107 protein-coding genes, 10 tRNA genes and 4 pseudogenes (2 of these 121 only partly in view) are annotated in these 114427 nt (G+C 59.1%); 38 read left to right on the top strand and 83 right to left on the bottom strand.

Annotated features, from left to right (window positions below; all coding sequences use genetic code 11):
• Together NTD84_RS10230 and NTD84_RS10225 are read left to right on the top strand one after the other, a co-directional pair.
• A protein-coding gene (locus NTD84_RS10230) for a tyrosine-type recombinase/integrase (protein ID WP_262165025.1) crosses the window boundary here: on the top strand, nt 1-268 show its 3' portion. Its footprint begins 914 nt before the window's first position; 268 of the gene's 1182 nt are visible here — the last part of the coding sequence; the start codon falls outside the window, past its left edge; it ends in the stop codon at nt 266-268.
• Nucleotides 269-541: 273 nt separating this feature from the next.
• Nucleotides 542-703 (top strand): annotated as a pseudogene (locus NTD84_RS10225) (site-specific integrase); the annotation flags it as partial.
• A gap of 64 nt (nt 704-767) precedes the next feature.
• On the opposite strand, the gene NTD84_RS30025 reads toward NTD84_RS10225, so the two are convergent.
• The 8 genes and pseudogenes from NTD84_RS30025 to lhpH form a co-directional block, all read right to left on the bottom strand.
• On the bottom strand, nt 768-1481 hold the full coding sequence (locus NTD84_RS30025) for a methyl-accepting chemotaxis protein (protein WP_410017341.1): 714 nt from the start codon (nt 1479-1481) through the stop codon (nt 768-770).
• A gap of 141 nt (nt 1482-1622) precedes the next feature.
• Nucleotides 1623-1805: pseudogene (locus NTD84_RS30020) on the bottom strand (HAMP domain-containing protein); the annotation flags it as partial.
• Between the two features lie 1031 nt (nt 1806-2836).
• A complete protein-coding gene (gene putA, locus NTD84_RS10215) occupies nt 2837-6790 on the bottom strand; it encodes a trifunctional transcriptional regulator/proline dehydrogenase/L-glutamate gamma-semialdehyde dehydrogenase (protein WP_262165024.1) in 3954 nt (1317 codons plus the stop codon).
• A 209-nt stretch (nt 6791-6999) separates the two neighbouring features.
• Nucleotides 7000-7722: an amino acid ABC transporter ATP-binding protein gene (locus NTD84_RS10210; RefSeq protein WP_087694249.1), complete on the bottom strand. Its 723-nt coding sequence runs from the start codon at nt 7720-7722 to the stop codon at nt 7000-7002.
• Nucleotides 7719-8372 carry an amino acid ABC transporter permease gene (locus tag NTD84_RS10205; RefSeq protein WP_262164995.1) on the bottom strand — a complete coding sequence of 218 codons (654 nt, stop codon included), beginning with the start codon at nt 8370-8372 and terminating at the stop codon, nt 7719-7721. Before NTD84_RS10205 ends, NTD84_RS10210 begins: the two co-directional genes overlap by 4 nt.
• A gap of 10 nt (nt 8373-8382) precedes the next feature.
• Nucleotides 8383-9045 (bottom strand): amino acid ABC transporter permease, encoded by a 663-nt coding sequence (locus NTD84_RS10200; protein WP_087694247.1) that lies wholly within the window; start codon nt 9043-9045, stop codon nt 8383-8385.
• 60 nt (nt 9046-9105) lie between these two features.
• A complete protein-coding gene (locus NTD84_RS10195) occupies nt 9106-9927 on the bottom strand; it encodes a transporter substrate-binding domain-containing protein (protein WP_087694246.1) in 822 nt (273 codons plus the stop codon).
• A gap of 125 nt (nt 9928-10052) precedes the next feature.
• Entirely contained in the window at nt 10053-11060 is a 1008-nt protein-coding gene (gene lhpH, locus NTD84_RS10190; protein ID WP_262164994.1) for a trans-3-hydroxy-L-proline dehydratase, read from the bottom strand.
• Between the two features lie 253 nt (nt 11061-11313).
• On the opposite strand from lhpH, the gene NTD84_RS10185 reads away from it, so the two are divergent.
• The 3 genes from NTD84_RS10185 to NTD84_RS10175 are packed head-to-tail and all read left to right on the top strand — an operon-like array spanning nt 11314 to nt 15083.
• On the top strand, nt 11314-13545 hold the full coding sequence (locus NTD84_RS10185) for a N,N-dimethylformamidase beta subunit family domain-containing protein (protein WP_262164993.1): 2232 nt from the start codon (nt 11314-11316) through the stop codon (nt 13543-13545).
• Nucleotides 13546-13576: 31 nt separating this feature from the next.
• Entirely contained in the window at nt 13577-14590 is a 1014-nt protein-coding gene (locus tag NTD84_RS10180; protein ID WP_256580072.1) for an Ldh family oxidoreductase, read from the top strand.
• Between the two features lie 52 nt (nt 14591-14642).
• The gene (locus NTD84_RS10175) at nt 14643-15083 is read left to right on the top strand and encodes a GNAT family N-acetyltransferase (RefSeq protein WP_087694242.1); all 441 of its coding nucleotides are present in this window, start codon (nt 14643-14645) and stop codon (nt 15081-15083) included.
• Nucleotides 15084-15106: 23 nt separating this feature from the next.
• Here the strand turns inward: NTD84_RS10175 and NTD84_RS10170 are convergent, their stop codons facing one another.
• Nucleotides 15107-16390 carry an NAD(P)/FAD-dependent oxidoreductase gene (locus NTD84_RS10170; RefSeq protein WP_262164992.1) on the bottom strand — a complete coding sequence of 428 codons (1284 nt, stop codon included), beginning with the start codon at nt 16388-16390 and terminating at the stop codon, nt 15107-15109.
• A gap of 121 nt (nt 16391-16511) precedes the next feature.
• A complete protein-coding gene (locus NTD84_RS10165) occupies nt 16512-17189 on the bottom strand; it encodes a GntR family transcriptional regulator (protein ID WP_256580071.1) in 678 nt (225 codons plus the stop codon).
• Nucleotides 17190-17438: 249 nt separating this feature from the next.
• On the opposite strand from NTD84_RS10165, the gene NTD84_RS10160 reads away from it, so the two are divergent.
• The 4 genes and pseudogenes from NTD84_RS10160 to NTD84_RS10145 all read left to right on the top strand — a co-directional run bounded on the left by NTD84_RS10160 (nt 17439) and on the right by NTD84_RS10145 (nt 20042).
• Nucleotides 17439-17612 (top strand): hypothetical protein, encoded by a 174-nt coding sequence (locus NTD84_RS10160; protein WP_158213548.1) that lies wholly within the window; start codon nt 17439-17441, stop codon nt 17610-17612.
• Nucleotides 17613-17647: 35 nt separating this feature from the next.
• Nucleotides 17648-17890, top strand: a pseudogene (locus tag NTD84_RS10155) (tautomerase family protein); the annotation flags it as partial.
• Between the two features lie 9 nt (nt 17891-17899).
• On the top strand, nt 17900-18940 hold the full coding sequence (locus NTD84_RS10150; protein WP_256580070.1) for an ornithine cyclodeaminase family protein: 1041 nt from the start codon (nt 17900-17902) through the stop codon (nt 18938-18940).
• A 67-nt stretch (nt 18941-19007) separates the two neighbouring features.
• Nucleotides 19008-20042 (top strand): trans-3-hydroxy-L-proline dehydratase, encoded by a 1035-nt coding sequence (locus NTD84_RS10145; RefSeq protein WP_262164991.1) that lies wholly within the window; start codon nt 19008-19010, stop codon nt 20040-20042.
• Between the two features lie 484 nt (nt 20043-20526).
• Here the strand turns inward: NTD84_RS10145 and NTD84_RS10140 are convergent.
• The 9 genes from NTD84_RS10140 to thrS all read right to left on the bottom strand — a co-directional run bounded on the left by NTD84_RS10140 (nt 20527) and on the right by thrS (nt 27983).
• Nucleotides 20527-20603, bottom strand: a tRNA-Pro gene (locus NTD84_RS10140).
• Between the two features lie 89 nt (nt 20604-20692).
• Nucleotides 20693-21049 (bottom strand): MerR family transcriptional regulator, encoded by a 357-nt coding sequence (locus tag NTD84_RS10135; RefSeq protein WP_003179985.1) that lies wholly within the window; start codon nt 21047-21049, stop codon nt 20693-20695.
• Entirely contained in the window at nt 21030-21332 is a 303-nt protein-coding gene (gene ihfA / locus NTD84_RS10130; RefSeq protein ID WP_002553164.1) for an integration host factor subunit alpha, read from the bottom strand. Before ihfA ends, NTD84_RS10135 begins: the two co-directional genes overlap by 20 nt.
• Before the next feature lie 3 nt (nt 21333-21335).
• On the bottom strand, nt 21336-23717 hold the full coding sequence (gene pheT / locus NTD84_RS10125; protein ID WP_262164990.1) for a phenylalanine--tRNA ligase subunit beta: 2382 nt from the start codon (nt 23715-23717) through the stop codon (nt 21336-21338).
• Between the two features lie 26 nt (nt 23718-23743).
• Nucleotides 23744-24760, bottom strand: coding sequence for a phenylalanine--tRNA ligase subunit alpha (pheS, locus tag NTD84_RS10120; protein ID WP_059181184.1), 1017 nt, complete (start codon nt 24758-24760; stop codon nt 23744-23746).
• Between the two features lie 109 nt (nt 24761-24869).
• Entirely contained in the window at nt 24870-25226 is a 357-nt protein-coding gene (gene rplT / locus NTD84_RS10115; protein ID WP_007905879.1) for a 50S ribosomal protein L20, read from the bottom strand.
• A 28-nt stretch (nt 25227-25254) separates the two neighbouring features.
• Nucleotides 25255-25449: a 50S ribosomal protein L35 gene (gene rpmI, locus NTD84_RS10110; protein ID WP_002553160.1), complete on the bottom strand. Its 195-nt coding sequence runs from the start codon at nt 25447-25449 to the stop codon at nt 25255-25257.
• 60 nt (nt 25450-25509) lie between these two features.
• A complete protein-coding gene (gene infC / locus NTD84_RS10105; protein ID WP_172435341.1) occupies nt 25510-26061 on the bottom strand; it encodes a translation initiation factor IF-3 in 552 nt (183 codons plus the stop codon).
• Nucleotides 26061-27983: a threonine--tRNA ligase gene (gene thrS, locus NTD84_RS10100; RefSeq protein ID WP_262164989.1), complete on the bottom strand. Its 1923-nt coding sequence runs from the start codon at nt 27981-27983 to the stop codon at nt 26061-26063. Before thrS ends, infC begins: the two co-directional genes overlap by 1 nt.
• A gap of 372 nt (nt 27984-28355) precedes the next feature.
• On the opposite strand from thrS, the gene NTD84_RS10095 reads away from it, so the two are divergent.
• Nucleotides 28356-28658: a hypothetical protein gene (locus NTD84_RS10095; RefSeq protein ID WP_262164988.1), complete on the top strand. Its 303-nt coding sequence runs from the start codon at nt 28356-28358 to the stop codon at nt 28656-28658.
• Nucleotides 28659-28950: 292 nt separating this feature from the next.
• Nucleotides 28951-29163 (top strand): cold-shock protein, encoded by a 213-nt coding sequence (locus tag NTD84_RS10090; protein ID WP_003179963.1) that lies wholly within the window; start codon nt 28951-28953, stop codon nt 29161-29163.
• Nucleotides 29164-29234: 71 nt separating this feature from the next.
• Here NTD84_RS10090 and NTD84_RS10085 read toward each other — a convergent pair whose 3' ends face one another.
• Together NTD84_RS10085 and NTD84_RS10080 are read right to left on the bottom strand one after the other, a co-directional pair.
• Entirely contained in the window at nt 29235-29555 is a 321-nt protein-coding gene (locus NTD84_RS10085) for an I78 family peptidase inhibitor (RefSeq protein WP_262164987.1), read from the bottom strand.
• 166 nt (nt 29556-29721) lie between these two features.
• The gene (locus NTD84_RS10080; protein ID WP_262164986.1) at nt 29722-30027 is read right to left on the bottom strand and encodes a hypothetical protein; all 306 of its coding nucleotides are present in this window, start codon (nt 30025-30027) and stop codon (nt 29722-29724) included.
• A 131-nt stretch (nt 30028-30158) separates the two neighbouring features.
• Here NTD84_RS10080 and NTD84_RS10075 point away from each other — a divergent pair, with 131 nt between their 5' ends.
• A complete protein-coding gene (locus NTD84_RS10075) occupies nt 30159-30371 on the top strand; it encodes a hypothetical protein (RefSeq protein WP_262164985.1) in 213 nt (70 codons plus the stop codon).
• Between the two features lie 33 nt (nt 30372-30404).
• On the opposite strand, the gene NTD84_RS10070 is transcribed toward NTD84_RS10075, so the two are convergent.
• The 8 genes from NTD84_RS10070 to NTD84_RS10035 all read right to left on the bottom strand — a co-directional run bounded on the left by NTD84_RS10070 (nt 30405) and on the right by NTD84_RS10035 (nt 38012).
• Nucleotides 30405-31433 (bottom strand): nucleoside hydrolase, encoded by a 1029-nt coding sequence (locus NTD84_RS10070; RefSeq protein ID WP_262164984.1) that lies wholly within the window; start codon nt 31431-31433, stop codon nt 30405-30407.
• A gap of 40 nt (nt 31434-31473) precedes the next feature.
• Nucleotides 31474-31878 carry a D-ribose pyranase gene (gene rbsD / locus NTD84_RS10065; protein WP_262164983.1) on the bottom strand — a complete coding sequence of 135 codons (405 nt, stop codon included), beginning with the start codon at nt 31876-31878 and terminating at the stop codon, nt 31474-31476.
• Nucleotides 31875-32792 carry a ribokinase gene (gene rbsK, locus NTD84_RS10060; RefSeq protein WP_262164982.1) on the bottom strand — a complete coding sequence of 306 codons (918 nt, stop codon included), beginning with the start codon at nt 32790-32792 and terminating at the stop codon, nt 31875-31877. Before rbsK ends, rbsD begins: the two co-directional genes overlap by 4 nt.
• Before the next feature lie 24 nt (nt 32793-32816).
• Entirely contained in the window at nt 32817-33836 is a 1020-nt protein-coding gene (locus NTD84_RS10055) for a LacI family DNA-binding transcriptional regulator (RefSeq protein WP_262164981.1), read from the bottom strand.
• A 3-nt stretch (nt 33837-33839) separates the two neighbouring features.
• Nucleotides 33840-34817 carry an ABC transporter permease gene (locus tag NTD84_RS10050; RefSeq protein ID WP_262164980.1) on the bottom strand — a complete coding sequence of 326 codons (978 nt, stop codon included), beginning with the start codon at nt 34815-34817 and terminating at the stop codon, nt 33840-33842.
• On the bottom strand, nt 34814-36367 hold the full coding sequence (locus NTD84_RS10045) for a sugar ABC transporter ATP-binding protein (RefSeq protein ID WP_262164979.1): 1554 nt from the start codon (nt 36365-36367) through the stop codon (nt 34814-34816). The genes NTD84_RS10050 and NTD84_RS10045 overlap by 4 nt, the downstream gene beginning before the upstream one ends.
• Before the next feature lie 55 nt (nt 36368-36422).
• Entirely contained in the window at nt 36423-37379 is a 957-nt protein-coding gene (locus NTD84_RS10040) for a sugar ABC transporter substrate-binding protein (protein WP_262164978.1), read from the bottom strand.
• Between the two features lie 183 nt (nt 37380-37562).
• Complete coding sequence (locus NTD84_RS10035; RefSeq protein ID WP_262164977.1) at nt 37563-38012, bottom strand: hypothetical protein; 450 nt, start codon at nt 38010-38012, stop codon at nt 37563-37565.
• A 344-nt stretch (nt 38013-38356) separates the two neighbouring features.
• Between NTD84_RS10035 and NTD84_RS10030 the strand changes: the two genes are divergently transcribed.
• From NTD84_RS10030 to NTD84_RS10020, 3 genes are all read left to right on the top strand, one after another.
• A complete protein-coding gene (locus tag NTD84_RS10030) occupies nt 38357-39445 on the top strand; it encodes an asparaginase (protein ID WP_262164976.1) in 1089 nt (362 codons plus the stop codon).
• Between the two features lie 156 nt (nt 39446-39601).
• Nucleotides 39602-39892: a DUF1654 domain-containing protein gene (locus NTD84_RS10025; RefSeq protein WP_262164975.1), complete on the top strand. Its 291-nt coding sequence runs from the start codon at nt 39602-39604 to the stop codon at nt 39890-39892.
• Between the two features lie 4 nt (nt 39893-39896).
• Complete coding sequence (locus NTD84_RS10020; protein ID WP_262164974.1) at nt 39897-40586, top strand: endonuclease I family protein; 690 nt, start codon at nt 39897-39899, stop codon at nt 40584-40586.
• Between the two features lie 72 nt (nt 40587-40658).
• Here the strand turns inward: NTD84_RS10020 and NTD84_RS10015 are convergent, their stop codons facing one another.
• On the bottom strand, nt 40659-41024 hold the full coding sequence (locus NTD84_RS10015; RefSeq protein WP_262164973.1) for an SPOR domain-containing protein: 366 nt from the start codon (nt 41022-41024) through the stop codon (nt 40659-40661).
• 250 nt (nt 41025-41274) lie between these two features.
• Between NTD84_RS10015 and csrA the strand changes: the two genes are divergently transcribed.
• Nucleotides 41275-41466, top strand: a complete 192-nt coding sequence (gene csrA / locus NTD84_RS10010) for a carbon storage regulator CsrA (RefSeq protein WP_017337657.1) — start codon at nt 41275-41277, stop codon at nt 41464-41466.
• A gap of 182 nt (nt 41467-41648) precedes the next feature.
• On the opposite strand, the gene NTD84_RS10005 is transcribed toward csrA, so the two are convergent.
• The 4 genes from NTD84_RS10005 to NTD84_RS09990 form a co-directional block, all read right to left on the bottom strand.
• Nucleotides 41649-42104, bottom strand: coding sequence for a DUF2214 family protein (locus tag NTD84_RS10005; RefSeq protein ID WP_262164972.1), 456 nt, complete (start codon nt 42102-42104; stop codon nt 41649-41651).
• A gap of 93 nt (nt 42105-42197) precedes the next feature.
• Entirely contained in the window at nt 42198-42533 is a 336-nt protein-coding gene (locus NTD84_RS10000) for a hypothetical protein (RefSeq protein ID WP_262164971.1), read from the bottom strand.
• 176 nt (nt 42534-42709) lie between these two features.
• The gene (locus NTD84_RS09995) at nt 42710-42928 is read right to left on the bottom strand and encodes a hypothetical protein (protein WP_262164970.1); all 219 of its coding nucleotides are present in this window, start codon (nt 42926-42928) and stop codon (nt 42710-42712) included.
• A 504-nt stretch (nt 42929-43432) separates the two neighbouring features.
• Nucleotides 43433-43509: transfer RNA gene (locus tag NTD84_RS09990), tRNA-Val, on the bottom strand.
• Between the two features lie 183 nt (nt 43510-43692).
• On the opposite strand from NTD84_RS09990, the gene NTD84_RS09985 reads away from it, so the two are divergent.
• The gene (locus NTD84_RS09985; RefSeq protein WP_262164969.1) at nt 43693-44976 is read left to right on the top strand and encodes an NAD(P)/FAD-dependent oxidoreductase; all 1284 of its coding nucleotides are present in this window, start codon (nt 43693-43695) and stop codon (nt 44974-44976) included.
• A 102-nt stretch (nt 44977-45078) separates the two neighbouring features.
• Here NTD84_RS09985 and NTD84_RS09980 read toward each other — a convergent pair whose 3' ends face one another.
• The 19 genes from NTD84_RS09980 to truA form a co-directional block, all read right to left on the bottom strand.
• On the bottom strand, nt 45079-46050 hold the full coding sequence (locus NTD84_RS09980) for an XdhC family protein (protein ID WP_262164968.1): 972 nt from the start codon (nt 46048-46050) through the stop codon (nt 45079-45081).
• 1 nt (nt 46051) lies between these two features.
• Nucleotides 46052-47287: a c-type cytochrome gene (locus NTD84_RS09975; protein ID WP_262164967.1), complete on the bottom strand. Its 1236-nt coding sequence runs from the start codon at nt 47285-47287 to the stop codon at nt 46052-46054.
• Nucleotides 47288-47289: 2 nt separating this feature from the next.
• On the bottom strand, nt 47290-47829 hold the full coding sequence (locus NTD84_RS09970) for a (2Fe-2S)-binding protein (protein WP_262164966.1): 540 nt from the start codon (nt 47827-47829) through the stop codon (nt 47290-47292).
• A complete protein-coding gene (locus tag NTD84_RS09965) occupies nt 47822-50653 on the bottom strand; it encodes a xanthine dehydrogenase family protein molybdopterin-binding subunit (protein ID WP_262164965.1) in 2832 nt (943 codons plus the stop codon). Before NTD84_RS09965 ends, NTD84_RS09970 begins: the two co-directional genes overlap by 8 nt.
• 473 nt (nt 50654-51126) lie before the next feature.
• Nucleotides 51127-53544, bottom strand: coding sequence for a TonB-dependent receptor (locus NTD84_RS09960; protein ID WP_262164964.1), 2418 nt, complete (start codon nt 53542-53544; stop codon nt 51127-51129).
• Between the two features lie 67 nt (nt 53545-53611).
• A complete protein-coding gene (locus tag NTD84_RS09955; RefSeq protein ID WP_262164963.1) occupies nt 53612-54556 on the bottom strand; it encodes a FecR domain-containing protein in 945 nt (314 codons plus the stop codon).
• On the bottom strand, nt 54553-55062 hold the full coding sequence (locus NTD84_RS09950) for a sigma-70 family RNA polymerase sigma factor (protein WP_262164962.1): 510 nt from the start codon (nt 55060-55062) through the stop codon (nt 54553-54555). Before NTD84_RS09950 ends, NTD84_RS09955 begins: the two co-directional genes overlap by 4 nt.
• Before the next feature lie 260 nt (nt 55063-55322).
• A tRNA-Asp gene (locus tag NTD84_RS09945) sits at nt 55323-55399 on the bottom strand.
• Nucleotides 55400-55491: 92 nt separating this feature from the next.
• Nucleotides 55492-55568: transfer RNA gene (locus NTD84_RS09940), tRNA-Asp, on the bottom strand.
• A 54-nt stretch (nt 55569-55622) separates the two neighbouring features.
• Nucleotides 55623-55698: transfer RNA gene (locus NTD84_RS09935), tRNA-Val, on the bottom strand.
• A gap of 227 nt (nt 55699-55925) precedes the next feature.
• Nucleotides 55926-56702 carry an SDR family oxidoreductase gene (locus NTD84_RS09930; protein WP_262164961.1) on the bottom strand — a complete coding sequence of 259 codons (777 nt, stop codon included), beginning with the start codon at nt 56700-56702 and terminating at the stop codon, nt 55926-55928.
• A complete protein-coding gene (locus NTD84_RS09925; protein WP_262164960.1) occupies nt 56699-57910 on the bottom strand; it encodes an O-succinylhomoserine sulfhydrylase in 1212 nt (403 codons plus the stop codon). Before NTD84_RS09925 ends, NTD84_RS09930 begins: the two co-directional genes overlap by 4 nt.
• Nucleotides 57911-57974: 64 nt before the next feature.
• The gene (gene purF, locus NTD84_RS09920) at nt 57975-59480 is read right to left on the bottom strand and encodes an amidophosphoribosyltransferase (RefSeq protein WP_046026886.1); all 1506 of its coding nucleotides are present in this window, start codon (nt 59478-59480) and stop codon (nt 57975-57977) included.
• Nucleotides 59481-59521: 41 nt separating this feature from the next.
• Nucleotides 59522-60082, bottom strand: coding sequence for a CvpA family protein (locus tag NTD84_RS09915; RefSeq protein WP_017337640.1), 561 nt, complete (start codon nt 60080-60082; stop codon nt 59522-59524).
• Nucleotides 60083-60181: 99 nt separating this feature from the next.
• Nucleotides 60182-60841, bottom strand: a complete 660-nt coding sequence (locus tag NTD84_RS09910) for an SPOR domain-containing protein (RefSeq protein ID WP_262164959.1) — start codon at nt 60839-60841, stop codon at nt 60182-60184.
• Complete coding sequence (folC, locus tag NTD84_RS09905; protein ID WP_262164958.1) at nt 60825-62132, bottom strand: bifunctional tetrahydrofolate synthase/dihydrofolate synthase; 1308 nt, start codon at nt 62130-62132, stop codon at nt 60825-60827. The genes NTD84_RS09910 and folC overlap by 17 nt, the downstream gene beginning before the upstream one ends.
• On the bottom strand, nt 62129-63049 hold the full coding sequence (gene accD / locus NTD84_RS09900; protein WP_262164957.1) for an acetyl-CoA carboxylase, carboxyltransferase subunit beta: 921 nt from the start codon (nt 63047-63049) through the stop codon (nt 62129-62131). Before accD ends, folC begins: the two co-directional genes overlap by 4 nt.
• A gap of 209 nt (nt 63050-63258) precedes the next feature.
• A complete protein-coding gene (locus NTD84_RS09895) occupies nt 63259-63882 on the bottom strand; it encodes a phosphoribosylanthranilate isomerase (RefSeq protein WP_262164956.1) in 624 nt (207 codons plus the stop codon).
• Between the two features lie 63 nt (nt 63883-63945).
• Entirely contained in the window at nt 63946-64770 is an 825-nt protein-coding gene (gene truA, locus NTD84_RS09890; RefSeq protein ID WP_262165023.1) for a tRNA pseudouridine(38-40) synthase TruA, read from the bottom strand.
• Between the two features lie 186 nt (nt 64771-64956).
• Between truA and NTD84_RS09885 the strand changes: the two are divergent.
• A pseudogene (locus NTD84_RS09885) lies at nt 64957-65600 on the top strand (M24 family metallopeptidase).
• A gap of 79 nt (nt 65601-65679) precedes the next feature.
• On the opposite strand, the gene NTD84_RS09880 reads toward NTD84_RS09885, so the two are convergent.
• The 7 genes from NTD84_RS09880 to leuC form a co-directional block, all read right to left on the bottom strand.
• On the bottom strand, nt 65680-68307 hold the full coding sequence (locus NTD84_RS09880; protein WP_262164955.1) for a FimV/HubP family polar landmark protein: 2628 nt from the start codon (nt 68305-68307) through the stop codon (nt 65680-65682).
• Nucleotides 68308-68514: 207 nt separating this feature from the next.
• Nucleotides 68515-69525, bottom strand: a complete 1011-nt coding sequence (locus NTD84_RS09875) for an aspartate-semialdehyde dehydrogenase (RefSeq protein ID WP_262164954.1) — start codon at nt 69523-69525, stop codon at nt 68515-68517.
• Between the two features lie 239 nt (nt 69526-69764).
• Nucleotides 69765-70877 carry an aspartate-semialdehyde dehydrogenase gene (gene asd / locus NTD84_RS09870; RefSeq protein ID WP_262164953.1) on the bottom strand — a complete coding sequence of 371 codons (1113 nt, stop codon included), beginning with the start codon at nt 70875-70877 and terminating at the stop codon, nt 69765-69767.
• Between the two features lie 69 nt (nt 70878-70946).
• Complete coding sequence (gene leuB, locus NTD84_RS09865) at nt 70947-72029, bottom strand: 3-isopropylmalate dehydrogenase (RefSeq protein ID WP_262164952.1); 1083 nt, start codon at nt 72027-72029, stop codon at nt 70947-70949.
• Between the two features lie 65 nt (nt 72030-72094).
• Nucleotides 72095-72862 (bottom strand): class I SAM-dependent methyltransferase, encoded by a 768-nt coding sequence (locus NTD84_RS09860; RefSeq protein ID WP_262164951.1) that lies wholly within the window; start codon nt 72860-72862, stop codon nt 72095-72097.
• Between the two features lie 156 nt (nt 72863-73018).
• Nucleotides 73019-73663, bottom strand: coding sequence for a 3-isopropylmalate dehydratase small subunit (gene leuD, locus NTD84_RS09855; protein ID WP_262164950.1), 645 nt, complete (start codon nt 73661-73663; stop codon nt 73019-73021).
• A gap of 10 nt (nt 73664-73673) precedes the next feature.
• Nucleotides 73674-75092: a 3-isopropylmalate dehydratase large subunit gene (leuC, locus tag NTD84_RS09850; protein ID WP_262164949.1), complete on the bottom strand. Its 1419-nt coding sequence runs from the start codon at nt 75090-75092 to the stop codon at nt 73674-73676.
• 147 nt (nt 75093-75239) lie between these two features.
• Here leuC and NTD84_RS09845 point away from each other — a divergent pair, with 147 nt between their 5' ends.
• Together NTD84_RS09845 and NTD84_RS09840 are read left to right on the top strand one after the other, a co-directional pair.
• Entirely contained in the window at nt 75240-76130 is an 891-nt protein-coding gene (locus tag NTD84_RS09845; RefSeq protein ID WP_262164948.1) for a LysR family transcriptional regulator, read from the top strand.
• A gap of 66 nt (nt 76131-76196) precedes the next feature.
• A complete protein-coding gene (locus NTD84_RS09840) occupies nt 76197-79475 on the top strand; it encodes a PAS domain S-box protein (protein ID WP_262164947.1) in 3279 nt (1092 codons plus the stop codon).
• 163 nt (nt 79476-79638) lie between these two features.
• Here NTD84_RS09840 and NTD84_RS09835 read toward each other — a convergent pair whose 3' ends face one another.
• From NTD84_RS09835 to gltX, 10 genes are all read right to left on the bottom strand, one after another.
• Complete coding sequence (locus tag NTD84_RS09835; RefSeq protein ID WP_262164946.1) at nt 79639-80085, bottom strand: Hsp20 family protein; 447 nt, start codon at nt 80083-80085, stop codon at nt 79639-79641.
• 120 nt (nt 80086-80205) lie between these two features.
• The gene (locus tag NTD84_RS09830; protein ID WP_262164945.1) at nt 80206-81165 is read right to left on the bottom strand and encodes a tRNA dihydrouridine synthase; all 960 of its coding nucleotides are present in this window, start codon (nt 81163-81165) and stop codon (nt 80206-80208) included.
• A 105-nt stretch (nt 81166-81270) separates the two neighbouring features.
• Nucleotides 81271-81708: an acyl-CoA thioesterase gene (locus NTD84_RS09825; RefSeq protein ID WP_262164944.1), complete on the bottom strand. Its 438-nt coding sequence runs from the start codon at nt 81706-81708 to the stop codon at nt 81271-81273.
• 48 nt (nt 81709-81756) lie between these two features.
• Complete coding sequence (locus NTD84_RS09820; protein WP_262164943.1) at nt 81757-82590, bottom strand: alpha/beta fold hydrolase; 834 nt, start codon at nt 82588-82590, stop codon at nt 81757-81759.
• Between the two features lie 30 nt (nt 82591-82620).
• Nucleotides 82621-83160 carry a TetR/AcrR family transcriptional regulator gene (locus NTD84_RS09815; protein ID WP_262164942.1) on the bottom strand — a complete coding sequence of 180 codons (540 nt, stop codon included), beginning with the start codon at nt 83158-83160 and terminating at the stop codon, nt 82621-82623.
• A gap of 184 nt (nt 83161-83344) precedes the next feature.
• Nucleotides 83345-83420: transfer RNA gene (locus tag NTD84_RS09810), tRNA-Glu, on the bottom strand.
• Between the two features lie 79 nt (nt 83421-83499).
• Nucleotides 83500-83575: transfer RNA gene (locus tag NTD84_RS09805), tRNA-Ala, on the bottom strand.
• Between the two features lie 53 nt (nt 83576-83628).
• A tRNA-Glu gene (locus NTD84_RS09800) sits at nt 83629-83704 on the bottom strand.
• A 79-nt stretch (nt 83705-83783) separates the two neighbouring features.
• Nucleotides 83784-83859 (bottom strand) — tRNA-Ala (locus tag NTD84_RS09795).
• 189 nt (nt 83860-84048) lie between these two features.
• On the bottom strand, nt 84049-85530 hold the full coding sequence (gene gltX / locus NTD84_RS09790) for a glutamate--tRNA ligase (protein ID WP_262164941.1): 1482 nt from the start codon (nt 85528-85530) through the stop codon (nt 84049-84051).
• Between the two features lie 219 nt (nt 85531-85749).
• Between gltX and NTD84_RS09785 the strand changes: the two genes are divergently transcribed.
• Nucleotides 85750-86799 carry an HlyD family secretion protein gene (locus tag NTD84_RS09785; protein ID WP_262164940.1) on the top strand — a complete coding sequence of 350 codons (1050 nt, stop codon included), beginning with the start codon at nt 85750-85752 and terminating at the stop codon, nt 86797-86799.
• Nucleotides 86789-88339: an MDR family MFS transporter gene (locus NTD84_RS09780; RefSeq protein ID WP_262164939.1), complete on the top strand. Its 1551-nt coding sequence runs from the start codon at nt 86789-86791 to the stop codon at nt 88337-88339. Before NTD84_RS09785 ends, NTD84_RS09780 begins: the two co-directional genes overlap by 11 nt.
• Nucleotides 88340-88454: 115 nt before the next feature.
• Here NTD84_RS09780 and uvrB read toward each other — a convergent pair whose 3' ends face one another.
• Nucleotides 88455-90470, bottom strand: coding sequence for an excinuclease ABC subunit UvrB (gene uvrB / locus NTD84_RS09775; protein WP_262164938.1), 2016 nt, complete (start codon nt 90468-90470; stop codon nt 88455-88457).
• A 338-nt stretch (nt 90471-90808) separates the two neighbouring features.
• Between uvrB and NTD84_RS09770 the strand changes: the two genes are divergently transcribed.
• Together NTD84_RS09770 and NTD84_RS09765 are read left to right on the top strand one after the other, a co-directional pair.
• Nucleotides 90809-92005 (top strand): amino acid aminotransferase, encoded by a 1197-nt coding sequence (locus NTD84_RS09770; RefSeq protein ID WP_262164937.1) that lies wholly within the window; start codon nt 90809-90811, stop codon nt 92003-92005.
• A gap of 139 nt (nt 92006-92144) precedes the next feature.
• A complete protein-coding gene (locus NTD84_RS09765; protein ID WP_262164936.1) occupies nt 92145-92354 on the top strand; it encodes a hypothetical protein in 210 nt (69 codons plus the stop codon).
• On the opposite strand, the gene NTD84_RS09760 is transcribed toward NTD84_RS09765, so the two are convergent.
• Nucleotides 92351-92581: a hypothetical protein gene (locus NTD84_RS09760; RefSeq protein WP_008007186.1), complete on the bottom strand. Its 231-nt coding sequence runs from the start codon at nt 92579-92581 to the stop codon at nt 92351-92353. The two genes, NTD84_RS09765 and NTD84_RS09760, sit on opposite strands and share 4 nt — an antisense overlap.
• A gap of 227 nt (nt 92582-92808) precedes the next feature.
• Between NTD84_RS09760 and NTD84_RS09755 the strand changes: the two genes are divergently transcribed.
• Nucleotides 92809-92884, top strand: a tRNA-Asn gene (locus NTD84_RS09755).
• A gap of 112 nt (nt 92885-92996) precedes the next feature.
• Here NTD84_RS09755 and NTD84_RS09750 read toward each other — a convergent pair.
• From NTD84_RS09750 to NTD84_RS09740, 3 genes are all read right to left on the bottom strand, one after another.
• On the bottom strand, nt 92997-94514 hold the full coding sequence (locus NTD84_RS09750; protein WP_262164935.1) for a nucleobase:cation symporter-2 family protein: 1518 nt from the start codon (nt 94512-94514) through the stop codon (nt 92997-92999).
• 195 nt (nt 94515-94709) lie between these two features.
• Nucleotides 94710-95537, bottom strand: coding sequence for an arylamine N-acetyltransferase family protein (locus tag NTD84_RS09745; protein WP_262164934.1), 828 nt, complete (start codon nt 95535-95537; stop codon nt 94710-94712).
• A gap of 97 nt (nt 95538-95634) precedes the next feature.
• Nucleotides 95635-96429, bottom strand: coding sequence for an exodeoxyribonuclease III (locus NTD84_RS09740; RefSeq protein ID WP_262164933.1), 795 nt, complete (start codon nt 96427-96429; stop codon nt 95635-95637).
• Nucleotides 96430-96558: 129 nt separating this feature from the next.
• Here NTD84_RS09740 and NTD84_RS09735 point away from each other — a divergent pair, with 129 nt between their 5' ends.
• Both NTD84_RS09735 and NTD84_RS09730 read left to right on the top strand, forming a co-directional pair.
• Entirely contained in the window at nt 96559-97140 is a 582-nt protein-coding gene (locus tag NTD84_RS09735; protein ID WP_262164932.1) for a GNAT family N-acetyltransferase, read from the top strand.
• An 89-nt stretch (nt 97141-97229) separates the two neighbouring features.
• Entirely contained in the window at nt 97230-97553 is a 324-nt protein-coding gene (locus tag NTD84_RS09730; RefSeq protein ID WP_262164931.1) for a hypothetical protein, read from the top strand.
• 63 nt (nt 97554-97616) lie between these two features.
• On the opposite strand, the gene NTD84_RS09725 is transcribed toward NTD84_RS09730, so the two are convergent.
• Nucleotides 97617-99188, bottom strand: a complete 1572-nt coding sequence (locus NTD84_RS09725) for a GGDEF domain-containing protein (RefSeq protein ID WP_262164930.1) — start codon at nt 99186-99188, stop codon at nt 97617-97619.
• Between the two features lie 281 nt (nt 99189-99469).
• Complete coding sequence (locus tag NTD84_RS09720; RefSeq protein ID WP_262164929.1) at nt 99470-101212, bottom strand: murein L,D-transpeptidase; 1743 nt, start codon at nt 101210-101212, stop codon at nt 99470-99472.
• An 81-nt stretch (nt 101213-101293) separates the two neighbouring features.
• Here NTD84_RS09720 and NTD84_RS09715 point away from each other — a divergent pair, with 81 nt between their 5' ends.
• From NTD84_RS09715 to NTD84_RS09700, 4 genes are all read left to right on the top strand, one after another.
• Nucleotides 101294-101998, top strand: coding sequence for a murein L,D-transpeptidase catalytic domain family protein (locus tag NTD84_RS09715; protein WP_262164928.1), 705 nt, complete (start codon nt 101294-101296; stop codon nt 101996-101998).
• A 97-nt stretch (nt 101999-102095) separates the two neighbouring features.
• The gene (locus NTD84_RS09710) at nt 102096-102911 is read left to right on the top strand and encodes an alpha/beta fold hydrolase (protein WP_262164927.1); all 816 of its coding nucleotides are present in this window, start codon (nt 102096-102098) and stop codon (nt 102909-102911) included.
• Nucleotides 102901-104073 carry a PAS domain-containing sensor histidine kinase gene (locus NTD84_RS09705; RefSeq protein WP_262164926.1) on the top strand — a complete coding sequence of 391 codons (1173 nt, stop codon included), beginning with the start codon at nt 102901-102903 and terminating at the stop codon, nt 104071-104073. Before NTD84_RS09710 ends, NTD84_RS09705 begins: the two co-directional genes overlap by 11 nt.
• 71 nt (nt 104074-104144) lie before the next feature.
• Nucleotides 104145-104906 carry a transporter substrate-binding domain-containing protein gene (locus NTD84_RS09700; protein ID WP_410017340.1) on the top strand — a complete coding sequence of 254 codons (762 nt, stop codon included), beginning with the start codon at nt 104145-104147 and terminating at the stop codon, nt 104904-104906.
• 53 nt (nt 104907-104959) lie between these two features.
• Here the strand turns inward: NTD84_RS09700 and NTD84_RS09695 are convergent, their stop codons facing one another.
• On the bottom strand, nt 104960-105178 hold the full coding sequence (locus NTD84_RS09695; RefSeq protein ID WP_262164924.1) for a hypothetical protein: 219 nt from the start codon (nt 105176-105178) through the stop codon (nt 104960-104962).
• A 233-nt stretch (nt 105179-105411) separates the two neighbouring features.
• Between NTD84_RS09695 and dusA the strand changes: the two genes are divergently transcribed.
• Together dusA and tal are read left to right on the top strand one after the other, a co-directional pair.
• Nucleotides 105412-106398: a tRNA dihydrouridine(20/20a) synthase DusA gene (gene dusA, locus NTD84_RS09690; protein WP_262164923.1), complete on the top strand. Its 987-nt coding sequence runs from the start codon at nt 105412-105414 to the stop codon at nt 106396-106398.
• Nucleotides 106399-106576: 178 nt separating this feature from the next.
• Nucleotides 106577-107503, top strand: coding sequence for a transaldolase (tal, locus tag NTD84_RS09685; protein WP_262164922.1), 927 nt, complete (start codon nt 106577-106579; stop codon nt 107501-107503).
• Between the two features lie 71 nt (nt 107504-107574).
• Here tal and rssC read toward each other — a convergent pair whose 3' ends face one another.
• The gene (gene rssC / locus NTD84_RS09680) at nt 107575-108057 is read right to left on the bottom strand and encodes an anti-sigma factor antagonist RssC (RefSeq protein WP_262164921.1); all 483 of its coding nucleotides are present in this window, start codon (nt 108055-108057) and stop codon (nt 107575-107577) included.
• On the bottom strand, nt 108054-109238 hold the full coding sequence (rssB, locus tag NTD84_RS09675; RefSeq protein WP_262164920.1) for a two-component system response regulator RssB: 1185 nt from the start codon (nt 109236-109238) through the stop codon (nt 108054-108056). The genes rssC and rssB overlap by 4 nt, the downstream gene beginning before the upstream one ends.
• Before the next feature lie 277 nt (nt 109239-109515).
• On the opposite strand from rssB, the gene NTD84_RS09670 reads away from it, so the two are divergent.
• Entirely contained in the window at nt 109516-109815 is a 300-nt protein-coding gene (locus NTD84_RS09670) for a PilZ domain-containing protein (protein WP_262164919.1), read from the top strand.
• Nucleotides 109816-109878: 63 nt separating this feature from the next.
• On the opposite strand, the gene NTD84_RS09665 is transcribed toward NTD84_RS09670, so the two are convergent.
• A complete protein-coding gene (locus tag NTD84_RS09665; protein WP_262164918.1) occupies nt 109879-110568 on the bottom strand; it encodes a VacJ family lipoprotein in 690 nt (229 codons plus the stop codon).
• A gap of 200 nt (nt 110569-110768) precedes the next feature.
• Between NTD84_RS09665 and NTD84_RS09660 the strand changes: the two genes are divergently transcribed.
• On the top strand, nt 110769-111389 hold the full coding sequence (locus NTD84_RS09660; protein ID WP_262164917.1) for an HAD family phosphatase: 621 nt from the start codon (nt 110769-110771) through the stop codon (nt 111387-111389).
• Between the two features lie 125 nt (nt 111390-111514).
• Nucleotides 111515-111778, top strand: coding sequence for a DUF4404 family protein (locus tag NTD84_RS09655; protein ID WP_262164916.1), 264 nt, complete (start codon nt 111515-111517; stop codon nt 111776-111778).
• A gap of 174 nt (nt 111779-111952) precedes the next feature.
• Here NTD84_RS09655 and queF read toward each other — a convergent pair whose 3' ends face one another.
• Nucleotides 111953-112783 (bottom strand): NADPH-dependent 7-cyano-7-deazaguanine reductase QueF, encoded by an 831-nt coding sequence (gene queF / locus NTD84_RS09650; protein ID WP_262164915.1) that lies wholly within the window; start codon nt 112781-112783, stop codon nt 111953-111955.
• Between the two features lie 61 nt (nt 112784-112844).
• Nucleotides 112845-113381 (bottom strand): cupredoxin family protein, encoded by a 537-nt coding sequence (locus NTD84_RS09645; RefSeq protein WP_262164914.1) that lies wholly within the window; start codon nt 113379-113381, stop codon nt 112845-112847.
• Between the two features lie 155 nt (nt 113382-113536).
• Here NTD84_RS09645 and NTD84_RS09640 point away from each other — a divergent pair, with 155 nt between their 5' ends.
• Complete coding sequence (locus NTD84_RS09640; RefSeq protein ID WP_262164913.1) at nt 113537-114217, top strand: heavy metal response regulator transcription factor; 681 nt, start codon at nt 113537-113539, stop codon at nt 114215-114217.
• A protein-coding gene (locus NTD84_RS09635; protein ID WP_262164912.1) for a heavy metal sensor histidine kinase crosses the window boundary here: on the top strand, nt 114217-114427 show its start. Its footprint extends 1139 nt past the window's final position; 211 of the gene's 1350 nt are visible here — the first part of the coding sequence; it begins with the start codon at nt 114217-114219; the stop codon falls past the right edge of the window. The genes NTD84_RS09640 and NTD84_RS09635 overlap by 1 nt, the downstream gene beginning before the upstream one ends.

Below are 114427 nucleotides of genomic sequence, written 5' to 3'. Positions count from 1 at the left end.
AAAGTGGGAAAAAGAACACGGCTCGCCGGCACACCCTGGATTCCGCTCGATCAGGATCCACGACCTGAAGCACACCTTTGGCAGAAGGCTTCGTGCAGCAGGCGTGACCGAAGAAGATCGAAAGGCATTGCTTGGACATAAGAATGGCAGCATTACGAGCCACTATTCTACCGCAGAGCTTGGGCAACTGATCGACGCGGCAAACAAAGTGTCAGCTACCGATTCGCGAGGGCCGGCACTGACCATCTTGAGGAGGAAAACGGGATGATCCCCCGCAAAAGTCCCTACGCGTAAAAAAGCCGAACTGGCTAGAGTTCGGCTAAGTTACTGAAAAATATGGTCGGGACGGAGTGATTCGAACACTCGACCCCTAGCACCCCATCTTCTTTTTCATATTTCTTGAAAGCTTCCAACACCTAACTCTGGACTCTTCCAAGCGAGTATTTACTTGAGCTCCAGCGGTGTTCTGGTCTACGAGAGTCCATTAAGGTCCATCAAGAGCCGACGTTTTTGTGGGGGTAAATGTAGGGGAGTCCGTTTCATTACTAAAATCACCATCAAAGAACTCGAGCCGCTGACTCCCAACGATGCCGGCCGAATCCTCCAGGAGGATGGCGATTTAGTCGGTCGAATATCATTCCGCAAGGCCGGTGTGTCGGTCAGCTTTTTCTATCGGTGTCGGTGGGAAGTGCAGAACAAAGAGTAATCCTGTGGGTCCTGGCCGCGCAATTCCCCTAACTAAAGAAGAACGAGCAAGAATGGCGAACTCACATTTTGAAATTGGTAATGAGCCCGTGTAGTTTCCGCGTCATCTCAGCGACCTCATGGCTGATGCTCACCGTACTACTCGCTTGGCTCGCTGTGCTTTCACTCAAAGCTTTAATCTCAAAAGTATTTTGCTCAACGCCCTGTACAACACAGGCCTGCTGTTCTGTCGCAGAGGCGATCTGGATGTTGTGATCGATGATTTGATTCATGCCGTGGGTAATGTCGTCAAAGAACCCGGCCGCTCGAGAGACCTCCTCAACTGTCGCGGATGCATTGGTATGACAACTGTGAATGGTCGCGACAGCGCTGAGAACCTCTTGCTGCAGACGGGTAATGTTGGCGTAGATCTCTCCCGTCAGCTTATGCGAGTGAATAGCTAGGCTACCCACCTCATCAGCGACCACCGCAAAGCCTCGGCCCTGGTCACCGGCCCGTGCAGCCTCGATGGCCGCGTTAAGTGCCAACAGATTGGTCTGTTCTGATACGTTTTTAATGAGCCCTACTGCCTTCGAAATTGCCTGGCTCTCATTTTCCACAGCGTTGATTGAAGCGAGCGAGTCGTTCAGTTCCTGGAACAAATTATTGATGCCCTCCATTGCTCGACCAACCTGAATACTGCCGTCACAGCATTTCTGACCTGCCTGGCTCGCTTTGTCGGCAGTTGTGTTGGAGCTGGCGCTGACCTCCTGCACGCTGCTAACCAACTCAACCATTGAGGTGGCAATCAACCCTAATTTTATCGCCTGGTGCTCTACGCTTTGTTGCGATGAAAGCGCGTATTCGCTGACATGCTCGGCTTTATCTTGCGTTGAGGAGGAGAAAGTCCTTACCTCGGATATCAGTTCACGCACACGTACTTGCATGAGGTTGAAGTCTCGCGCCAGATCCCCCAGTTCATCACGGCCCAAAGATTTTATGGTGTAGCGCAGATCGCCTCCCGCGAGGAGACGCGTCGCTTTAGAGATTTCGTGGATGGCTTGTCGGACAGACAGATAAAAACCGATAAACAAGTAAATAATCGCGAAGACCGTTGTCATGAGCGCAATTACCCAGAGCACGAGCTTGTGCTGATGGCTTGCCAAGCGAGCATGAAGCTGGTCATCAGCTTCCGACAACGTTAATTGGGTGGCATGGTCCAGCTTCGCAAGAAAAGGAGCGTAGTCGTTGAACCTGTCACGCCATGTGCCCATCAACTTTTGGTAAACCGAGCCCGTAACGGAGTACAGGTCAATGATGCTGGATTTGTATTTGGATGCAGTTTCTTGAGCGGCATCAGCAATGAGTGCACGTGCATCGCTATTCCCTAATCCTCGGTTGCCTGCCTGAACAAACCGATCAAAGTTGTTCAGTTGATTCACAACTGTCGACTGTGTAGACGAATCGAGATAACCATACGCGGTGACATAGCCCGCGTAACTTCGGGTCTGCGCGAGGACTTGGTACAGGGGCAAAATTTCATCGAGTAGCAACGCCATGTTGCGGTAGACAAGCGGGTTGTCGTCCTGACTCAGGCGTGCCGATGCAGCAATTTCCTTAATGGCATTCAAGCGTATCTGCAGCGCACGAGCTTGCTCGGTGTACTGCATGCTCAAGAGCTGTGAACCGTCAGTGGTCGGCGCCGGGGATTCCGGGTTAACGAGATGCTCAGAGAAGGGACTTCTTTCCAGCCATTCATTTAGCCCAGACGTTTGTTCTTTGAGTGCATCGAATTGCGTTGTGATGAGTGCCGCGACGTCAGGCTTGTTTCGTGCGTGTGCTACGACCCTGAGGCCCACAAGTTCCGTGGCACTCTGGTATTCCGACAAGGCTTTACCAACCGCTTCAAGGCCTTGCAATTCGAGTTGAGTGGATTGGCGCTCTTGATAAATACTCACCAGCTTATCGAATGACAACCAACAGAATGGAAGCATAAACACCGCGAATATCAGCGAAAACTTCTGCAGGTATCGCGCACGGTTCATCAAAGCTAGAACGGGTCTGAACATCACTGCTCCTACGCATGGATATCTATGGTTTCACCCATTTCGCATGAGGAGGCCAACGTTCCCTGTCAGCCCCTCTACCTTGATTAACCGATCATCATCAGGCTTGCGTTACCACCTGCCGCAGCCGTGTTGACACTGACAGCCCGCTCAATAACCAACCTTTCAAGGGGAATATCACTCTCACCAGGAGACAGGCCGTGAACACTGATAATTGCCCCCGGTCGTGAAGCGATCATCTGGCACAAATGACGCAACTGGTCCGAATGCCCATGATGAAGAACCGCGTCAAATTCCACAGTCCCACTGCTCCAGTCAGCGGCTTTGCATATAGCCCGTTGCACTGCCTCAGGAAGCTTGCCAAACAGAGCTTTGACTCGCGGACTATCGACCCAAAAGACTTTACTGCCGACTGCAAGCACTGCCGCAAGTTGCGCCAACAGATCGGCTTCGGTATCGCCGATGCAAAGGACTCGCGCCCGGGGCAGTATGGTGTAGGTATTTCGCTCCCCTGTCGGCCCGGTCAGCACGCGCGTCCGTCCACTTTGCGATTCGGTTTCGAACTTACTGCACAGGGTATGCAGTTCTTCGTTTTTGTTGGCATGAGCCCAGTCGGCCAGGGACTTCAGTGGTAAAAGCAAGTGTTCCCGACCACTTTGCTCAGGAGGGTTTTGCTCGTCTGCTGCAATAAATGCCTTAGATAAAGCGTGTTCCGGTCTTGTCGACAGAAGGCGGTACATATAGAGCGGCCCTCCTGCCTTCGGCCCCGTACCCGATAGCCCTTCCCCACCGAATGGCTGAACGCCGACCACTGCGCCCACGATGTTACGGTTTACATAGACGTTGCCCGCGTGAACATTGCCAACGACTTTGGCGATGGTTTCGTCGATGCGAGTGTGTACGCCCAAGGTCAGCCCGTACCCTGAACCGTTGATGTGTTGGATCAATTGATCCAGATTTTTGCGGCTATAACGAACTACGTGGAGTACAGGCCCGAAAATTTCTCGCTCCAGTTCGTCGATACTTTCCAACTCGATCAGTGTTGGCTGGACAAATGTTCCTCGACGAACATCCTCCCCCGCCATGATCGACGTCTGGTACACCGGGCGGCCTTTGGCACGCATGCTCTCAATGTGTTTGTCGATCCCCGCTTTCGCCTCGGCATCGATGACTGGCCCGATATCCACACATAGCCGGTCCGGATTGCCTTGCCTGCATTCAGCCATCGCGCCCTTCAACATCTCGATCACTCGATCTGCCGAATCGTCCTGCAGGCACAGCACTCTCAGCGCAGAGCATCGCTGACCAGCGCTGTCGAACGCAGAAGCAACCACGTCAGTGACGACTTGCTCGGTCAGAGCAGATGAATCAACGATCATTGCGTTCTGCCCACCCGTTTCCGCAATTAACGGAACTGGACGGCCCAGAGCGTCGAGGCGCCCGGCTATATTTTTTTGCAGCAGGCGGGCTACCTCCGTCGAACCGGTAAACATGACACCTTTCACCCTGTCATCACTGATCAGAGCGGCACCAATCACACTGCCACGACCAGGCAACAGCTGCAGCACACCCCTTGGAATACCGGCATCAAGCAAGATGCGAACAGCTTGTGCAGCGATCAATGAAGTTTGCTCCGCCGGCTTGGCCAACACCGGATTACCGGCTGCCAATGCGGCAGCAACCTGCCCGGTAAAAATCGCCAGCGGGAAGTTCCAGGGACTGATGCAAACGACCGGGCCCAATGGCCGATGGGCATCATTGGTAAAATCCCTGCGCGCTTGCACAGCGTAATATCGAAGAAAATCGACGGCCTCTCGCACTTCGGCAATTGCATTGGCGTATGTTTTACCGGCCTCCCGCACCAGCAATCCCATAAGAGGTTGAATTTCTGCCTCCATCAGATCTGCAGCCCGCTCCAGTATTTGAGCACGCTCGCTAACCGGTGTTGCCTGCCAGATAGGGGCCGCGCTGATGGCATACCCAAGTGCCTGTTCAACATCCTCAAGATCAGCCGGTTGCACGTGACCGACCACATCACGCAGATCCGAAGGGTTGCAGACTGGCTTTAGATCACCGGGGCGGCCCACGCCGCCTAACATAGGCGCAGCCGTCCATTCAGCGTTCGCGGTTGCGAGCAACGCGCAGGATAGTGAAGCCAGGCGATGCTCATTCGCCAAGTCGATCCCGGAAGAGTTCGCCCGGTCCGCACCATACAAATCCCGAGGCAACGAAATTTTTGGATGAGGCAGACCATAAGCGCCATCCTCAAAAGCCATCGCATCTACTGTCAGCACGGGATCTGCAATCAGTTCCTGGATGGTGATGGAATGGTCAGCAATGCGGTTGACGAATGAGGAGTTCGCGCCGTTTTCGAGCAGACGACGAACCAGATAGGCCAGGAGCGTTTCATGGGTGCCAACGGGGGCATAGACACGGCATGGGCGGTTCAGCTTGCCTTCGTAAACTTTGCCTACAACCTGCTCGTACAGCGGTTCACCCATGCCGTGCAGGCACTGGAACTCGTACTGGCCGGGGTAATAGTTCTGACCGGCGATGTGATAAATGGCCGACAAGGTATGGGCATTGTGGGTCGCAAATTGCGGATAGATGGCTTCAGGAACAGTCAATAACTTACGTGCGCACGCAATGTAGGAAACGTCGGTATACACCTTGCGCGTATAGACGGGATAACCTTCAAGCCCCTCAACCTGAGCACGCTTGATTTCACTGTCCCAGTACGCGCCCTTCACCAGGCGGATCATCAGGCGATGACGGCTGCGACGCGCCAGGTCAATCACGTAGTCGATCACGTACGGGCAACGCTTCTGGTAGGCCTGGATCACGAAACCGATGCCGTTCCATCCTGCCAGTTTTGGTTCGAAGCAAAGGCGCTCGAGCAAATCCAGCGACAGCTCCAGGCGGTCTGCCTCTTCAGCGTCGATGTTCAAACCGATGTCGTAGCTTTTGGCCAACAGCGTCAATGAAAGCAGGCGCGGATAAAGCTCGCCCATGACTCGATCGTATTGTGCTCGGCTGTAACGCGGGTGCAGTGCCGAGAGCTTGATGGAGATGCCAAGCCCTTCATAGATACCACGTCCATGAGAAGCCTTGCCGATGGCATGGATAGCCTGGGTGTAAGACGCCAAGTACTTTTGTGCGTCGTGCTCGGTCAGAGCGGCTTCGCCCAGCATGTCGTAGGAATAGCGAAAGCCTTTGGACTCGAATCGGGTGGCATTGGCCAGCGCTTGGGCAATGGTTTCGCCGGTGACAAACTGCTCGCCCATGACCCGCATCGCCATGTCCACGCCTTTACGAATCAGCGGCTCTCCGCCTTTGCCGATAATGCGTGTGAGCGTTGAAGTCATGCCGGTTTCGCTGTGGGTGGAGACCAGTTTCCCGGTCAACAACAGTCCCCACGTCGCCGCGTTCACGAACAACGAGCCGCTTTTACCGATATGCGTCTGCCAGTTGCCATTGCTGACTTTGTCGCGGATCAACGCATCTCTCGTGCCCTTGTCCGGAATGCGCAGGAGCGCTTCGGCAAGGCACATCAGGGCGACGCCTTCCTGCGATGAAAGCGAGAATTCCTGAAGCAAGCCTTGAACAAGTCCCGCCCGACCGCTGGCGTTTTTCTGATTGCGCAGCTTCTCGGCAATGCTGGCGGCCAATTTGATAGTCGATGAAGCCGCCTCTGAAGGTAATCGCGCTTGTTCCAACAGCATCGGCACCATCTCTTGTTCCGGCCGCCGATAGGCGGAAGTGATTGCCGCTCTGAGCACCGACTGTGGATGGATGTTCTCCGCCAAATCCAGAAAAGGCTGATAAGCCGTCTCCACTAACAGCTCACCTTGTTCTTCCGGATCGCCGAGATTGGTGCCTATCAGTTCATCCAGCGTGGTTCCGCCTTCAAGCTTCTCCAAACAATTGAAGAGTGCCTGTTTGATTAACCAATGCGGGGTCCGATCAATCGCTGCGGCGGCAGATTTGAGACGTTCACGGGTCAGGTCGTCGAGTTTCACACCGAGGGTAGTCGCCATTATTAGAGCCCAGCCAAGGAAACCGTTAAAAGGAAAATGGAGCAGTCATGGACCGAATTGAAGACGCGCAAAAGCGACCCTCATGGCAACTTCAGCGTGCTACCAGGCAATGGTTGCCACCAGGTGAAATGACGCTATGGGCGCCACAACCGCGGTTACGGCATCAGCCGATAACCGCGGCATTCGCCGCTCTCATTGCAAGAGCGTGATCTTCAGAGCACCGAGCGTAAAAAGTCTGCTGTTTCAGCTTTTTCCGGACGGTCGAAGATCTGCTCGGGAGTCCCTAACTCGTGAATCTGACCTTTATGGAAGAAGGCAACACGATCGGAAACCTCGCGGGCGAAGCGCATTTCGTGGGTGACCACGATCATGGTCATCCCTTCATGAGACAGCATGCGCAATGTATCCAATACTTCACCGACAAGTTGCGGATCGAGCGCGGACGTCACCTCATCGAACAGCATGTAATCCGGCGACATCGCCAGCGCGCGTGCAATCGCCATCCGCTGCTGCTGCCCACCCGACAAACGCGATGGAAACGTCGTCAGCTTTTCACCCAGGCCTACATGCCGGAGTTTTTCGACAGCGATCGCCTCGGCTTCCTGCTTCGACTTGCCCAGGACTTTTCGCGGGGCGAGCATCACGTTTTCGAGCACTGTCATATGGGGAAAGGCATTCCATTGCTGAAATACAATGCCGATCTTTTGCCGAAGTTTATTGAGGTCGGTTTTTTTCGAATGGACGTGAATGCCATCGACACTGATACGACCTTGCTGGATATCTTCCAGGCCATTGATACACATCAGCATGGTCGACTTGCCGGAACCCGAGCCACCGATCATCGATAGTACTTCACCCTTGTTCACACTCAGGCTCACACCTTTGAGAACATGCAAGGGGCCGAAGTGTTTATGTACGTCTTCAATTTTAATCATTGTATTTGCCACCTTTTCTCAAGCCGAGCGCCGAGTCTCGCAATGGGAAAACTCATCAAGAAGTAGATCACACCGGTAATTGCCAGGATTGTTAGCGGTTCCTGAACCCGAGTTGTGACAATCTGGGAACTGCGCAGAAGTTCAATAATGCCGATCCACAATACGAGCGAGGTATCCTTCATTATCCCGAGGGCCAGACCGATCCAGCTCGGAAATACAATCCTGGTCGCGATGGGCAAAGTGATGGAAATCACTTCCTGCCGCCAACTCAACCCCAGTGATCGAGCCGCGCGCCGAGTTGTCGTCGGCACTCCCGCCACCCCACTCCTGACGATCTCCGTGCAGAGCGCCGCGGCATACACCCCAAGGCAAAGGCAAGCGACCACGTAAGTTGGCCAATGCAACCGAAACATACTGTTGAAAGAATTGAATATCACCAATTGAATCAACAGCGGCACGGAGCGAAATATGTCGAGCACCCAACCAAGGGGCGAACTTACCCACCAGGCGGCACCGGCCCTGACAAGGCCGAACACCGTACCAAACAAAGTACCTATACCGACGGCTGCTAATGTAATAGCGATTGTGACAACAGCACCCTTCAATAAAAACAGGATGTCGCTCCACGCTAATGTCCCTTCAAAAAACATGGCGCACCTCTCAATAACGAAACAGGCGCCAAGCGAGTAGCCGCGCGCAAATCGTGAATGTTTTCGATATCAGGTAGTACAAGCAAGCCGCAACAAAGAAGAACTCAAAGGTGCGATAGGTCATGACGTTAAGTTGTTGAGTAACGCCAGTCAGGTCACTCGTCAGCCCAACGATAGTCCCCAGAGAAGTCATCAGAATTGACCAGACCATCTGGTTAGTCATTGCATGGAACACGGCCCGCAGCATCTGCGGCAACACGATGTGCCATAGCGTCTGAGCCGCCCCCATACCCAGCGAACGAGCGGCCCGCACCTGAGTTTCCGGAACGGCGGCGAAGCCGCCCCGGAACGTTTCTGCCAGGTAGCCTGCGTTGTTAAACACGATACCGAGCAGGAGTGCATAGTAAGAGTCGATACCAACTCCAATGGAACCCAGCCCGAAATAAACCATGTAAATTTGAAACAGCGCTGGCGTATTACGCGCCGTTTCAATCCACACGCTGGCCAGACCCGAAAGGGTTTTGTTACCCGATCGTTTTGCAAGCGCCAACAGGACGGCTATCACCGTACCAATTGCCATCGCCAGGGTGGCAATCTCCAAGGTGACTAGCGCTCCCGACAACATCTCCGGAAGCGACTCCAGGACCGGGCGCCACTGGAAGGTATAAGACATACGATTACCTTTTTTTACGCGAAAGGTTTTTGTTTTTCCGGAACGAGTGCCCCGTTTTATTTAACGATAGGTACCTTTGACAGTCAGATCCGGAGCCGGCCCGCCTTCTGTTCCTACCCATTTCGCATAGAGCTCGGCATAGCGACCGGAACGAACTTGACGGTTGAGGAAAAGATTCACGAAGTTCAGCAGCCCTTGTTCCTGGCGTTGCACGAGGAAAGCACAGTAGTCAGGGTCAACCGGCGCCTCACCGACAATCTTCAGACCTGGGTATTTCCCCGATTTGATGACGTGGGTGGCAATCGTCGCGGTGGTATACGTCGCATCAATCTTCTTCTGGCTCAGCGCCAGGAAGCTGTCTGATTGGGACTGGAAGGTCAGAAGCTTGGTTGCGGGGTCATTGATCTTTTGCACGGTCTCTTTCAGAGCCGTTGTTTCATAGGCGCCTGCGGGGCCTCCCACCGTATGCCCCTTGAAGTCATCGGCGCTTTTAATACCGGAGTCTTCGCGGGCAAGAATGATGGTATTGAAGACGAAATAGGGAATCGAGAAGCCGATCGTTCTAGCACGCTCAAGCGTGTCAGAAGCCACGGCGATACCGACATCGGCTCGTCCTGACAGAACGGCAGGAATTCGATCCGGGTCTGGGGTATCGACGATTTCGGCCTTCACGCCGAGGGCGGCGGCCAGATCATTGCAATAATCGACGTCGAAGCCGATTGGCTTATTGTCCTTGTCACGGGAGCCGTTCGGCGGGAAATCAAGTTCCACGGCACAGCGCAGCTTGCCCGACGAAATGATGTCGTCCAACTGGTCTGCATGTACGGCGGTGGTACCCAAAGCAGCGAAGGCTGCGGCCATGATGAGTTGGTTGATGCGCATTTTTTGTTCCCCTCGTTTGTTGGCTGAACTCAGAAACAAGATACGCTTATTTTAGCGTATCTTGGATATCGTATACGTATTATCGGGGCAGTAAAATTACAGCTCTTAGATCGTTATTGTTGGTCTCACTGGACTAGAAAACCGTAGGTAAGCGGATCCGTCTCGTCGATGATCCAGTTGGCGAAACCGCAGATATGGGCCTTTCCGCTCACTTCAGGGATGACGGCGTCCAACGGGCCGACCTTGGTTTCGCTGAGTACGCGGCCCTTGAACACGGTACCAATGATGGACTCGTTGACCAGCGTATCGGCAGTCGACAGTTCGCCACGCAGATAGAGTTGCGCCACACGGCCTGCAGTGCCAGAACCAGTCGGGGATCGGTCAATCGCCCGGTCCGCATACACACAGCAGTTAGCCTGGGTTGAACCTTCGTGACGCGGATCGCCATATACCATGACGCCGTACACGTCGTTGAATTCCGGAATTTCTGGATGGACAAAAGCGCCGCGGGCGTTGATCGCGGCTTTGATTTCATAGCCGAACTGGGTAAGCGCCGACAGGTCTTTTTCGCGAATACCGATATTGTGCGGCCGGCCATCGACATAGAAATACGTCGCACCACCGTAGGCGATATCACCCGTGACCTTGCCGAAAGTCGGAGTGGTCACCGTCACGTCGCGCTCGAAAATGAATGAGGCCACGTTGACGAAACGTACCGCGCCCGTCCGCGTGCCATCCCACTCGACAAACGCCTCGATGAAACCGCAAGGCGTATCGATACCGACACGAGTCTCTGGAGATCTGCGCTCAATCCAGCCCAATTCAACGGCAGCCGTTGCCAGCGCGATGACCCCGTGCCCGCAGTGAGGGCTGTAGCCCATGTTATTAAGGAAAATCACGCCGAAATCGGCTTCTGCACTCACCGGTTCGGTGAGGAAGCCACCATACAAATCCTTGTGGCCGCGAGGTTCAAGCATCAGCGCACGCCGGTAGTGGTCGGCATTCTGTTGCAACCAGGTGCTGCGCTCGACGATGGTGGCGCCAGGCACCTTTGGCAGTCCCTGGGTAACGAGACGGAATGTTTCCCCGCTCGTGTGCAGCTCCACAGTGGCAAATGATCGTTCGTACTGCATTCGTATTCTCCATATCTCAGGGTTCGAAAGCGGGTTAATGGCATGGATTAGTCGCCATTTCAGATATGGTATACGATAAACGAAGTGCGTCAACTGCCAAATTGATCGGCTTCGTCCATCGCGGCAGCACCAACAGGTGAATAGAGCGAATGCCTATAAAGAAGAAAAAACGGCTACACACGTAGTGCCACGATGTCGTTGACAGAGCTGATACGGTATACGATATTCGATAAAAACATCAGGTAGTAGCTGAATGACCCATTCAAAAATCAATTCCCCGACAGTGATCGGCTACGTAACGCCGCTAAGCGCACCGCCCGGGGAATTGCTCGAGTTCAAAATTTCCTCGACAGGTGGTCGAGACATTCGCGCAAAGGTCGTCAGGCTGGACTGCTGCGATCCCAATCCACATGGCCCAGGCCTCAAAAGCACGGAAGTGGATTTCGGCCTGGAACAAAGCTATCGCGCGACCGAGCAAAAGACCCACCTCGGATCATGTGCAATCGGCCCCCTGCCCTCCCTCAGCGACGCACGCAATCTGACGCTGTCGCTGCTCATCAAACCCACACTGTTCAGCAACACCGACCAGGTGATTTGTTCGTTGCAGGATGAGGCTGGAACGACGGGCTTCGCATTAGCGCTCAATCAAGGAACGCTACTTTTGAAAAGGCTGGGAATGCCCACCTGCCAGAAGCTCGACCTTCGTCTGGAAAGCAACCGATGGAGCCAGTTGGAAATCTGCTTCGGCCTGCAAGACATCGTCATTCGTTCGACGCTCGTGGGCAGTCGAAAAACCGCCGAAACCCGCACCCGGCTGGAGGGTCTTCAAGCCACCCTCAAGAACAGCAGCCATCTGTGTCTAGCCGCAATCTGGAGCGGCCACCCCGTCGATTGCTTCAACGGTTCCATCGAAGCGCCCTGCCTGACCCGTTCGCGGGTTGGCGCGACAGGCGACACTGAAGTGCTTGCGCGCTGGTCTTTCGCCAACAATTTGCATAAGCAAACGGTTAACGATGACATTGATTCCTCGCGCCATCTCACCCTGGTCAACATGCCGATGCGTGGCGTGCGGTCTTCGGGATGGACCGGTCGAAACATGGACTGGAAAACCGCGCCCGACGAATACGCAGCCATCACCTTCCACGCCGATGACCTGAGTGACTGCCAATGGAACACGACCCTGGCGGTGCGAGTACCCGCAGGTGTGCCATCTGGAGTCTACGGCCTGATCGTCGACAACCCGTCAGGCAACGACACTATCCCCTTCTACGTTCTGCCTGGCGCAGACTCGCCCCGCCGAAAAATCCTCTTTCTGGCGCCCACATTCACCTACATCGCCTACGCGAATCATGCTCGTGGAACATTCTCAGGTGCGCTGCAAAAAAGGGTCAGAGAATGGAATGCCTATCCGCATAACCCGGATGTGGTCGGCGCCTTCGGCTACTCAAACTACAACCGTCACCCGGATGGTTCAGGGATAACCCTTTCGTCCCGGCTGCGGCCGATCATGACGATGCGTCCGGGCTATCTGGTATACCCGGACGAGAATGGCTCGGGCATGCGCGGCTTTGCATCGGACTCACACCTGACCGACTGGTTGAGAGCCAAGGGCTTTGAGTTCGATGTCATCACAGATGAAGACCTCGACCGTGAAGGCGTCGATGCCCTTGCGCACTACGATGTCGTGCTGACCGGCACCCAGCCTGAATATCACACACGCCGCACGTTGGAAGCGTTGATCACCTATCGCGAAGGCGGCGGAAAATTGATGTACCTCGGCGGCAACGGTTTCTATTGGAAAATCGGCCGCGACCCAAACCACCCGCACATGATCGAGGTGCGTCGGGCGGAAGGCGGCATGCGCGTCTGGGCCAGCCAGCCCGGCGAGTATTACCACCAACTCGATGGAGAGTACGGGGGTTTGTGGCGCCGCAACGGCATCGCACCACAACAAGTCACCGGCGTAGGCTTCACCGCCGAAGGTGCGTTCGAAGGAACGTATTACGTCCGCACCCCGGAATCGTTTCGCAGTGAATTGGCCTTCCTGTTCGAAGGCATCCCCCCCGAACAAAGAATCGGCGATTTCGGTCTTTCGGGAGGGGGCGCTGCCGGCTTCGAGATCGACCAGGTCTGTGCGGACCTGGGGACCCCGGACTTTGTGACGGTGATTGCCGCCTCCGAAGGTCATGGCCCGACCTTTGAAACCACTTTCGAAGAGCTGCTGCTTCCGGGCGTCTTTGACGGTGGCCCGCGACCTTACGGCGGCATCCGTTCCAACATCATCTATGGCATCGACGAAAACGGCGGCGGCTTGTTTTCGGTCGGGTCCATCACGTTTTGCGGCAGCCTGTCGCATAACCACTACGACAACAACGTATCGCGCCTACTGGAAAACTGCCTGCGCAAATTCCTCGCGATCTCAGTCGGCAATGATGACCCGCCGCTGCGCCCGTCCTGCTCCGACTTTCCTTCAATAGGTGATTGACACCATGACAGACAAACACGGTGTAGTGCACATGGACTTCGACGAACTCACAGCGCTATTGAAGGAAATCTTCATAAGCCATGGAACGTCTGCGTCCGTCGCCGACATTCTGGCCGCCAATTGTGCGGGCTGCGAGCGGGATGGCGCCCTCAGCCATGGCGTCTTCCGCATGCCCGGTTATGTGGCCTCGCTGAAGACTGGCTGGGTGGATGGACAAGCTGAAGCCGAGGTGAAGGTTGTCAGTCCCTCGTTCATCCGCATCGATGCCCACAACGGATTTGCTCAGCCAGCGCTGGCCACCGCCGCGAGTGCCATTGACGAAGCGATCGAACGCACCGGCGTGGTCGTCGTCGCCATCCGAAACTCCCACCACTTCAGTGCGCTCTGGCCAGACGTTGAACCGTTTGCCCGTAAAGGAATGATCGCAATCAGCTTCGTCAACGGCCTGGCGAATGTCGTCCCCCATGGCGGACACACTGCGGTTTTCGGCACCAACCCGATAGCCTTTGCAATGCCGGTCGCCGACGCCGATCCGCTTGTGGTGGATCAGGCAACCAGCGTCATGGCCAATGGTGAAGTCCGGCTTCATGCGCTGGACAACCAGCCACTCCCGCCCGGCGCCGGCGTCGACAGTTCAGGTGCCGCCACCACCGACCCACATGCGGTGCTGGCCGGCGGAGCGCTGAATACGTTCGGAGGTTACAAGGGCTCCTCGATTGCACTCATGGTGGAGCTGTTGGCAGGCGCATTGACCGGAGGGCAGTTGTCGTTCGAGAACGATTTCGGCGATTGCATTGGCGCGCAAACGCCGAAGGCCGGGCAACTATTGATCGTTATCGATCCGGATCGCGGTGGCTCAACCGACTTCAGTCAGCGTGCTGCAGTGCTCTGCAAGCAACTGATCGAGTCGGGGCAGGAGCGCTTGCCGGGCGAGCGCCGCTACAAAAACCGACACACCGCGCAAACCGTAGGCATTGCACTTGCAAAAGATACTTTGGAGGACCTGCTTCCTCTGGTCACCAACACCACCACGTTGGCCCAATGACCTTCACACAGACACATTTAACCCACATCACAAGCACTACTTTGGAACAGACATGAGCAGCCTATCGCGCGACACCGACAAACTGAAATTCCATCGATCGCTGGCCCCTTCACACATCGATCAACTGGTGGCGCTTTTTCAAACCGAATGGTGGACCAAGGGACGCAACAAGGCAGACGTGGAAAAAATGCTGCAATCGGGCGGCCCCCTATTCGCTTTCATCGACCCGCACAACGACGAACTCGTCGCGTTCGCGCGAGCGATGACTGACGGTGTCTACAAGGCGATGATCTTCGACATCATCGTCAAAGAGACGTGGCGTGGGACTGGCCTTGGCGGTGTATTGATGAACACCGTGCTGAACGATCCAGCGCTGATCGACATCAAGCATCGCGAACTCTACTGCCTGGATGACATGGTCCCTTTCTATGAAAAATGGGGCTTTGCCACCGCAGCGGCCGGCCTGAATTTCATGCGCAAGTCAGAGGGGTAACCCCGACACCAACCGCACTCTCGTCAACGGGAAAAACGCTTGGCACTGAAAGGAGTCAAGTTCTGCGCAGGCGTGCGGCCGGCGACCATCTGTGCGATGAGTCGTCCGGTCGTGGCGCCCAATGTCAGGCCGAGCTGGCCATGCCCGAACGCCATGAACACATTCGATAACCGGGTACTGCGATCGATCACCGGCTTGGTATCAGGCAGATATGGACGGTAGCCGACACCGTATTCGAGGTTGTCCAGTTGCATCTGCGGAAGGATCTCTCGCGCTTTGTGCAGAATGATTTCGGCGCGCTTGAAGTTCGGCTTGGCATTGGGCCCCGCAAATTCCATGGTGCCGCCGATTTGCAAGCCGCGGGTCATCGGGCTGAAGCAAAACCCGCCATCGGGGAAGATCACCGAGTGGTTTACCTTCACCCCTGGTGTCGGCAGCAGCACCTGATAGCCGGCGATCCCGATCAGTGGAATCTGTGCGCCGAGCTGATCAAAAAACGTTCGCGAACCGACACCTGCCGCAATCACTACATGATCAACTGCGTAGCGCTCACCGTTGGTAAGTGTGACGCCGCTGGCATGATCAGCCACCTGATCCAGCCGTTTGACCTGGCCGCGCACCCGAGCGCCGCCTTGATCGATAAAGCTTTGTGTCAGCGCCGCGATGAAACCCTCTGTGTCACTGACGGAGCGCCAGTCGGGAAACAGCAAACCATGGCCGAATTTGCCGGCTAGCGACGGTTCGAGATCGGCTATCGCGGCAGCATCGAGTACTTCTGCCTTGAAGCCCAGGGCCGTACGAAACGCCAATTGAGGAAGCTCCTGCTCCAGACCTGCGGCGGACTCAAACACCTTGATCACCGGGCTTTCGCGCAGCAGGGCCGGCTCAGCACAGGCCTGTAGCAGCGGTGCGTAATCAGCGTGGACATGATGAGTAAGGCTGGCGATATCCCGGGCAATTTCCTCCGTTTTCGCCTGCCTCGCGCACGCGAGAAACCTCAGAACCCACGGCAGCATGCCCGGCAGCGCGCTCACTCTTAACGCCAGTGGCCCGTTCTGATCGAGCAGCCAGCCCGGTATTTTCTGCATCACACCCGGCCTAGAGAGCGGAATCACTTCGCCGATTGCCATCTGGCCGCAACTCCATTTAGCTGTGCTGTCACCCGCCGCGGCCGGGTCGATCAACGTCACCGCATAGCCTTCCCGCTGAAGATACAGGGCGCAACAGACACCCACGATTCCTCCACCCACAACAACAACCCTTTCTGAAAACAGACGAAAGTGCTCAGAAGAATGAACCGGCGCCATGTCCCCCCCTTTAGAGGCTGCATTAAATCCAAGTTATTTTCGGATATGGTATACGCAAACACTTAAAACCAATTCGCCGTAACGAGGGTTACGGCGATGCAAAGCATGTAACGTTGGGGGCTTACTTACGGATGCTATTCAACAGCGATTCGCAGGCTTTGGTGATGTGTTGGTGCAGCAACTTGGCGGCTTTATCTGCATCGCCCTTGCGGCACGCCGCGAGGATTTGCCGATGCTCGCGATCATCCACCCCGGTGCCACCAGAAAGTGTCAGCTGAATCCTCAGATAGCGCTCAATTCGGTCATTGACCGAGCGGATCAGGTTCATCAGGAACGGCCGGTTGGCATCCTCATAGAGGCAGGAATGAAACTGCCAGTTGAGTTCCGCCCAGCGCGCCACGTTCGTCTCTTGCGCGAACTCGTCGCAATACTGCTCGGCTCGTTTGAAGGTGGTTTCGGTCATCAACGGCACGGACAGCTTCAGTGCACTGGACTCCAGCATCGCTCGGACTTCGAAAATCTGTGCAATTTCCGGCTCTGAAATGCTTTTGACGACAGCGCCGCGGTTGCGTTGAAACTCGACCAAACCCTCGGCTTCAAGCCGTTTAAGTGCCTCTCGCACCGGAATTTTACTGACATCAAAAAGCTTGGCGACGTCGTCCTGGCGAATCGGTTCGCCTTCGTCGAAGTCGCCAGTGATGATCGCCTCTCGAATGTGATTGGCGATGATGTCGGACGCCGTTGGCGCGGAGCCAAGTGACGGCAGATCTGCAGGACTTAGGGGCAATTTGAACTCCATGTGTGCAATCGGGAAACCCCGATCGAATAACGTATTCTATATCACATCGCAGCTTACCATCGGCCGGTCTGTCAGGTGATACAGCCTCGCCAGGGTCGCTAATGCGCACCATCAGCCCCTAAAAACTCATTGACACCCTCATCAACGTATACGATATTCAATCTAGAGTTAGGTTCATCTGGTGTCAAGCAGCGAACCGCAGGGTTTGCGTTACACCTCTACCAATAAAAACAACAGGAGATGCCCTGCATGCAAAGCCTGAAAAAAAACGCTACTGACAAATCGCGGGCAGACAGAGGCACTGACGAAGTCGGCGGCCATGAGCAGCGCTCACAGAAAACCGCCAAGTGTGACGACGTCAGATCTGTCCTCCACGACCTGATGTGGGCACCCACCTCCAATGAACACATGCTGATTCTTTGATACGGATCTGACGCGCCCGCACCTTCGAACCTTGTGGTTCGAATACTCAGGAGAACCCTGGAATGCCTATAGTAAAAATCGAGATGCTCACCGGACGGCAGGACGAGAAAAAGCACGAACTGGCACGCGAGATTACCGCGGCCTTCGCCAGAGTCCTGGGGTCCGCCCCGAAGGACGTCACCATCACCTTCACCGATGTGAAGGCGTCCGACTGGGTGATTGCCGGAGAGCCACTCAGTGCTGGCGGAACTGCATGCCCACCGTCGCCTCAGCGTTAAAACGGTTCATTGAATTTCGGCTTCGGATTGAAAACGCTCAATCCCGAAAGCGCTGTGCTTACCCTCATCCAATATCGAGTGTCTCTCATGTATTTGAATGCCCAACAACTGGCCGACGCACTGCCCTGGGACGCGCTGATGGATGCGCTGTCCGATATCTTCACCCGCACCGTGTACTCCCCTGTGCGTCACCACCACAAAATCGAAGTACCAGGCGACCCCGCCGCCATGCTGTTGCTGATGCCAGCCTGGATCGAGGGTGAGTATCTGGGGGTCAAGCAAGTCACCGTGTTCCCCGGCAACAATGCCAAAGGTCAGCCGGGCCTCAGCAGCCACTATCTTCTGAGCTGCGCAAAAACCGGTGTACCGCTGGGCCAGTTTGACGGCAACGAGCTGACGGCCCGTCGCACCGCCGCCGCTTCCGCCCTGGCCTCACGTTATTTGTCACGTGCCAACTCGAAACGCTTGCTGATGGTCGGGGCTGGCCGAATGGGCCGTTATCTGGTCAGTGCGCACCGCTCGGTTCGCGACCTTCAAGAGGTGCTGGTCTACGACCTCAATATTGAGGCCGCAAAAGCATTCGCCAGCGACCTCCGCGCCCAGGGACTCCAAGCGCAAGCGGTGACACTCCAAGATCTGCCCACTGCTGTGGCGGCCGCCGACATCATCAGCTGCGCGACGTTGGCCACCGAACCGGTGATCAAGGGCCAGTGGTTGCAGCCGGGGGTGCATCTGGATCTGGTCGGCAGCTTTACCCCTGTCATGCGCGAAGTCGACGACGACGTCGTGGCACGCTGCAGCATTTTCGTCGATACCCGCGAAGGTGCCCTGGCAGAAACCGGCGACCTGATCCAGCCGATTCGCAACGGTGTCATCACCGAAAACGGTGTCATCGCCGAGTTCAGCCAACTGTGTGCCGGCAAACATGCAGGGCGTTCTGCCCTGAAAGACTCCGGTCAAGCCATGACAATGTTCAAGTCGGTCGGCGCATCGATCGAAGACCTGGCGGCGGCAATCCTGGCTTATCAGCGGACTTCGACTGCCCACTGACACTTTCAACCCTGCACTTTCAATTTTGTCTGGGCGCCAAGCGCCCCTGAATCCCCGGAGGAATACCATGCGATCATCCAAAGTCATCCATGTCGTCAGTTGCCATGCGGCGGGTGAAGTGGGCGATGTCATTGTCGGTGGCGTCGCGCGCCCTCCGGGTGAAACCATTTGGGAACAGCGCCAGTTCATCGAAACCGATCAAACCCTGCGCAATTTTGTCTTGAACGAACCCCGTGGCGGAGTGTTCCGGCACGTCAATTTGCTGGTGCCGCCCAAGCACCCAAAAGCACACATCGGCTGGATCATCATGGAGCCGTGCGACACACCGCCGATGTCCGGCTCCAACTCGATGTGCGTGGCTACAGTATTGCTAGAGACCGGGATCATTCCCATGGTCGAACCAGAAACTCGCATGTTCCTTGAACCGCCGGGAGGATTGATTGAGGTCGTTGCGACTTGCCGCAATGGCAAGGCCGAACGGATCAGCGTACGTAACGTGCCGTCGTTCGCAGACAAGCTCGACGTAACGATCGAGGTGCCGGGCATCGGCACGCTGCTAGTCGATACCGCCTATGGCGGTGACAGCTTTGTCATCACCGACGCCAAAAAACTGGGTTTCTCACTCACCCCTGACGAAGCCCGGGACATTGCCGACTTCGGCATGAAAATCACCCAGGCGGCTAACGAGCAACTGGGTTTCGCCCACCCTGAAAACGCTGAGTGGAACCACATTTCCTTCTGCCAGATCGCCAACCCGGTCGAAATGAAAAACGGCGTGCTAACCGCAGCCAACGCGGTCGCTATCCGTCCCGGAAAAGTCGACCGCTCCCCTTGCGGCACCGGTTGTTCGGCGCGCATGGCGGTACTGCTCGCCAAAGGCCAGATGAAAGTGGGTGATCGCTTCATCGGCCAGTCGATTCTTGGCACCGAATTCGATTGCCGGATCGATTCCGAATTGTCCGTGGGTGGCCGGCCCGGTATCAGTCCGATCATCTCCGGACAAGCCTGGATCACCGGCACCCATCAACATACCCTCGACCCGACCGACCCGTTCCCTGCCGGGTATCGCCTGTCCGACACCTGGCCTCTGGAAGGCCGGTGATAGCCGCTTACGGTAGACTCGCGCCCAGTGCTGCGGCGCAGGACTACCAGCCCGTTACTCATCGCAAACCTGCATGACCGAGGAATCTGGATGACTGCCGCTATCGCGATCATCGCTGCCGGGCTCGGCGGATTATCGTCGCGCGAGTGCTCATGTCCACGGCATCGCAGTGACGATCCCCTAGGCGGAAATATCGAAGGATCGGAGGCCATGAATCGAGAGGAGAGAGGTTGTGGGGATAGCAACGGAGTGAGTACTTGATATGCAGTGCTCCATATCCAGTTCAGAGGAACAACGGTGAGCAGGAATGCCTGATAACATGGAGCTTCATGCGCTAAAAACACTGTGAAAAATTGCCAAAGCTGGCATCAACTCGGATACAAGTAGTTAGGACTCCACCCAGAGCCAGTGGTTTTGTGGGGGTAAAAACGCTTAAACATAAAAAAGGGTCGCGAGATAAAATCTCGCAACCCTTTGAATTATATGGTCGGGACGGAGTGATTCGAACACTCGACCCCTAGCACCCCATGCTAGTGCGCTACCGGACTGCGCTACGCCCCGACTAGGCGTGTAACTCGTGCTTCACCTCGAAGAACGCTCAAGAATATATCGCAAGCTTCTGAAAACTGGAAGTATTCAAACGCAGGAATTTATTTCTTGAGAACCACCAGTACATCTTCCAACTCGGCAATCATCTGTCGAATCATCTGTTTGTACTGAGTAGTGTCGTCTTTGGCTTCATCGCCGGACAAGCGCAAGCGCGCGCCGCCGATGGTGAATCCTTGATCGTAAAGAAGCGCGCGAATTTGCCGGATCATCAGCACGTCCTGGCGCTGATAATACCGGCGGTTTCCGCGCCGTTTGACGGGGTTGAGTTGAGGAAACTCCTGCTCCCAATAGCGCAGCACATGCGGTTTTACCGCACACAGCTCGCTGACTTCACCAATGGTGAAGTAGCGTTTGCCCGGGATGACGGGTAGCTCGTCGTTATGACTTGGTTCCAGCATAAGCCTCAACTCGGGCCTTCAACTTCTGCCCTGGACGAAAGGTGACCACACGGCGAGCCGTGATCGGGATTTCTTCACCCGTTTTCGGATTGCGGCCAGGCCGCTGGCGTTTGTCCCGAAGGTCGAAATTGCCGAAACCGGACAACTTGACCTGTTCGTTGTCTTCAAGAGCGTGCCTGATTTCTTCAAAAAACAGTTCGACCAATTCCTTGGCCTCCCGTTTATTCAGGCCCAGCTCTTCATACAGACGTTCCGCCATCTCAGCTTTCGTCAGAGCCCCCATACGTCACTTCCTTAACGTGGCGTTCAACCTTTGTTCGAGCGAGGTGAGGATGTTTTGCGTCGTGGTATTCACCTCATCGTCATTAAGAGTGCGCGATGGATGCTGCCAGGTCAAGCCAACTGCAAGGCTTTTTCTATGCGGATCAATACCTTTACCCTGATACACGTCAAATAGCCTGAGGTCTGTCAGCCATTCGCCTGCATTTTCACGGATTACGTCCAGTACGGCACTCGCGGCGACACCGGTATCGGCCAGCAGGGCCAGGTCACGACGCACTTCAGGAAAGCGAGATAACTCCTGGAATTCAGGCATTTTGCCCAACGCCACTTCCGCCAGAACCAGCTCGAAAACGAAGACCGGACGATCAAGGCCGAGCGTTTTCGACAATTCAGGGTGAAGTGCCCCGATGAAACCTGCCAGACGACCTTCGCGCTCGATGCGCGCGGTTTGACCCGGGTGCAACGCAGGATGCTTACCTGGCAGGAACGTGAACGAATCCAGAGCACCGGTGAAGCCCAGAACGGCTTCCACATCGGCCTTGACGTCGAAGAAGTCCACGACATCGCGACCTTGTGCCCAGCCTTCCGGCAAACGGCTACCGCAAACAACACCCGCCAGCATAGGCTCTTGTTTCAAACCGTCCAGCTGCCCCACAAAACGCAGACCGCTTTCGAACAGACGGACGCGATCCTGCTGGCGGTTCAGGTTGTGCTGAAGCGCCTTGACCAGACCTGGCCACAGGGACGAGCGCATGGCCGCCATGTCGTTGGAAATCGGGTTGGCCAGCAAGAGCGGCTCGACACCCGGATTAAACAACTCAAATTGTTTCGGATCGATGAAGCTGTAAGTGATCGCTTCCTGATAACCGCGGGCCACCAGCAGACGACGCAGCTCAGGCAGGTCGCTGCGCGCTTCAGCCTTGGCTTGCGGCGCCAGACGGGCTTGCGGGTAACGAACCGGCAGACGGTTGTAGCCGTACAGTCGCGCCAGCTCTTCGATCAGGTCGACTTCGAGACTGATGTCGAAGCGATGGCTCGGCACTTCCACGCGCCACTGCCCTGCCCCATCGGCAGAAACGGTCAGGCCCAGCCCATTGAGCAGGCTCTCGACTTCGGCCGGGGCCATTTCCATACCGAGCATTTGGGTGATGCGCTGGGCGCGAAGGGTCACCGGTGCGATGTTCGGCAGGTGCTGTTCGCTGACGGTTTCGATGATCGGGCCCGCTTCACCACCGGTGATTTCCAGCAGCAGGCCAGTGGCGCGCTCCATGGCTTCACGGGCCAGTTGCCAGTCCACGCCACGCTCGTAGCGGTGCGAAGCGTCGGTGTGCAGGCCGTAGGAGCGGGCCTTGCCAGCGACGGCAATCTGATCGAAGAACGCACTTTCGAGGAAGATGTCGCGAGTGGTCGCGGTGTTGACACCACTGTGCTCGCCACCCATGACGCCGGCAATGGCCAGGGCGCGGGTGTGGTCGGCAATCACCAGCGTATCGCTACGCAGGCTGACTTCCTGACCGTCGAGCAGCACCAGCTTCTCGCCTTCTTCGGCCATGCGCACGCGGATGCCGCCATTGATTTCGGCGAGATCGAACGCATGCAGCGGTTGACCCAGCTCCAGCATCACATAGTTGGTGATGTCGACGGCAGCGTCGATGCTGCGTACGTCGGCACGACGCAGACGCTCGACCATCCACAGTGGCGTTGCCTTGGACAGGTCGACGTTACGGATCACACGACCCAGGTAACGCGGGCAGGCGGCTGGCGCCAGCACTTCAACCGAACGCACTTCGTCGTGCACGGCCGGGACGGTAGCCACGACCGGACGGGTGACTTCGACGGCATACAGCGCGCCGACTTCACGGGCCAGACCGGCCAGGGACAGGCAGTCGCCGCGATTCGGGGTCAGGTCGACCTCGATGCTGGCGTCGTCCAGGCTCAGGTATTCACGAATATCCTGACCCACTGGCGCATCGGCCGGCAATTCCATCAAGCCGTCGTTGCCTTCACCGACTTGCAGTTCGGCTTGCGAGCACAGCATGCCGTTGGACTCAACGCCACGCAGCTTGGCCTTCTTGATTTTGAAGTCGCCTGGCAGTTCGGCACCGATCATGGCGAACGGAATCTTCAAGCCCGGGCGCACGTTTGGCGCGCCGCACACAACCTGGAAGGTCTCCGAGCCATTACTGACCTGGCAAACACGCAACTTGTCGGCGTCGGGGTGCTGCTCGGTGCTCAGCACCTCGCCCACCACCACACCGGTGAATTCGCCGGCGGCCAGCGTAACGCTATCGACCTCAAGACCGGCCATCGACAGACGAGCAACCAGCTCGTCGCGACTTACCTGCGGGCTTACCCAGCCACGCAGCCATTGTTCACTGAATTTCATCCTGCTCTCCTAAGAATTCGTTACGACTAGCGAAATTGCGCGAGGAACCGCAAGTCGTTGTCGAAGAACAGACGCAAGTCGTTCACGCCGTAACGCAGCATGGCCAGACGCTCGACGCCCATGCCGAAGGCGAAGCCCGAAAACTCTTCCGGATCGATCCCGGACATGCGCAGCACGTTCGGGTGAACCATGCCGCAGCCCATGACTTCCAGCCAGCCCGTCTGCTTGCACACGCGGCAGCCTTTGCCACTGCACATCACGCATTCCATATCGACTTCGGCGGATGGCTCGGTGAACGGGAAGTAGGAAGGACGGAAACGCACGGCGAGTTCTTTTTCGAAGAACACGCGCAGGAACTCTTCGATGGTGCCTTTCAGGTCGGCGAAGTTGATATCGCGGTCGACCAGCAGGCCTTCGACCTGGTGGAACATCGGGGAGTGGGTGATATCGGAGTCGCTGCGGTACACACGGCCTGGGCAAACAATGCGGATCGGCGGCTGTTTCGATTCCATGGTGCGGACCTGTACCGGCGAGGTATGAGTGCGCAGCAACATGTTGGCGTTGAAATAGAAGGTGTCGTGCATCGACCGGGCCGGGTGATGGCCTGGGATGTTGAGCGCCTCGAAGTTGTGGTAATCGTCTTCGACCTCAGGGCCTTCGGCAATGCCGTAGCCGATGTGGGTGAAGAATTGCTCGATACGTTCCAGAGTGCGAGTAACCGGATGCAGACCACCCGAGGTCTGGCCGCGGCCAGGCAGGGTCACGTCAATGGACTCGGCAGACAGTTTGGCGGCCAGGTCGGCCTCTTCAAACAGCGCCTTGCGAGTATTGAGAACCTCTGTGACACGCTCCTTGGCAACGTTGATCAGGGCGCCGACTTGTGGACGCTCTTCTGCCGGCAAATTCCCCAGGGTCTTCATCACCTGAGTCAATTCACCTTTTTTGCCAAGGTAGTGAACCCGGATTTGCTCCAGGGCATTGATATCTTCAGCGCTTTGCACAGCCTCTAGTGCTTGAGAGACGAGCGCATCCAGGTTTTCCATGTACAGACTCCAGATACAAAATAGGGGAAGAGCTTGAAGGCTCTTCCCCTATTTATGACGTTTAACACCTGGCCCCACAGAGGTGAGGCCGGGTGACTGTCGGGGGTACTTAAGCCAAGGTGGCTTTAGCTTTCTCGACAATCGCAGCAAACGCCGCTTTTTCGTTCACTGCCAGATCAGCCAGAACCTTACGGTCGATCTCGATGGACGCTTTTTTCAGGCCGGCGATGAAACGGCTGTAGGACAGACCGTTGATACGTGCACCAGCGTTGATACGAGCGATCCACAGAGCGCGGAACTGACGTTTTTTCTGACGACGGTCACGGTAGGCGTATTGGCCTGCCTTGATTACCGCTTGCTTGGCAACACGGAATACGCGCGAACGAGCGCCGTAGTAGCCTTTAGCAAGTTTCAGAATTTTTTTGTGACGTTTACGGGCAATGACGCCACGCTTTACACGAGCCATGAGTTACTTCCTCTATTCTTGACTAAAATTAACGAAGGCGCAGCATGCGCTCGACTTTTGCCACGTCAGACGGATGCAGCAAGCTGCTACCGCGCAGTTGACGCTTACGCTTGGTCGACATTTTAGTCAGGATGTGGCTCTTGAAAGCGTGCTTGTGCTTGATACCGTTAGCAGTTTTCAGAAACCGCTTAGCAGCACCACTTTTCGTTTTCATTTTTGGCATGTTCGGATACTCCGCATTCAGTTGATAAACATAATCAGAAGGCCTGCCGTGCCCTGTTGATTACTTCTTCTTTTTCGGGGCGATGACCATGATCAGCTGGCGTCCTTCCATCTTAGGATGCTGTTCGACCGAACCGTACTCGAGCAAGTCACCTTCAACTCGCTTGAGGAGTTCCATCCCCAGCTCCTGGTGGGCCATCTCACGGCCGCGGAATCGCAAGGATACCTTGGCCCTGTCCCCATCACTCAGGAAACGTACCAGGTTGCGCAGTTTTACCTGGTAATCCCCTTCCTCCGTCCCTGGACGAAACTTGATTTCTTTAACCTGAATCTGCTTCTGGTTTTTCTTGGCCGCGGCAATCTGCTTCTTCTTCTCGAAGATCGATTTGCCGTAGTCCATCAGTTTGCAAACAGGGGGTACTGCATCGGCGGAAATTTCCACCAAATCCAGCTTGGCCTCTTCAGCCTTAAGAAGCGCGTCTTCAATTGACACAATCCCAAGCTGTTCACCTTCAGCCCCAATTAACCGAACCTCGCGTGCCGAGATATTCTCGTTGATCGGGGCTTTCGGTGCAGCTCGTTTATCTTGTCTCATTTCACGCTTAATAATAATTACTCCGAATCTGGGCGACCACGCCGGGAAACCGCTTGCGCGAGAAACTCAGCGAACTGGGCGACGGGCATCGAGCCCAGGTCAGCACCTTCACGAGTACGCACAGCGACAGTCTGCATCTCGACTTCCCGATCTCCGATAACCAAGAGATAGGGAACCTTGAGCAAAGTATGCTCGCGGATTTTAAAGCCGATCTTTTCATTTCTCAAGTCAGACTTGGCACGAAACCCGCTTTCGTTGAGAGTTTTTTCAACCTCGGCGGCAAAATCGGCCTGTTTGTCAGTGATGTTCATGATCACTGCCTGGGTCGGAGCCAGCCACGCAGGGAATGCACCCTCGTAGTGCTCGATCAGGATTCCGACGAAACGTTCGAAGGACCCGAGGATCGCCCGGTGCAACATGACCGGGTGCTTGCGACTGTTGTCTTCCGAGACGTATTCGGCTCCCAGACGGACAGGCAGGTTAAAATCGAGCTGCAGAGTACCACACTGCCAGACGCGGCCCAGGCAATCTTTCAGCGAGAACTCGATCTTCGGACCGTAGAATGCACCCTCGCCCGGCTGCAGATCGTACGGCAGGCCAGCGCTGTCAAGGGCTGCAGCCAATGCCGCTTCAGCGCGATCCCACAACTCGTCGGACCCGACGCGTTTTTCCGGACGAGTGGACAGCTTCATCTCGACTTCCTTGAAGCCGAAATCAGCGTAGACGTCCATCGTCAGCTTGATGAACGCGGCGGATTCTGCCTGCATCTGCTCTTCCGTGCAGAAGATGTGGGCATCGTCCTGAGTGAACGCACGCACACGCATGATGCCGTGCAAAGCACCCGATGGCTCGTTACGGTGGCAGGCACCGAATTCGGCCAGGCGCATCGGCAACTCGCGGTAGCTCTTCAGGCCCTGATTGAACACTTGCACGTGGCAAGGGCAATTCATTGGCTTGATGGCGTAGTCGCGGTTTTCCGACTGAGTGGTGAACATGTTGTCGGCGTAGTTGGCCCAGTGCCCGGACTTCTCCCACAGGCTGCGATCAACGACCTGAGGCGTCTTGATCTCCAGGTAGCCGTTGTCGCGCTGAACCTTGCGCATGTACTGCTCGAGCACCTGGTACAGGGTCCAGCCATTCGGGTGCCAGAACACCATGCCCGGCGCTTCTTCCTGGGTGTGGAACAGGCCCAGGCGCTTGCCGATCTTGCGGTGATCGCGTTTTTCAGCTTCTTCGATGCGCTGGATGTAAGCCGCCAACTGCTTCTTGTCAGCCCATGCAGTGCCGTAAACGCGCTGTAACTGCTCGTTCTTGGCATCGCCACGCCAGTAGGCGCCGGACAACTTGGTCAACTTGAAAGATTTCAGGAAACGAGTGTTCGGCACGTGCGGACCGCGGCACATGTCGACGTATTCTTCGTGATAATACAGGCCCATGGCCTGCTCGTTCGGCATGTCCTCGACCAGGCGCAACTTGTAGTCTTCGCCGCGAGCCTTGAACACTTCGATCACTTCGGCGCGGGGAGTGACTTTCTTGATCACGTCGTAGTCTTTTTCGATCAGCTGCTGCATGCGCTGTTCGATGGCGGCCAGGTCGTCCGGAGTAAAAGGACGTTCGAAGGCGATGTCGTAATAGAAGCCTTCGTCGATGACCGGCCCGATCACCATTTTGGCGCTCGGGTACAACTGCTTGACCGCGTGGCCAACCAGGTGGGCGCAAGAGTGGCGAATGATCTCCAGCCCCTCTTCATCCTTTGGCGTAATGATTTGCAGCGTGGAATCGCTGTCGATGATGTCGCTGGCGTCGACCAGCTTGCCATTGACCTTACCGGCCACGGTGGCTTTGGCCAGACCTGCACCAATGGATGCGGCGACCTCGGCTACGGAAACCGGGTGATCGAATGAGCGTTGACTGCCGTCGGGAAGAGTAATAGTTGGCATGGCGCCTCCTCTCCTAGTGGTGACCCCTACCAAAGGTCACGTGGGTTGGGATGAGCCAGTACAAGATCCGATCCAGGCCATTCAATAACGAACGCCTGCCTTACAGCGGCAGGAGCCTTGCGGCCAACCGGAAACCGAACCAGAGTGACTGGGATTCAAATCAGGGTTATTCGGACATCTGCCGCCGCCAGGACTGAAGGCCTCTGGAGCTTGCGAATACCCGAGCGGGGCATGCTAGCACAGATGAACGGTCATCGCGGCGCCAAGCTTTTCTGCCGGGGCAAATCGGCCATTTTTATGACAAAGTGCTGAACTTGAATCCCGTTTCACCCCTCAGATAACAAGACATTGACCCACAAGGAGCATCTCAGCATGCGTCTGAATCGTTTGTTCGCAGTAGTCGCCCCTCTCGTCCTGCTGCTGCCGCTGACCGCCCACGCCGACTGGCCGAAGGGCGAGCGCGACAAGTACATGGCTCAGTGCACCCAGGCAGCCACTCCGCAGATCGGCGCTGCCGCCGCCAAAGCTCACTGCGCCTGTGGTGCCGATGCCATCAAGTCGTACCCAGCCAGTGACATTCAGGCACTGATGGACAACAAGGCATCACCCGAACTGCAAAAGAAAGCGCTGGATAAAATCGCAGCGTGCAGAGCCGATAACAAGGCGAAAAAATAAGCCCAAAAGGACGCTTTGCGGGCCTCAATAGCCGATGAAAAGCTTCCAAAAAGCGCTTTTTCGTACAAATTATGCAGGATTTACAGCTTTTTTTATCGTCTTTACTTTCGGCTGAAAGCCTTTTAAATCGGGGCTTTCAGCCATTCCCAGCGACAAAGAAAGCGCAACTGCAGGGCAAACAGCACGTCCGGGGGGCTCCCAAAGCGAACATTTCGACTATGATACCCCGGTGTGCCCAGTTGGCCTGAGCAGCACAGTACTACTGAAAATATATGTTTCTTGGAGATACACCATGTCTAATCGCCAAACCGGCACCGTTAAATGGTTCAACGATGAAAAAGGCTTCGGCTTCATCACTCCTCAAGGTGGCGGTGACGACCTGTTCGTACACTTCAAAGCTATCGAAAGCGACGGTTTCAAAAGCCTGAAAGAAGGCCAAACCGTTTCCTTCGTGGCTGAGAAAGGCCAAAAGGGTATGCAAGCTGCTCAAGTTCGCCCAGAGTAATTTCCAGGCGCACTAAAAAACCCCGTCCATGTGACGGGGTTTTTTATGGGTGAAGCGAAAGCCTGTCGGTGTCAGCCGCAGTTGATGCGCGTGATCACCAGGTTGTTATCGGTGTTCAGGTTCAGGCGGTCCGAGCGGTACTCCAGGGTCACCATGTCGTCAGGCTTGAGAATACGGGCATTCGCCGCGCCTGCGCGATTGCGCGCCTGTTCCAGCAGTGCGGGCGAAGCCTTTTGGCCAAGGGTGAATTCGGCAGCCTTTGCATCGCAACGACTGTGACCGGTATCCGTCGCCGTGACAGGGTCTGTTGTCGACTCGGTGGACGTACTGCTGCAACCCGCCAGCAGACTAACCGCCAACAAAGTACCCAATGACGCGAGCTTCCAAGGCATGAAGCCTCCTCTTTTCAATAGTTAAGCTGAGATCGTGCGACCGCCAATCCTGGGTTTGGTTTCACAGAGCGCGTTAGCACCCTGCCCTTACCCCGCACAATCGGCGAGTTTGCCTGAGCATCTCCTGCCGTTCATTTCCTCAATCGTGACTGAATATGAACAGTGCTCAATAAATATCAATGTAATCAAACGGCGGCGACGGCCAGTTTTCCTTTAGCGCATTGAAGATCTGCATGACCCAGACCTCATCACTGGCTGCGACCAATCCTACGTACCCTGAGCCTTTCGCCCACGTCTCAAGACGAAACAGCAGGTCATCGATGTCGGATCCGCCCACGACGCCCGATGAAATATAAGCGATACCCGCCTTGGTGACCCGCAACTGGGTGTGCTCATCATCGCTGGCACTGGCCAACAATTGCCGCACCGTTTCAAGGGTCAAACCGTCAGGCGTGTTCAAATCGATCTGCACAGCACAGTCCTTGAAAAATTATCAAAGACCAAGTGTCGCATAGCCCTTTCCTCATGCCTAAGTCGGAGTGCCAAACGTTCTGCAAAATGGTTAACTCACACCCAGACTTTCTCCAATTCACGAGCACCATCATGACCACCGTAAACATCGACGCCGACATCAAAGCCAAGTGGCCGCAAGGCCATAGCTCTTATAGCCCGGGTAGCCCGGAAGAGTTGGCGATCATTGGTATCGATCTCTTGGTCAAGGAGCTGGGGACTGAAGCCGCGCAATCCTTTATCGAGCAAGTCTTCGAGAAATATCCGTCCGACTACAAGGGCTCTGAATACAACGAGAGGGAATAACCACCCGCAGGTTGGCACCTGCGGGCGTGAGACTTATTTCAGGCGCGCCAGCCGCTGGGTCAGCAGATCGAAAAAGCCCTGAGCGTCGCCGCTTTCAACCCAGAAAGCGTTCTTCGGCGCTTTCAGCCCGTCATACCAGTCGACGACGGTTTGCCCGAAAGTCGGGCCTTCGCGACTATCAACCACAACGTTGACCGAACGGCCGGTGAACAGCTCTGGCTTGAGCAGGTAGGCAATGACAGTAGCGTCGTGTACCGGGCCTCCCGGAAGACCGTAGTGCTCCATGTCACCTTTGACGTATTCGTTGAGGATATCGCCCACCAGCTTGCTGGCGTTGTTATTCAGCGCGGCAATCTGCTTCAGACGCGCCTCGCTGGTGAGGATCTTGTGAGTCACGTCCAGCGGCAGATAGGTCAATTTGACGCCACTTTTCAGCACCACTTCCGCCGCCTGGGGATCGGCGAACAGGTTGAACTCGGCCACTGGCGTAATGTTGCCACCGTTGAAGTGGGCGCCGCCCATGATCACCACTTCCTTGATCCCTTGAACGATTTCAGGCGCCTGAATCAGCGCCAAAGCCAGGTTGGTCTGCGGCCCGAGCATGGCGATGGTGATGCTGTGGGGTTTCGCGGCTTTCAACGTATCGATCAGGTAGCTGACGGCATTGCCTTCAGCCAGACCTTTTTTCGGCTCATGTACGGTGACACCCGACAGCCCTTCCTTGCCATGAATGTTCTCGGCATAGATCGGCGTGCGCATCAGCGGTTTCGGCGCGCCCGCGTACACCGGCACTTCTTCGCGCCCGGCCCACTCACGGGCCAGCCGCGCATTGCGCGAGGTCTTGTCCAGACGCACATTGCCGGCAACGGTGGTCAGCGCGCGAACGTTCAGTTCGTCCGGCGACGCCAGTGCGAACAGCAAGGCCACCACGTCGTCAGCGCCTGGATCGGTGTCGATGATCAAGTCGATTTTTTCCGCCGCCTGGGCGCTTGTTGCGGTAATCAGGGACAAAAGCAGCAGACTCCGGAGCAAATGGTGCAGTTTCTGAGCATAGCGGTGCATGGCGCACTCCTTGTGCGTGGGAAAACGGAACGACAACGAATCAGAACGTGACGCCGGCCACCAGCACGATGTTGCAGTACGGCTGACATTCGCCTGTACGAACAATCGCCCTCGCCTGCCGGCTCAAGACTTTGAACTGTTCATGACTGAGAAACTCGCGCCGTCCCAGTGCACCCTCGGCATCCAGCTCATCCAGGGCGACCAACGCCGACGGTTGCTTGCCGAGGATTTCCTGGGCCAGCACATGACTTTCGACCTGCATTTCGCTGAGCACGACTTTCAAGGTGCTGATGAAATCCGGAATACCGTGGGTCAGGGCAAGGTCGATCAGCTCGACGCCTGGCGGCACCGGCAGGCCGGCATCGCCGATCACGACCAGGTCGCCGTGCCCCAGGGATGCAATCAGCCGCGACAACGCGACATTGAGCAGAGGTGTCTTTTTCATGGTGTCTTGAAGGCCTGTACATCGGACAAATCGGGAATTGAAGGTTGTGCCCCGGCACGGGTCACCGACAGCGCGGCGGCAACCTGACCAAAACGGATCGCGTCGCCCTCGTTTTTACCGGCCGCCAGTGCGGCAGCGAAGCCACCGACAAAAGTGTCCCCCGCCGCAGTGGTATCGACCGCCTTCACTGGCGGTGCCGGGAAGTGCTCGAAGCCGCTGCCGTTGGCAAACAGCGAGCCTTGGGCCCCCAGGGTGATGATGACCTTGCCCGCGCCCATGGCGATCAATTGGGTCGCCGCGATTTCTGCGCTGGCCAGCGAATCCACCGACAAACCACTCAGGGCCGAGGCCTCGCTTTCATTCGGGATCAGATAATCGATGGCGGCGTACCAGTCTGCCGGCAGCGGGCGACTGGCGGGGGCCGGGTTGAGAATCACGATTTTGTTCAGTTCACGGCCGCGCTTGAGCGCATGGCCGACGGTGGCATCCGGCACTTCCAGCTGACAGATAATCACATCCGCCGCCTGCAGCACCGCGTCAAAACGATCGATCACTTCTGCCGTCAGCGCGCCATTGGCACCGGCCACGATAACGATCGAATTCTGGCTGTTGTCATCGACCACGATCAGCGCCACGCCGCTGGCACCGTCGACCGTGCTGACCGCCTGACAGTCGATCCCGTCAGCCAGCAATGCCCCACGCAATGCTTCACCGTAAGCATCGCTGCCCACGCAACCGACCATCGACACCTGCGCACCAAGCCGCGCGGCCGCCACCGCCTGGTTGGCGCCCTTGCCGCCGGAGACCGTGGTAAACGACTTGCCGATCAGCGTTTCACCGCCACGGGGTAACCGCGACGCGCGCGTCACCAGGTCCATGTTCAGGCTGCCTATCACCACTACTTTTGCTGGCATACATCACTACTCATAAATGCTGTTTCAACGGAATTCGGAGAAAACACCGGCCAGCGGCGCAGTCGATTCCCGCAGGACAATACTGGGCGTCACGATCCGTTGATCAGTGGCCGTATCCGGCTTGGCGATTCTGCGCAACAGCACGCCGGCCGCCATTTCGCCAAGTTGCAGGATCGACTGCCCCACGGTGGTCAGCGCCGGGTAGACGTAACGGCTCATCTGGATATCGTCAAAACCGATCACCGACAGCTCGGTCGGTACGCGAATATTGCGCTCGGCCGCAGCGCGCAGCACACCGATGCCGATCATGTCGTTGCCGGCAAAAATGGCGCTGGGCGGGTTCTTTTCCAGCAGGATCGCGGCGGCACTGTAACCGCCGGTGCTGGTGAAGTCGCTTTCCAGCATACGATCGCGCGGCACTTCGACACCCGCCTCTTTCAAGGCGCGGCAGTAACCCGCCAGACGCATCTGCGCCACGCTGGTCCCGGCCGGGCCGCCGATGGTGGCGATATCCCGATGCCCCAACTCCAGCAGATGACGTGTCGCCAGATAAGCGCCGTATTCATGATCGATGCGCACCAGGTCGGCGTTCACGCCTTCCAGCCCGCGGTCGACGATGACCATCGGCGTGCGCACGCCGGCCAGCCCTTCCGCCAGCCCCGCATCACCACCGGCCGAAGCCACGATCAGTCCGTCGATGCGCTTTTCCAGCAATACACGCAGGTAGCTGCGCTGTTTTTCCGGGTTGTCGTCGGAGTTGCAGAGGATCACGCAATAGCCATTACGCTCGCAGTAATCCTCGATGCCCCGCGCCAGTTCGGCGAAGTATGGGTTGAGGCTGTTGGGCACCAACAGGCCGATGGTCGCCGTGGTCTTGGCTTTCAACGAGCGGGCCACGGCGCTGGGTACGTAGTCGAGGGTTTTGATCGCGGCCTCGACCTTGATCCGCACTTCCTCGCTGACCGGGCGCGTCTTGTTCACCACGTGGGAAACCGTGGTGTAGGAAATTCCCGCGAGCGCTGCCACATCCTTGATTGTTGCCATGACTCAGGTCCGCCGGCTTGCGCGCTGACTGCGATAGGTATCAAGCACCACCGCCACCACGATGACCGCGCCGGTGATGATGCGTTTGGTCGGTTCGGTCGCGCCGATTTGCGCCAGCCCGGCTGCCAGTACGGAGATGATCAGCACCCCGAAAAAGGTGCTGATGACCGAGCCACGCCCGCCCATCAGGCTGGTCCCGCCGATCACCACCGCGGCGATCACTTGTAGCTCCAGACCGGAGCCGGCATTCGGATCAGCCGCCTCCAAACGCGAAATCTGGAACAGCGCAGCGATGCCGGCCAGCAATCCCATCAGACTGAACACCAGGATCTTGTAGGGCTTCGGATTGATCCCTGCCAGACGCACGGCTTCCTCGTTGGTGCCGATGCCGATCAGGTAGCGACCGAACACCGTGCGGGTCAACACAGCCTGGGCCATGAAGATGATCAACAAGGCAATGATGAACGATGGCGAAATACCGAAGGCGATCGGGTTGGACAGCCAGGCAAAGGCATCGCCGATGTAGGCCGTGCGCGAACCGGTCATTTGGTACGCGACGCCGCGCGCCATTTCCAGTACGCCGAGGGACACGATGAACGACGGAATCCGCCAGGCCACAGTGATCGAACCGGTGATGGTTCCAGCCAGCGCAGCTGCCGCCATTCCGAGCAGCGCGGCCGGCAGGACGCTCCAGCCCCAGCCGAGAATCGCCACGCTGACCGTCGACGCCGCGAGGGCCAGCACCGAGCCCACGGACAAGTCGATGCCGCCGATGATCAACACGAACGTCATGCCGACCGCCAGCACCATCAAGTCCGGAATTTGATTGGCCAAGGTGCTGAAGGTGTCATAAGACAGGAAATGGCTGCTCAGGACCGAGAACAGCGCGACCATCGCCAGCAAGGCACCGGCCAGGCCCAGATAGGTGCCGAGGCCGTAAAAATTGCCACTACGTTTACCGGCAGACGTTGCAGTTTTCATGGAAGATCCCTAGGCGCTGCTTCGTTGAGCAACGCATCACGTTTTTGGTAGCCGGCAAAAGCGGCGGCAAGCAAGTCATCCTGGGTCCAGCTGTCGCGCTCGAACGTCTCGATCAGGCGCCCCGCCGAGAGCACGCCGATGCGGTCGCAAATCAGCATAAGCTCGCGCAGGTCACTGGACACCACCACCAGCGCCTTGCCCTGACGAGTCAGCTCACCGAGCAGGGCATAGATGTCGAATTTGGCGCCGACGTCGATGCCGCGCGTGGGTTCGTCAAACAGCAGCACCGCGCAATCCCGTTCCAGCCAACGGCCGATCACGACCTTCTGCTGGTTGCCGCCGGACAACTCCGAGACCAACTGTGTCGGGCCGGAACTGCGGATGTGCATGGCGTCGATCTGGCGCTGGGCCAGGGACATCTCGTCAGCGTTGTTGACGAAACCGGCGCTGGAAATCTCTGGCATGTTGCCCAGGGCAATGTTCGCGCTGATCGATTGGGTCAGCAGCAAACCTTCACCTTTACGGTCTTCGGTAATCAGCGCAATGCCGTGTCCGACCGCGTCCGCGGGTGAACGGATACTCACCACCTGCGCCGGCGAACCCAAGGCGACCGTGCCGCTGTCCGCGGAGTCGGCGCCGAAGATCAGCCGCAGCAGTTCAGTGCGCCCTGCCCCGATCAAACCGGAAATGCCGAAAATCTCGCCAGCGCGCACTTCGAAGGAGACGTCGCGAACCTTGTCGGCGCGGGTCAGGCCTTTGACAGTCAGTGCCGGCGCGCCGATCTTGCGCGGGCCCATGTCCATGTGTTCGCCGAGTTCACGGCCGACCATCAGCGTGACCAGTTGCTCGCTGTTGTAATTGGCCATCGGCTCGACGCAGACCAGGTTGCCGTCGCGCAACACCGCAATCCGCTGTGCCACCCGCGCCAGCTCTTCGAGGCGGTGAGAGATATAGATGATCGACACGCCGCGCGCTTGCAGACGGGTGATCTGCTCGAACAGCATCTCGACTTCACGGGCTGTCAGCATCGCAGTGGGTTCGTCGAGAATCAGCACGTGGCAATCGCCGATCAGGTTGCGGGCGATCTCGACCATTTGCTGGTGACCGATGCCCAGTTCACCGACCAGGGTGTCCGGGTCGATGGCGTCGAGCCCGACCTGAGCCATGGCCTCGATCGCCGCCTTGCGCAGTTGCTTGCGACTGATCCAGCCAGCATTGCTGGGCAAGTTATCGAGAAACAGGTTTTCCGCCACCGACAGTGTCGGCAACAGATTGAGCTCTTGCATGACCATGCGGATGCCCAGGTCTTCGGCCTGGGTACGACTGCCGGGACGGTAATCCTGACCCTGGAATTGCATCTGGCCGGTGGTCGGCGTGACCAGCCCGCCGATGATCTTCGACAGCGTGCTTTTGCCGGCGCCATTCTCGCCGGTCAGCGCCAGCACCTCGCCACGCATCAACGTCAGGTCGATGCCGGTGAGGACGGGTTGCGCATAGGTCTTGCCGATACCGCTGACCGATAGGACAGCGTTCGGGGCGGAAACTGACATAAAACTCTCCATGCGCTCGCCCGGGCGGGCGAGCACCGTTGTGTCGCCAGAGGGACTACTTGGTCACCAGCTCGACCGGAGTTTCGATGACGCCGTTGGCGCCGCCGTCGACCTTCTCGCCCTTGAGGATTTTCAGCGCCGTCTCGATGCCGAACACTGCCTGCCTGGCTGCAAACTGATCAGCGGTGGCGAGAACCCGGCCATCCTTGAGCATTGGCTTGATGGCGTTGATGTTGTCGTAGCCGACCACTTGCACCTTACCCGCCTTGCCCGCAGCACGGACCGCAGAAACGGCGCCGACTGCCATGCTGTCGTTGCCGGCCAGCAGGGCTTTGACGTCGGGGTATTCACTGAGAATCGATGCGGCGACCTTGTTGCCTTTATCGATTTCCCAGTCGCCGGATTGCAGGGACACGACCTTGATCTGCGCCGCTTCCATCGCATCCTTGAAGCCAGCAGTGCGGGCCTGGGCGTTGGTGGTGGTGGAAACACCTTCGATGATGCCGACCTCGTCACCGGCCTTCAGTTGCTTGGCCAGGTACTCACCGACCAGACGCGCGCCTTTGCGGTTGTCCGGGCCTACGAACGGAACATTGAGGTTCTTGCTTTTAACCACGGCCGGATCAAGTTGGTTGTCGATGTTGATCACGGTGATACCGGCATCGATGGCCTTCTTGATCACCGGGACCATAGCCTTGGAGTCAGCGGGTGCGATGACCAGTGCATTGACCTTGGCCAGAATCATCTGCTCGACAATGCGCGTTTGGCCCGCGGTGTCTGTTTCGTCTTTGATGCCGTTGGAGATCAGGTCGAAATCAGCGGAGTGTTCTTTCTGGTAGGCTTTGGCGCCGTCTTCCATGGTCAGGAAGAATTCGTTGGCCAAAGATTTCATGACCAGCGCTACTTTGGGTTTTTCAGGGGTTTCGGCGAAAGCCGAGGAGACGGGCAACACGACGGATGCGGCAGCCAGCATAGCGACAGCGAGAAGACGTCCAGCAAATGGCAGCTTCATGGGTTCACTCCGATCTTATGATTATTCTGAGCAACGCTTGCGCTGACGAGCGCTTCACCACATTCGCCGAGGCACTAGCCATCGACGGAGCCGCGCAAACGTTTGCGTAGACCGAACTATGAGAACCCTGTCGTCATTTGTCAACGACCGAAAACACCGTTTTTGTGTTTCGGCAAGCGTGATTTATGCCGTAGTGCTGATCAAACCACCGGTGCCGGAATCCTTGGCCAATTCCCTGACCAGATTGCCTGTGACCTCAGCCAGCGCGCCGTTGGTCTCGGCGATTTGCCCTTGAATCGACATGACCACCGCCGCCTTGGCGTCAGGCGTGGGGTAAGACGCTGCCTGCGCCGCAGCCAGTTGCTGTTGTTGTTCGCGCAGCTGCTGTTGCAGCTCCTGCATGCGCTTGAGCAACATTTTCACCGCGATGCTTTGGTTGCTGCCGCTTTCAGATTTGCTTTCGGCCGGAGTGCCGCCGCCGGTACGGACCTGAGTGCCGTCCTTCTCTTCCTCGCCACCTAACGCCAGCGTCGATGCGTCGGAGGTCGATTCGCTCAAGGCGTTGATCGTCGCCGTGGATTTACCACCGATGGTGATTCCCCCCGCGTTTGGAAAGCCAACCGAAAACGACATGTGAACTCCTGAAAGAAAAATCCTTTGAAGGGCATCGACCCGCGCGCAGATTTCTTTAGCAACGATTGCCGTCATGAAGCGTGTTATCGAATCCCGTAGCCTTTTTCGGTGAGCCGAACGCAGATACCAAAGATATTCGGAATTCCGGACAACCTGTCGTTTTGGCCATCGCGTTGAGAAGCCAAACAATTCTTACAAATCATTAGGTTAAAGGATTTTTTTTGATTCTGGATATGACTGGTATAGATCCTGCTCCCTCCCCTCCACCCCAGGCTTTCAGATTGGCCCGGGGCGCATCTAGATGAACCTGCATCAGCACCGTCTCACTACTAGAGAGAAAAATAATGACATCTGCTTTCAAGACTTTTGTTCCGGGCGCTTTGGCCCTCCTGCTGCTCCTTCCAACCGCCCTTCAGGCAAAAGAAGTCGACACCCAACAGAAACTGGCCAACGTGGTCATCCTCGCCACCGGCGGCACCATTGCCGGCGCCGGCGCCAGCGCTGCCAACAGCGCGACCTATCAGGCAGCGAAAGTCGGCATCGAACAATTGATCGCCGGGGTCCCCGAGCTGAGCCAATTGGCCAACGTTCGCGGCGAACAGGTCATGCAAATCGCGTCGGAGAGCATCACCAACGACAATTTGCTGCAGCTGGGCCGTCGTGTAGCCGAACTGGCGGACAGCAAGGACGTCGATGGCATCGTCATTACCCACGGCACCGACACCCTGGAAGAAACCGCGTACTTCCTGAACCTCGTGGAAAAAACCGACAAGCCGATCATCGTTGTAGGCTCCATGCGTCCCGGCACCGCGATGTCTGCCGACGGCATGCTGAACCTGTACAACGCCGTCGCCGTAGCTAGCAGTAAAGAGGCGCGCGGCAAAGGTGTGCTGGTGACCATGAACGATGAAATCCAGTCGGGTCGTGACGTCAGCAAGATGATCAACATCAAGACCGAAGCGTTTAAAAGTGCCTGGGGCCCGCTCGGCATGGTGGTCGAAGGAAAGTCCTACTGGTTCCGCCTGCCAGCCAAGCGCCACACCATGGATTCGGAGTTCGATATCAAGAACATCACGACTCTGCCTGACGTCGAAATCGCCTATTCCTACGGCAACGTAAGTGATACCGCCTACAAAGCGCTGGCTCAGTCCGGCGCCAAAGCCATCATCCACGCCGGCACCGGCAATGGCTCGGTGTCTTCGCGGGTCGTGCCAGCCTTGCAGGCCTTGCGCAAGGAAGGCGTGCAAATTATCCGTTCTTCCCACGTCAACGCCGGTGGTTTCGTGCTGCGTAATGCTGAACAGCCTGACGACAAGTACGATTGGGTCGTGGCGCATGACTTGAACCCGCAAAAGGCTCGCATCCTGGCCATGGTCGCGCTGACCAAGACCAATGACAGCAAAGAGCTGCAACGGATGTTCTGGGAGTATTGATTCGCCTTCGCCCCACCGACTCCGGTTGGGCACCGCTGTCTCCACTCGTCCGCTTGGGCGAGTGGTCTCTTCTCTGATAAAAAATGTCCGCCTTCCTACACCAAACTGGAAAAACCGCTGTCAGACGATTTTCTTGAATTTTAAGCAGTTGCGAAAATGCTTACAGTTAAATACTGTATGCACGTACAGCTTAATAAGGATAATTGCGTGGCTACCACCTCTGACTCTCCCGACGCTTATGCACGCATGGGTATGCGCGTTCAGAAAATCATCAATTCCCCCACCGCCCAAAAGGCCAGAGCTGCGCTGATCTTCCGCCTGCCGGATGAGCCTGTTGATGAGTGGGAACAATTGCTCGAAGAAATCGACGAGAACGACAACGTCACCCTCGCCTACCGCGACGATGGTGGTGTGCAGATTTTCTGGGTTGTGCCGAAGGAAGATTGAGTCAATGAGTGTCCGCTGGTTTGTTTTACTGTTTCTCTTTTTTGCGATGGGCGCCGAGGCTGACGCCCCACGCACCTTCAACGAAGCCAAAAAAGTCGCCTGGAAGCTGTATGCCCCGCAATCCACCGAGTTCTACTGCGGGTGCAAGTACACTGGCAACAAAGTGAACCTCTCGGCCTGCGGCTACGTACCGCGCAAAAATGCCAAGCGCGCTGCTCGCATCGAATGGGAGCATATCGTCCCGGCCTGGGAGATCGGCCATCAGCGCCAGTGCTGGCAGGCGGGAGGTCGCAAAAACTGCACGCGATACGATCCGACCTATCAGAAGGCCGAGGCCGATTTGCACAATCTGGTGCCGAGCATTGGCGAGGTGAATGGCGATCGCAGCAATTTCAGCTTTGGCTGGCTGCCGGAGCAGTCAGGCCAATACGGTTCGTGCCTGACCCAGGTCGACTTCAAGGCGAAGAAGGTCATGCCTCGCCCTTCCATTCGCGGCATGATCGCCCGAACTTACTTCTACATGAGCAAACAGTATGGATTGCGCCTGTCGAAACAGGACCGGCAACTGTACGACGCCTGGAACAAAACATATCCGGTGCAAGCCTGGGAACGACAACGCAACCAGAGCGTGGCGTGCGTGATGGGGCGCGGCAACGAGTTTGTGGGTCCGGTGGACATGAAGGCGTGCGGTTAAGCGTCGGAAGAGCATAAAAAAGGCCTCGGATTAATACCCGAGGCCTTTTTCGTTTTCGCGACGATGATGCCGTTACTGAGTCGCCGGACGCTCAATCACCAGCAATTCGATGTTCTGTTTTTTCGCGCGGGTCAGTGCAGCACGCACCTCTGCCTGTTTGGCTTCAGCTTCGGCTTGCGAACTGTATGGCCCCATCAGTATACGGGTCTGGCCGTTTTCCCTGACCACGCTGGCAATGAAACTGTGCTCGATCAGCCAACCACTCAGATCGCTGACCGCCTGAGTGATTTCACCGCGCACTTCCAGGTCCCATTGCGGCGCAGAGGCCACTGCCGGCGCTGTCGCTACAGCTGGCTGTGGCTTTGGCGCATCAGCGCTTTTGTCCTCACCGCATCCCGCCAACGCCAGTACTGCGATTACCAAAGCCATTTTGCGCACAACGCTTCCCTCTGAATACTGAAAGTGGGGATTTTAACATTCATGAATACTTCCCGAGTGCCGCAAAATGGGCTCAAAACAACGAGAATGATGGAGGCGGCCTCTGTATAGTTACGCCTTGGGAATTAATGCAGCATCTGCGCGTCAGAAAGAGGCACCCAAACCGTGAGACTTCGCACTAATCTATACATACCACCGACCTCTGCACTGTTCGAATCAGGTGCCCTACAAAGCAATCAAGGAGAAGACCATGCTGATACTCACCCGCAAAGTCGGTGAAAGCATTAACATTGGCGATGACATTACGATCACCATTCTGGGTGTAAGCGGCCAGCAAGTCAGAATCGGCATCAATGCCCCGAAGGACGTTGCGGTGCACCGTGAAGAAATTTATCAGCGCATTCAGGCTGGCCTGACCGCCCCGGACAAGCCGCAACCCTGAATCCTGCTGCAGTCAGTAGCCAGCCCGTTCATCCTGCGACCACGGCTGGCTAAAGATTCAAGCGTCCCCCCCCTCACCGCAGTCTCCCTCCCGGCACGTGAAGCCGATATTACCGGCCCATCTCACGTCATGGCTGTCGGACGTTTCGGATTAAAGCTGGAGAAGTGGGCGATCGCCCTGCGCTAACCAAACGTCACACCTCGCGCCATGCCCGTGGCCGCTACGACCATCAACAACACCAGCAAACCTTCGATATGACTGATTCGTGCGAACAACGCTGCACGGCCGGTATTGATCGCTGCGCCTCGCGCCCGCGAAGTCCGCCATTTGATCAGCGTTATCATCGGCGCAACTTCAAGCAACAGGATGAGCACGAACAGGGTCATCTTGAGATGGAACAGCGGCTGGTGAAGATAGTAATCAGTGCCTTTTTCGTACCCGCCGAAGGCTCGCATCCCACCCGTGATCAGCAGAATGACGGCAGAAACGCCCCACAGGTTATCCGCGATCAACACGCTGCGAGCCTCGCCGGTGCCAGTCGCCAGGCGCCGAAAAGCCGTACCTCGGGAGAGGACGGCCCAGAAGCCGAGGGAAAGCGCCAAGAGGTGAACCGCGGCAAGAGTCCAGTGGGCCAGCATCGAGATACTCCTGTCAGGTAAGTTGAATCAGCCTGTCAGTAGTAGTTCATTAAGCGCGGGTTTGCCTGTGACGATGCGACGGCAGTCTAAATCTCAATGACGAAAAAGCGCTCGCGGAAACTTGAAGAGTTCGTACGCGCGGCTGAAAACTTTAAAAGCTGAAGATTCGCGACGTTGCATAACAATCATTCGGCCGATTTCGACGCCAAACTCATGTGCATCCTCGCGCGACGCAAAAAGCATCGAAGGCGCTTCACCCGCCTCTCGGATCTCTTTGCCATCGAACCAAATCGAAATTTTCGTCTTGTGATGCGTTTGCAGGTTTTCCGGTTCATCCGGCCTTGTTTTGATGGGGCCGACTGCAGCGACAAGAATTTCGTAACCTAGCCAGGTCTCTTGCCTTGTAACGATTGAAAGCTGTCCTGTCATTTCCGCGTCCATTGCTTGTAAAGCTGCGGGCGCACCATACACATAAATTCAATAGATGCCAAATAGCCACCAGCCGATCGTCGCGTTGGACGGTCGGAGATCGCGCCTCAACGTAACACTTGGGCCACTCTGGTCTGGATGCACTCCTCCTGGCTTGGCTGATCGGAACTATCCGCTCAGGCGACCTTCAGTGCCTCGATAGGTACTCGTCCGTCAGCCATGAGCTGGAGATAAGCTCGCCATTTCTGAAATGCCTGTTGCTGTCTGTGGGAGGCTGCCAGCCATTCGGCACAACCGATGAGTTCGACCGGGATAGACATCATTTGCTCGGTCGCAAGATCGAGTTCATTGACGAGCTCCCGTCCATTCGGCATATCGAGAATTAGTGATCGCATAGGAACCTGTCCTTTCTGGGCTAATACATCGACTCGCTAACTGCTTGAACGTGCGCGAGTTCCGACGAACGGCTTCAAGAAAAACCGCGGCACGTTCATTGAACAGCCAATCAATCCCGCCCGACTGCACTCGCCTCATGAATCGCTCAGTGACCATGCGGCGTTGCCCCCAACTTTCGTATCACCTCTGTAGAAATATTGAATTAGCGTTTTGCCTGCCCGGTCAAGAATTATGAGCACAGCAAATCTCGCGAGGTAACGGCGATGACTATCGAAGCAGAAACACTTGTGAAGCTAACCGAAGCGCTTCAGCAGCGCGGCCTTAAACTGGTATCAGACGTTCACTTCACCCGAGCGCCGTACCGGCTGAATCACCGTTGGACTTGCACCGTCGCGTAGTCCTGCTGGCGGGGACCCGATGAGCGTTTTGCAAATCGCAGACAACAAAAAAGGGCCCACCTTTCGGTGAGCCCTTCTAGACCGCCCAGCAGAGCGGATTTTGTTTGGTAGGCGCGATTGGACTCGAACCAACGACCCCCACCATGTCAAGGTGGTGCTCTAACCAACTGAGCTACGTGCCTGCTGTGAGGCGGCATTGTACGGAATTCCGAAGGGGTGTCAACACCTTTTTTCGAGCTAACCCCATGAATATGCGAAATATTTAATTTCGCCGCTATGAAGAAGAATTTGCGGTGGCTGGCGGTCGATTTTTAACTCGGGTAGGATCGGCGCACTCGTAAAATATATTAAACAGAGGCTGCAGGATGGCGAACACCCCCTACCCCGAATCCTATTACGCCGCATCGGCCAATGCGGTTCCGCCGCGCCCGGCGTTGCAGGGTGATGTAGAAACTGATGTCTGTGTGATCGGTGCCGGTTACACCGGCCTGTCCTCCGCTCTGTTTCTGCTGGAGAACGGGTTCAAGGTCACGGTGCTGGAAGCCGCCAGGGTGGGTTTCGGCGCGTCGGGTCGTAACGGCGGCCAGATCGTTAACAGCTATAGCCGCGACATCGATGTGATCGAGCGCACGGTCGGTCCCAGGCAGGCGCAGCTGTTGGGGCAAATGGCGTTCGAGGGCGGGCGGATCATTCGTGAGCGCGTCGCCAAATACAACATTCAGTGCGACCTGAAGGACGGTGGCGTATTCGCTGCGATCACTGCCAAGCAGATGGGCCATCTGGAATCGCAGAAGCGTCTGTGGGAGCGCTTCGGTCATACGCAGCTCGAGTTGATGGATCAGCAGCGCATCCGTGAAGTGGTGAACTGCGATCAATACGTGGGCGGCATGCTCGACATGAGCGGCGGGCACATTCATCCACTCAACCTGGCATTGGGCGAAGCGGCAGCCGTCGAGTCGTTGGGCGGCGCTATCTACGAGCAATCACCGGCGGTGCGCATTGAGCGCGGCGCGAATCCGGTCGTGCATACCCCTCAAGGTAAAGTCCGTGCCAAGTTCATCATCGTGGCGGGTAATGCTTACCTCGGCAATCTGGTGCCGGAGCTGGCAGCCAAGTCGATGCCCTGCGGCACTCAGGTGATCACCACCGAGCCCTTGAGCGATGAGTTGGCGAAAAGCCTGCTGCCTCAGGATTATTGCGTCGAAGACTGCAACTACCTGCTCGACTACTACCGCCTGAGTGGTGACAAGCGCCTGATTTTCGGTGGCGGCGTGGTGTACGGCGCGCGGGATCCGGCGAATATCGAGGCGATCATCCGCCCGAAGATGCTCAAGGCCTTCCCGCAGCTCAAGGATGTGAAGATCGATTACGCCTGGACCGGCAATTTCCTGCTGACCCTGTCGCGTCTTCCGCAGGTCGGGCGCTTGGGTGACAACATCTACTATTCCCAGGGATGTAGCGGCCACGGCGTGACTTACACGCACCTGGCGGGCAAGGTCCTGGCCGAAGCGTTGCGCGGACAGGCTGAGCGTTTTGATGCGTTTGCCGACCTGCCGCATTATCCGTTCCCCGGCGGGCAATTGCTGCGAACGCCTTTCGCGGCGCTGGGGGCGTGGTATTACGGGCTGCGGGATAAATTCGGGTATTAATATGTGGGAGCGAGCCTGCTCGCGAAGAGGCCGTGTCAGGCAACATTGATATCGACTGACACACTCTTTCGCGAGCATGCTCGCTCCTACAGGGGATTGGGTTTACAGCTGTTCCCGTGGAATCCCGCTGCGAATTCGCAGGATGTCGGCGAGTACGGCCAGGGCGATTTCTGCGGGCGTCTTGCTGCCCAGATTCAACCCGATCGGCGCATGAATCCGCGCCAACTCGACATCGCCCAAACCACCAATCCTGCGCAATCGCTCGAAGCGTTTCTGCGAGGTCTGCATCGAGCCCATCACCCCGATGTAAAACGCCTCGGTGCGCACCGCTTCCATCATCGCCAGGTCATCGATGCGTGGGTCGTGGGTCAGCGCCACCACTGCCGTGTCGCTGTGACAGCCGCCATCGGCGATGAACACTGAGGGCAACTGGCGGCGGATCTCGACGTTTTCCAGCACCACGCCTTCCAGTACTTCCTCCCGGGGGTCGCAGAGAATCACCTCGAAGCCCAGGCCCACCGCAAACTCTGCACAGGCCTGGGCGACACTGGAATAGCCAGCCAGCAGCAAGCGCTGGGCCGCACCGATGCGCACACGCACGCGGTCGATCTCCCGTTCGATGCGCACGCCCTGCTCGCGATCATCGAACAGCCTCCGCGCCCCGCTCGCAAGATCGACCTCGCGGATCAGTCGACGCTGGCCCAACAACGCCGACTCCAACTCCCGCAGATGCGCCTGAACCTCGCACCCAGGATCCAGTTTCTCGACCATTACGTCGAGCACACCGCCACACGGCAGGCTCACCCGCGAACGCGGATCGTCGCCCTCGCCGTAACGCACCACGCTGATCACGTCGAGAAACGCGCCCTCGGCAACGCGCTCAAGGAAATCCTCCTCGACGCAGCCGCCGGACAGCGAGCCGATCCACTGCCCCTCCCCGTTCACCGCCAGCAGCGAACCCGGTGCTCTGGGCGCCGAGCCGTAGGTGGCGAGCACCGTGCACAGCCAGATGCGCTGGCCGGCCATCGACCACTCCAGGGCTCGGCGCACCACTTGCAGATCGAGATGCTGCATGTCAGTGCGCCTTGTGCTCGAGCGGCGGCGCATCCGCGCGCAGCTTCTGCACATCGCTGACCGCCAGATCACCCGACTGTCCGCCCCAGCCCTGACGCAGATAGTTCAGCAAGTCGGTCAGTTGCTCGTGGCTAAGTTTCTCGGCGAAGCCCGGCATCGGTTGCATGTGTTCAAAGCCGGCAAACTTCTGCTCGCCGATACCGTCGTCGATCACCCGCACCAGGTTGCGCGGATCTTCCAGGCGCAGCGTGGTGTTGCCGCGCATGGCCACGGCGATGTGCGGCTTGCCTTCACCGCCGACCGCGTGACAACCGGCGCAGACGTTCAGGTAATCCTGACGGCCGCGTTGCGCGCTGGCGCTGAGCTGCTCCACTGGAACGTCCGTCAGTGTCTTCGCCGCCGGCGGTTGATCGCCGAGCAGGAAGGTCGCCATCGCCGCCAGGTCCGGGTCATTGAGACCCTGGGTGCTGTTGTGGAACACCGGGAACATCTCGTTGAACATGGTGCCCTGGGCGCTCATGCCGTGCTTGAGGAACGTGCTCAGGTCCTGATGGTTCCAACCACGCGCGGCCAGGTCATTGGCCAGCAGGCTCGGCGCCAGGTAGCCGTTGAGCAGCCCGCCGGTCAGGCGTTTGTCCTGCTGCATCGCGCCGGGCAGACCGCGCGGCGTGTGGCATTCGCCGCAGTGACCCAACACGTCGACCATGTACTGGCCACGCTTGAAGGCTTCGCTTTGACCTTCGCTGGACGAAAGCTTCACGTCCTTGCCATACAGCATGTTCCAGCCCACCAAACCCAGACGCACGTTGAACGGGAAACTCAGGTTGGTGACCGGCGCCGCACGTTCGATCGGCTCGATGGTTTTCAGGTACGCGTGAATCGCATCCGAATCCGCACGGGGCATCAGGTGATACGAGGTGTAAGGCATCGCCGGATAGAGGTTCGCACCATCGCGGCGCTTGCCCTCGGTGAGCGCGGCGAAGAATTCGTCATCGCTGTACAGGCCAATGCCGTGCTCCTTGCTCGGGGTGATGTTGGTGCCGTAGATCGTGCCGAACGGCGAGACAATCGGCAGGCCGCCCGCATAGGGCGCGCCACCCGGCGCGGTGTGGCACGCCATGCAATCGGCGGCGCGGGCGAGGTATTCGCCGCGCTTCACCTGATCATCGGCCTGCGCCAGCAGCACCGGCGCAGCCAGGCCAGCCGCCAACACCAGGCGGGACAGTAGATACTTCATGCTCAACCCTCCTTGACCAGGCCGAGATCGGTCAGCACGTTGCGCGTCGCGCTGTAATAACGCACATAGCCGGTGCAGCGGCAGACGTGGTGACCGAGGCTGTCCTCGATGACGCGTTCCAACTGGCTTTTGACGATCGGCTGACGCTGCAGCTTCTCCACCAGCACGGTCGCGGCGTTGACGAAACCCGGGGCGCAGTAGCTGCACTGGAAGGCGAATTCATCGACGAAACGCTGCTGGATCGGGTTCAGCTCGGTGACTTTTCCTTCTTCATCACGTTTCGCATGGCCTTCGATGGTCCGCACTTTCTTGCCTTCGAAGTAATGCGCGCCAGTGATGCAAGTGCGTACTTCTTCGCTGGTGCCGTCCGGGTTGTCGACGATCACCACGCAAGCATGGCAGATGCCCTGGCCGCAACCGAGGCGCGAGCCGGTGAGGTTTTTGTATTCGTGCAGGTAGTCGATCATCGGCAGGTCATCAGGGATGTCCACCGGGCCGACGGATTGACCGTTGAGGGTCAGTTGAAGCGGACGGTTAGCCATTGAGGGCCTCCTTGATGCGTGCGGAAGTGATAGGCAGGTCGCGGACCCGCTTGCCGATGGCGTGGGCCACGGCGTTACCGATGGCACCGACCACTGGGATCATCACCACTTCGGCAATGCCCTTCGACGGGTCGCTCGGCGACAGCGGCGGGAGGATGTCTGCTGTCTGCTTCCAGACCGCCACGTGGCGTGCCATCGGCAAGCGGTAACGGTTGAAGTTCCAGTCGCCCTCCCCCGGCCCGCCTTCATACAGCGGCATCTCTTCCAGTAGCGCATGGCCGATGCCCATGGCGATCCCGCCTTCGAGCTGACCTCTGACCAGTTCTTCCACCAGCACCCGACCGCACTCGACCCACGAGTGATGGTTGAGCACCTGGACTTCGGCCGAGCCCTTGTTCACTTTCAGTTCCACCAGCGTCGCCACCGGACTGTAGTAAGTCACGGCTGCGTTGTTCAACTGAACGTCCGGGTAATGCGCGTTCTGGCGATCGAGCAAATGGAAACCGGCGCTGCTCATCTGCGCCTTTTTCACGTTTGGCGCGCCATCGCCATACTTGACCGCCAGGCCGTCGAGCGGCAGGCGTTCACGCACGCCGTCGATGCTGAACTCGGACTCGGCCCAGCTCCAGCGATTGAAACCGTGCACGGTGGCACCGGTCACCAAGCCTTTTTCGTGGGCATGTCTGGCCAACTGCTCGAAGCTCAGCGGCTGCATGCCGTTGGCGGTCAGTTTGCCGTCAACCCAGTGCGCGTCTTCGCGGCGCACCACGTACGGGTTGGCCTGACCGCCGTAGGGGCCCTGGCCCCAGATCTGCAACGCCGCCGGCCACAAGCCGTGGTTGAACAGCACCCGCGCCGCTTCACGGGTGGCGTGGCTGAAGTAGTACGCGGAGTTGGTCGCCGACGAAGCCGACGCCAACTTGCCGACCCAACGCGGGTTGCGCAGGAAATTGTCCTGCTCGGCCTGGCTCATGATGTACGGGTTGCCGCCGGTAATGAGCTGCAACTCTTTCCATTCGGTTTCGCCGGTCTTCACTTCGTGCGCCGGGCTGCCGAGGAAATCGGCCACCACCATCGCTTGCGAAGTGGACATGCCGGTGCCGATTTCGATGCCGATATGGCGCAGGTGGATGCGGCCTTCTGCAGTGAATTCGATGCTGGCCATTGGCGCTTCGGAACCGGTGCCGAAGTCTTTCTGGCAAATCGCAAAACCGACGCCGTACCAGTTGTCCGGGTCGGCGGCTTCGCGTTGCTGCTTGAGCGCGTCGCGGTTTTTCCAGACCTCGTGAACGGCGGCCTTGTCGAGAATCTCATGCAGGCGCAAGGCACCGGCAGGCACCGCGCCCTGGGTGTTTTTCATGCCCGAGACCATGGCGTTTTTCTTGCGCAGGTCGATGGCATCGATGCCGAGGCGACCGGCAATTTCATCGACCATCATCTCGGTGGACGCCATGCTTTGCAGGGTGCCGTAGCCGCGCATTGACCCGGCTTCAACGGCGCGGGAATGGTAGGCCGTGACCTGCAAATCGTTCTGCGGCATGTAGTAGATCGACTGCGCTGCCGTAGCGCCAACCGCTGCCACCGACGGGCTGTAGTTGATCCGCCCGCCGCCGTCGACGTTCATCTCCGCGCGGAAAATCTTGAAGCTGTGGTCGGTCTTGTCCACCGCCAGTTGGTAGCGGATGTCGAACGGGTGGCGCTTGATGCCACTCTGGAACTGCTCGTAGCGGTCGTTGGCCAGACGCACCGGCACACCGGCGCCGTACAGCGCGGCCAATGCGGCGTAGTAAACGAAAATATTGTGGTCTTTGGAGCCGTAACCGACGGTGTAGCCCGGGTGCATGTTCAGATTGGCCAGGCCGAAACGCGACGGCGCGATCATCTTCGCGGTCTCGGTGGCGGCTTCCAGCGGGCACTGGGTGGCGACGACAAAATGCAGGGTCTTGGTCGCCGGGTCGTACCAGCCGTTGCCGTTGTCCGGCTCCATCGCTGCAGGTTCGATCGACGGGGTCTTGTAGCGCTCGTCGAACACCAGCCAGTTGTCCGGTGGGGTGTCAATCTGTTGCTTCATGCGCTCGGCGTAAAATAGCCCGCGCTCGGTCAGGTTGCCGTGCAGGTTCGGCTGGGAGTTCCAGACCGGACGGCGGTTGCGCAGCATCGGAAACAGGATCGAATCCTTGAGGCTGGCGAATTCGTCTTCGTCCGCCGAGGTCGCGCCGCCGACGCGCACGTAGCGGAAACTGCCGTACGGGTCGCCCTCGTAGAACGGCACCTGATCGCCGTAGCGGATCGCTTTGTCATTGAATTTCAGTTTGGCCTTGGCCTGGCGAAAACGCTCGAAATCGTTCCAGATCAGGATCGCCACCGGGTGACCGATGAACATCGGCACCTTGCCTTCCGGCAGCAGCGGATCAGGCGCGTGCTCTTCCGGGAAGACGATGCCGTCGTTGACGAGGTCAGCCGCGGTGACGATGCGATCGGGCTGCAAATCGGCGCCGAGCCAAGACAGGTCGTAGCCGGCGTAAATGCGATCGGCCTTGGTGATTTTCAGCAGCATGGCGTGGCCCTGCTGCTGGGGCCAGCCCGGCATGTCCTTGGCGCGAATGTCACGGGCAAAAACCTTGCTGCCGCAGACTTTGGACAACGCATCGTTGCGCGAGCGCGCCTTGCCGTTGTTGCCGAGCCACTGCTCGGACGGCACGGTCACGCTGTTTTCCATCAGGGCCGCCAGCGCCTGACTGCTGAGCGGCGTAAGCGTCACGCTCACACCCGCCACCAGCCCGCCCTGAAGGAACGAGCGCCGGGATATATCACGGTTGGACATGGATCATCCTCTGGGCGGTTATGGGCCCGCCCTTCTGGTTATGTTCTGGGGATCTCGAGTCTTGCAGAAGCCCTTTTTGACGATACAAAGGGCTGTAATGACAGTGCAAAGCTGACCGAAAGGTTAACTTTATAGATTTATACGCGGAGAGAAAACAACTCGTTACAAAAATCTGACTAAAGAATCAAATAACCGCAGCGTTGCGCCGCAGTCGGTCAGTGAAATTCCCAGTTCGCAACCAAGGTGTTCGCCCATCCGCCAGAGCAATCCGAGCGGCGCAGGTTGCACATCCAGCTACCGGCAGCGGTCCAGGGTGTTGGTATGGCTGAAGGCATGCGGCGTGGCCGATGCCCTCTTCGCGGGCAAGCCTGCTCCCACAGGCTTGTTATTGCACACTCAATTCATGCAGTCGCACAGAACTCAGTAGGAGCGGGCTTGCCCGCGAAGGCGCCAGATCAGTCAACAAGATACGGTCAAAAGTCCACGGTCGCTGAAAGCAGATAGGTGCGCGGCGTCGACAGCGTCAATCCAGGCTCGCTGTCATCCGAAGCCCCGGCCGAACTCCAGTAGCGTTTGTCCGCAACGTTTTCGATGTTGGCGCGCAGGGTGATGTTCTTGTCCTCGACCTTGAACGCGTAGCGAGCACCTACGTCCAGACGCTCCCAGGAATCGATGTCCTTCTGGTTGGACTGGTCCAGATACTGCGAGCTGGAATAGATGCCGCGGCTGGTCAGGGTCAAACCCTGAACGGTCGGCACGTCCCACTCGGCGCCGAGGTTGACGTTGTACTTCGGCGTGGCCGGCGCGCGGTTGCCGTCGAAGGTGCCATTGGTGGTGTGGGTCAACTCGCTGTCGATGTACATGACGCCGCCAAGCAGGCGGAACCCTTTGAGCGGTTCGCCGAACACACTCAGCTCCACCCCGTCGTTCTGGCGCTTGCCGTTCGGGCCGAAGACCCGCGTCGTGGCGTTGGTCTCGTAGGCTGGCTGCTTGATCCGGAATACTGCGGCCGTCACCGCAAACGCACCAGCGTCATACTTGGCGCCGACCTCGACCTGTCGGCTGATGAACGGCGGGAAGATCTCGTCTTCGTTCACCGACGTCGATGGCGCGATCTTGCCCTGGCTCAAACCTTCCATGTAGTTGGCGTACAGCGACAGCTTGTCGGTCGCCTTGAACAGGATGCCGCCCGAGGGCGAAACCCTCTCCTCGTCGTAGCCGGTGTCGCCTTTGACGTTGTCGGTCCAGTCGTCGACTTTCACCCGCTGCCAGCGAGCCCCAAGGGTCAGCAGCAGGCGATCATCGAAGAAACCCAGGGTGTCGGACAACGCCACGCCGCTGAAGCGTTGCTCCGTGTAAACCTTGGAATCGAGCCGGGTCGGTGTTACCGGCGTGCGGGTTTCCACAGGGTTATAGAGATTGCTGTTGGCCGACGCATAGCGCGCGCCGCCGTTTTCGAAGTCCATGTAGAAATAGCTGGCTGCCAGATTGACTTCATGGCTCACCGGCCCGGTGTGGAACCAGTTACGCACCCCGGCTGTGGCCGTGCGGACATTTTCGTCACGGGTAAAGTCGCGCGGTTGAACGCTGAAATCGCCCCTGTCATTGGTGACCGCAACGGCGTGCCGGAGGAAATCGTGATTGCTTTTGCGTGCCCCCACTCCGCCGTACAGCATGACCGAATCGCTGACATCGAATTCGCCGTTTACCGTGCCGAACGTGTCGTTGGTGCTCGCCTTGCTCCAGGGTTGCGCATAGTTGTGGCGCACGTCGCCGGCACGCGGAACCTGGGCGTTGGGCCCGACCTGCACGCGCTCCTGCGGCGCATCGGTATCACGCTCGGTGTGCCCGATGTCTGTCGAGAGCCGCAGGCGTTCACCGCGAAAATCCAGACCCAGCACGGCCATCTCGCGGTCGACATTCTGATGATCCCATTCGGTGTCGCCGGACTGCTTCACGCCGTTGAAACGCAGGCCGAACTTGTTGTCTTCACCGAAGCGCCGACCGACATCCACGGCACCGCCGACCTGGCTGTCGGACGCGTAGTTACCGGTGAACGAGGTGATGGGCTTGTCGGTCGCGCGCTTGGGCACAACGTTAATGCCACCACCCACGCTGCCCCGCGGCGAGATGCCGTTGATAAGCTGGGTGGGGCCTTTAATGATGTCGACGCGATCAGCCATTTCCATATCGATCGTGTAGGTCGGCAGGACGCCGTAGAGTCCGTTGTAGGCGACATCGCTGTTGAACAGGCTGAACCCGCGAATGGTGAACTGCTCATAACGCCCACCCGCGGGGTTGGTGGCGCGAACCGAAGGGTCGCTGGCGATCAGCTCGCCCAAGGTACGCGCCTGCAGGTTCTTGACCGCCTCGCTGGTGTAGGTCGTCATGCTGAACGGCGTTTCCATGAAATCCTTCGAACCCAGCAAACCTTGCGATCCGCGACGCGCGACCTGGCCGCCGGCATACACCTCGCCGTCAGCGCCACCCGTGGCGCCGAGAATCGAGGTCGGGGCCAGTTGCAGGCTGCTGCCTTCCGGCGCCGGGGTCAGGATGTAAGCCTGTTCGCCCACAGGTTGCAGTTGCAGACCGGAACCCTGCAAGAGCCGGGCAAAGCCCTCCTCAACCGCGAACTCGCCGGAAAGACCGGCGCTGCTGCGACCGCTCACCAGCGCCGGATCCACCGAGAGATTGACGCCCGCCAGACCGGCGAAACGCGTCAGCGCGTCGCTCAAGCTACCCGCAGGCACCTGATAACTGCGCCGGGCACTGTCTTCGGCCCAACTGGCATTGATTAACAATGGATTGGCACTCAGTCCCAGCATCAGGCTCAGGTGCAACAACGGACGCAGGCGGGAAGAAGGCGGACGCGGATAACAAACTGCAGGCATTGGAATGGCTCTCTTGATTCGATCACATGCCTTGAATGACAGGCGAGTCGAAAAAAGGGGACACGCGTTACACACTATTTTTGCGCGGCAGCAACGTGACCCAGTAACGGGTCCGGAATTGCACCTCCAGCGGCAGGCTGGCCGCGAGCAGCCCGAGGACGCGATCGGTGTCGTCGAGCAGGAAACTGCCGGTGACCCGTAGCGTTTCCAGCTCCGGCTCCCAGAGCAGGACGCCCGGTCGATAAGTACCGAGCTCGCGCAGAAAATCCCCCAACGGCTGATTCTTCGCCATCAGCACTCCTTCCCGCCAACCCGGCGCCAGTGCGTCGAATGGGGTGATCGCGCCAGCGCCCGCCGCTTGAAGACTGACCTGTTGACCAGCGCGCAACGCCAGCGCCGGCCCCTCCAGGGGCTGCAATTGCACAGAACCGGTGTACACCGCCACCCGGCAACCCCGTGCGCCCTGGCGCACACAGACGTCACTCTGGCTGACAATCACATTTCCGTATCGGGTCTGCAGCGTCAGCGGAACCGTTCCTGGCATCTTGAGCGACATTTCGCCCTCGATCAATTTCAAACGGTGAGCCTGCACATCGACATCGACGGCACTGGCGGTGTTGAGCTGCAGCGAACTGCCGTCGGCGAGCAGCACCTTTTTGCGCTCGCCGGTGGCGGTGTGCAGGTCGGCACGCCAGACGTCCAAGGGCAATTGGCGGCTGATCAACCACGCCGTCGGGACCAATGCCACGGCGCCCAATCCGCGTTTCAGTAGCTTGCGCCGACCTGGATCGGGACGGTCCAGGCTGCTCAACGCCAACGCCGACGGCAGATCGGCGAAACGCTGGCGCAGGGCTTGTGCCTTCTGCCAGGCCTGCTCGTGACTGGCACACGTATCGCGCCAGCGCTGCAAATTGGCGTGGTCCTGCTCATTGGCGCCGCCCGACTCCAGCAACGCAAGCCATTGCGCAGCCGCACGAACGGCCTGACGGGTATCGGACGCCTGACTGTTCACAGGTCCACCAACAGACAATGCTCGTAGGCTTGTGCCATGTAGCGTTTGACCGTGCGCTCGGACACCTGCAGACGTTCGGCGATCTGCTGATAATTCAAGCCTTCGAGCTGACTCCACAGAAACGCCCTGCGCACCGCCTTCGGCAATCCATCAAGCAGCTCGTCCAGCGCTTGCAGGGTTTCCAGCAGCAGCCAGCGCTGTTCGGGGGATGGCGCACACGCTTCGGGCATCGACGCCAGCGCGGCCAAGTAGGCGTGTTCGAGGCTGCGACGCTGGTAAAAATTACTCAGCAGGCGTTTGCCCACGGTCAGCAGATAGGCACGGGGCTCTTGTAGATCGGCGATCCGCTGGGAGCTGGCGAGCACGCGAAGGAACGTATCCTGGCTCAGGTCCGCCGCATCACAGCCATTTCCCAGACGCCTGCTTAACCAGCCTTCCAGCCAGCCACGGTGATCGCGGTACAGGTCGTGAAGGGTTTGCTCCTTCGGCATCGCTGCATCACTCATCTCAAGAAGCCCTGCGCCAAGGAGTTATCGTAAATGAGAGTGATTCTAATTAATGTCGGAGCCGTGAACCAAGTCCTTTGTGCAACAACCACGCAGAAAGTAGTTTTGGGAAAGGTTGGAGAGGCGTAGAAGCCAAATTTCAGACACAAAAAACCCCGGTCTTTCGACCAGGGTCTTTGCTATCGACTCGAATCAGATACTGGCATGACCAGCAGCTTTCTTCGTAGCTCCAAGGCGTTCAGTGGGCCTTGAGGCAGATATGGCGCAGCGGACGGGACTCGAACCCGCGACCCCCGGCGTGACAGGCCGGTATTCTAACCGACTGAACTACCGCTGCGTATCGCTATGGACTTGCGTCCAGGTAACTCGTTTGATCGAAGGCTTCGGTGCTCTTCAATCGCGAACCGGATGACTCCGATTCGTAAAATATGGCGCAGCGGACGGGACTCGAACCCGCGACCCCCGGCGTGACAGGCCGGTATTCTAACCGACTGAACTACCGCTGCGCGTCGGTGGAGGCTTTTCAGCTTCCATCTTGCTTTCGCAAGACTCTCAAGAAGTGGTGGGTGATGACGGGATCGAACCGCCGACATTCTGCTTGTAAGGCAGACGCTCTCCCAGCTGAGCTAATCACCCTTTGCTTCTCTGAGGCCGCGAAATTTACGCACCTGCCGAAGCTAAGTCAATAGCCCGCTTGAAGTTTTTCTGAAAAAGACAAAATGGCGTCATTACTGATGAAGTCAGCGACTGTCGGATCGCCTTCGCGAACAGGCGCGCTTCCACAGGGGAGTGCATTTTAACGTGGGCGCGAGCCCGTTCGCGAAGGCGGGGCCAGTCAACCTCAATCCTCAGGACAACCCAGTTCACTCGCTGTAAATCATCTTCTTGGTCATGCCGCCATCGACCACGAACTCCTGGCCGGTGACGAAACCCGCATTCTTCGACAATAGCCAGGCCACCATCGCCGCCACGTCCTCTACCGTCCCTACCCTGCCCGCCGGATGTTGCGCATGGTCGGCTTCCGAGAGCGGTTCGGCGCGCCGTACCGCCGGGTCCCGGGCATCGATCCAGCCAGGACTGACCGCGTTGACGCGAATTTCCGGCCCGAGGCTGATCGCCAGTGCATGGGTCAGGGCCAGCAGACCACCCTTGCTCGCCGCGTAGGCCTCCGTGTCGGGCTCTGACTGTCCCGCACGGGTCGAGGCCAGGTTGACGATCGCCCCGCTGTGAGCGCGCAGGTACGGCGCACAGTGCTTGGCCAACAGCATCGGCCCGCTTAGATTGACCGCCAGCACCCGATTCCAGTACGCCAGATCAAGGCTTTCCAGGGTGATGTTGTGCGGATCAGCCACTGCCGCGTTGCATACCAGCGCATCCAGACGCCCGAACTGCCCCAGCACCTCGGCGACGCCTAGCGCCACCTGCGCTTCGTTCGACACGTCCATGGCGATAAACCAGGCGTTATCGCCCAGCACTTTCGCCACCTTCGAGCCGCGCTCCCGATCCAGGTCCGTCAGTACCACCTGCCAGCCTTCGCTGATCAGCCAGGCGGCGATGCCCAGACCGATACCGCGCGCGGCACCGGTCACCAGGGCAACACGGCCATTGGAACCGGCCGTCGGCGTGGACAACTCGATCACAAGGCAGCCAGCCCGCGTGCCAGATCCGCTTGCAGGTCACCCACATCTTCCAGGCCGACCGCAATCCGGATCAGGCTGTCGCGGATGCCTGCCGCTTCACGCTCCTGCGGCGCCAGACGGCCGTGGGACGTGGTGCTCGGATGAGTGATGGTGGTCTTGCTGTCGCCGAGGTTGGCGGTGATCGAAATCAATCGGGTCGCATCGATAAAGCGCCACGCGCCCTCTTTGCCGCCCTTGACCTCGAAACTGACCACCGCGCCAAAACCTTTCTGCTGGCGCTGGGCCAGTTCATGCTGCGGATGGCTTTTGAGGCCGGCGTAATAGACTTTCTCGATGCCGTCCTGCTGCTCCAGCCACTCGGCCAGTTGCTGGGCATTGGCGCAATGCGCCTTCATGCGCAGGCTCAGCGTCTCCAGACCCTTGAGGAAGATCCAGGCATTGAACGGGCTCAAGGTTGGCCCGGCAGTGCGCAGGAAACCAACCACTTCCTTCATCTGCTCGCTGCGACCGGCCACAACGCCGCCCATGCAACGGCCCTGGCCATCGATAAACTTGGTCGCCGAGTGCACGACGATGTCCGCGCCCATCTTCAGGGGCTGCTGCAGCGCCGGCGTACAGAAGCAGTTGTCGACTACCAGCATCGCGCCTTTGGCGTGAGCGATTTTCGCCAGCTCGGCGATATCCACCAGCTCCGCCAGTGGATTGGACGGCGACTCGACGAACAGCAATTTGGTGTTGGCCTTGATCGCCGCGTCCCAGCCGGACAGATCCGCCAAGGCCACGTAATCCACTTCAATGCCGAAGCGCTTGAAGTACTTCTCAAACAGGCTGATGGTCGAGCCGAATACGCTGCGCGAAACCAGTACATGGTCGCCGGCACTGCACAGGCTCATCACCACCGCCATGATTGCGGCCATGCCGGTGGCGGTGGCCACGGCTTGTTCGGCGCTTTCCAGCGCGGCGATGCGCTCTTCGAACGCACGTACGGTGGGGTTGGTGTACCGCGAGTAAACGTTGCCCGGCACTTCCCCGGCAAAGCGTGCGGCCGCGTCGGCGGCGGTACGGAATACGTAGCTGGAAGTGAAGAACATCGGATCACCGTGTTCGCCTTCCGGCGTGCGGTGCTGACCGGCGCGTACGGCCAGGGTATCGAACGCTACGCCTTCGAGGTCGCTGTCCAGCCGACCGGCATCCCAATCCTGACTCATGCTGTCACTCCTTGCCTTGATCTTCTGGTAGATACAAAACCGGCCCCTCAGGGCCGGTAGAAACTCAGTTGTTATACAGATCGATGATCGCGCTGACCGCCTGCGTCTTGACCTTCGAGGCGTCGTTGCGTGCCTGCTCGATCTTGTTCAGGTAGGCCTCGTCGACATCGCCAGTCACGTACTGGCCGTCGAACACCGCGCAATCGAACTTGTCGATCTTGATCTTGCCGCCACCGACCGCTTCGATCAAGTCAGGCAAGTCCTGATAGATCAGCCAGTCTGCGCCGATCAGATCAGCCACGTCCTGGGTCGAACGGTTATGCGCGATCAGTTCGTGGGCGCTCGGCATGTCGATGCCGTAGACGTTCGGGTAGCGAACAGCCGGTGCCGCCGAGCAGAAGTAGACGTTTTTCGCGCCGGCTTCGCGGGCCATCTGGATGATCTGCTTGCACGTGGTGCCGCGAACGATGGAATCATCCACCAGCATCACGTTCTTGCCGCGGAATTCCAGTTCGATGGCGTTGAGTTTCTGCCGTACGGATTTTTTCCGCGCAGCCTGGCCCGGCATGATGAAGGTACGACCGATGTAGCGGTTCTTTACGAAGCCTTCGCGGAACTTGACGCCCAGGTGGTTCGCCAGCTCCAGCGCCGCCGTTCGGCTGGTGTCCGGAATCGGGATGACCACGTCGATATCGTGCTCGGGACGCTCGCGCAGAATCTTCTCGGCGAGCTTTTCACCCATGCGCAGACGGGCCTTGTAGACCGACACGCCGTCGATGATCGAGTCCGGACGCGCCAGGTAGACGTGTTCGAAGATGCACGGGGTCAGGGACGGGTTGGTCGCGCACTGACGGGTGTGCAGCTTGCCGTCTTCAGTGATATACACCGCTTCGCCCGGCGCCAGATCGCGAATCAGGGTAAAACCGAGCACGTCCAGGGACACGCTTTCGGAGGCGATCATGTACTCGACGCCTTCGTCGGTGTGACGCTGACCGAAGACGATCGGGCGGATACCGTGCGGATCGCGGAAACCGACGATGCCGTAGCCGGTCACCATCGCTACGACCGCATAACCACCGACGCAACGGTTATGCACGTCAGTCACGGCGGCGAACACGTCTTCCTCGGTCGGCTGCAACTTGCCGCGCTGGGCCAGTTCGTGCGCGAACACGTTGAGCAGCACTTCCGAATCGGAGTTGGTGTTGACGTGGCGCAGGTCAGATTCGTAAATCTCCTTGGCCAGCTGTTCAACGTTGGTCAGGTTGCCGTTGTGCGCCAGGGTGATGCCATAAGGCGAGTTGACGTAGAACGGTTGAGCTTCGGCCGAGGTCGAGCTGCCTGCGGTCGGGTAACGCACATGGCCAATGCCCATGTGGCCGACCAGGCGCTGCATGTGACGCTGATGGAACACGTCACGCACAAGACCGTTGTCCTTGCGCAGGAATAACCGGCCGTCATGGCTGGTTACGATACCGGCAGCGTCCTGGCCGCGGTGCTGGAGGACGGTTAGCGCGTCATACAGCGCCTGATTGACGTTCGACTTACCGACGATACCGACGATGCCACACATGCGACGCAACCCCTACTTAATGGATCTGAACTGAACACCACTCACTGAGGCGTTTTGGCCGTCGGCAAGAGGTGCTCCTTGAACGGTATTTCAGCGGGTACGCTGATACCGCTGGCAAGCCACTGACTGCTCCACCCAAGGATCAGGTTTTTGGACCAGTCTGCGACCAATAGAAATTTTGGCACGAGTTGCGACTGCTGCCACCACCCGTCCTGCTGTACCGGCCCCAGGCTCAACAGCCCGACTGCCACGACCACCAGCAACACGCCACGCGCGGCGCCGAAGGCCATGCCGAGGAATCGATCGGTCCCGGACAGGCCGGTGACGCGAACCAATTCGCCGATAAGATAATTGATCATTGCGCCTACGATTAACGTGGCGACAAACATTATTGCGCAGCCCGCGATCACGCGAGCCGAAGGTGTTTCGATGTATCCGGCGAGGTACTCGGACAATGCACCACCGAACATCCAGGCGACGACTCCTGCGATGATCCAGGTCACCAGCGATAATGCTTCTTTGACGAAGCCGCGGCTCAGACTGATCAATGCGGAGATGGCGATGATTGCAACGATCGCCCAGTCAACCCAGGTAAATGGCACAGTGCAGCCTACAGACGGATAAGGCGGCGCATTTTAGCAGAGCCCATGCTTATCGGTAAGCTGCGATTGTCAGTGCATTTCAAATCGGGGCGATAGTCTTTAACCGCGCTCTGGCTGGAAACGCACCACAAAACCCTTGAGGTTCTGTTGACGGTTGAGCAAGTCACGCAGACGATCGGCTTCCGCACGCTCGATCAGCGGTCCGACGAACACCCGATTCTTGCCATCGGCCGTGCGGATATAGGCGTTGTAACCCTGGCTGCGCAGGGTTTTCTGCAGGTTTTCCGCGCCGGCCCGGCTCGACAGGCTGGCCAGTTGCACCGACCAGCTGACCGACAGGCCATTGGCATCGACGCGACTTTGCGTCGTGTCCGGCTTGCCCGGTGCAGCGGTGATCGGCTGGCTCGGCGCGGTCGTTGGCTTATTGACCGGAATTGGAGGCGGCGTGACCAGTTTGGCGGCAGGCGCAGGTGCGACAGGTACAGCCGGCGCAGTCGGCATCGACGGCTCTTCCTGCTGGGCAATGTCGTCATCGCTCGGCACCGGCTCCTGTGGCAAAGCTTGCGGCTCAGGCACGACCACCGGCTCAACCTGCACTTGCGGCACCGAAGGCGCTTGCGGTGCGGCTGGCGCCTCGACCGTGACCTGACGCTGCTCATCCTGACGGGAAAACAGCATCGGCAGGAAAATCACTGCCAGCGCCACCAGCACCAGGGCGCCCACCATGCGCTGTTTGTAAGCCTTATCCAGCAATGCCATTTGCCGCTTCCTCCGTGGAGCGCCGGGCCAGCCATTCAAGGGCCTCGGCGACACAATAAAATGATCCGAACAATAGAATCTCGTCGTCGCTCGTCGCCAGCGCGCACTGCCCTTCCAGGGCGGCAGCCACGCAGTCATAGGACGATACCGAAGCGCCAAGGTTCTGTAGCGCCCCGTGCAAATCAGCGACCGGCCGCGCCCGCGGTGAATCCAGCGGCGCAACGGCCCAGTGCTGGACACTAGCATTCAATTCGCCGACAACACCATCCAGATCCTTGTCTGCCAGCAACCCGAACACCGCCAGGCGCTTTCCGGCCGGCGGTCGGCTTGCCAGACGGCGGGCCAGATACTCGGCGGCGTGAGGGTTGTGCCCGACATCCAGTAACAGGTTCAGGTGCTTGCCCTGCCAGTCGAACTGACGGCGATCCAGACGCCCGACCACTCGCGTGGCTTTTAGGGCCTCGATGATCTGCGCATCCGCCCAAGGCAACCCGAGCAGCAGGTACGCCTGCAATGCCAGCGCGGCGTTTTCCATCGGCAGGTCGAGCAACGGCAGGTCATGCAGCTCGACCGCACGCCCATGAGCATCGACACCCCGCCACTGCCAATCGTGATCGGTGACGCCAAGGTCGAAATCGCGGCCGCGCAGGAAAAACGGGCAAGCCAGCTCGCGCGCTTTATCCAGCAGAGGTTGAGGAGGGTTCAGATCGCCACACAGCGCGGGGGCGCCGTGGCGGAAGATGCCGGCTTTTTCGTAGGCCACGGACTCGCGAGTGTCGCCCAGATAATCCGCGTGATCGACGCCGATGCTGGTCACCAGCGCCATGTCGGCATCCACCACGTTGACCGTGTCCAGACGCCCGCCAAGACCGACTTCGAGCACCACGGCATCAAGCCCGGACCGTTGAAACAGCCAGAACGCCGCCAGGGTGCCCATCTCGAAATACGTCAGGGAGGTGTCGCCACGCCCCGCCTCTACAGCAACAAAGGCTTCGCACAGCTCGGCATCAGTCGCTTCGACGCCGTTGACCTGCACCCGCTCGTTGTAACGCAGCAGGTGCGGAGAATTGTAGACACCAACTTTCAGCCCCTGCGCCCGCAGCAACGAAGCCACGAACGCGCAGGTGGAACCCTTGCCATTGGTGCCGGTGACCGTGATCACCCTAGGCGCCGGCTTGCCCAATCCCATGCGGGACGCTACCCGTTGCGAGCGCTCAAGGCCCATGTCGATGGCCGAAGGGTGCAACTGCTCAAGGTAGGCGAGCCACTCGCCAAGGGTACGTTCAGTCATAGGTTGGCTGGCACCGGCGGAACCACGATCGGCTCGATAGGTGCGGCGACGAACTTCGGCGTTGGCAACCCCATCAATTGGGCCAGCAGGTTGCCCAGGCGCGGACGCAGTTCCTGACGGTGAATGATCATGTCGATCGCACCGTGTTCGAGCAGGAACTCGCTGCGCTGGAAGCCTTCCGGCAGTTTTTCGCGAACGGTCTGTTCGATCACCCGCGGACCGGCAAAGCCGATCAGGGCTTTCGGCTCGCCGACGATCACGTCGCCGAGCATTGCCAGGCTGGCGGAAACGCCGCCGTAGACCGGATCGGTCAGTACGGAAATGAACGGAATGCCTTCTTCACGCAGACGCGCCAGCACCGCGGAGGTCTTGGCCATTTGCATCAGGGAAATCAGGGCTTCCTGCATCCGCGCACCGCCGGAAGCAGCGAAGCAGATCATCGGGCATTTGTTCTCGAGAGCGTAGTTGGCGGCGCGAACAAAACGCTCACCGACGATGGCGCCCATGGAACCGCCCATGAAGGAAAATTCGAACGCCGAGACCACCACCGGCATGCCCAGCAAGGTGCCGCTCATGGAGATCAGTGCGTCTTTTTCGCCGGTCTGCTTTTGCGCAGCGGTCAGGCGGTCTTTGTACTTCTTGCCGTCGCGAAACTTCAGACGGTCGACCGGCTCCAGGTCCGCACCCAGCTCGTTACGGCCTTCGGCGTCAAGGAAAATATCGATACGGGCGCGGGCGCCAATACGCATGTGATGGTTGCACTTGGGGCAAACGTCCAGGGTCTTTTCCAGCTCCGGACGATACAGCACAGCCTCGCAAGACGGGCATTTGTGCCACAGACCTTCAGGCACCGAGCTCTTCTTGACCTCGGAACGCATGATCGAAGGGATCAGTTTGTCTACTAACCAGTTGCTCATGCTTTCTTTCTCCAGTACCGGCGGCCCGAACGCTCTGGTTCGCAGCCCCGCGTATGCCCTTGAGCTAAATTCATAGGTGTGGCGATGATCGCTGGATGGCCGGGTCAGTGAAGCGTGACCTGCGTACAACCCATCGATCCTCAGCCGTGCCTGCTTTGTGCAGCGCAGTGCATTTTGGGACGGCGGCAGTTCGCCAGCCGTCACATCAGCTACGTGGCGCTGCGTACCGCGTTAATGAATGCCTGAATCTTTGCGTGATCCTTGATGCCTTTGCTTGCTTCTACCCCGCCACTAACGTCCACGGCATAAGGCCGGACCCGGGCGATCGCCTCGGCGACGTTGTCCGGCGTCAAGCCGCCCGCAAGGATGATCGGCTTGCTCAAGCCTTGCGGTATCAGAGACCAGTCGAACGCTTCGCCGGTTCCGCCATGCAGGCCTTCAACGTAAGCGTCGAGCAGAATCCCGCTGGCACCTGGAAACGCATTGCAGGCCGCAGCAATGTCGTCGCCGGCCTTGACCCGCAGCGCCTTGATATAAGGTCGATGCCAGCCCTCACAGTCCACAGCGGCTTCATCGCCATGAAACTGCAACAGGTCCAAGGGGACAGCGTCGAGCAGTTCGCCCAGTTCGCAACGGCTGGCGTTGACGAACAAGCCCACGGTGGTCACGAACGGCGGCAACGCCTTGATGATGTCGCGCGCCTGCTGGAACGTCACGGCCCGCGGGCTCTTGGCGTAGAACACAAACCCGATGGCGTCCGCCCCGGCTTCAACCGCCGCCAACGCATCTTCTATGCGGGTAATCCCGCAAATCTTGCTGCGAACGGCCGACATGTCGATAAAACCTCAGGGCAAATACGGGAAAGTCCCGGATGGTAACAAATGCGTTCGAGGGCGTCAGCCGTCAAGTTCGGTGAAACCGGTGAGGAAGTGTGGACCAATGTAACGCTCAGGCAATTCAAATTCGTCACGGTACTCGACTTGCACCAGATACAGGCCAAACGGATGCGCTGTCACCCCGCCGGAACGGCGAATACGGCTCTCCAGCACTTCCTTCATCCACTCCACCGGGCGTTCGCCAGCACCGATGGTCATCAATACGCCAGCAATGTTACGCACCATGTGGTGCAGGAAAGCGCTGGCGCGGATGTCCAGCACGATCATCTTGCCGTGGCGAGTGACCCGCAGGTGGTGCAACTCCTTTATCGGCGACTTGGCCTGACACTGGCCGGCGCGAAAAGCACTGAAATCGTGGATGCCGACCAGGTACTGCGCCGCCTCGGCCATGCGCTCGACGTCAAGTGGACGGTGATTCCAGGTAATTTCTTCGTTCAGGTGCGCCGGACGGATCTGATCGTTGTAGATCACGTAGCGATAACGCCGGGCGATGGCCTTGAACCGCGCATGAAAATGCCCCGGCATGACCTTGGCCCAACTGACGCTGACGTCGTGGGGCAAGTTGATATTGGCGCCCATGACCCAGGCTTTCATCGAGCGCTCGACCTGCGTATCGAAATGCACCACCTGGCCACACGCGTGCACACCCGCGTCCGTGCGCCCGGCGCAAAGCAGCGACACTGGCGAGTCAGCGACTTTGGACAAGGCGTTTTCCAGGGTTTCCTGCACCGTGAGTACACCGGAGGCCTGACGCTGCCAGCCACGATAGCGCGAGCCTTTGTACTCGACGCCCAGGGCGATGCGGAAAAAGCCGTCGGCCACCATTTCGGCAGCCGGGTTATCTATATTTGCCAAGGAGTGACAACCTGCTGATATACGCAAAGGCGGGCATTATAAGGCCGTCGTACCGGGACACCAGCGGCGCGTGGATTTTGTAGCATTGCAGGGCCCGTGCAGATTTCGCTATATAGATAAATACACAACGAAAACACAAACCACCGAGACCTGATGATGACCGCGACACTCAAAGAAGCCGTCGGCCAGGCGTACAGCCTGGAAGGCATGCTGCACGCCAAACGTAAAACGTGGGAAGCCATCGAAGAAATGGCCCGACGCATCAAACCCGGCATACGCGAGTCCGAAGCGCTGACCATGAGCCTTGAAGTGCTGACCGAGCTGGGCATCCATCGAAGATTCGCTTCGGCGAAAACACCTTGAAAACCTTCAAGCAGCATTCCGAAGGCGATCCGGTGCTGGCCGAGAACGACATTTTCTTTATCGATTTGGGCGTGGTCTGGGATCGCCATGAGGGCGACTCGGGCGCGACGTTCGTGGTCGGCAGTGATCCGGAGATGAAAGCCTGCGCGACGGCGGCCAAAACCTTGTTCGATCAGGTTCACGATTACTGGCGAACTCATCAGGTGGCGGGCCCGGAGCTGTACCGTTACGCCGACGAGCAGGCAACCGCCATGGGCTGGAAGCTGAACCTGGAGATCAAGGGGCACCGGGTCAGTGATTTCCCCCATGCCATCTATCGCGCGGGGGATCTGGGTAACTTCGAGGAATGTCCAAATGTCGGGTTGTGGATTCTGGAAATCCAGATCGCCCACCCTACCCGCCCGTTTGGTGCGTTTTATGAGGATTTGCTGGCTTGACCAAGGCGCTTCAGACCATGATTCAAACAAAAACGGCAGCCTCGAAAGGCTGCCGTTTTGTTCATACCTTGCCGATCACTCAAGCCAGACGCGACAGCATCTCCTTGGCTTCGCTCTTCTGACCGTCGTCACCTTCGGTCACCACCTCATTGAGGATGTCCCGAGCGCCGACAGCGTCGCCCATGTCGATGTAGGCCTGGGCCAGATCGAGCTTGGTGGCGACTTCATCGGTGCCAGAGAGGAAATCGAATTCCGGCTCGTCCGCCGAGGAAGCCAACGCATCCTCAGCGGTAAAGGTCGGCTCGTTGATGCTCTGGGACAGACGGTCCAGTTCGGCATTGACGTCGTCCAACTCAGCCGCGAAAGCATCCGGCGCATCCATTTCATCGGCCAGTGACAGATCGAAATCGGCCGGCAACTCGAGATCGTCCGGCACCACCTCCGGCACATTGGCAGCAGGCGCGTCCTTGACGTCGTCGTCCAGGCTCAGCAGGAAATCGTCTTCGGCCAGCGTCGCCGGTGACGGCTCGGCACCGAGGTCCATGTCCAGGTCGAAGTCCGACAGGTCGTCGAGGTTTTCCTTGATGTCGGTCTGCTGCTTGAGCACCGACTCAAAGCTCAGGTCGTCATCCAGCGGGAACTCGTCCAGTTCCGCCAAGGATTCTGGCGTTGGCGCAGGTGTTACCGCGGTTGGCGATGCCGCTTCCAAATCATCCAGGCTCAAGTCGAACGCGCTGTCGAAATCGGCATCTGTCAACTCTGCTTCCGGCGCTTGCGGTTCATCCAGCAACAGGTCCTTGACGTACTGCGCGTCCAGCTCGGCAGCCATGGCCGCAGCGGCCAGGCCACCGACCGCCACCACCGCCATGGCCGGGAAGCGACTTTTCAGCGCTTCGACACGGGCGAAGTTTTCACCGTTGGCCACGAGCTGACGCTCCTGGCCCACGAAGGCATCGCGATCGCCTTGCTGACCGTAGACTTCCATCAATTTCAGACGCAGATCACTGCGTTGCGGCTCTTGCTTGATGCCGTCTTCCAGCAACGCAGCGGCCTGGTTCAGGCGGCCGGCAGCCACGTGCGACTGCGCCTTCTCCAGTACATCGTCATCACGATCAGCGGCAGGGGCCACCAATGGCGCGGCGATCGGCGGTGTGACCACCACGGGCGCGATCACTGGAGCCGGGGTTGGCGCAGGGGCCGGCGCGGGGGCCAGATTCACGCTTGGCGGCTGAACGTCCAGGCCTTCGAAGCTGTTGTCCGGCAGGTCGCGCTCGACAGAAAATTCCTGCTCCTCGGATAACGCACGGGCCATGCGCAAGTGCTTTTCGGCTTCCTGCTGGGCTTTGCGGCGACGGGCCAGCAACAGCAGCAGCAACAGCAGGATGACCACGCCACCGCCGACCAGACCCAAGAGCACCGGATTGGTCAGCAAGTCATTGAATTTTTGATCGTCGGACGCAGCCGGTGCTGGCTCGGAAGGCGTCTCGGCCGGAGCCGGCGTAGCTTCCGGGGTCGCCGCTACAGGGGCAGGCGTTGCCGGTGCAGCTTCGACGGGTGCTGGCGCGGGCGCCGGGCTCGGCGTCAACTCCGCCGAGATGGCCGGAGCCGCCGGCTCAGCCGGAGCAACCGGCGTCTCTGCCGCACCCTCCGCCCCTGCAGCCTGCAACTTGGCCAGTTGGTTATTTTTCAACTCGATCAGCTTCTGCAGCTTGTCCATCTGGCTCTGCAGATCGGTCATGCGGCTTTTCAGTTCAGCGTTGTCACGACGCGTCGTGTCGAGGCTTTCCTTGGTCACTGCCAGCTTGTTGTTTAAATTCTTCGCGTCGCCTGCGGCACCTTTACCGGCCTTTCCGGACCCGGCCGACACCAGGCTAAGCTTGTCCTGGGCAGGCTGCACGGGCGCAGCCTCGCGGCTGGCACGCTTGGTGGCATCGAGTTGTTGCTGCCCGGTCCCGGGCTTGGCGACATAGCGACGGCCCTGACGCCACGCGGTGTTCTGCGCAGCGACTTCAGCGATGGCCTTGGGTTGCGGCGTGCTGGTGGCCTGCGTCTGATCCGGCAGACGCAGCACCTGACCGGTTTTCAGCAAGTTGATGTTGCCATTGATGAACGCATCCGGGTTCAACGCCTGGATGGCCAGCATGGTTTGCTGGATCGAACCGCCGTTGCGCGCCTTCGCGGCAATTTCCCACAGCGTGTCGCGCGGCGTGGTGGTGTATTCATTCGGCTTGGTAGCGCCGGTCACCGGCGTAGCGCCCGACTGCGTCGGCGCCGGTTGCGCAGCGGCTTCAGCGGTTTGTGGCGAGAATTTGGACGGATCGAGCAGCACACTGTAATCGCGCAGCAGGCGCCCGTTCGGCCACATCACTTGAACCAGGAACTTCACCATCGGTTCGGACAGCGGCTTGCTGGAGGTCACGCGCAGGATGCTTTTACCGTTGGCATTGAGCACCGGGGTGAAGCTCAGGTCGTTGAGAAACGCCTGGCGGTCGACACCGGCCTTGGCGAAATCTTCCGGCGACGCCAGGCTCGGCACCACTTCGGCCGCGGTGAGATCCTTGACGTCGAGCAACTCGATTTCCGCCACCAAAGGCTGGTTCAGCGCCGACTTCAGGGTCAATTCCCCGAGCCCGAGCGCCTGCGCCATACCGGAGGACAGCGCCGATGCGGCCGCTATTGCTAACACCAGTTTGCGAACTTGAACCATAGCCTCATCCTTTGTTGAACATTCCTCGGCCAGCGAGAAGGTGTTGATAGTCGCTGCCGTAAGGCATTGCGCGCAACGACGAAGGGTCGTCGCGCGCGATCATTTCTCTCATGCCCCGGAAAGCCCCCCAGGGTGGCTCGCCTTCAGCAATCTGGCCAAGCATAGCGCCTGGCTAGAATCATTCTGCAAATTGTCGCCAAGTATCTTTTACAGTAGGTCTTTTATCAACAATTCAGCCACCTGCACAGCGTTGAGCGCCGCGCCCTTGCGTACGTTATCTGACGTCAGCCACAAATTAAGTTCCGACGGGTCGTCGATCCCGGCGCGAACCCGACCGACATAGACCACATCCTGCCCAACCGCGTCGCCGACCGGTGTCGGGTAATCGCCCGCCTCGACCAACTCGATACCCGGCGCGTCTTCCAGCGCCTGGTTGATTTTCGCCAGGTCTACCGCGCTGGCAGATTGCAGGCTCACGCTAAAGCTATCGCCAAAAAACACCGGGGCTTGAATGCAAGTGACGGAAATCTTTAATAAAGGCAACGCCATGATCTGGCGCAGTTCACGCACCAGGCGTTTTTCCAGCAGGGTATGCCCTTGATCGTCCGGCTTGCCGACTTGCGCCAGCAGGTTGAACGCCATTTGCCGATCGAAGAAAGTCGGCTCCAGCGGACGGACGTTCAACAGCTCGGCGGTCTGCCGGGCCAGCTCGGTGACCGCCTCGCGACCTTGGGCAGAAACGGCCAGGCTGGCGGTGACGTTGACGCGTTGCAAATCGAGCAAACCGAGCAACGGCGCGAGAACCACGGCCAGGGTGGTGGCCGACGGGCTTGGGCTGCTGACCTGGAACGGCTTCTTCAGGCCGGCCAACACCTGGGCATTGGCTTCCGGCACCACCTGCGGTGCCTGATCGACGGGCAAGGCGCCAGACAGATCGATCAGCGAGCAACCGGCAGCCACGGCGCGCGAGGCAAAACTCAAGGTCACCGCCGGGCCTGCGGCGAAAAACGCCAGTTGCACCTGGCTGAAGTCGAACTCGTCGACTTCGCGCACCCGCACGTTCTTGCCGCGGAACGGCACTGAATGCCCGGTGGATTCGCTGCTGGCCAGCAGGTGCAGGTTGCCGACCGGAAAGTCGCGTTCTTCCAGGATCTGCACGAGCGTTTCGCCGACAGTTCCGGTGGCGCCGATCACGGCAATATCAAAGGACTGGCTCATGGTTCTACCTCTGGCGAAACGGGGGGAGCGGCACTTTACCGGGTGGGTGGCATGCAGGCAATTATGTCGGGGTTTGCGGGGTCTGTGACGGCCCCATCGCGAGCAGGCTCGCTCCCACATTGAAATGCACTCCCCTGTAGGAGCGAGCCTGCTCGCGATGGCGCCGGGACCGACGACACTGCTCCATAAAAAAACCCGCACCTCTTTCAAGGCACGGGTTCTTTCAACAGCTCAATCGATCAACGCTCAAGCAGAATCCGCAGCATACGACGCAGCGGTTCGGCCGCCCCCCACAGCAGCTGGTCGCCGACGGTGAAGGCACCAAGGAACTGCGAACCCATGTTCAGCTTGCGCAGACGACCCACCGGGATGTTCAGGGTGCCGGTGACCTTGTTCGGACTCAGCTCCTGAATGCTGGCATCGCGACTGTTCGGCACCAGCTTCACCCATGGGTTGTGCTGGCTGATCAGCCCTTCGATGTCGGCCATCGGCACGTCCTTGTTCAACTTGATGGTCAGCGCCTGGCTGTGGCAACGCATGGCGCCGATGCGTACGCAGATGCCGTCGACCGGGATCGGGCTCTTGAAGCGACCGAGGATCTTGTTGGTCTCGGCCTGGGCTTTCCACTCTTCGCGGCTCTGGCCGTTTGGTAGTTCCTTGTCGATCCACGGGATCAGGCTGCCGGCCAGCGGTACGCCGAAATTTTCGGTCGGGTACGCGTCGCTGCGCATCGCTTCAGCCACGCGGCGGTCGATGTCGAGGATAGCGCTGGCCGGGTCGGCCAGTTGATCGGCGACAGCGGCGTGGGTCGCGCCCATCTGCTTGATCAGTTCACGCATGTTCTGCGCGCCGGCACCGGAGGCCGCCTGATAGGTCATGGCGCTCATCCACTCGACCAGACCGGCTTCGAACAGACCGCCCAGGCCCATCAGCATCAGGCTGACGGTGCAGTTACCACCGATGTAGTTCTTGGTGCCCGCGTCGAGCTGCTGGTCGATGACCTTGCGGTTCACCGGGTCCAGCACGATCACCGCGTCATCCTGCATGCGCAGGCTGGAAGCGGCGTCGATCCAGTAACCCTGCCAGCCGGCTTCGCGCAGCTTCGGGAACACTTCGCTGGTGTAGTCGCCACCCTGGCAGGTCAGGATCACGTCGAGTGTTTTCAGCTCTTCAATGCTGTAAGCGTCCTTGAGCGGAGCAATGTCCTTGCCCACGGACGGGCCTTGGCCACCGACATTCGAAGTGGTGAAAAACACCGGCTCGATAAGATCGAAATCCTGCTCTTCCAGCATCCGCTGCATGAGCACGGAACCGACCATACCGCGCCAACCGATCAGACCTACACGTTTCATCGCAACTACACCTTCTTTGAAAAGTGGGCCGCTGCTTCCGGGGGTGAAAGTGGCAGCGGGCCCGAGAGATTACAGATTCCGCAGCGCGGCGACTACTGCGTCACCCATTTCCTGCGTACCGACTTTAGTGCAACCGGTCGACCAGATGTCGCCCGTACGCAGGCCCTGGTCCAGAACGACGCTCACGGCCTTCTCGATTGCGTCCGCCGCGCCCGACTGGTTGAAGCTGTAACGCAGCATCATCGACACCGACAAAATGGTTGCCAACGGGTTGGCAATGCCCTGGCCGGCGATGTCCGGTGCCGACCCGTGGCACGGCTCGTACATGCCCTTGTTGTTCGTGTCCAATGATGCCGACGGCAGCATGCCGATGGAACCGGTGAGCATCGACGCCTGGTCGGAAAGAATGTCGCCAAACATGTTGTCGGTGACAATCACGTCGAATTGCTTCGGCGCACGCACCAGTTGCATCGCGGCGTTGTCGACGTACATGTGGCTCAGTTCGACCTGCGGGTAATCCTTGGCCACCTCCTCGACAATTTCACGCCACAGCTGGCTGGACGCCAATACGTTGGCCTTGTCCACCGAGCAGAGCTTCTTGCCACGGACCATGGCCATGTCGAAACCGACACGGGCGATACGGCGGATTTCGCTTTCGCTGTATGGCAGGGTGTCGTAGGACTGCCGCTCGCCGTTTTCCAGGGTACGGGTGCCACGTGGGGCGCCGAAGTAGATACCGCCGGTCAGTTCACGAACGATCAGGATGTCCAGGCCGGCGACGATTTCCGGCTTCAGGCTCGAAGCCTCCGCCAGTTGCGGGTAGAGGATCGCCGAGCGCAGGTTGCCGAACAGGCCCAGTTGCGCACGAATCTTCAGCAGACCGCGCTCAGGGCGGATATCACGCTCGATGGCGTCCCATTTCGGGCCACCCACGGCGCCCAGCAGCACGGCGTCGGCGGCGCGGGCACGTTCCAGGGTTTCGTCGGCCAGTGGCACGCCATGCTTGTCGATGGCCGCGCCGCCGATCACGTCGTGGCTCAGCTCGAAGCCCAGGCTGTACTTGTCGTTGGCCAGTTCCAGCACCTTGACCGCTTCGGCCATGATTTCCGGACCAATACCGTCACCCGGGAGAATCAGAATCTGCTTGCTCATGCTTTCCTCATGTCATCAGTCGGCGCGCACTGGGGCGCGCCGGGAAAAAATCTATCGTGCCGCGCTTATCGCTCTGCCCACAGCACCAGCACATCGGTACTGAACGAGCCATCGGCCTCAATCTCGAAATACTCGCGCACTTCGTTGCCCATCGACTGCTGCAACTCGCGGATCGCCGCGCGCATCACCTGTGGTGTACGCATGCGCTCGACCCAGGAGTTGTACTCCAGGCGCAGGCGTTGACGCGTGGTGCTGCGGGTATGCAACCCCGCCTCGCTGACCTGGCGCAACCATTCTCCGGCGGAATAATCGCGCACATGGCTGGTGTCGCGCAGCACTTCGACGCTCTGCAGGTAAGTGTCGAACAGTGGGCTGCCCGGCGACAACACGTCGATGAACGCCGCCACGCCACCCGGCTTCAGCACCCGACGCACTTCGCGCAGGGCCAGCCCGAGATCGGTCCAATGGTGCGCCGAATAACGGCTGAAGACGAAATCGAATTCGCCATCGGCGAACGGCAGGCGCTCAGCGGCACCGTTGACCGTGGACACGTTGCTCAGGCCACGGTCGACGGCTGCCGCGGCGACCACGTCGAGCATCTGCTGGGACAGGTCGTATGCCACCACTTCCTTGACCAGCGACGCCACGTGAAAACTCACGTGACCGGCGCCGCAACCGAGGTCCAGCACCCGGGCCTCGCCCTGCCCCGCCAGTTCGGCCTGTAGCAGCGCGAATTCGGTGCCTTGAGCGTGAACGGCGCTGCTCAGGTAGGCCGAGGCCTGTTCACCGAATTGCTTCTGGACTACCTGACTGTGCTGGGCGGTGCTGGTCATGGGGGACTTCCTTTTTGGGGTGAGTCTTGCGGTGTCTTTACTGCCGCCATCGCTAGCAGGCTAGCTCCCACATTGGATCTAGGACATACCACAAATCCTGTGGGAGCTAGCCTGCTAGCGATGAGGCCGGAGTGGCCTACATCAATCTCGGATCAATCACGCATCGCGAAACAACCACGGCTGGCTCGCCCGATGCTTGCCTTCAAACGTCGCAATCGCCTCGTGGTCCTGCAAGGTCAGGCCGATGTCGTCCAGGCCGTTGAGCAGGCAATGCTTGCGGAATGCATCGATCTCGAACTTCAACACTTTGCCGTCCGGACGGGTCACGGTCTGGGCTTGCAGGTCGACCTGCAACTGATAACCCGGATTTGCTTCAACCTGCTGGAACAGCTCATCCACTTCGGCGTCGCTCAGGATGATCGGCAGCAAGCCGTTCTTGAAGCTGTTGTTGAAGAAGATGTCGGCATAGCTCGGCGCGATGATGCTGCGGAAACCGTACTCTTCCAGCGCCCACGGCGCGTGTTCACGGCTGGAGCCGCAACCGAAGTTCTCGCGAGCCAGCAATACACTGGCGCCTTGATAACGCTCTGCGTTGAGGACGAAATCCTTGTTCAGCGGGCGCTTGGAGTTGTCCTGGTACGGCTGGCCTACATCCAGATAACGCCATTCATCGAACAGGTTGGGGCCGAAACCGGTGCGCTTGATCGACTTCAGGAACTGCTTCGGAATGATCTGGTCGGTGTCGACGTTGGCACGATCCAAAGGCGCGACAAGACCGGTGTGCTGGGTAAAAGCTTTCATGCTGCGCTCCTCAGATCAATTCACGGACGTCGACGAAACGACCGTTTACCGCCGCGGCGGCGGCCATGGCCGGGCTCACGAGGTGGGTACGACCACCGGCGCCCTGACGGCCTTCAAAGTTACGGTTGGACGTCGAGGCGCAATGCTCACCCGACTCCAGGCGGTCCGGGTTCATCGCCAGGCACATCGAGCAACCCGGTTCACGCCATTCAAAACCGGCTTCGAGGAAAATCTTGTCCAGGCCTTCGGATTCGGCCTGCGCTTTCACCAGGCCCGAACCCGGCACCACGATCGCCTGCTTGATGGTCGAGGCCACTTTGCGACCCTTGGCGATGACCGCTGCAGCGCGCAAATCCTCGATCCGCGAGTTGGTGCAGGAACCGATGAAAACACGGTCCAGCTGGATATCGGTGATCGCCTGATTGGCGGTCAACCCCATGTATTTCAGGGCGCGCTCGATGGAACCGCGCTTGACCAGATCGGCTTCCTTGGCAGGGTCCGGTACGTTTTGATCAACGGCCAGTACCATCTCGGGCGAGGTGCCCCAGCTGACTTGCGGCTTGATCTGAGTGGCGTCGAGTTCAACGACGGTGTCGAACACGGCATCGGTATCGGATACCAGGTCTTTCCAGGCTTCGACGGCCAAGTCCCATTCCGCGCCTTTCGGGGCGAATGGGCGGCCCTTCACATAGGCCACGGTCTTTTCGTCGGCCGCCACCAGACCCACGCGAGCGCCGGCCTCGATGGACATGTTGCAGATGGTCATGCGGCCTTCGACCGACAGATCACGAATCGCGCTACCGGCGAATTCGATGGCATGGCCGTTACCGCCGGCGGTGCCGATCTTGCCGATCACGGCGAGGACGATGTCCTTGGCGGTCACGCCGAACGGCAGCTTGCCCTCGACCAGGACCAGCATGTTCTTCATTTTCTTCGCGACCAGGCACTGGGTGGCGAGCACGTGCTCGACCTCGGAAGTGCCGATACCGTGAGCCAGGGCGCCGAATGCGCCGTGGGTCGAGGTGTGGGAGTCGCCACAGACCACGGTCATGCCCGGCAAGGTCGCACCCTGCTCCGGACCGATAACGTGGACGATGCCTTGACGCACATCATTCATCTTGAATTCGACGATGCCATATTCATCGCAGTTGTCGTCGAGGGTCTGGACTTGCAAACGCGAGACCTGGTCGGCAATGGCTTCGATGCCGCCCTTGCGCTCCGGGGTGGTCGGTACGTTGTGGTCCGGGGTCGCGATGTTGGCATCGATGCGCCAAGGCTTGCGCCCGGCCAGGCGCAGGCCTTCAAAGGCTTGCGGCGACGTCACTTCGTGGATGATGTGACGATCGATATAGATCAGCGCCGAGCCATCGTCGCGCTGTTTAACCAAGTGCGAATCCCAGAGCTTGTCGTAGAGCGTTTTGCCGGCCATCAGACGGTTCCTCATCAGCTTGTTTCTATGCCCCGGGCTTTGAACAATTCAATAACCCTTTGGCTTGTGAGGTCGATCCTAGGGGGTTACATTAAATAACTCAAATTCATATTTTTTATGCTTTGGATAACCAACTGGAATACTGCAATGGACCTCGCCAACCTCAATGCCTTTATTGCCATCGCCGAGACAGGCAGCTTCTCCGGCGCCGGCGAACGGCTGCACCTGACGCAACCGGCGATCAGCAAGCGCATTGCAGGCCTGGAGCAGCAATTAAAGGTGCGACTGTTTGACCGCCTGGGTCGCGAAGTCGGCCTGACCGAGGCCGGCCGCGCCTTGCTGCCACGGGCCTATCAGATCCTGAACGTGCTGGACGACACGCGCCGCGCCCTGACCAACCTGACCGGCGAGGTCGGCGGGCGCCTGACGCTGGCCACCAGTCACCACATCGGCCTGCACCGTTTGCCACCTCTACTAAGGGAGTTCACCCGCCGCTACCCACAAGTGGCGCTGGATATTCAGTTCCTCGATTCGGAAGTGGCCTACGAAGAGATTCTCCATGGCCGCGCGGAACTGGCGGTCATCACCCTGGCGCCGGAACCCCACGCCCTGGTCAAAGCCACGCCAGTGTGGGACGACCCGCTGGATTTCGTGGTCGCCCCGGAACATTCACTGATCAGCAATGGCGCCGTCAGCCTGGCGGACATCGCCTTGCATCCGGCGGTGTTTCCCGGCGGTAACACGTTCACTCACCACATCGTCCAGCGCCTGTTTGAAGCCCAAGGCCTGACGCCCAACATCGCCATGAGCACGAATTATCTGGAAACCATCAAGATGATGGTCTCTATCGGCCTGGCCTGGAGCGTGTTGCCTCGCACCATGCTCGACGATCAGGTTGCGCGAATACCCTTGCCGGGCATACAACTGACTCGCGAGCTAGGCTATATCTTGCACACCGAACGGACGCTGTCGAACGCAGCACGGGCCTTCATGGCTTTGCTGGACGCACAAATCGATCTGCCAGGGACTCAGGGCTAACTTGTGCTACGCCTATAGAGCCGCGAATTCCTGTGCTTAACGCCCAATTCAGCCCAAGGCTTGCCAATGCCGAAATCTGTTGACCGTATTCCGCCGATGCCACGAATTCAGGCGCTTGATCCGAAGCGCTCCGAGCAGAGCTGGGAAAGCGCGCCGCAATTGCTGGCCGCCCTCAACGGCGCACGCCTGGGCGCCTGGTATTGGGACATCGAGCGCGGGCAGATCAGTTGGTCGCGGGGGACCCAGGCCTTGTTCGGCTTCGACCCGCGCCAGCCGTTGCCTGCCGATCTGGAATACCTCGACCTGCTGCCGCTCGAGGACCGGGCGAAAACCATTCGCGCCTTCCACGCCGTGATTGCCGGCGCACCGCTGGAGCAGGCGATGCACCACCGCATCCGCTGGCCCGACGGCAGCCTGCACTGGCTGGAAATCAGTGGCAGCCTGCTGCCGGACAAGGACGGCCGGCCACGGATGATCGGGGTGATCCGTGAAATCACGCACCAGCGCCAGCGCGAACAGGCGCTGAGTAGCTCGGAAAAACGCTTCGCGACGCTGTTTCACTTGTGCCCGAACATGGTGTTACTGACCCGCCAGGAAGACGGCCTGATCACCGAGGCCAACCAGTATTTCGAAAGCCTGTTCGGCTGGCCGGTACAAAACGCGATTGGCCGCACCACCGTCGAACTGGGCCTGTGGGTGCACCCGGAGCAGCGGGAAAAACTGGTCAAGGCGACCAAGGCCAAAGGCGAGCTGATCAGCATGGAGGTGCAGTTCCGCGCCAGCAATGGCCAGGTCCACGATGGCATCCTCAGTGCGCAAAAAGTCGAACTCGAGGGCCAACCCTATCTGCTTAGCACCTTCCTCGACACCACCGAACGCAAGGCCGCCGAGCATGCCTTGAAAGACAGCCAGGAACGCCTCGACCTGGCACTGGACTCGGCACAACTCGGCACCTGGGACTGGCACATTCCCAGCGGCATGCTCTACGGCTCGGCCCGGGCCGCGCAACTGCACGGGCTGGACGCCAAACCCTTTCACGAATCGTTCGAAGCGTTTTTCGAAGGCGTGCCCGGTGAAGAACGCAACACGATGCGCGACGCCTATCGCAGCCTGCGCGAAGGGCCGGCGGGCAACTATCAGCTGACCTATCGCGTGCAGCTGGAGGACGGCACCTCGCGCTATCTGGAAAGCCGCGCCCGCCTCTACCGTGACGAAAACGGCATCCCGGTGCGCATGGCCGGCACCTTGCTGGACATTACCGATCAGGTGGAGCGCGAACAGAAACTGGTCGCTTCGGAAGAGAAGTTTGCCACCCTGTTCCAGGTCAGCCCGGACCCGATCTGCGTCACCCGCCAGGACACGGGCCAGTTCATCGAAATCAATTCCAGCTTCACCCAGACGTTCGGCTGGAGCACCGCCGAGGTGATCGGCCGCAGCGCCGACGAAATCGGCCTGTGGGACGCGTCGGCCAAAAGCCTGCGGCGAATCGAGCAAGTCATTCGTGAACAGGGCCTGAACAACGTGGCGATCGTGGTTCAGCACAAGGATGGCCAATCGCTGACTTGCGTGATTTCCAGCCGGCAGATCAGTGTGGGCGACCAGCCGTGCATCGTCACCACGTTGCGCGATATCACCCAGCAACAACGCTCGGAAGCGGCCCTCAAGGCCAGCGAAGAGAAATTCGCCAAAGCCTTCCACTCCAGCCCCGACGCCATCACCATTACCGAACGCGACACCGGGCGCTACCTGGAAGTCAACGATGGCTTTTGTCGCCTGACCGGCTATCGCGCCGATGAAGTGGTCGGCCGCACGGTGTATCAAGTCGGAATCTGGGCCGAAGAAAAACAGCGTTCGGCGCTGCTGGCCGAGCTGCAACTCAAGGGTCGGGTGCACCACCAGGAAATGCTCGGGCGCAACAAGCGCGGCGAACTGCTGACGGTCGAAGTGTCAGTCGAGCCGATCACCCTCAATGAAACCGCCTGCCTGCTGTTGACCGCGCGAGACGTCAGCCTTTTGAAAAACGCCGAAGCGCAGATCCGTCACCTGGCCTACCACGACCCACTAACCAACCTGCCCAACCGCGCGCTGTTGATGGACCGCCTGAGCCAGCAGATCGCCCTGCTCAAGCGCCACAACCTGCGCGGCGCCCTGATGTTTCTCGATCTCGACCACTTCAAGCACATCAACGACTCCCTCGGCCACCCGGTGGGCGACACGGTGCTGAAGATCATCACCGCGCGCCTCGAAGCGAGCGTGCGCATGGAGGACACCGTGGCGCGGCTGGGCGGCGACGAATTCGTGGTACTGCTCAGTGGTCTTGAAGGTTCGCGCAATGAGGTCTCCGCCCAGGTCCGCGAACTGGCCGACACCTTGCGCGAACTGCTGTCGGAACCGATGTTTCTCGACGGCCAGCGCCTGCAGGTCACCCCGAGTATCGGCATTGCGTTGATTCCCGATCACGGCTCGACCCCGACCGACCTGCTCAAACGCGCCGACATCGCGCTGTATCGGGCCAAGGACTCCGGCCGCAACACCACGCAGATGTACCACAACACCATGCAGAAGGCCGCGAGTGAACGCCTGCGCATGGAAACCGATTTACGCCTGGCGCTTTCCCGGGGCGAATTCGATGTGCACTACCAGCCCCAGGTCGACGCGCGGGACAATCGCATCGTCGGTGCCGAGGCGCTGGTGCGCTGGAATCACCCCGAGCTGGGCGCGCAATCCCCGGCCGAGTTCATCAAGGTGCTGGAAGACAGCGGGCTGATTCTGGAAGTCGGCACCTGGATCGTCGACGAAGCCTGCGATGCTTTTAAACAATTGATTGCCAAGGGCCTGATCGACCCGCTGAATTTCAGTTTGTGCGTGAACATCAGCCCGCGGCAATTCCGCCAGAACGACTTCGTCGAGCGCATCGAGCACAGCCTCAGCAGCCACGGTTTGCCGTTTTCACTGCTGAAGCTGGAAATCACCGAAGGCATCGTTATCCAGAACCTGGAAGACACCATCAGCAAAATGCGTCGCCTGAAAAAACTCGGCGTGAGCTTCGCCATGGACGACTTTGGCACCGGTTATTCCTCGTTGACTTACCTCAAGCGCCTGCCGGTCGACACCTTGAAAATCGACCAGTCGTTCATCCGCGACGCCACCACCGACCCCAATGACGCCGAGATCATTCGCGCGATTGTCGCCATGGCCCGCAGCCTGGAGTTGAAAGTGATTGCCGAAGGAGTGGAAACGCCCGAGCAGCTGGAGTTCTTGCAGGGGCTGGGTTGCCATTTTTATCAGGGGTATCTGCACAGCGAACCGTTGCCAGTGCAAGCCTTCCAAAAATTGCTGAAGTAAACCTGTAGGAGCGAGCTTGCTCGCGAAAAAGCGCCAACGATAATGCGGTTTTTCTGACAGCCTGCGGTGCCTGTGGGTCCATCGGGAGCGTGCTCGCTCCTACAGGGATCGGGGGATCGGGCACAAAAAAGGGCGCCATTGGCGCCCTTTTCATTGCTCGGCCTTAGTGCTGCAGAGCCGGCTTTTGCTCCCCGTTGATCGGGATGCGTTTGGCTTTCGCCTCTTCCGGAATCACGCGCAGCAGGTCAATGCTCAACAGACCGTTACGCAGGTCGGCGGCCTTGATCTCGATGTGATCGGCCAGGCGGAACGACAGCTTGAACGCGCGCTGGGCAATGCCCTGGTGCAGGAAGGTCACACCCTCGGTCGCGTCACGTTTGCCACCACTGATGGTCAGCACACCCTTCTCGACTTGCAGGTCCAGGTCTTCTTCCTGGAAACCGGCTGCCGCCACGACGATGCGGTATTGATCGTCACCGTGTTTTTCAACGTTGTAAGGTGGGTAGGTGCTGCCTGGCTCGTTGCGCAGGGCGGTTTCGAACAAGTCGTTGAAACGGTCGAAGCCTACCGAGGAACGGAACAGTGGGGCCAGGGAAAATGCAGTAGTCATGATTCAAATCTCCTGAAAACAATCAGCAAGTTTTTTGTCTCCGCGACCCGAGTTCGGCATCGCGTAATCCCTAGATAAGGATCGCCAATTGCTTTTCAAGAGCATCTTTTGAAATTTTTTTCAGGCCGCTTCAGCCACCTGCAACCCCAGCAAACGCGAGACCTGATCGAGCTCGGTCTCACGGCGCAGCAGCGTAAACAACTCGACCGCTTCGGGATAATTGCGGGTCAGCATGGCCAGCCATTGCTTCAGGCGACCTGGCGATTGGCGTGCCGTCATCTGCGCCTTGGCCTGCAGCCAGAAGTCCTGGACCAGTGGCAGCAATTCGGCCCAGCTCATCTCGAGCACTTCGCCACCGGCACGGGCGGCGGCAATTTGCCGGGCCAGGTCCGGCCGCGAAACCAGTCCGCGACCGAGCATGATGTCGTCCACGCCGCTGATTTCGCGGCAACGGCGCCAGTCTTCGACGCTCCAGATGTCGCCATTGGCGAACACCGGCACCTTGACCACGTCCTGCACCCGAGGAATCCACTCCCAATGTGCCGGCGGCTTGTAGCCGTCGGTCTTGGTCCGCGCATGCACCACGATGTGCGCGGCGCCGCCTTCGGCCAGGGCGGTGGCGCAGACCAGCGAGCCATCCGGGCTGTCGAAGCCCAGGCGCATTTTCGCGGTAACCGGAATGTGCGCCGGAACGGCACGACGGACATGCTCGACGATCTGGTTCAGCAGCTCGGGCTCCTTGAGCAACACCGCGCCGCCCCGGGATTTATTGACGGTCTTGGCCGGACAACCGAAATTCAGGTCGATGACTTCTGAGCCCAACTCGCAGGCCAGCGCCGCGTTTTCCGCCAGGCATACCGGATCGGAACCCAGCAACTGCACGCGCAGGGGCACGCCAGACGCGGTACGCGCGCCCGTCAGCAGCTCAGGGCCGAACTTGTGGAAATAGGCAGGGGTGAGCAACTGGTCGTTGATCCGGATGAACTCGGTCACGCACCAATCGATACCGCCCACGCGAGTCAGCACGTCCCGCAGGATGTTATCGACCAACCCCTCCATGGGCGCCAAAGCAATTTGCATGAAAAACACACTCGACGAAAAACGTGCGGCAGTTTACTGGTTTCAGGTCTCTAAAGGTATTTCGTCAGACAGGGTGGTGGCGTCTTTGCCCGCGAAGGGATCAACCTAGATCGTGACGTGCAGCGCCGGGCCATAACCTTCGATGAATTCGACCGGCATGCGTTTTGGCTTGCCGGTGGACAGCTCGATGCAGACAAACGTGGTTTGTGCGCGCAACAGCGTGGTGTTGTCGCTCGGGCGTTTGAGCTGGAAGTGCCGGGTCATTTTCAGCCGCTGGTCCCAATCGACGATCCAGGTCGCCAATTGCAGCTGATCGCCCTCGTAGGCCGCGGCCAGGTAATCGATCTCGTGTCGCACCACGGCCATCGCCCGATCCAGACGGCGGTACTCGACCAAATCCAGGCCGAGCCGCTGAGAGTGGCGCCAGGCACAACGCTCGAGCCAGGTCACGTACACCGCATTATTGGCGTGCCCCAATCCGTCGATGTCCTCGGCGGCCACTTCCAGATCAATGATAAATGGCGTTGCCCGATCCCAGCCCATGCCCCACTCCCGGTCAGATGATGTCGACCGGGGCAGTGTAACGGATGATCAAGCCAATTGGCGCGATTGCAGGCTGCGCCCGGCCAGCAGTGATAACACGCCATCAATCACCCGAGGGTCGGCCAGTACCCGCTGATGACCACCCTCTTCCAGTCGCAGCAAGCGGCTGTCGAACCAGGCCTCGTGAATCAGTTGGGATTCCTTGACCGGGACGAAGCAGTCATCTTCCGCATGAACGATCAGACCAGGCATGTCGAGCTGATAGTGCGCGACATCCAGGGTGGCTGCGCGCATGCCGACGTCTCTTTCGACTTGCCGAATGAATGCTGAACGGGCTTTTGGCGGCAGCCGCACGTAGCGAGCAAAACCTCGTAGAACCCCGAGAATCCGTGCCGGCGCGCCAATGGTCACCAAGGTTTCGGTGCGCAGGCCCAACTGGACCGCCAGCATCGCACTGGCGCCGCCCATCGAGTGACCGATGACAGCCTGCAGCGGTGGCAACTCGGCGGCGGCCTCAAGCATGGCGCGGGCGAACAGTGCGACGTTTGCCTCGCGACCGGGCGATCGGCCATGGGCCGGACCGTCCAGAGCCACTACGGTATACCCGGCATCCACCAGCGCCGTGATGAGGCTGGCGAACTGCGTCGGCCGGCCTTCCCAACCGTGCATCAGCAACACCGCCGGGCCTTGCCCCCAGCGCAAAGCCGAGAGACCAAAGCGCAAGGTGATGCGCTCGGATTTTGCCAACAGCGGCAGTTCCCAATCACGCGGCGGCAAATCCCGCGGCGTCATGAAAGCCACTCGCATTTTGCTCGCGATCAGTTTCGGTGCAAACCAGCCCAAGGTGCCATTAACGCCACGAACCCACTTCAACGTGCTCATCGCTCCACTCCTCAGGCCATTGCCTTCAGGTCATAGCACCGCCGACTTGGCGGCACGCAGCAATCGATCAGACAACTCTCCCGGCCCCAGCGCCCGTGCCAGCGCCAGACCACCGACCATCAAGGCCATGTCAGCCAAGGCTTTGTCGGTGTCTTCCGGGGTGGCCGCCAACTGCGCGACCATCATTTCCAGATGTTCATTCAACGCCACGCGAAACGACTCCGGCAGACGTCCCAGTTCGCCGACCGAAGCCGGGATCGGACATGCCGAATCCGAGGAATCACGGTGTTTGCGCGACAGGTAGAACGCCGCCACCAGCGCGCGACGCTCTTCGCCGGTCAGGTTGGCGTCCATGTCGGCGATCAGGCCTCGGCGGTAACCGAGCAGTTGCTTGAACGCCTCCAGCATCATCGCGTCCTTGCTTTCGAAGTGCGCATAGAAGCCGCCGACCGTCAGGCCGGCTGCGCCCATCACTTCGCCCACGCTCGGTTCAGCCGGGCCGCGCTGGATCAGCGCTGCGCTGGCGGCCTTGAGGATGCGTTCGCGGGTTTGAGCTTTTTTATCGTTCATCGTTGCCTCCGAATATTACGACTAGAATATTATTCTCATAATAATTTTTCGCAAGTCGTGAGTGTGACCGCTGGTCTGAAGCTCAGTTTGAAAGAAATAAGAGGATTTGGCCAAACGCCAGACAAACAAAAGGGCCATTCAATAATTGAATGACCCTTATAAAATCCCGCAGAGCGGGTAATCGTGGCGTCCCCTAGGGGACTCGAACCCCTGTTACCGCCGTGAAAGGGCGGTGTCCTAGGCCACTAGACGAAGGGGACACAAAACCTTCTATACCAATGATCAGTGCTGAGATCTGATCGATTCAAAGCCGGTGTGGCCAAACCTTGAACTGTAAATTGGTGGAGCTAAGCGGGATCGAACCGCTGACCTCCTGCATGCCATGCAGGCGCTCTCCCAGCTGAGCTATAGCCCCGGATTTTTCGCCTCGCGGCGGAGCGACATCTTGCAACATCGCTTCTGTAAAACTGGCGTCCCCTAGGGGACTCGAACCCCTGTTACCGCCGTGAAAGGGCGGTGTCCTAGGCCACTAGACGAAGGGGACGCAAACCCTTCTGTACACTTGATCAACGCTGAGTGCTGATCGCTTCAAGGCCGGTGTGGCCAGACCTTGAAGTGTAAATTGGTGGAGCTAGACGGGATCGAACCGTCGACCTCTTGCATGCCATGCAAGCGCTCTCCCAGCTGAGCTATAGCCCCTCATCGCTGAGGACGGGGCGAATCTTAATGGCGCTTCGGAAACGTGTCAAATTTATTTTTAACAATTTCCAAAGTTTTTTGCCGACATAACAATCACTTACCGCCCTCCCCCCGTAAATTCGGGGGAAGGGCCGAAGATCAGGATCAAAAGATCGCGACCTTCGGCAGCTCCTGCACGGTCAAACGCCGTCAGGCGATGTTGGCCAGGAGTTTTTCCCACTCCTTGTTTTCCTTCTTCGACACGCCACCGAGCAAGTCGATAGCCTGGCGCAGACGGAAGCGCGTCAGGTCCGGGCCGAGGATTTCCATCGCATCGAGCACCGACACCGAACTCGCCTGCCCCGTGATCGCGGCAAACATCAGCGGCATTGCATCACGCAGTTTCAGCTCCAGGGACTCGACCACCGCCTGAATCGTCGCGGTGATGCTGTCCTTCTCCCACTGCCGCAGGCTTTCCAGCTTCCACAAAATCAACTGCATCAACTGACGAACCTGGTCACCCGACAGCTTCTTCGACTCAAACAGCTTGGCGTCCGGATTCACACCTCCGGCAAAGAAGAACCCGGCCAGCGGGGCAACCTGACTGAACGTCTCGACGCGGCCCTGTACGTGCGGCGCGATCTTCATCATGTAGTCGGGGTTCAGCGCCCAGGTCTGCAGGCGGCTGGCGAACTCTTCCACCGGCAAGTCGCGCAGCCACTGGCCGTTGAGCCACGACAGTTTCTCGATGTCGAAAATCGGCCCGCCGAGGGAGACACGGCTCAGATCGAAGTGGTCGACCATTTCCTGCAGCGAGAACTTCTCGCGCTCGTCCGGCATCGACCAGCCCATGCGCCCGAGGTAGTTGAGCATCGCTTCCGGCATGAAGCCCATGCGCTCGTAGAACGTGACCGAGGTCGGGTTCTTGCGCTTGGACAGCTTGCTCTTGTCCGGGTTGCGCAGCAGCGGCATGTAGCACAGCTGCGGTTGTTCCCAGCCGAAGTATTCGTACAGGAGAATCAGCTTCGGCGCCGAAGGCAGCCATTCTTCGCCGCGCAGGACGTGGGTGATGCCCATCAGGTGGTCATCGACCACGTTGGCCAGGAAGTACGTCGGCAGGCCGTCGGTCTTCATCAGTACTTGCATGTCCATGCGATCCCACGGGATCTCGACATCGCCACGCAGCATGTCCGGCACCACGCAGACGCCTTCGCTCGGCACTTTCATGCGGATGACATGCGGCTCGCCAGCGGCCAGCCGGCGTGCCACTTCTTCCTTCGACAGCAACAACGCGCGGCCGTCGTAGCGCGGGGTTTCGCCGCGGGCCATTTGCTCGGCACGCATCTGGTCCAGCTCTTCGGCGGTGCAGAAACACGGGAAGGCATGGCCCATTTCGACCAGTTGCTGGCAGTACTTCTGATAGATGTCGCCGCGCTCGCTCTGACGGTACGGACCGTGCGGGCCGCCCACGTCCGGGCCTTCGCTCCAGTCGATACCCAGCCAGCGCAGGGCGTCGAAAATCTGCTGCTCGGATTCACGGGTCGAGCGCAGCTGGTCGGTGTCCTCGATCCGCAAGATGAACTCACCGCCGTGCTGCTTGGCAAAGCAATAGTTGAACAAAGCGATGTAAGCGGTACCTACGTGGGGGTCCCCGGTAGGCGATGGCGCGATGCGCGTGCGGACGGTGGTCATGGCAAGTCTCGAAATGAAGATAAAACAAAGGGCGAATGGTAACAGGCGTTACCCGCCCGGCTCCAGCGAACAGGGCATTTAAGCCAAGTTTGCGTCTACAACGGGCCTTGGCCGCGATGAATGATGGATTATCAACCGCTGGCATTTACCCACTATCGACTGTATGCCAGATTCGCCTGCTGATAACTTCCCTTACAATTTCTCGACTACAGTTTGCCCATGCCTGCCCAACTCAAGCGTCGCCTGTTTATTTTCCTGCTGATCATCCTGCTGATTGCCGGGGGCTTTTTTGCCCATTGGTTCTTCAAGGGACGCTTTTACGAAAGCACTGACAACGCCTATGTCCAGGGCGAGATCACCCGCGTGTCGAGCCAGTTGGGCGCACGCATCGATCAGGTGCTGGTGCAGGACAACCAGCACGTCGAGAAAGGCCAGTTGCTGATCAAGCTCGAAGGCGATGATTTCCACCTCGCGGTCGATCGCGCCAACGCGGCGCTCGCTACCCGCCAGGCCGAACGCCTGCAAGCCCAGAGCAAACTGACCCAGCAGGCCAGCCTGATCGCCGCCAGCGATGCGCAAGTCGCCTCCAGCCAGGCCAGCCTGGGTCGTTCGCAGATCGACCTGTCCCGCGCGCAAACCCTGCGCAAACCGGGCTACGTGTCCGAAGAACGGGTGACCACCCTCTCCGCCGACAACCACATCGCCCGCTCGCAGGTGACCAAGGCCCAGGCGGACGCTCAAAGCCAACGCCAGCAAGTCAATTCCCTGAGCGCTGAAATCAAGCGCCTCGACGCCATGATCGCCAACGCCAAGACCGACCTGGCCCAGGCTGAACTGAACCTGACCCGCAGCGAAATCCACGCGCCCATCAGCGGCCTGATCGGCCAGCGCGCCGCGCGCAATGGCCAGTACGTGCAGGCCGGCGCCTACCTGCTGTCAATCGTGCCGGATGAGGACATCTGGATTCAGGCCAACTTCAAGGAAACCCAGATTGGCCACATGCAGCCCGGCCAGAAAGCCGAACTGACCTTCGACGCCTACGGAGACACGCCCATCGAAGCCCGGGTCGACAGTTTGTTCGCCGCGTCGGGCGCCCAGTTCAGCCTGTTGCCGCCGGACAATGCCACCGGCAACTTCACCAAAGTCGTACAACGGATTCCGGTAAAACTGACCTTCGCTGCCGACAATCCGCTGCGCGGCAAGATTCGTCCGGGCATGTCGGTCACCGTCAAAGTGAACATCAAAGACGCGCCTGACGATGGCCGGTGATCAACTGATCCGCCCGGTCGGCGAACCGACCCGGCGGGACTGGATCGCGGTCATGAGCGTGATGCTCGGCGCGTTCATGGCGGTGCTCGACATCCAGATCACCAACTCTTCGCTCAAGGACATTCAGGGCGCGCTCTCGGCGACTCTGGAAGAAGGTTCGTGGATTTCCACCTCGTACCTGGTCGCGGAAATCATCATGATTCCGCTGACGGCTTGGCTGGTGCAGTTGCTCTCGGCGCGCCGCCTGGCGGTGTGGGTTTCGCTGGGTTTTCTCGCCGCATCGCTGCTCTGCTCCATGGCCTGGAGCCTGGAAAGCATGATCGTGTTCCGCGCCCTGCAAGGCTTCACCGGCGGCGCGCTGATCCCGCTGGCGTTCACCCTCACCCTGATCAAACTTCCCGAACACCACCGTGCCAAAGGTATGGCGATGTTCGCCATGACGGCCACGTTCGCGCCCTCCATCGGCCCGACGCTGGGCGGCTGGCTCACGGAAAACTGGGGCTGGGAGTACATCTTCTACATCAACGTGCCGCCGGGGCTGATCATGATCGCGGGGCTGATGTATGGCCTGGAGAAAAAAGAGGCGCATTGGGAACTGCTGAAGAGCACCGACTACACAGGGATTCTCACCCTCGGCATCGGCCTCGGCTGTCTGCAGGTTTTCCTGGAGGAAGGCCATCGCAAGGACTGGCTCGAATCGGACCTGATCGTGACGCTCGGCAGCATCGCCCTGATCAGCCTGATCACCTTCGTGATCGTGCAGTTTTCCAAACCCAACCCGCTGATCAACCTCGGCATCCTCGGCAACCGCAATTTCGGTTTATCGAGCATTTCCAGTCTCGGGATGGGCGTCGGGTTGTACGGCTCGATCTACCTGTTGCCGCTGTACCTGGCGCAAATCCAGAACTACAACGCCCTGCAGATCGGCGAGGTGATCATGTGGATGGGCGTGCCGCAGCTGTTCCTGATTCCGCTGGTGCCGAAACTCATGAAGTACATTTCGCCGAAATGGCTGTGCACCCTGGGTTTCGGGCTATTCGGCTTGGCGAGTTTTTCCTCGGGCGTGCTGAACCCGGACTTTGCCGGGCCGCAGTTCAATCAGATCCAGATCATTCGCGCGTTGGGCCAGCCGCTGATCATGGTGACCATCTCGCTGATCGCCACCGCGTACATCCTGCCGCAGGATGCGGGGTCGGCGTCGAGCCTGTTCAACATCCTGCGCAACCTCGGCGGCGCGATCGGCATCGCCCTCCTCGCGACGTTTCTGGATGCGCGGACAAAGACCTATTTTGATTATCTGCGCGAAGCGATTGTGCCGACCAACCCGCAGGTGGCCGAGCGGATGGCGTCGTTGACCGACCGGTTTGGCAGTGAAACGGCGGCGCTGGGCAAGCTCAGTGAGATCGCACACCAGCAGGCGTCGATCATGGCGTACAACGATGCGTTTCATTTTGTCGGGATTGCGCTGGGGATCAGCATGTTGGCGGTGTTGTTGACCAAGGCATTGCCGGCGGGATTGAAGGCTGGGGAAGCGCACTGAGATTTGCGGCGGCTAGACGGGCCTCATCGCGAGCAGGCTCGCTCCCACAGGATCACACCGACCTTTGTGGGAGCGAGCCTGCTCGCGATGGGGCCATGTCAGGCACTGCAAATAATTAAACCTCGATCAACCGCTCGCGCAATTTGGTGATCTCGTCGCGCATCTGCGCCGCCGCCTCGAACTCCAGGTCGCGAGCGAGCTGATACATCTTCTCTTCCAGCCCCTTGATCCGCTTGGCGACTTCTCCGGGTGAACGCAATTCGGCTTCGTACTTGGCGCTTTCCTCGGCGGCCTTGGCCATGCCTTTGCGCTTCTTGCTGCGCGAGCCAGGCACGGTGGCGCCTTCCATGATGTCGGCAACGTCCTTGAACACACCCTTGGGCGTGATGCCATTGGCCAGGTTGAACGCGATCTGCTTGTCACGCCGACGCTCGGTCTCGCCGATCGCCCGCTCCATGGAACCGGTGATCCGGTCCGCGTAGAGAATCGCCCGGCCATTGAGGTTGCGCGCGGCCCGACCGATGGTCTGGATCAGCGAACGCTCGGAGCGCAGGAAGCCCTCCTTGTCCGCGTCGAGAATCGCCACCAGCGACACTTCCGGCATGTCCAGGCCTTCGCGCAACAGGTTGATCCCGACCAACACATCGAAGGTGCCGAGGCGCAAATCGCGGATGATTTCCACGCGCTCCACGGTGTCGATGTCCGAGTGCAGGTATCGCACGCGCACGCCATGGTCAGCCAGGTAATCGGTCAAATCTTCGGACATGCGCTTGGTCAGCGTCGTGACCAGCACCCGCTCTTCGAGAGCCACGCGCTTGGTGATTTCCGAGAGCAGATCGTCAACCTGGGTCAGCGCCGGGCGGATTTCGATCTGGGGGTCCACCAGACCGGTCGGGCGCACCAGTTGCTCTACCACGCGACCGGCGTGTTCCGCCTCGTAATTGCCCGGGGTCGCCGAAACAAAAATCGTCTGCGGGCTGATCCCTTCGAACTCGTCGAAGCGCATCGGCCGGTTGTCCAGCGCCGAGGGCAGACGGAAGCCGTACTCCACCAGCGTTTCCTTGCGTGAGCGGTCGCCCTTATACATGGCGCCGACCTGCGGCACGCTGACGTGGGACTCGTCGATCACCAGCAAGGCGTCGGCCGGCAGGTAATCGAACAAGGTCGGTGGCGCCTGGCCAGACGCACGACCCGACAGGTAGCGCGAGTAGTTTTCGATGCCGTTGCAGTAGCCCAGCTCGAGGATCATCTCCAGGTCGAAACGGGTGCGCTGCTCCAGGCGCTGCGCTTCCACCAGTTTGTTGTTGGAGCGCAGATATTCGAGACGCTCCTGCAACTCGGCCTTGATCCCCTCGATGGCGTCGAGCAGGGTTTCACGCGGCGTCACATAGTGGCTTTTCGGGTAGAAGGTGAAACGCGGCAATTTGCGGATTACTTCACCGGTCAACGGATCGAAGGCCGACAGGCTCTCGACTTCGTCGTCGAACAGTTCGATACGGATCGCTTCGAAATCGGATTCCGCCGGGTGGATGTCGATCACATCACCGCGCACGCGGAAGGTCGCGCGGGCGAATTCCATGTCGTTGCGGGTGTACTGCAAATCGGCGAGACGGCGCAGCAACGCGCGCTGATCGAGCTTGTCGCCACGATCCACGTGCAGCACCATTTTCAGATAGGTTTCCGGGCTGCCCAGACCGTAGATGCACGACACGGTGGTGACGATGATCGCGTCCTTGCGTTCCAGCAACGCTTTGGTCGCGGACAGGCGCATCTGTTCGATGTGATCGTTGATCGAGGCATCTTTCTCGATGAAGGTGTCCGAAGACGGCACATAGGCTTCGGGCTGGTAATAGTCGTAGTAGGACACGAAGTATTCGACGGCATTGTTCGGGAAAAACGCCTTGAACTCCCCGTACAACTGCGCGGCCAGGGTCTTGTTCGGCGCCAGCACCAGCGTCGGACGCTGAACCTGGGCGATGACGTTGGCGATGCTGAAGGTCTTGCCCGAGCCGGTCACACCGAGCAACGTCTGGTGCGCCAGCCCGGCTTCGATGCCCTCGACCATCAGGCGAATGGCTTCCGGCTGGTCGCCGGCGGGCTCGAAGCGGGTGACTAGCTGGAATTCGGACATGGGATACCCTCTGGGTCGCGCCCGTCCGGGCAAACCGGACGGCAACGAGAAAGACCGCAAACGACCGAAGCCGCCCGAGGAAAAAACTGGATTGTGCTCAATGTGGAGTCGATTGCCTGCTCTTTCAAGGCAAACGTCCTACATCCCTTGAAGTCTTTGACGCGATCAATCGACTAACGGTCGAAAAATAATCGGAAAAACTTACGTTAAAAGCCGAATCGGCTGTCGCCATTGATCGCGGATGGCCTCTATACTAGCTCCCCGTTTGTGCACCGCTCTAGTGCATTCGGCTGGAGCGCGACACGTCCCTCCACTCTCCATTCAGAGCCGCCGCAAAAATGAGCCTGTTCTCCGCTGTCGAAATGGCACCACGCGATCCAATCCTGGGCCTCAACGAAGCATTCAACGCCGATACCCGTACCAATAAGGTCAACCTGGGGGTCGGTGTTTACTGCAACGAGGAGGGGCGAATTCCACTCCTGCGCGCCGTTGTCGAAGCCGAGACGATTCGCGTCGCTCAACATGCGTCCCGTGGTTACCTGCCAATCGACGGCATCGCCGCCTACGACCAGTCCGTGCAAAAACTACTGTTCGGCAATGACTCGCCACTGATCGCCGCTGGCCGCGTCATTACCACCCAGGCCGTTGGCGGCACTGGCGCCCTGAAAATCGGTGCCGACTTCCTCAAGCAACTGCTGCCGAACGCCGTCGTTGCGATCAGCGACCCAAGCTGGGAAAACCACCGCGCGCTGTTCGAAACCGCTGGCTTCCCGGTGCAGAACTATCGCTACTACGACGCCGCGACCCACGACGTTAACCGCACCGGCCTGCTGGAAGACCTGAACGCTCTGCCGTCCGGTTCCATCGTTGTGCTGCACGCCTGCTGTCACAACCCGACCGGCGTCGACCTGAGCCCGGCGGACTGGAAAAACGTTTTGGAAGTGGTAAAAGCCAAAGGTCACGTGCCGTTCCTCGACATGGCCTACCAGGGCTTCGGCGATGGCATCGACGAAGACGCGGCGGCCGTGCGCCTGTTCGCTGAATCGGGCCTGACCTTCTTCGTCTCCAGCTCGTTCTCCAAATCCTTCTCGCTGTACGGCGAGCGCGTGGGCGCCCTGTCGATCGTCAGCGAATCGAAAGAAGAAAGCGCGCGCGTGCTGTCGCAAGTCAAACGCGTGATCCGCACCAACTATTCCAACCCACCGACCCACGGTGCAAGCATCGTCGCCGCGGTGCTGAACAGCCCGGAACTGCGCGCCCAGTGGGAAGCGGAACTGGCCGAAATGCGCCTGCGGATTCGCGGCATGCGCACCCAGATGGTCGACCTGCTGGCGCAACAGGCCCCACAGCGCGACTTCAGCTTCGTCGGTCGTCAGCGCGGCATGTTCTCCTACTCCGGCCTGACGGTTGAGCAGGTCACCCGTCTGCGCAGCGAGTTCGGCATCTACGCCCTGGACACTGGCCGCATCTGCGTGGCTGCGTTGAACCAGAGCAACATCGATGTCGTCACAAAGGCGATTGTTGCGGTGATCTGAGTCTCGCGGTAATAAAAAAAACGGGAAGCCTTTTGGGCTTCCCGTTTTTTTTGCCGTAGATAATTCTCAAAGCAAAGGCTTAGCCCTCTAAACTCCCACAATCAGTTTGCGTACGCCCGAGAGCCTCATGAGAGCCGAAATGAAAAACGATGACCTGCGCGCAGAGCGCGATGACCTGGACGACCTGGATACTTTCGTCCCCCGTGCCCCGGCCAAACGCGGCAAGAATCTGGTGCTGCAAGTCGCCGCCGGGGTGTTCCTCGGCGGCCTGGCCCTGTGGCTGGTGCAACTGGGGGCCACGCTGCTATACGCCAAACTGATGCTTGGCACGGTGACGTTCGGCGGTTAAGCCAGTTCGGTCGCGCGCTGGCTGGCGGCGTCGTCATAGGCGACGTACAGCGACTCGGCGACCTGGCTCTTGATAGCCTTGGTACTTTCCAGACCCAGGACGAACCCTTCGGCCTTGCCGCCCGCGCGGTTCAATTCGTCAGCGGTACTGGCCTGAGTGATTGCATCGAACAATTTCTCGGCATGTGGCCCGACCCCTTTGGGCAGGCTGATCTGTGCGATGCTCATGCGAACACCCCGCGGGAGCAAGGTATAAGGGTTGGGTGATTCATGGCGCGTACCTTTTCGGCGAATGGCCGGCAGCGCGTGTAACCACTTCCGGGCGGCCATGGTAGACCTCTGATGCGTTTCTGGTAACCGCCAATCGCCGGAAAACCACCGTCCATCCCCATGAATTCCTCCAGTTGCTAACCGGCGCTTGACTTCTCTTTTTGAATCAGTAAGATACGCGCCATTCCGCGATAGCTCAGTTGGTAGAGCAAGTGACTGTTAATCACTGGGTCCCTGGTTCGAGTCCAGGTCGTGGAGCCAGACAGCAACAAACGAAAAGGCCCTGAATCGAAAGGTTCAGGGGCTTTTTTGTGCGCGAGAGAAATTGGATTTTGCCGTATGAAAAAGGCGCCTCGAAAGGCGCCTTTTTCATTTAGACATGCTCACCGCTTTTCGCGTGCACCGCCTTCGCCTCGCCATGCCCATGGTCCGTCTCCACCACCGGGATTTCTTTCCCGTCGCAATCATGCAGCTTGCCTTCGCTGAAGTAATCCCCTTCACGTAACGCTGCCAGGTCCTGATAACGCAACACACGCTCAGTCCCCGCCGCGAATACCGACTGCTGGTCCGAATTGCCGGCGGTGAGGTGGTTGAAGGTCAGGTTAAGGACGATGGCCATGATAGCCGAGGAGCTGATGCCCGAGTGGAATATGGTCGCGAACCAGCTTGGGAAGTGGTCGTAGAAATTCGGTGCCGCGATGGGGATCATGCCGAAACCGATGGAGGTGGCGACGATGATCAGGTTGACGTTGTTACGGTAATCAACCTTGGACAAGGTGCGAATGCCGCTGGCCGCCACGGTGCCGAACAACACGATCCCGGCACCACCGAGCACGGAAGTCGGCACCGCGGCGATGACCCGGCCCATGAAGGGCAGCAGGCCAAGGATCACCAGGAATACGCCGCCAGTGGCCACCACGAAGCGGCTTTTGATTCCGGTCACTGCCACCAGCCCGACGTTCTGGGCGAACGCGCTTTGGGTGAAAGAGCCGAAGATCGGCGCGATCATGCTCGACAGCATGTCGGCACGCAGGCCGTTGCCCAGGCGCTTGGAGTCGACCTTGGTGCCGATGATTTCACCGACGGCCAGGATGTCTGCCGACGTTTCCACCAGCGTCACCATGACCACGATGCACATCGACAGGATCGCGGCGAAATGGAAGGTCGGCATGCCGAAGTGGAACGGGGTCGGGAAGCCGAACATCGGGCCCTGGGTGACGGATGAAAAGTCCGCCATGCCGAGGAACACCGCGATGATCGTGCCGATGACCATCGCCAGCAGGATCGACAAGCGGGAGATGGTCGCGCTGCCGATCTTGCTCAACAACAGCACCAGCACCAGCGTCACCGCCGCCAGACCGATGTTCGCCATGCTGCCGAAATCCGGCGCATGGCTGTTGCCGCCCATGGCCCAACGCGCGGCCACCGGCATCAGCGTCAAGCCGATGGTGGTGATTACGATGCCCGTGACCAGCGGCGGGAAGAATTTGGTTATTCGTGAGAACACCGGGGTGATCAGCAAACCGATCAGTGACGCGGCAATCACCGCCCCCAGAATCGATTGAAAGCCGCCCTCCCCGCCACTGCTGACAATCGCCACCATGGTCGCGACGCCGGAGAACGACACACCCTGCACCAGCGGCAACTGACAACCGAAAAACGGTAGACCGAGGGTCTGCAGCAACGTCGCCAAGCCCCCCGCAAACAATGAAGCAGCAATCAACAAACCGATGTCCGCCGGCGAGAGCCCGGCCGCCTGGCCGATGATCAGAGGTACCGCGACAATGCCGCCGTACATGGTCAGAACATGTTGCAGGCCGTAAGCCATATTCGCGCCGACACCGAGGTTTTCATCCTCAGGCCGTTGGTGTGAAACAGGGGGCGTTTTCATGATTGGGGGGTTCCCTGGTTTTTGTTATGCGCACACTGTATGCAATAGTCAGGACAAATGTCTATAGAGTTGTATACAACTTGTCAGTCAGATTATGGACACCCATCCATTTCCATCCTCCTTCCCCCCTCGAATCCCCAGCAAAGCTTCGATGGGCGTAATCAAAAACGCCCATGAGCCGGCGATTGCGGCCTACTAGGCGAACTCGATCAAGCACCCAAGTACCCGCCGCAGCTGTTCGTGCTCAGGCACCCGAATACCGAACTCACTCCCCAGCAATTCAACCAGCTCGTCTACGCTCGTGACCTGTCGCCGCTGGCTCTCGCCGCCCACCCAGTGGATTGCAAAGCTGCCGTTGTTCAGCGTGCGCCGCCAGCCCTCCCCTGTCCGCGCCACCATCAATTGCTTGGCAAAAGAGGCGTCGGGATGGGTCGAGACGTACCAGTTGCCGACCGCGTAATCGATGTCTTCCTGACGTTGCAGGTCGAAGATGTACATCGCTCGCCACTCACCGGCGACATTGGCGCGCAGGGTGTAGCCATCGGCGTGCTGCTCGATACGATAGGGCTCGTGAGGCGTGGGTTGTTCGTCCGAGGTGTCGAGCAGCAGGGGCGCGGTAGGAACCATGCCACCGAAGCCCACATCGGTGATGTAGGGCACGCCTTTGAGGGTAACGAGGCTCAGGCGGTGTGTTCGGGCAGTCCACGCGCCTTCGGGCTGCCCCAGGACCACGCGGCCGGAGATGCCGCGGGCGGCGAAGCCCAGCGCCTGGAGCAAAGCCAGGAACAGGTTGTTGAGTTCGTAGCAGTATCCCCCACGCCCATCGTGCAGGACTTTTTGTTCGATGGAGGGCAAATCGATGCGAACAGGTTCGCCGGACAAGGTGCTGAGGTTTTCGAACGGAAAAGCTCCGGTGTGGCGCAGTTGTAGCCGGCGCAGGGTTTCCAGGGTGGGCTTGGGTGGCGCATCGAAACCCAGGCGTTGCAGGTACAGCGCAAGATTGCTCAGGCGGGGCTCGCTCATGGCTGGTTCCTTATGCACAGGGCCGTGGATGGACGCCCTGTATAAGACAAAAACAGCCCGCAACGACAATTGATTTCGCCAATTGTCGTGTGAACAATCAGCGGCGCTTGCGCGAACTCAGCTGAATCCACGCCGGCGCATGATCGCTCGCGTGCGGCTCGTTGCGCACCCACGCATCGACACCGGCCTCTTGCAAGTAAGGACTCAGCGCTGGATTGAGCAACAAGTGATCGATGCGCAGTCCGGAATTTTTCTGCCAGTGCTGCCGGAAATAGTCCCAGAAGGTGTAGAGCCGATCCTCGGGATACAAATGACGCAGGGAGTCGGTCCAGCCTTGGTCCAGTAGCCGCTGATAACACTCGCGGCTTTCCGGTTGCAGCAGCGCATCCTTGAGCCAGGAACGCGGGTTGTAGATATCCATGTCGGTCGGCACCACGTTGTAATCGCCGGCCAACACCACGGGGTGTTCGCTTTTCTGCAGGTCCCTGGCATAGGCGATCAGCCGTTCGAACCAGGCCAGTTTGTAGTCGAACTTAGGCCCCGGCTGCGGATTGCCGTTGGGCAGGTACAAGCAGCCCACCAGGATGCCGTGCACGGCAGCCTCCAGATAACGGCTGTGGGTATCGCTGTCATCGCCCGGCAGGCCACGCCGACTTTCCAGCGGTTGCGCATCCCGCGCCAGGATTGCCACCCCGTTCCACGACGACTGCCCCTGCCAGATCGCACCGTAGCCGGCCGCCTCCAGCTCCGCAGCCGGAAATGCACTGTCCACCGACTTGAGTTCCTGCAAGCAGGCGATGTCCGGTTTCTCCCGCTCCAGCCAGGCCAGCAGGTTGGGCAGCCGGGCGCGCATGCCGTTGACGTTGAACGTGGCGATCCGCAAATTCTTCATGGGCCTGCGCTCCGGACAAGTGTGTTGAGTGTGTGACCCCGAAGCCTCCCGGTGGTTGCGTCGGCTACTGCAAGTGCGTCGTAATAGGGCACCTGACACCCCGCCTGAGCCGCCGAGAAAAAAGACATCATGGACACCACCCTCAAGGGCAACCGAATCAGCCTGCGCCCGCTGCAATACAGCGATGCCGACGCATTGGTCCACGCTGCCACCGACGGCGAACTGTGGAACCTGACCGTCACCGTCGTGCCCTCCCCGACCACTGTCGACAGCTACCTGAAAAAAGCCCTCGACGGACGCGACGCCGGGACGGTCCTGCCCTTTGCCATCGTGCTCAACGATACGGGCGAAGTCATCGGTTCAACGCGGTTCTGGAAAATTGACCGGCTCAACCGCAAGCTCGAAATCGGCAGCAGCTGGATCTCGGCGCGCTGGCAAAAAACCTTCGTCAACACCGAAGCCAAATACCTGATGCTGTGCCATGCCTTCGACAGACTGGACTGCGTGCGCGTGCAATTCACCACCGACGAAAACAACCAGAAATCACGCAGTGCGATCCTCAGGCTCGGGGCGCAGCAGGAAGGCATCGTGCGCCACGAGCGGATCATGCCGGATGGCCGCAAGCGCAACTCGGTGCGCTTCAGCATCATTGATGAGGAATGGCCGTCGGTACGGCAGAGTCTCGAACAAAAGCTTGCGGACCTTCGCTAACCGGCGCTGACCGCTCGTCATCCAATCGGCACCAATCAGCCGCCGTTCCACACCAACATCAGGTACCGACTCATCTTTGGAGACGCACCATGATGAACATCAAAATCACTTCACTGTTGCTGGCAAGTCTGTTGGCGGCCTCTGCCACCGCGATCGCCGCCACCGGCGACGGCGCTGACGCCTCTGGCACCAAATCCGGCTCGACAGGCGGCTCGACGATGGCGCCCAACAACAACCCCGGCACACCGACCGGTGGCCAAAGTGGCAGTAGCGGCACCAGCGGTTCGGGCTCCTCGAACAGCAGCTCCGGCAGCATGGGCGGAGCAGGCGGCGGCAGCGGCTCAGGTGCGGGTGGCGGCACCGGAGCGGCAGGTGGCGGGACCGGGGGTGCCGGTGGCGGAACAGGCAGCTGAACGCATAAAAGCGATCCGTGAAGTGCAATCACCGGTCGCTTAATGATCAGTGTTTAAGTCGCCCTAACGATCGGAGCGCATCAATTCGCCGACGCCGCTTTCCATCGACAACACGGCTGAACGGTTGCGCCCCGAACGCTTGGCCTGATACAGCGCAGCGTCCGCGCGGCCTATGAAGACTTCCGTGCTGTCCAGTCGGGTCGGGACGAACGCATAGCAGCCGAGGCTGACGGTGACAAAACCGTTGGGAGAGCCGCTGTGATTGATGTGCCTGGCCATGACGCTGCGGCGGATCTGTTCGGCGATCACCAGCGCGCCATGAATATCGGTGTCCGGCAACAACACCGCGAACTCTTCGCCGCCATAGCGCACCGCCAGATCGACAGGGCGATGACAGCAACCCTTCACCGCCCTCGCCACTTCCGTCAGGCAATGGTCACCCACCACGTGCCCGTAAGCGTCGTTGTATCGTTTGAAGTAGTCGATATCGAGCATGATCAGCCCCAGCGAACTGGACTGGCGAATGCCACGACCGAACTCGATCTCCAGCGCCTGCTCGAACAGGCGGCGATTGGCCAGCCCGGTCAGGCTGTCGTGGGTGGCGATCAGCTTCAACGCTTCCTTGGCCTTGCGCAAATCCTTCTCGACCCGTTCGCCCAGACGCACCTGCCGCACGAACACCCAGCCGAACAAGCCCACGCCCAGCACCACCAGCGCGACGATGACGCTGGACTGGAACGCGGTGTCGTACCACCCCTTGAGAATCGATTCCCGCGACGACGCCGCGGACACCACCACCGGATATGCATCGAGTTGCCGGTAACCGTACAAGCGCACGGTGCCATCGAGTACCGAACCGATCATGGCGTTGCCGGACATCGCACCGGCCAGGTGCTTGCTGAAGATCTCGCCCTTGGCCAGCGACCGGCCAATCTGCGCCTCGACAAACGGCCGTCGCGCCAGCAACGTCCCGTCGGTCAGCGCGAGAAACATCGAGCCGTCATCGTCGAGACTGAAGCTTTTAAAAAACTGATCGAAGTAGGACATTTTGATCCCGGCCAACAAAACGCCCTGGAAATGGCCATCCTTGTCGTTCACCCGCTTGGAAACCGGGATGATCCACTCGTCATTCTTGCGGCTGCGAATCGCCGGCCCGATGTGCGCCACGGAGGACACGTTCTGCTGGTGAAACAGGAAGTATTCGCGGTCCGCCACGCCCGGACCACGAGGCATGTCATCGAATGAGGTGGCGACCCATTGCCCCTTCTGATCGAACAGGAAAATGCCGTGCAGCTGGCTCAGCGCCTGCACCCGTCGGGCGAATGTCTTTTGTAGCCGTGGTATCTGCTCGGGGCCGAAACCGTCGGCCTGAATCCAGTCCGTCAGGCTGGTCAGCACCAGATCGGCTTTCATGAACGTGTCTTCAGCCTGCTGTGCCATGGCCCGCGTCAGGTTCGAGGACGCGACCTCGGCCACCGCCAGATCGTGCCGGCGCGATTGCTCCAGTTGCAGGTACAGCAAACCGCACAGGCACAGACACACCACCACAATAAACAGCACCGCGGCCTTGCGCAGGGGCAGCCGTTTCAATGCGGCACCACTGGCGTGGCGCGGGTCGTCGTGGGAGATAGGCAAACGCTCGTCCTGCAAGGGTAAGGCATGGGCGAAGGCCCAAAACCCTTAAAGCCTGCGAGCTTAGTCTACGAGCTGGTACGGGGCAATTGTCCGCTGGACAGGTGTCGCATGGCATTGTGCCAGGCATACCAACAGGATGGACGCGCCGAACTTTAATGAAGTCATGCCACACCTTCCTTGTAAGCACCGGAGAATTTCCGGTAAATCAAAGGTTAGGCGAAGCCATTTATCTACCCTGGCGCAAGCGCCGAACGGCTGACGTCGTCCTGTGCGCCCTTGATCTAATGCTGGCCAGTCCCCGTGGAAGCCGTCGCGGCATGTAAATTCAGCACCGGTATCTGCGCGGGCCGGTTCAACGCCTTCAGTACTGGCGCATCGTAGCCGTACACATCCGGTTTAAACGCCACGCGCCCGTCACTGCCCAGATCGACAGTCCAATAAGCCAGTAACACAGGCACTTTCACCGGAAGGCGAATGTTTTCGGTCTTGCCATTCGCCAGCTGTTTCTGAATACCGGCGCTGTTCCATTTAACCGGGTCGTTGAACAACAGCTCCACCAGTTGCAGAGGGTTCTCAACGCGGATGCAACCCGAGCTGGTCGCTCGGACAGTCTTGGCGAACAGCTCGCGATGCGGCGTGTCGTGCAGGTAAATCGCGTAGTCGTTGGGGAAGCGGATCACCACTTGACCCAGTGAACTCTCAGGCCCGGCGTCCTGACGCAGACTGATCCCGCGCGGGTTGGTCCAGTCCACGGTCGATGGGTTCAGCTCGTTGCCCTCGCGATCGATCACGCGAATGCGGTTAGCGGCCAGATAACCGGGATTGCTCTGGATTTTCGGCAGCACGTCTTCCTTGAGGATTGTTGGCGGCACGGTCCAGGTCGGGTTGAACGTGATGTAGGTAATCTGCGCCTGGAAAATCGGCGTATTGCGAGCAGTCTTGCCGACCTGCACCCGGGAGCGCCAGATCGGTTGACCATCGCGGTACATAGCGACTTTGTAGCCGGCGATATCGACAATAACAAACGTGCCTTGCAGTTTATAAAGCAGCCAGCGCGCCCGTTCCATGTTGACCCGGACCTGGTCGATGCGCGCGTCAACCGGCACATTCAACGCCTCCAGCGTGGTCGCCCCCGCCATGCCGTCAGCGCCAAGGTACTGCTCGGTCTGATACTTTTTCACCGCTGCGGTGACGGCACCGTCGTATTTGGTGCCATGGATCAAACGCGGGTCAAGGAAACCTGCCGCAACCATTCTCGCGCGTAATTGCGCCACGGCCGGTTCGTCCATGCCAGGCTTGAGCGAATGATCTACCACTACTTTTGGCCACCCGCCGCGTTCGCGGATGCCCCGTAGTTGCGCCAGCGCCTGACGCAATCCGCTATACACCGCCTCTTGCGGCGGTGCGATCGCAAAGGCCTTCGCCACGTCGTGGCTGTCGAGCGCCGCGAAAAATGCATTGACGTCGTCGCGGGGGTCGACGCCATTCGCGTCAAAATTCCAATGCATGTCGAGTCGCGACGGATCGACCTTACCCCGCCGCAACTGCAGCAGTGCGGTGATAAAGGTATGGGTCGTTGCCAGATCAAATGCCGCGCGCTGCTCGGGCGTGACCGCAGTGGATTGCATCGCGGCCTGGGACTGCACCAGCTCGTCAATGTGAAAATCCGCCGGGTTCAAACCGTCCACGTCGGTCGCGTTGAGGCTGGCGATCAATTGTGCGACATCGCTGTCACTGGCCCATGCTGCGCGATAAGCGCGATGGGTATAGAAGTCCATGACCAAACGGCTGACGTCGACGCGCCGGTTACGTGGAGCCGTCAACAGTGGCGGAAACGCAGTTTTCAGCGGTTCGAGCGATGCCTGGATGGCTTGACCGACATTATCCTCCGCTGCCGCATCCATAACGGAACTAGGTGCAGTTACCTGCTCAATCGGCGAAGTTTCTGCAAGCGCAGTGCCGCTGATCAGAAAGCCCATAAAAAAAACGCGGCTTATGACGAATAACCTTGTTAAACGCACCATGAATAATCCTTAATCTCCCGCATTCAACGCCCGACTTTCAACACGCTGCTAGACTCGAACTTAACATGATGAGACATCTCTATGGCGCTACTACGTTTTGGCTTTCTATTGCCGGGCCTGCTTCTGGCTGCAATGTCCGTACCGTCAGCCTACGCCGATTCGCTTGCGGCCGCCCTCATCAAAGCGGCGCCGAAAGCCAATGCCAGCGTCATCAACCTCGCCGTTCGGGCCTCGCAGTGCAGCATCGCTCAAGGCGCTGCGCCTGTCCAAAGACTTGCGATCATTGACTATTCACTGCCTTCGACCGAGCAACGCCTGTGGGTGTTCGATTTAAAGAAGCGCAAATTGCTGTTTCATGAGCTCGTCGCCCACGGCCGGAATAGCGGCGAAAACATGGCTGTCAATTTTTCCAATCAGAATGAGAGCTTCGCCACCAGCCTCGGGTTGTATCGCACGCAACAGAGTTATGTTGGACAAAACGGTTATTCGCTGCGCATGGAAGGACTCGAGCCAGGTTTCAACGACAACGCGTTTGACCGCGCGATCGTGATTCATGGCGCGCCTTATGTCAGCCCGGTGCTGGCGCGGGCAAACGGCCGGATTGGGCGCAGCCTGGGTTGCCCTGCGGTGCGGCCGGCCATTGCGCACAGGTTGATTGATTCGATGAAAGACGGACAACTGTTGTTTTCTTACTACCCGGATCAGCGTTGGTTGAAGTCGTCCTCGTATATCAATTGCGGCAGCGGGACGGTGGCCGCGGAGGCGAAATCCACACGCAACCGCTGACACCGACTTTCTACGGGCAACGCGTGACCGGATGCCCCGGACTATCTAAACTGCCGAACACGCCAGAAATACCTTTGGCACGCTCGGGAAGACACGCATGGACCTTCAACATCGCAACAACATAAAAGTGATGGGTGACGGTCCGTCGACGCTGATTTTTTCCCATGGCTTTGGTTGCGATCAGACCATGTGGAGTTATCTGTTCAAGAACTTCACCTCACGTTTCCGCGTAGTGATGTATGACCTGGTTGGCGCGGGACAGTCGGACCTGAGCGCCTACGACAAGGCAAAGTACAACTCGCTGGCCGGTTACGCGCAGGACCTCGGTGAAATCATCGATCAATACGCCACCGGCCCGGTGATTCTGGTCGGTCATTCCGTGAGCGCCATGATCGGTGCACTGGCCGATCGCCAGTCTCCCGGCCGCATTGCCGCCCACGTGATGATTGGTCCATCGCCCTGCTACATCGATTCCAATGGTTATGTAGGCGGTTTCACAGGCGAAGACATCCATTCATTGCTCGATACCCTCGACAGCAATTATCTCGGCTGGTCCAGCACCATGGCCCCGGTGATCATGGGTGCCCCGGGGCAACCGGCGCTGGGCGAAGAACTCACCAACAGCTTCTGCCGCACCGAACCGGAGATCGCCAAGCAGTTCGCGCGCGTGACGTTCATGTCGGACAACCGCCGGGACGTTGCCGGACTGACCACGCCGACGTTGATACTGCAATCCACCGACGATCTGATCGCCCCCGTTACCGTGGGCGAATACCTGCACGCGGTACTCCCCAACAGTACGTATCGCCTGGTAGACAACGTCGGCCATTGCCCGCACATGAGCGCCCCGAGCGCTTGCACTGAAGCGATGGACAGTTTCCTGTCAGCGTGGGAAGGCGCGCATGACGACTGATCTTCTGGATCCGCAAACCCTCTTCGAAGAAGCCCCGTGCGGCCTGGTAGTGACGAAAGAGGACGGCACGATCCTGCGCTGTAACCAAACGTTCAGCAGTTGGGTCGGCTTCAGTCAGCAGGAACTGCACGGCCAGCGCTTTCAGAACCTGCTGACCATGGGCGGGCGGATTTTTCATCAGACCCACTGGGCGCCGCTGATGCGCATGCAAGGCTCGGTCGCTGAAGTCAAACTTGACCTTATTCATCAAGACAAACGCATCGTCACCATGCTGCTCAACGGCGTCCGGCGCGAGCACGCCAGCGGTGCATTCAACGAATTGGCACTGTTCGGCACCACCGACCGCGACAAGTACGAACGTGAACTGCTCAACGCCCGAAAAATCGCCGAAGGCCTGCTGCGTGAAAAAACCGCTGCGGAAACCGCTCTCCAGCAGGCGCAGGCTGAACTGAACCTGGCCTACGAAAAAGCCCAGCGCCGCGCTTCGTTTGCCGAGCAGATGGTCGCCATCGTCAGTCACGACCTGAAAAACCCGCTGACCGCGATCAAAATGGCATCGGACATCCTGGCTCGAGGTGAGCGCAGCGCCAAGGAAACCAAACTGCTCAGCCACATCAGCCAGTCAGCAGACCGCGCCGAGCGCATGATTGCCGATCTGCTGGACTTCGCATTGGCCAGGGTTGGAAGCGGCATTGCGATCTCTCCTTCCCCGCAAGATTTGCATGCCTTCGTCAGTCACAGCGTCGACGAGCTGCGCGTTGCATTTCCGAACGCATCGCTGCTGCACAACTCTTCTGGTTCCGGCTCAGCTTTTCTAGATGCCGATCGCGTGCAGCAAATCATCGGCAACCTGGTGGCCAACAGCGTGGCTTACGGCGATTTGAAACAGCCAATCACTGTGACTTCCCGCCTCGAAGACGGACAGGCCGTTGTGTCGGTACATAACCACGGGCCGGTCATCCCGCAGACGCTGATGGCCGTGCTGTTCGAGCCAATGACTCGCGGCACCGAGACTGACAGTGACGTGCGCAGCGTGGGGCTTGGATTGTTCATCGTCCGGGAAATCGCCCTGGCTCATGGCGGCAATGTCTCGGTGAGTTCGAGCCTGGAGGACGGGACGGTGTTCAGGGTTTATTTGCCGTTGGCCAGCGCCTCAATCTAGGCCTTACGCCGACAATCAATCCAAGCCAACAAGGAAGCGGGTTAACGATGAAAACCATGAAACGTTCACTGATGTTTGGCGGCTTGCTCGCTCTTACGTTTGGTGTTCACGCAGAAAACTCGCATCTGGACAGCGTCATCCAGCAAGGACAACTGCGCGTCTGCACCACAGGCGATTACAAGCCGTACACCTTCAAGGCCGAAGACGGCGAATATTCCGGGATCGACATAACGATGGCCCGCTCGCTAGCCGACAGCCTGGGCGTCAAGGTCGACTGGGTGCAGACCACCTGGAAAACCCTCATGCCCGACTTGTTGGCAGGCAAATGCGACATCGGCATGGGCGGGATCTCGGTCACCCTGGAACGGCAGAAAAAAGCCTTCTTCAGCACCACGCTGGACGTCGACGGCAAAGTCCCGCTGGTACGCTGCGAGGATCAGGCGCTGTACCAGACCGTCGAGCAGATCAACCAGCCTTCCGTTCGACTGGTTGAACCGGCCGGCGGCACCAACGAAGCCTTTGTGCACGCCTACCTGCCCAAGGCGCAGCTGCAATTGCACGACAACGTGACTATTTTCCAGGAGTTGCTGGATAAAAAAGCTGACGTAATGATGACCGATGCCTCGGAAGCGCTGTATCAGCAGAAACTGAAACCCGGTTTGTGCGCGGTGAACCCGAGCCAGTTCATGCAGTATGGCGAGAAGGCCTATTTGCTGCCGCGTGATGACATGACGTGGAAGTTGTACGTCGATCAGTGGCTGCACCTGGCCAAGGTAACGGGCAACTACCAAAAGATTCTGGGGCAGTGGATAGCGACCCCGGAAGCCAAATAGCAGTCACCACCCACGGTGCAACGGCAGAAACACCTATGCCGTTGCCCCGAAAACTAATCGTCGTGCAACAACCCTGAACCGTACTCCCCGAAGCTGCTGCCCAGCGCGCTGCCATGGAAATTCATGTTGCCGGGGTGGCTGGCAGGGCCCGGTCCAAAGCCGGCAGACGGCAGCGCGGCTTCCGAATAATTGTCATGGGTGCTCACGCCCGAGCAGGCACTCAGCAGCAATGCGCCGCCGATCAGCACGACTTTGATGAGGTTCGAGATCATGTTTCGGGTTCCTGTGAGCTGAGGACACGGCAATACGAGCTTACGTCGTAATCCTAGGCCTCAGGGTCGACACGAATCATGAAATTTGTCTGAACGACAGGATTGGTTCAGGTAAGGCGCCTTCAGTCCAAAGAGGTTTGTTCGACGACCAGTGAGCCTCATAGCATCCTCTCAAGCCCCCCCCCCTCATCCCTGATAAACTGCGCCCCTTCGCCTTCCTGATTCAGATTCCAATGCCCCAGCACACAGCTTCGCCCTCTCGCCGTTTTTCCGTCGCGCCCATGATGGACTGGACAGACCGCCACTGCCGTTTCTTCCTGCGCCTGCTCTCCAAACACGCCCTCCTCTACACCGAAATGGTCACCACCGGTGCGCTTCTCAACGGCGATCACGAGCGTTTCCTGCGTCACAATGACGCCGAACACCCGCTTGCCCTGCAACTCGGTGGCAGTGTGCCGCTGGACCTGGCTGCCTGCGCGCGCATGGCGCAGGACCATGGTTATGACGAGGTGAATCTGAACGTCGGCTGCCCGAGTGATCGGGTGCAGAACAATATGATCGGTGCCGTGCTGATGGGGCATCCGCAGCTGGTGGCCGATTGCGTGAAGGCGATGCGCGATGCGGTGTCGATTCCGGTGACGGTGAAACATCGGATCGGGATCAACGGGCGGGACAGTTACGAAGCGTTATGTGATTTTGTCGGCACGGTTCGCGATGCCGGGTGCACGAGTTTTACGGTGCATGCGCGGATCGCGATTCTGGAAGGTTTGTCGCCGAAGGAAAACCGCGACATCCCGCCCCTGCGGTATGACGTGGCTGCGCGGTTGAAAGCGGACTTCCCGGAGCTGGAGATCATCCTCAACGGCGGTATCAAGACGCTGGAAGCCTGCCACGAACATTTGCAAACGTTCGATGGCGTAATGCTGGGCCGCGAGGCGTATCACAATCCTTATGTGATGGCCGAGGTGGACCAGCAACTGTTTGGCAGTACCGCACCGATCATCAGCCGCGCCGAGGCATTGGCACAGCTGCGGCCTTATATAGCGGCACATATCGACGCCGGCGGTTCAATGCACCACATCACCCGGCATGTACTGGGGCTGGGCACCGGATTTCCGGGGGCTCGTCGGTTTCGGCAGTTGTTGTCGGTGGATATTCACAAGGCCAAGGAGCCATTGGCGTTGCTGGATCAGGCGGCGGAGTTGCTTGAAGGACGCTAACCGTCACCCGGTTTGAACCTGTGTCCCGATTTGGCATCGTATTTATCAGCACCCCGCCCCGCCATTCAAACAGCTGTTTTCAGGTTGTTGCCGCTGGGGCGATCGATACATACATGCGCCCTTGAGTGGCTGTCAGCGCTCGGGTAATGTCATTAGACCCATAGGACAGAGCACGCCCATGACTTCAAAGCTGGAACAACTCAAGCAAATGACCACCGTGGTTGCCGACACCGGCGACTTCGAAGCGATCGCTCGCGTCAAGCCGGTCGACGCTACCACCAACCCCTCCCTGCTGCTCAAAGCAGCGGCCATCACCGGTTACGCCGAATTGCTGAACGCTTGCGTCAGCGACTGCAAGGGCGATGTGGGCCTGGCCAGCGACCGTTTTGGCGTCGCGGTAGGGCAAGAAATCCTGAAAGTGATCCCGGGTCGCATTTCCACCGAAGTGGATGCGCGCCTGTCGTTCGACACAGATGCCGTCCTGAAGCGTGCGCACCGACTGATCGAGCTGTACGACAAGGCCGGCATTGGCCGTGATCGCGTGCTGATCAAGATCGCGTCCACCTGGGAAGGCATTCGCGCTGCCGAGATCCTTGAAAAAGAAGGCATCCAGACCAACCTGACGCTGCTGTTCTCGTTCGCTCAGGCGGCGGCGTGTGCCGATGCGGGCGTGTTCCTGATTTCGCCGTTCGTGGGCCGGATCTACGACTGGTACAAAAAGGCCAACGGCAACGACTACACCGGCGCGGATGATCCGGGCGTGCAGTCGGTGACGCGCATCTACAACTATTACAAGGCCAATGACTACAAAACCGTGGTCATGGGGGCAAGCTTCCGCAATCTGAATCAGATCGAGCAGTTGGCCGGTTGCGACCGCTTGACCATCAGCCCGGATCTGATCGACAAGCTGGCTGCGGACACCGGCAAGCTGGAGCGCAAATTGGCGCCGGGTCATGCCGGTGAAGCGCGTTTGAGCCTGAACGAAGCGCAGTTCCGTTGGTTGTCCAACGAGGATGCGATGGCGACCGAGAAACTGGCTGAGGGCATTCGTCAGTTTGCCCGGGACCAGGAGAAGCTTGAGGCGCTGTTGCAGGCCAAGCTGTAACGGCTGATCGAAACGCAAAAAGGGCGAACCCTCACAGGTTCGCCCTTTTTTATGCGCGACGGCTTACGGAATCAGTGCCGCTCCAGCGCATTGACCAGGTCATGGAACGCCTCACGATTCGAATCGTTCAGCCCCATGAGGATCTTGTGTGCTTCGAGCACCTTGATCCGCACCACTTCTTCGGACTGGTCCTGATCAGGCAGGTCGGTCAGGCATTCAGGGCATGGGATCGGACGATCCACGATATTGAATACTTGCTCGAAGCCCATGGACTGCAGCAACCGGGTGATGTCTTCGTGGGTGGTGACGACGGTCGGCAGCAGGCCGACCTTTTGCCGCGACAGGATCGACAGCTTGGCCAGCAGGCCAAGGGTGGTGCTGTCGATGCTACGGGTTTCGGTCAGGTCGATCACGATCGAGTTGAAGTTCAACGCCGTGAAGATCCGCTCAATAGTCGCATCCAACGCCGAACACAGGGTCAGGCGAACTTCACCGACGAACTTCAGGACGAAAGTGCCGTCCTGCTCGGCGAACTGGATTCTACCGGTACTCATTGAAGATTCCTGCTCAACACCAACAGGGCGATATCATCCGGCATCTCCCCTAGCGTGGCCAATCCAAAAACCTGCCGCAGCCCATCCAGGGTGCCGCCCGCTGCCTTGACCCGCTGGGGCAAAGCCGCTTCTTTTTCTTTGAGTGTCGGTTCTGGCAAAAGGTCCAGAATGCCATCAGACATCAGCGTCAGGCTGAACGTCGGCGGCAGCTCCAGCACGTGGTCTTCGTAGGTGGCTTCATTGAAGAGGCCCACCGGCAGACCACGACCTTCCAGATAACGGACATTGTCTGGCGTGTACAACACAGGCAACGGCAAATGACCGCCGATGCTATAGGTCAACAAACCTGTCTCCTCGTCGATGACTCCACCGACCATTGTGACGTGTTTACCCAGCTTACAGCTGATCAGGCCCCGGTTGATATGACCAAGAACCTCTGAAGGCTTGAATTCCGGCAATGTGCCATTGCGCTTGGACTCGAACAGCAAGCGCGTGGTCATGAACTTCAACAGCACGGTAACGAAGGCTGAAGAGGCGCCATGCCCGGAAACGTCCGCCAGGTAGAAGGCTACCCGACGCTCGTCGACCCGAAAGTAGTCGACGAAATCACCCGACAGGTACAGCGACGGGATGATCTGGTGCGCAAATTTGAAATCGTCGATGGTCCAGGGGCTGATCGGCAGCATGTTCATCTGCACCTGGCGACCGGCGTTCTGGTCTTCCTGAAGCAGGTTCAGGCTGGCTTCCAGCTCACGGTTGGCCTTCTCCAGCTTCTCGCGGTAGCGCTGATTTTCGAGCAGCAGGCGCGCACGATCCAGGGCCCGGCGCACGGAGTGCTCGAGCACGGCCAGATCTTCGAGAGGCTTGATCAGGTAATCCGCCGCGCCGAGGCGCAGCGCTTCGACCGCGTCGTTCATCACGCCAGCACCCGACACCACAATCACAGGCGTTTGCGGTGACCGCTCGGTGACCTGACGGATAAGTTCGAGTCCGCCCATCTGCGGCATGCGCAGATCGCAGATGACCAAGTCGGGCTTGTCTTGCTCGAATACCTGAAGACCCTGCTGGCCATTGCTGGCCTGCAAGACGCTGAAACCACTGTCTTCCAAATAGGCGGCGAGGCTCGCGCGCACTACTTCGTCATCATCGATTATCAGCAGCGTGGCACTGGTTTTTGGCATGTGGGCAAACGGCGCCAGAATTAGGTTGGCGTAGCAGGCAGGGGGGTTTGCCCCGACTCACACTACTGGATTCGCTTTCTAGCCTCTCTGCCGCACCGCTTTCGGGCATTTACCCTACACGCAGGCACACCAGAGGTGCCCTTCTAAGGCGCAGACGGTACTCCCATCCGCGGGGCGTTTCAAGCTCACGCCGATGGTCGCTTGCCGTCTTTACTTGTCAAATCACCGGGAGTTATAAGAACAGACAAATCCGTAACCCAATGGAAGGATGAAGCCCATGAGTCAAACCGATCGGGACTACAGCGAAAAGCGCGATTTCATCCGCATGCGGGTCGACGCCGATGTGGCGCTGATTCATCAGGGAGACGAGGTTGCAGCCGTCTGTATCGACCTTTCCAGCAGTGGCATGCAAGTCAAGGCACCCCGCTCGTTCAAGGTCGGTGACCGCCTGAGCGTGCGGATCGAATCCGATCACACGGCCCTGAAAGGCCTCGAAGCCGAGACCGAAGTGGTGTGGGTCAAAGATCAGGACGGCGGCAGCCAGAAACTCGGCCTTACAATCCTGACGATGAAATAAGCCGGATCCAGAACGAAAGAAGGCGGCCATTGGGCCGCCTTCTTTCGTTTCTGCCGGTCGTGATCAGAAATCGTCTTCGACCTGGCCGTCTTTCACTTTGAATTCGCGGTTCTGCAGGTACGCATTGCGAATAAAGGTGTACTTGTCGCCGCTGACCAGTTTTTCGGCCGACAACAGGCTCGCGCGGGTATCAACAATGTTCAGGCCGAAGATCGAGTTACGCACCGGCACATCGTGAATGTACGGGTATGGGCCGGTGTAGCCGTCGACCAATTTGGCCGGCGCGTCACGCAAGGTGCTCGGGCCCAGCAGCGGCAGCATCACGTAGGGACCGCTTCCTACACCCCAGTAACCCAGCGTCTGACCGAAATCTTCATCGCTACGGTTCAGGCCCATCTTGGTGCCCACGTCGAAGAAGCCCAGCAGGCCGAAGGTGGTGTTGAAGATCAGCCGCGCAGTGTCAACGCCGGCAGCGGCCGGTTTGGCTTGCAGGATGTTGTTGGCAAGGTTGGTGACATCACCGACGTTGCGGAACATGTTGTGGATGCCGTCTTCCAGAAACTGTGGCGTCACGAACTGATAGCCCTGAGCAATGGGCTTCAAGGCGTACGTGTCGACGAAGTCGTTGAACTGGTAGATCGGGCGGTTAACGCTTTCCCAAGGGTCGTCTTCCGTGGCTGCCTGGGCAGCAAACGGAGCCAGCAACATGCCGGCGCACACAGATAGCTGAGCTAGATGATTGCTCCAGCGCATAGAAAACTCCTTGGATTGTACTGGCACGGGCGTCTTGGCCCGGACGTTGAGCTAGCTAGTATAAGACGGAAAAGCCGCTTTAGGCAGCACCGTGCGCGATGGCCTACGGATGTTTCGCCATGAGAGTGAGTGATTCACATCAATGTCACTTAACTGTCACCGGCAACGCTTAGCCTTGTCGCTATTTCAGGGACGTTGACATGCCGCACGCCGAAGCCTTGCCCCTCGCCGCACCCAGTCTGACCGCCGTCCTGTTCGGCCTCAGCGGTTGCCTGGTGGATTTCGGCGCCCGCATGCGCCAGAACGGCGCGCCTTCTGCCGAACACGCCGAGGTGACACCAGGCGCCCTGGACAGCCTGCTCAGTTTGCAGCGCCAGCGGATTCCGTGCGCCTGGCTCGACGAACTCCCCCCTCCCCTCAGCCGGTCCCTGGCGGTTGCCCTGCCGGAATGGATCAAGCCATCGCAACATCCCGCAACAATCAACCCCTGGCCCGCACCAAATGCCTGCTGGCAAGCCTTGATGGACCTGCATGTCGAGCAACTCGATGGCTGCGTGCTGGTCAGTGGCGAACCGCGACTGCTGCAGTCGGGCCTGAATGCCGGGTTGTGGACAATAGGCCTGGCGTCCTGCGGCTCGCTCTGCGGCCTGGCACCCCGCGAATGGCAGGCCTTGAGCCAGAAGGAACGCGAACAGCTGCGCGGCAAGGCGACCGTGCAGCTGTTCAGCCTGGGCGTGCATTCGGTGATCGATCATCTCGGCGAACTTGATACCTGTCTGGCAGACATCAGCCTGCGGCGCTTCAAGGGCGAGAAGCCCTGATCGCAGCCTCACACCCATGAAGACATGCACGCTGCGCGCGGGTGGATTAATCTACAGGTCAGCCATAGACCTTTGGCGTGCTGCCGCGGTCTATGCCAGTGCCTATCGATAAAAGGAAGAACGCCATGCCTGCCCGCGAACTGCAAGAACAGCTCAACACTCTGCGCGAGCAACTGGAACAGAATCCGCCACTGACTGAAGTGGAGCGCGAAGATCTACACGAACTGATGCGACAAATCGAGCTGGAGCTTCAGCTGGAAACCAAAACCCAGGATTCAAGCGTCGCCGATAACGTGAACCTGGCGGTGGAACGCTTCGAAATCGAGCACCCGACCCTCGCCGGGACTCTGCGCAACATTGTGCAGGCCCTGGGTAATATGGGGATCTGAATTCCACGGATACAAAAAAGCCCTGCCAGTGTTAGCGGGGCTTTTTCATGTCTGCGATACGGCCCCCTGTAGGAGCGAGCTTGCTCGCGATGGGCGTTAACGATAACGCGGGTCCGCTGGGAAAACGCGGCGCGCTTGAGTCCATCGCGAGCAAGCTCGCTCCTACGGGGATTGTTACTGGCGGACCAGACGATGGTTTGGCAACTGGACGGCTTCGGTGCTGCGATACGGATTGATATCCAGACCGCCCCGGCGCACATACCGTGCGTACACCGTCAATTTCTCGGGTTTCAGCAAGCGTTGCAGGTCGAGGAAGATCCGCTCCACGCACTGCTCATGGAAGTCCGAATGCTGACGGAAGCTCACGATGTACTCAAGCAAACTCGCGTGGTCCAGCGCTGCCCCGCGATACTCCACCGCCACGCTGCCCCAATCCGGCTGACTGGTCACCGGGCAGTTGGATTTGAGCAAATGGCTGTGCACGCGCTCTTCGACAATGCGCGAATCATCACAACGCAGCAGCTCCGGGCGTGGGTGTTCGTAGTTACTGACGCTGATGTCCAGATCGTCGATGCACACGCCCGGCAACGCCACGACGCCTTCGGCTTCAACATCGCGCAGGCTGCGAATCCGCACGCCGACCGGCTTGCCGGCCGCGGCGGACAGGTCTTTCACCAGCGTTGCTTCCAGGCTGGCGGTATCGGCGAACGGTGTCTGGTTCAGGGAGTTCAGGTACAGCTTGAACGACTTGGATTCGATGATGTTCGGCGAGTCCGCCGGGATGCTGAATTCGCCGATCGCTACCACGGGTTTGCCGGACGGCAACAGCCATGACAGTTCGAAGCAGTTCCAGAAATCCACGCCCTTGTACGGCAGGGTTTGCGCCGTCAGCCCCAACTCGGCCCACTTGGCGGTGCGCGGGATCGGGAACAGCAAGGACGGCGTGTACGTGGCGATGTATTCGCTGGATTTGCCCAGCGGCGAGTGTTCGGCTGCGGGATGCATGGCGGAAACCTGACTGAAGAATCAGCCGATTCTACCAGCCTTTGCTCCCGCCTTAGAGTGCTTACTGACTGACAGTCAGCGTGCCGACCATCCCCGCCTGATAGTGGCCAGGAATATTGCAGGCGAATTCCAGGCTGGTCGCCTGGGTGAAGGTCCAGGTCAGTTCCGCGGTTTTACCCGGCTCGACCAGCACACTATTCGGGTCGTCATGCTTCATCCCCTGCCCTGAAGAGGCGTGGTCCATGCCGGGCATTGCAGCGTGGTCCATTTCCTTCATGCCTGTAGGCGTAAGCATGCCGCTTTGCTGCATCTTCAGCATTTCCTGCTGATGCCTGGCATGCATCGCCGCATTGCCAAGGTTGAATTCATGCAGTAACTGGCCTTTATTCACCAGCACAAAGCGAATGGTCTCACCGGCCTTGATGTCGATGGCCTTCGGAGCGAACGACATGTCACTCATCACCACCTCGACGCTGCGGTCAGCCTTGGCGGCCGGAGCCGGTTGACCAAAGTCGAAGGTGTGTGCCGGGGATGCCCATACCGGCGAACTCAACGCCAACAAACACGCGGCCAGCACCAGAGGTTTGCGCAAAAACATAGTCGTACTCCAACAAGATAAGGTTCAGCCTGGGGAAAACTCTAAACTGCCGCCACTGCCTGTAACCTGACGAGCAGATTACAACTTTGTCAGGTTGGCCTGTACCGATCCTGCCCACGGTATAAAGCGTTCGTTCCACTTGCCTCGAGTTGCCCATGAAACTGCTGATCGTCGAAGACCAACCGAAAACCGGCCATTATCTGCGCCAGGGCCTGGCCGAAGCGGGGTTCAATACCGATCTGGTGGCCGACGGCGGCACCGGCCAGCAATTGGCCCTGAGCGGTGACTACGCGTTGCTGATTCTCGACGTGATGCTGCCCGGCCGTGACGGCTGGCAGATTCTGCAAGCCGTGCGCAGCGCGGGCCTCGACACACCGGTACTTTTTCTGACGGCACGGGACGCCGTGGAGGACAGGGTCCACGGCCTCGAACTTGGTGCCGACGACTACCTGGTCAAGCCATTCGCCTTCTCCGAACTGCTGGCCCGGGTTCGCAGCCTGTTACGCCGTGGCAGTGCTGCGCCTCAGGAAACCAGCCTGCAACTGGCGGACCTGCGCCTGGATCTGATCCGCTGCCGCGTCGAACGTAACGGTCAGCGCATCGACCTGACGGCCAAGGAATTCGCCCTTCTGGAAATGCTCCTGCGCCGTCAGGGCGAAGTGCTGCCCAAGTCGTTGATTGCATCCCAGGTCTGGGACATGAATTTCGACAGCGACACCAATGTCATCGAAGTCGCGATCCGCCGTCTACGGCTGAAAATCGATGACGAGTTCCCGAACAAGCTGATCCACACCGTGCGCGGTATGGGTTATGTCCTTGAAGAGCGCCCTGCCTGATGCACCGACTGTCCCTGAGCAGCCGCCTGGCGCTGCTGTTTGCCGCCTGCACCGCTGTGGTTTCGCTGTTCGCCGGCGTGCTGTTCAGTCGCGCCAGCGAGGCGCATTTTGTCGAACTGGATCAGCAACTGCTGGACGGCAAGCTGATTGGCTTGCGCCGGGCGCTGCACGACCTCCAGTCGCGTGACAGCGAAGTCAAACTGGCGGACG

The sequence above is a fragment of the Pseudomonas sp. 14P_8.1_Bac3 genome, assembly GCF_025466085.1.
In the GTDB taxonomy this organism is placed as follows: domain Bacteria; phylum Pseudomonadota; class Gammaproteobacteria; order Pseudomonadales; family Pseudomonadaceae; genus Aquipseudomonas.
This window is presented reverse-complemented; position numbering and strand designations above follow the sequence as displayed.

Coding starts and splice junctions, on each gene's coding strand:
- NTD84_RS30025 (WP_410017341.1), bottom strand. CDS start 1,481: ATGGTTGAGTTGGTTAGCAGCGTGCAGGAGGTCAGCGCCAGCTCCAAC.
- truA (WP_262165023.1), bottom strand. CDS start 64,770: ATGGTGGCCGACGGCTTTTTCCGCATCGCCCTGGGCGTCGAGTACAAA.
- NTD84_RS09835 (WP_262164946.1), bottom strand. CDS start 80,085: ATGACTACTGCATTTTCCCTGGCCCCACTGTTCCGTTCCTCGGTAGGC.
- rplT (WP_007905879.1), bottom strand. CDS start 25,226: ATGGCTCGTGTAAAGCGTGGCGTCATTGCCCGTAAACGTCACAAAAAA.
- rbsK (WP_262164982.1), bottom strand. CDS start 32,792: ATGCCAGCAAAAGTAGTGGTGATAGGCAGCCTGAACATGGACCTGGTG.
- pheT (WP_262164990.1), bottom strand. CDS start 23,717: ATGAAATTCAGTGAACAATGGCTGCGTGGCTGGGTAAGCCCGCAGGTA.
- NTD84_RS09730 (WP_262164931.1), top strand. CDS start 97,230: ATGATGAACATCAAAATCACTTCACTGTTGCTGGCAAGTCTGTTGGCG.
- NTD84_RS09950 (WP_262164962.1), bottom strand. CDS start 55,062: ATGAGTGATGCAGCGATGCCGAAGGAGCAAACCCTTCACGACCTGTAC.
- NTD84_RS09820 (WP_262164943.1), bottom strand. CDS start 82,590: ATGAGCACGTTGAAGTGGGTTCGTGGCGTTAATGGCACCTTGGGCTGG.
- NTD84_RS10175 (WP_087694242.1), top strand. CDS start 14,643: ATGAGCAGCCTATCGCGCGACACCGACAAACTGAAATTCCATCGATCG.
- NTD84_RS10070 (WP_262164984.1), bottom strand. CDS start 31,433: ATGCACCGCTATGCTCAGAAACTGCACCATTTGCTCCGGAGTCTGCTG.
- NTD84_RS09840 (WP_262164947.1), top strand. CDS start 76,197: ATGCCGAAATCTGTTGACCGTATTCCGCCGATGCCACGAATTCAGGCG.
- NTD84_RS10135 (WP_003179985.1), bottom strand. CDS start 21,049: ATGCTGGAACCAAGTCATAACGACGAGCTACCCGTCATCCCGGGCAAA.
- NTD84_RS10180 (WP_256580072.1), top strand. CDS start 13,577: ATGGACTTCGACGAACTCACAGCGCTATTGAAGGAAATCTTCATAAGC.
- NTD84_RS09645 (WP_262164914.1), bottom strand. CDS start 113,381: ATGTTTTTGCGCAAACCTCTGGTGCTGGCCGCGTGTTTGTTGGCGTTG.
- NTD84_RS09770 (WP_262164937.1), top strand. CDS start 90,809: ATGAGCCTGTTCTCCGCTGTCGAAATGGCACCACGCGATCCAATCCTG.
- NTD84_RS10090 (WP_003179963.1), top strand. CDS start 28,951: ATGTCTAATCGCCAAACCGGCACCGTTAAATGGTTCAACGATGAAAAA.
- NTD84_RS10205 (WP_262164995.1), bottom strand. CDS start 8,372: ATGTTTTTTGAAGGGACATTAGCGTGGAGCGACATCCTGTTTTTATTG.
- NTD84_RS09760 (WP_008007186.1), bottom strand. CDS start 92,581: ATGAGCATCGCACAGATCAGCCTGCCCAAAGGGGTCGGGCCACATGCC.
- NTD84_RS09985 (WP_262164969.1), top strand. CDS start 43,693: ATGGCGAACACCCCCTACCCCGAATCCTATTACGCCGCATCGGCCAAT.
- NTD84_RS09640 (WP_262164913.1), top strand. CDS start 113,537: ATGAAACTGCTGATCGTCGAAGACCAACCGAAAACCGGCCATTATCTG.
- thrS (WP_262164989.1), bottom strand. CDS start 27,983: ATGCCAACTATTACTCTTCCCGACGGCAGTCAACGCTCATTCGATCAC.
- NTD84_RS09910 (WP_262164959.1), bottom strand. CDS start 60,841: ATGGCATTGCTGGATAAGGCTTACAAACAGCGCATGGTGGGCGCCCTG.
- NTD84_RS09695 (WP_262164924.1), bottom strand. CDS start 105,178: ATGATCTCGAACCTCATCAAAGTCGTGCTGATCGGCGGCGCATTGCTG.
- NTD84_RS09740 (WP_262164933.1), bottom strand. CDS start 96,429: ATGAAGAATTTGCGGATCGCCACGTTCAACGTCAACGGCATGCGCGCC.
- NTD84_RS10000 (WP_262164971.1), bottom strand. CDS start 42,533: ATGACAGGACAGCTTTCAATCGTTACAAGGCAAGAGACCTGGCTAGGT.
- rssB (WP_262164920.1), bottom strand. CDS start 109,238: ATGCCAAAAACCAGTGCCACGCTGCTGATAATCGATGATGACGAAGTA.
- NTD84_RS10145 (WP_262164991.1), top strand. CDS start 19,008: ATGCGATCATCCAAAGTCATCCATGTCGTCAGTTGCCATGCGGCGGGT.
- NTD84_RS09765 (WP_262164936.1), top strand. CDS start 92,145: ATGAAAAACGATGACCTGCGCGCAGAGCGCGATGACCTGGACGACCTG.
- NTD84_RS10095 (WP_262164988.1), top strand. CDS start 28,356: ATGCGTCTGAATCGTTTGTTCGCAGTAGTCGCCCCTCTCGTCCTGCTG.
- uvrB (WP_262164938.1), bottom strand. CDS start 90,470: ATGTCCGAATTCCAGCTAGTCACCCGCTTCGAGCCCGCCGGCGACCAG.
- NTD84_RS09735 (WP_262164932.1), top strand. CDS start 96,559: ATGGACACCACCCTCAAGGGCAACCGAATCAGCCTGCGCCCGCTGCAA.
- NTD84_RS09825 (WP_262164944.1), bottom strand. CDS start 81,708: ATGGGCTGGGATCGGGCAACGCCATTTATCATTGATCTGGAAGTGGCC.
- NTD84_RS09720 (WP_262164929.1), bottom strand. CDS start 101,212: ATGGTGCGTTTAACAAGGTTATTCGTCATAAGCCGCGTTTTTTTTATG.
- NTD84_RS09965 (WP_262164965.1), bottom strand. CDS start 50,653: ATGTCCAACCGTGATATATCCCGGCGCTCGTTCCTTCAGGGCGGGCTG.
- NTD84_RS10020 (WP_262164974.1), top strand. CDS start 39,897: ATGAGTGTCCGCTGGTTTGTTTTACTGTTTCTCTTTTTTGCGATGGGC.
- NTD84_RS10185 (WP_262164993.1), top strand. CDS start 11,314: ATGACCCATTCAAAAATCAATTCCCCGACAGTGATCGGCTACGTAACG.
- NTD84_RS09895 (WP_262164956.1), bottom strand. CDS start 63,882: ATGTCGGCCGTTCGCAGCAAGATTTGCGGGATTACCCGCATAGAAGAT.
- NTD84_RS09665 (WP_262164918.1), bottom strand. CDS start 110,568: ATGCGCTGGAGCAATCATCTAGCTCAGCTATCTGTGTGCGCCGGCATG.
- NTD84_RS10040 (WP_262164978.1), bottom strand. CDS start 37,379: ATGAAGCTGCCATTTGCTGGACGTCTTCTCGCTGTCGCTATGCTGGCT.
- rssC (WP_262164921.1), bottom strand. CDS start 108,057: ATGAGTACCGGTAGAATCCAGTTCGCCGAGCAGGACGGCACTTTCGTC.
- NTD84_RS10165 (WP_256580071.1), bottom strand. CDS start 17,189: ATGGAGTTCAAATTGCCCCTAAGTCCTGCAGATCTGCCGTCACTTGGC.
- NTD84_RS09880 (WP_262164955.1), bottom strand. CDS start 68,307: ATGGTTCAAGTTCGCAAACTGGTGTTAGCAATAGCGGCCGCATCGGCG.
- NTD84_RS09960 (WP_262164964.1), bottom strand. CDS start 53,544: ATGCCTGCAGTTTGTTATCCGCGTCCGCCTTCTTCCCGCCTGCGTCCG.
- NTD84_RS09830 (WP_262164945.1), bottom strand. CDS start 81,165: ATGCAAATTGCTTTGGCGCCCATGGAGGGGTTGGTCGATAACATCCTG.
- NTD84_RS09815 (WP_262164942.1), bottom strand. CDS start 83,160: ATGAACGATAAAAAAGCTCAAACCCGCGAACGCATCCTCAAGGCCGCC.
- leuB (WP_262164952.1), bottom strand. CDS start 72,029: ATGAGCAAGCAGATTCTGATTCTCCCGGGTGACGGTATTGGTCCGGAA.
- NTD84_RS10045 (WP_262164979.1), bottom strand. CDS start 36,367: ATGTCAGTTTCCGCCCCGAACGCTGTCCTATCGGTCAGCGGTATCGGC.
- NTD84_RS10005 (WP_262164972.1), bottom strand. CDS start 42,104: ATGCTGGCCCACTGGACTCTTGCCGCGGTTCACCTCTTGGCGCTTTCC.
- NTD84_RS09700 (WP_410017340.1), top strand. CDS start 104,145: ATGTTTGGCGGCTTGCTCGCTCTTACGTTTGGTGTTCACGCAGAAAAC.
- tal (WP_262164922.1), top strand. CDS start 106,577: ATGACTTCAAAGCTGGAACAACTCAAGCAAATGACCACCGTGGTTGCC.
- NTD84_RS10050 (WP_262164980.1), bottom strand. CDS start 34,817: ATGAAAACTGCAACGTCTGCCGGTAAACGTAGTGGCAATTTTTACGGC.
- ihfA (WP_002553164.1), bottom strand. CDS start 21,332: ATGGGGGCTCTGACGAAAGCTGAGATGGCGGAACGTCTGTATGAAGAG.
- leuD (WP_262164950.1), bottom strand. CDS start 73,663: ATGAAAGCTTTTACCCAGCACACCGGTCTTGTCGCGCCTTTGGATCGT.
- NTD84_RS10200 (WP_087694247.1), bottom strand. CDS start 9,045: ATGTCTTATACCTTCCAGTGGCGCCCGGTCCTGGAGTCGCTTCCGGAG.
- NTD84_RS10055 (WP_262164981.1), bottom strand. CDS start 33,836: ATGGCAACAATCAAGGATGTGGCAGCGCTCGCGGGAATTTCCTACACC.
- folC (WP_262164958.1), bottom strand. CDS start 62,132: ATGACTGAACGTACCCTTGGCGAGTGGCTCGCCTACCTTGAGCAGTTG.
- pheS (WP_059181184.1), bottom strand. CDS start 24,760: ATGGAAAACCTGGATGCGCTCGTCTCTCAAGCACTAGAGGCTGTGCAA.
- NTD84_RS09875 (WP_262164954.1), bottom strand. CDS start 69,525: ATGAGCCAGTCCTTTGATATTGCCGTGATCGGCGCCACCGGAACTGTC.
- NTD84_RS09970 (WP_262164966.1), bottom strand. CDS start 47,829: ATGGCTAACCGTCCGCTTCAACTGACCCTCAACGGTCAATCCGTCGGC.
- NTD84_RS09710 (WP_262164927.1), top strand. CDS start 102,096: ATGGACCTTCAACATCGCAACAACATAAAAGTGATGGGTGACGGTCCG.
- NTD84_RS09745 (WP_262164934.1), bottom strand. CDS start 95,537: ATGAGCGAGCCCCGCCTGAGCAATCTTGCGCTGTACCTGCAACGCCTG.
- NTD84_RS10160 (WP_158213548.1), top strand. CDS start 17,439: ATGCAAAGCCTGAAAAAAAACGCTACTGACAAATCGCGGGCAGACAGA.
- NTD84_RS10170 (WP_262164992.1), bottom strand. CDS start 16,390: ATGGCGCCGGTTCATTCTTCTGAGCACTTTCGTCTGTTTTCAGAAAGG.
- NTD84_RS09705 (WP_262164926.1), top strand. CDS start 102,901: ATGACGACTGATCTTCTGGATCCGCAAACCCTCTTCGAAGAAGCCCCG.
- NTD84_RS09925 (WP_262164960.1), bottom strand. CDS start 57,910: ATGAGTCAGGATTGGGATGCCGGTCGGCTGGACAGCGACCTCGAAGGC.
- asd (WP_262164953.1), bottom strand. CDS start 70,877: ATGAAACGTGTAGGTCTGATCGGTTGGCGCGGTATGGTCGGTTCCGTG.
- queF (WP_262164915.1), bottom strand. CDS start 112,783: ATGCATCCCGCAGCCGAACACTCGCCGCTGGGCAAATCCAGCGAATAC.
- NTD84_RS09995 (WP_262164970.1), bottom strand. CDS start 42,928: ATGCGATCACTAATTCTCGATATGCCGAATGGACGGGAGCTCGTCAAT.
- NTD84_RS09785 (WP_262164940.1), top strand. CDS start 85,750: ATGCCTGCCCAACTCAAGCGTCGCCTGTTTATTTTCCTGCTGATCATC.
- purF (WP_046026886.1), bottom strand. CDS start 59,480: ATGTGTGGCATCGTCGGTATCGTCGGTAAGTCGAACGTCAATCAGGCG.
- NTD84_RS10025 (WP_262164975.1), top strand. CDS start 39,602: ATGCTTACAGTTAAATACTGTATGCACGTACAGCTTAATAAGGATAAT.
- csrA (WP_017337657.1), top strand. CDS start 41,275: ATGCTGATACTCACCCGCAAAGTCGGTGAAAGCATTAACATTGGCGAT.
- NTD84_RS10195 (WP_087694246.1), bottom strand. CDS start 9,927: ATGCGCATCAACCAACTCATCATGGCCGCAGCCTTCGCTGCTTTGGGT.
- NTD84_RS09860 (WP_262164951.1), bottom strand. CDS start 72,862: ATGACCAGCACCGCCCAGCACAGTCAGGTAGTCCAGAAGCAATTCGGT.
- lhpH (WP_262164994.1), bottom strand. CDS start 11,060: ATGCAGTACGAACGATCATTTGCCACTGTGGAGCTGCACACGAGCGGG.
- accD (WP_262164957.1), bottom strand. CDS start 63,049: ATGAGCAACTGGTTAGTAGACAAACTGATCCCTTCGATCATGCGTTCC.
- NTD84_RS10035 (WP_262164977.1), bottom strand. CDS start 38,012: ATGTCGTTTTCGGTTGGCTTTCCAAACGCGGGGGGAATCACCATCGGT.
- NTD84_RS09980 (WP_262164968.1), bottom strand. CDS start 46,050: ATGCAGCATCTCGATCTGCAAGTGGTGCGCCGAGCCCTGGAGTGGTCG.
- rbsD (WP_262164983.1), bottom strand. CDS start 31,878: ATGAAAAAGACACCTCTGCTCAATGTCGCGTTGTCGCGGCTGATTGCA.
- NTD84_RS09670 (WP_262164919.1), top strand. CDS start 109,516: ATGAGTCAAACCGATCGGGACTACAGCGAAAAGCGCGATTTCATCCGC.
- NTD84_RS09780 (WP_262164939.1), top strand. CDS start 86,789: ATGGCCGGTGATCAACTGATCCGCCCGGTCGGCGAACCGACCCGGCGG.
- NTD84_RS10075 (WP_262164985.1), top strand. CDS start 30,159: ATGACCACCGTAAACATCGACGCCGACATCAAAGCCAAGTGGCCGCAA.
- gltX (WP_262164941.1), bottom strand. CDS start 85,530: ATGACCACCGTCCGCACGCGCATCGCGCCATCGCCTACCGGGGACCCC.
- NTD84_RS09750 (WP_262164935.1), bottom strand. CDS start 94,514: ATGAAAACGCCCCCTGTTTCACACCAACGGCCTGAGGATGAAAACCTC.
- NTD84_RS10030 (WP_262164976.1), top strand. CDS start 38,357: ATGACATCTGCTTTCAAGACTTTTGTTCCGGGCGCTTTGGCCCTCCTG.
- NTD84_RS09715 (WP_262164928.1), top strand. CDS start 101,294: ATGGCGCTACTACGTTTTGGCTTTCTATTGCCGGGCCTGCTTCTGGCT.
- NTD84_RS09975 (WP_262164967.1), bottom strand. CDS start 47,287: ATGAAGTATCTACTGTCCCGCCTGGTGTTGGCGGCTGGCCTGGCTGCG.
- NTD84_RS09660 (WP_262164917.1), top strand. CDS start 110,769: ATGCCGCACGCCGAAGCCTTGCCCCTCGCCGCACCCAGTCTGACCGCC.
- NTD84_RS09655 (WP_262164916.1), top strand. CDS start 111,515: ATGCCTGCCCGCGAACTGCAAGAACAGCTCAACACTCTGCGCGAGCAA.
- rpmI (WP_002553160.1), bottom strand. CDS start 25,449: ATGCCAAAAATGAAAACGAAAAGTGGTGCTGCTAAGCGGTTTCTGAAA.
- NTD84_RS10210 (WP_087694249.1), bottom strand. CDS start 7,722: ATGATTAAAATTGAAGACGTACATAAACACTTCGGCCCCTTGCATGTT.
- NTD84_RS10085 (WP_262164987.1), bottom strand. CDS start 29,555: ATGCCTTGGAAGCTCGCGTCATTGGGTACTTTGTTGGCGGTTAGTCTG.
- dusA (WP_262164923.1), top strand. CDS start 105,412: ATGCCCCAGCACACAGCTTCGCCCTCTCGCCGTTTTTCCGTCGCGCCC.
- NTD84_RS09845 (WP_262164948.1), top strand. CDS start 75,240: ATGGACCTCGCCAACCTCAATGCCTTTATTGCCATCGCCGAGACAGGC.
- leuC (WP_262164949.1), bottom strand. CDS start 75,092: ATGGCCGGCAAAACGCTCTACGACAAGCTCTGGGATTCGCACTTGGTT.